Source organism: Stenotrophomonas sp. YJH_SMC_27 (assembly GCF_059369815.1).
Genome location: NZ_JCAFTA010000002.1, coordinates 224,900 through 338,686, shown reverse-complemented (window position 1 = coordinate 338,686; position 113,787 = coordinate 224,900). Strand labels below are relative to the sequence as shown.

Annotated in this window: 98 protein-coding genes and 4 pseudogenes (1 of these 102 running past the window's edge); 62 read left to right on the top strand and 40 right to left on the bottom strand. The window is 67.1% G+C overall.

Features of this window, described 5'->3' with window-relative positions; translation table 11 throughout:
* Positions 1-162 precede the first annotated feature (162 nt).
* The 4 genes from AC5P7R_RS05065 to AC5P7R_RS05050 all read left to right on the top strand — a co-directional run bounded on the left by AC5P7R_RS05065 (position 163) and on the right by AC5P7R_RS05050 (position 7,708).
* On the top strand, positions 163-1,143 hold the full coding sequence (locus AC5P7R_RS05065; RefSeq protein WP_155029721.1) for an AraC family transcriptional regulator: 981 nt from the start codon (positions 163-165) through the stop codon (positions 1,141-1,143).
* Positions 1,144-1,379: 236 nt separating this feature from the next.
* Positions 1,380-6,398, top strand: coding sequence for a YadA-like family protein (locus tag AC5P7R_RS05060; RefSeq protein ID WP_478435875.1), 5,019 nt, complete (start codon positions 1,380-1,382; stop codon positions 6,396-6,398).
* A 63-nt stretch (positions 6,399-6,461) separates the two neighbouring features.
* Positions 6,462-7,298: an OmpA family protein gene (locus tag AC5P7R_RS05055; RefSeq protein ID WP_134731548.1), complete on the top strand. Its 837-nt coding sequence runs from the start codon at positions 6,462-6,464 to the stop codon at positions 7,296-7,298.
* A gap of 119 nt (positions 7,299-7,417) precedes the next feature.
* Positions 7,418-7,708 (top strand): DUF6959 family protein, encoded by a 291-nt coding sequence (locus AC5P7R_RS05050; protein ID WP_019659952.1) that lies wholly within the window; start codon positions 7,418-7,420, stop codon positions 7,706-7,708.
* An 85-nt stretch (positions 7,709-7,793) separates the two neighbouring features.
* Here AC5P7R_RS05050 and AC5P7R_RS05045 read toward each other — a convergent pair whose 3' ends face one another.
* Positions 7,794-8,621, bottom strand: a complete 828-nt coding sequence (locus AC5P7R_RS05045; protein ID WP_021204280.1) for a class I SAM-dependent methyltransferase — start codon at positions 8,619-8,621, stop codon at positions 7,794-7,796.
* Between the two features lie 63 nt (positions 8,622-8,684).
* Between AC5P7R_RS05045 and AC5P7R_RS05040 the strand changes: the two genes are divergently transcribed.
* Positions 8,685-9,092 (top strand): MerR family transcriptional regulator, encoded by a 408-nt coding sequence (locus AC5P7R_RS05040; RefSeq protein WP_019659950.1) that lies wholly within the window; start codon positions 8,685-8,687, stop codon positions 9,090-9,092.
* A 72-nt stretch (positions 9,093-9,164) separates the two neighbouring features.
* Here the strand turns inward: AC5P7R_RS05040 and AC5P7R_RS05035 are convergent, their stop codons facing one another.
* The 3 genes from AC5P7R_RS05035 to AC5P7R_RS05025 form a co-directional block, all read right to left on the bottom strand.
* On the bottom strand, positions 9,165-9,881 hold the full coding sequence (locus AC5P7R_RS05035; protein ID WP_070488711.1) for an MgtC/SapB family protein: 717 nt from the start codon (positions 9,879-9,881) through the stop codon (positions 9,165-9,167).
* 128 nt (positions 9,882-10,009) lie between these two features.
* Positions 10,010-11,782, bottom strand: coding sequence for a chloride channel protein (locus AC5P7R_RS05030; protein WP_346484043.1), 1,773 nt, complete (start codon positions 11,780-11,782; stop codon positions 10,010-10,012).
* 62 nt (positions 11,783-11,844) lie between these two features.
* Positions 11,845-13,926, bottom strand: coding sequence for a TonB-dependent receptor family protein (locus AC5P7R_RS05025; RefSeq protein WP_478435874.1), 2,082 nt, complete (start codon positions 13,924-13,926; stop codon positions 11,845-11,847).
* 131 nt (positions 13,927-14,057) lie between these two features.
* Between AC5P7R_RS05025 and AC5P7R_RS05020 the strand changes: the two genes are divergently transcribed.
* Positions 14,058-14,978, top strand: coding sequence for a M14 family metallopeptidase (locus AC5P7R_RS05020; protein WP_478435873.1), 921 nt, complete (start codon positions 14,058-14,060; stop codon positions 14,976-14,978).
* A gap of 68 nt (positions 14,979-15,046) precedes the next feature.
* Here the strand turns inward: AC5P7R_RS05020 and AC5P7R_RS05015 are convergent, their stop codons facing one another.
* Positions 15,047-15,898, bottom strand: coding sequence for a LysR family transcriptional regulator (locus tag AC5P7R_RS05015; protein ID WP_021204275.1), 852 nt, complete (start codon positions 15,896-15,898; stop codon positions 15,047-15,049).
* A gap of 150 nt (positions 15,899-16,048) precedes the next feature.
* Here AC5P7R_RS05015 and AC5P7R_RS05010 point away from each other — a divergent pair, with 150 nt between their 5' ends.
* The 4 genes from AC5P7R_RS05010 to betT all read left to right on the top strand — a co-directional run bounded on the left by AC5P7R_RS05010 (position 16,049) and on the right by betT (position 19,377).
* A complete protein-coding gene (locus AC5P7R_RS05010) occupies positions 16,049-16,402 on the top strand; it encodes an SMR family transporter (protein WP_227853818.1) in 354 nt (117 codons plus the stop codon).
* Positions 16,402-16,725, top strand: a complete 324-nt coding sequence (locus AC5P7R_RS05005; RefSeq protein WP_021204274.1) for a DMT family transporter — start codon at positions 16,402-16,404, stop codon at positions 16,723-16,725. Before AC5P7R_RS05010 ends, AC5P7R_RS05005 begins: the two co-directional genes overlap by 1 nt.
* Before the next feature lie 96 nt (positions 16,726-16,821).
* Positions 16,822-17,202, top strand: coding sequence for a VOC family protein (locus AC5P7R_RS05000; RefSeq protein WP_021204273.1), 381 nt, complete (start codon positions 16,822-16,824; stop codon positions 17,200-17,202).
* Positions 17,203-17,397: 195 nt separating this feature from the next.
* Positions 17,398-19,377: a choline BCCT transporter BetT gene (gene betT / locus AC5P7R_RS04995; RefSeq protein ID WP_478435872.1), complete on the top strand. Its 1,980-nt coding sequence runs from the start codon at positions 17,398-17,400 to the stop codon at positions 19,375-19,377.
* Positions 19,378-19,453: 76 nt separating this feature from the next.
* On the opposite strand, the gene AC5P7R_RS04990 is transcribed toward betT, so the two are convergent.
* Both AC5P7R_RS04990 and AC5P7R_RS04985 read right to left on the bottom strand, forming a co-directional pair.
* Positions 19,454-22,081 (bottom strand): TonB-dependent receptor, encoded by a 2,628-nt coding sequence (locus AC5P7R_RS04990; RefSeq protein ID WP_478436571.1) that lies wholly within the window; start codon positions 22,079-22,081, stop codon positions 19,454-19,456.
* 278 nt (positions 22,082-22,359) lie between these two features.
* Entirely contained in the window at positions 22,360-23,337 is a 978-nt protein-coding gene (locus AC5P7R_RS04985; RefSeq protein ID WP_111098134.1) for a zinc-binding dehydrogenase, read from the bottom strand.
* A 431-nt stretch (positions 23,338-23,768) separates the two neighbouring features.
* On the opposite strand from AC5P7R_RS04985, the gene AC5P7R_RS04980 reads away from it, so the two are divergent.
* The 4 genes from AC5P7R_RS04980 (at position 23,769) to AC5P7R_RS04965 (ending at position 28,063) form a co-directional block, all read left to right on the top strand.
* Positions 23,769-26,132 (top strand): ribonucleoside-diphosphate reductase subunit alpha, encoded by a 2,364-nt coding sequence (locus tag AC5P7R_RS04980; protein ID WP_478435871.1) that lies wholly within the window; start codon positions 23,769-23,771, stop codon positions 26,130-26,132.
* 99 nt (positions 26,133-26,231) lie between these two features.
* Positions 26,232-27,272: a ribonucleotide-diphosphate reductase subunit beta gene (locus tag AC5P7R_RS04975; protein ID WP_061479853.1), complete on the top strand. Its 1,041-nt coding sequence runs from the start codon at positions 26,232-26,234 to the stop codon at positions 27,270-27,272.
* 25 nt (positions 27,273-27,297) lie between these two features.
* On the top strand, positions 27,298-27,765 hold the full coding sequence (locus AC5P7R_RS04970; protein WP_478434091.1) for a flavodoxin: 468 nt from the start codon (positions 27,298-27,300) through the stop codon (positions 27,763-27,765).
* On the top strand, positions 27,737-28,063 hold the full coding sequence (locus AC5P7R_RS04965; RefSeq protein WP_155029708.1) for a thioredoxin family protein: 327 nt from the start codon (positions 27,737-27,739) through the stop codon (positions 28,061-28,063). Before AC5P7R_RS04970 ends, AC5P7R_RS04965 begins: the two co-directional genes overlap by 29 nt.
* A 118-nt stretch (positions 28,064-28,181) precedes the next feature.
* Here the strand turns inward: AC5P7R_RS04965 and AC5P7R_RS04960 are convergent, their stop codons facing one another.
* Positions 28,182-29,513: an Nramp family divalent metal transporter gene (locus AC5P7R_RS04960; RefSeq protein ID WP_478435870.1), complete on the bottom strand. Its 1,332-nt coding sequence runs from the start codon at positions 29,511-29,513 to the stop codon at positions 28,182-28,184.
* Between the two features lie 117 nt (positions 29,514-29,630).
* Here AC5P7R_RS04960 and mntR point away from each other — a divergent pair, with 117 nt between their 5' ends.
* Positions 29,631-30,107 carry a manganese-binding transcriptional regulator MntR gene (gene mntR / locus AC5P7R_RS04955; protein ID WP_021204264.1) on the top strand — a complete coding sequence of 159 codons (477 nt, stop codon included), beginning with the start codon at positions 29,631-29,633 and terminating at the stop codon, positions 30,105-30,107.
* Between the two features lie 63 nt (positions 30,108-30,170).
* Here mntR and AC5P7R_RS04950 read toward each other — a convergent pair whose 3' ends face one another.
* The 3 genes and pseudogenes from AC5P7R_RS04950 to fabR all read right to left on the bottom strand — a co-directional run bounded on the left by AC5P7R_RS04950 (position 30,171) and on the right by fabR (position 33,762).
* Entirely contained in the window at positions 30,171-30,731 is a 561-nt protein-coding gene (locus AC5P7R_RS04950; protein WP_111102415.1) for a thioredoxin-like domain-containing protein, read from the bottom strand.
* A pseudogene (locus AC5P7R_RS04945) lies at positions 30,721-32,875 on the bottom strand (TonB-dependent receptor plug domain-containing protein). Before AC5P7R_RS04945 ends, AC5P7R_RS04950 begins: the two are co-directional and overlap by 11 nt.
* A 230-nt stretch (positions 32,876-33,105) precedes the next feature.
* Positions 33,106-33,762, bottom strand: coding sequence for an HTH-type transcriptional repressor FabR (fabR, locus tag AC5P7R_RS04940; protein WP_005409961.1), 657 nt, complete (start codon positions 33,760-33,762; stop codon positions 33,106-33,108).
* A 92-nt stretch (positions 33,763-33,854) separates the two neighbouring features.
* On the opposite strand from fabR, the gene AC5P7R_RS04935 reads away from it, so the two are divergent.
* The gene (locus tag AC5P7R_RS04935; RefSeq protein WP_227853824.1) at positions 33,855-34,925 is read left to right on the top strand and encodes a ferredoxin reductase; all 1,071 of its coding nucleotides are present in this window, start codon (positions 33,855-33,857) and stop codon (positions 34,923-34,925) included.
* Positions 34,926-34,936: 11 nt separating this feature from the next.
* Positions 34,937-36,085 carry a fatty acid desaturase family protein gene (locus AC5P7R_RS04930; RefSeq protein WP_021204260.1) on the top strand — a complete coding sequence of 383 codons (1,149 nt, stop codon included), beginning with the start codon at positions 34,937-34,939 and terminating at the stop codon, positions 36,083-36,085.
* Between the two features lie 5 nt (positions 36,086-36,090).
* Here the strand turns inward: AC5P7R_RS04930 and AC5P7R_RS04925 are convergent, their stop codons facing one another.
* From AC5P7R_RS04925 to AC5P7R_RS04905, 5 genes are all read right to left on the bottom strand, one after another.
* A complete protein-coding gene (locus AC5P7R_RS04925; RefSeq protein ID WP_021204259.1) occupies positions 36,091-36,426 on the bottom strand; it encodes a tetratricopeptide repeat protein in 336 nt (111 codons plus the stop codon).
* Positions 36,423-37,001, bottom strand: coding sequence for a flavin reductase family protein (locus tag AC5P7R_RS04920; protein WP_021204258.1), 579 nt, complete (start codon positions 36,999-37,001; stop codon positions 36,423-36,425). The genes AC5P7R_RS04925 and AC5P7R_RS04920 overlap by 4 nt, the downstream gene beginning before the upstream one ends.
* Complete coding sequence (locus AC5P7R_RS04915) at positions 36,998-37,627, bottom strand: superoxide dismutase (protein ID WP_111102411.1); 630 nt, start codon at positions 37,625-37,627, stop codon at positions 36,998-37,000. The genes AC5P7R_RS04920 and AC5P7R_RS04915 overlap by 4 nt, the downstream gene beginning before the upstream one ends.
* A gap of 439 nt (positions 37,628-38,066) precedes the next feature.
* Entirely contained in the window at positions 38,067-39,587 is a 1,521-nt protein-coding gene (locus AC5P7R_RS04910) for a thioredoxin family protein (protein ID WP_227853849.1), read from the bottom strand.
* Between the two features lie 97 nt (positions 39,588-39,684).
* Positions 39,685-40,134 carry a GNAT family N-acetyltransferase gene (locus AC5P7R_RS04905; RefSeq protein WP_021204255.1) on the bottom strand — a complete coding sequence of 150 codons (450 nt, stop codon included), beginning with the start codon at positions 40,132-40,134 and terminating at the stop codon, positions 39,685-39,687.
* Between the two features lie 66 nt (positions 40,135-40,200).
* Here AC5P7R_RS04905 and AC5P7R_RS04900 point away from each other — a divergent pair, with 66 nt between their 5' ends.
* The 10 genes from AC5P7R_RS04900 to AC5P7R_RS04855 all read left to right on the top strand — a co-directional run bounded on the left by AC5P7R_RS04900 (position 40,201) and on the right by AC5P7R_RS04855 (position 51,924).
* Positions 40,201-41,136 carry a TIGR03571 family LLM class oxidoreductase gene (locus AC5P7R_RS04900; RefSeq protein ID WP_021204254.1) on the top strand — a complete coding sequence of 312 codons (936 nt, stop codon included), beginning with the start codon at positions 40,201-40,203 and terminating at the stop codon, positions 41,134-41,136.
* 145 nt (positions 41,137-41,281) lie between these two features.
* Positions 41,282-41,593: a DUF3817 domain-containing protein gene (locus AC5P7R_RS04895; RefSeq protein WP_010485221.1), complete on the top strand. Its 312-nt coding sequence runs from the start codon at positions 41,282-41,284 to the stop codon at positions 41,591-41,593.
* Between the two features lie 154 nt (positions 41,594-41,747).
* The gene (locus AC5P7R_RS04890) at positions 41,748-42,944 is read left to right on the top strand and encodes an MFS transporter (protein ID WP_478435869.1); all 1,197 of its coding nucleotides are present in this window, start codon (positions 41,748-41,750) and stop codon (positions 42,942-42,944) included.
* Positions 42,941-44,134 (top strand): isochorismate synthase, encoded by a 1,194-nt coding sequence (locus AC5P7R_RS04885; protein ID WP_478435868.1) that lies wholly within the window; start codon positions 42,941-42,943, stop codon positions 44,132-44,134. Before AC5P7R_RS04890 ends, AC5P7R_RS04885 begins: the two co-directional genes overlap by 4 nt.
* Complete coding sequence (locus tag AC5P7R_RS04880; RefSeq protein WP_134735869.1) at positions 44,131-45,783, top strand: (2,3-dihydroxybenzoyl)adenylate synthase; 1,653 nt, start codon at positions 44,131-44,133, stop codon at positions 45,781-45,783. The genes AC5P7R_RS04885 and AC5P7R_RS04880 overlap by 4 nt, the downstream gene beginning before the upstream one ends.
* Positions 45,783-46,415, top strand: a complete 633-nt coding sequence (locus AC5P7R_RS04875) for an isochorismatase family protein (protein WP_021204249.1) — start codon at positions 45,783-45,785, stop codon at positions 46,413-46,415. The genes AC5P7R_RS04880 and AC5P7R_RS04875 overlap by 1 nt, the downstream gene beginning before the upstream one ends.
* The gene (locus AC5P7R_RS04870) at positions 46,415-46,672 is read left to right on the top strand and encodes a phosphopantetheine-binding protein (protein WP_111102404.1); all 258 of its coding nucleotides are present in this window, start codon (positions 46,415-46,417) and stop codon (positions 46,670-46,672) included. Before AC5P7R_RS04875 ends, AC5P7R_RS04870 begins: the two co-directional genes overlap by 1 nt.
* Positions 46,669-50,559 carry an enterobactin synthase subunit F gene (locus AC5P7R_RS04865; RefSeq protein ID WP_478435867.1) on the top strand — a complete coding sequence of 1,297 codons (3,891 nt, stop codon included), beginning with the start codon at positions 46,669-46,671 and terminating at the stop codon, positions 50,557-50,559. The genes AC5P7R_RS04870 and AC5P7R_RS04865 overlap by 4 nt, the downstream gene beginning before the upstream one ends.
* Entirely contained in the window at positions 50,550-51,308 is a 759-nt protein-coding gene (locus AC5P7R_RS04860; RefSeq protein WP_111102402.1) for a 2,3-dihydro-2,3-dihydroxybenzoate dehydrogenase, read from the top strand. The genes AC5P7R_RS04865 and AC5P7R_RS04860 overlap by 10 nt, the downstream gene beginning before the upstream one ends.
* Positions 51,309-51,477: 169 nt before the next feature.
* Positions 51,478-51,924, top strand: a complete 447-nt coding sequence (locus tag AC5P7R_RS04855) for an REP-associated tyrosine transposase (RefSeq protein WP_495213781.1) — start codon at positions 51,478-51,480, stop codon at positions 51,922-51,924.
* 590 nt (positions 51,925-52,514) lie between these two features.
* Here AC5P7R_RS04855 and AC5P7R_RS04850 read toward each other — a convergent pair.
* From AC5P7R_RS04850 to AC5P7R_RS04835, 4 genes are read right to left on the bottom strand one after another with little or no spacing between them, the layout of a single operon-like run.
* Entirely contained in the window at positions 52,515-52,883 is a 369-nt protein-coding gene (locus AC5P7R_RS04850; RefSeq protein WP_253135726.1) for a DUF2894 domain-containing protein, read from the bottom strand.
* Positions 52,873-53,511: an OmpA family protein gene (locus AC5P7R_RS04845; RefSeq protein WP_478435866.1), complete on the bottom strand. Its 639-nt coding sequence runs from the start codon at positions 53,509-53,511 to the stop codon at positions 52,873-52,875. The genes AC5P7R_RS04850 and AC5P7R_RS04845 overlap by 11 nt, the downstream gene beginning before the upstream one ends.
* On the bottom strand, positions 53,508-55,772 hold the full coding sequence (locus AC5P7R_RS04840; RefSeq protein ID WP_495213780.1) for a DUF802 domain-containing protein: 2,265 nt from the start codon (positions 55,770-55,772) through the stop codon (positions 53,508-53,510). Before AC5P7R_RS04840 ends, AC5P7R_RS04845 begins: the two co-directional genes overlap by 4 nt.
* A 10-nt stretch (positions 55,773-55,782) precedes the next feature.
* Positions 55,783-56,436: a DUF3348 family protein gene (locus tag AC5P7R_RS04835; protein WP_134732382.1), complete on the bottom strand. Its 654-nt coding sequence runs from the start codon at positions 56,434-56,436 to the stop codon at positions 55,783-55,785.
* 146 nt (positions 56,437-56,582) lie between these two features.
* On the opposite strand from AC5P7R_RS04835, the gene AC5P7R_RS04830 reads away from it, so the two are divergent.
* Positions 56,583-57,503: a M14 family metallopeptidase gene (locus tag AC5P7R_RS04830; protein ID WP_206621428.1), complete on the top strand. Its 921-nt coding sequence runs from the start codon at positions 56,583-56,585 to the stop codon at positions 57,501-57,503.
* 18 nt (positions 57,504-57,521) lie between these two features.
* On the opposite strand, the gene AC5P7R_RS04825 is transcribed toward AC5P7R_RS04830, so the two are convergent.
* From AC5P7R_RS04825 to AC5P7R_RS04775, 11 genes and pseudogenes are all read right to left on the bottom strand, one after another.
* Entirely contained in the window at positions 57,522-57,824 is a 303-nt protein-coding gene (locus AC5P7R_RS04825) for a hypothetical protein (RefSeq protein ID WP_227853028.1), read from the bottom strand.
* A gap of 61 nt (positions 57,825-57,885) precedes the next feature.
* Positions 57,886-59,712, bottom strand: a complete 1,827-nt coding sequence (gene eptA / locus AC5P7R_RS04820) for a phosphoethanolamine transferase EptA (RefSeq protein WP_495213779.1) — start codon at positions 59,710-59,712, stop codon at positions 57,886-57,888.
* 73 nt (positions 59,713-59,785) lie between these two features.
* The gene (locus AC5P7R_RS04815) at positions 59,786-60,172 is read right to left on the bottom strand and encodes a diacylglycerol kinase (RefSeq protein WP_329859129.1); all 387 of its coding nucleotides are present in this window, start codon (positions 60,170-60,172) and stop codon (positions 59,786-59,788) included.
* A 59-nt stretch (positions 60,173-60,231) separates the two neighbouring features.
* Positions 60,232-61,464, bottom strand: coding sequence for a HAMP domain-containing sensor histidine kinase (locus AC5P7R_RS04810; RefSeq protein WP_021204237.1), 1,233 nt, complete (start codon positions 61,462-61,464; stop codon positions 60,232-60,234).
* On the bottom strand, positions 61,461-62,135 hold the full coding sequence (locus tag AC5P7R_RS04805; RefSeq protein ID WP_019659910.1) for a response regulator transcription factor: 675 nt from the start codon (positions 62,133-62,135) through the stop codon (positions 61,461-61,463). The genes AC5P7R_RS04810 and AC5P7R_RS04805 overlap by 4 nt, the downstream gene beginning before the upstream one ends.
* A 117-nt stretch (positions 62,136-62,252) precedes the next feature.
* Positions 62,253-62,474, bottom strand: a pseudogene (locus AC5P7R_RS04800) (nuclear transport factor 2 family protein); the annotation flags it as partial.
* Between the two features lie 72 nt (positions 62,475-62,546).
* On the bottom strand, positions 62,547-62,894 hold the full coding sequence (locus AC5P7R_RS04795) for an RcnB family protein (RefSeq protein ID WP_478435863.1): 348 nt from the start codon (positions 62,892-62,894) through the stop codon (positions 62,547-62,549).
* A 134-nt stretch (positions 62,895-63,028) separates the two neighbouring features.
* Positions 63,029-64,465 carry an efflux transporter outer membrane subunit gene (locus tag AC5P7R_RS04790; protein WP_478435862.1) on the bottom strand — a complete coding sequence of 479 codons (1,437 nt, stop codon included), beginning with the start codon at positions 64,463-64,465 and terminating at the stop codon, positions 63,029-63,031.
* Positions 64,462-65,346 (bottom strand): HlyD family secretion protein, encoded by an 885-nt coding sequence (locus AC5P7R_RS04785; protein WP_495213778.1) that lies wholly within the window; start codon positions 65,344-65,346, stop codon positions 64,462-64,464. The genes AC5P7R_RS04790 and AC5P7R_RS04785 overlap by 4 nt, the downstream gene beginning before the upstream one ends.
* A 1-nt stretch (position 65,347) precedes the next feature.
* Entirely contained in the window at positions 65,348-65,557 is a 210-nt protein-coding gene (locus tag AC5P7R_RS04780; protein ID WP_058981710.1) for a DUF1656 domain-containing protein, read from the bottom strand.
* Between the two features lie 4 nt (positions 65,558-65,561).
* Complete coding sequence (locus tag AC5P7R_RS04775; protein WP_495213777.1) at positions 65,562-67,436, bottom strand: FUSC family protein; 1,875 nt, start codon at positions 67,434-67,436, stop codon at positions 65,562-65,564.
* A 166-nt stretch (positions 67,437-67,602) separates the two neighbouring features.
* Between AC5P7R_RS04775 and AC5P7R_RS04770 the strand changes: the two genes are divergently transcribed.
* The gene (locus AC5P7R_RS04770; RefSeq protein WP_049426760.1) at positions 67,603-68,397 is read left to right on the top strand and encodes an AraC family transcriptional regulator; all 795 of its coding nucleotides are present in this window, start codon (positions 67,603-67,605) and stop codon (positions 68,395-68,397) included.
* A gap of 35 nt (positions 68,398-68,432) precedes the next feature.
* On the opposite strand, the pseudogene AC5P7R_RS04765 reads toward AC5P7R_RS04770, so the two are convergent.
* Positions 68,433-68,570, bottom strand: a pseudogene (locus AC5P7R_RS04765) (alpha/beta fold hydrolase); the annotation flags it as partial.
* Here AC5P7R_RS04765 and AC5P7R_RS04760 point away from each other — a divergent pair.
* Positions 68,558-70,087 (top strand): annotated as a pseudogene (locus AC5P7R_RS04760) (RHS repeat-associated core domain-containing protein); the annotation flags it as partial. The pseudogenes AC5P7R_RS04765 and AC5P7R_RS04760 sit on opposite strands and share 13 nt — an antisense overlap.
* Before the next feature lie 747 nt (positions 70,088-70,834).
* Positions 70,835-71,125, top strand: coding sequence for a DUF6984 family protein (locus tag AC5P7R_RS04755; RefSeq protein WP_111098099.1), 291 nt, complete (start codon positions 70,835-70,837; stop codon positions 71,123-71,125).
* Between the two features lie 90 nt (positions 71,126-71,215).
* Here the strand turns inward: AC5P7R_RS04755 and AC5P7R_RS04750 are convergent, their stop codons facing one another.
* The 3 genes from AC5P7R_RS04750 to AC5P7R_RS04740 all read right to left on the bottom strand — a co-directional run bounded on the left by AC5P7R_RS04750 (position 71,216) and on the right by AC5P7R_RS04740 (position 73,112).
* The gene (locus AC5P7R_RS04750; protein ID WP_111098100.1) at positions 71,216-72,049 is read right to left on the bottom strand and encodes a hypothetical protein; all 834 of its coding nucleotides are present in this window, start codon (positions 72,047-72,049) and stop codon (positions 71,216-71,218) included.
* A complete protein-coding gene (locus AC5P7R_RS04745) occupies positions 72,028-72,528 on the bottom strand; it encodes a hypothetical protein (RefSeq protein WP_111102394.1) in 501 nt (166 codons plus the stop codon). The genes AC5P7R_RS04750 and AC5P7R_RS04745 overlap by 22 nt, the downstream gene beginning before the upstream one ends.
* 206 nt (positions 72,529-72,734) lie before the next feature.
* The gene (locus AC5P7R_RS04740; protein ID WP_111102393.1) at positions 72,735-73,112 is read right to left on the bottom strand and encodes a hypothetical protein; all 378 of its coding nucleotides are present in this window, start codon (positions 73,110-73,112) and stop codon (positions 72,735-72,737) included.
* A 574-nt stretch (positions 73,113-73,686) separates the two neighbouring features.
* Between AC5P7R_RS04740 and AC5P7R_RS04735 the strand changes: the two genes are divergently transcribed.
* Positions 73,687-74,016, top strand: a complete 330-nt coding sequence (locus AC5P7R_RS04735; protein ID WP_005416862.1) for a hypothetical protein — start codon at positions 73,687-73,689, stop codon at positions 74,014-74,016.
* Here the strand turns inward: AC5P7R_RS04735 and AC5P7R_RS04730 are convergent.
* Entirely contained in the window at positions 74,010-74,414 is a 405-nt protein-coding gene (locus AC5P7R_RS04730; RefSeq protein WP_032954242.1) for a hypothetical protein, read from the bottom strand. The genes AC5P7R_RS04735 and AC5P7R_RS04730 overlap by 7 nt on opposite strands.
* 194 nt (positions 74,415-74,608) lie before the next feature.
* Between AC5P7R_RS04730 and moaA the strand changes: the two genes are divergently transcribed.
* The 19 genes from moaA to AC5P7R_RS04635 all read left to right on the top strand — a co-directional run bounded on the left by moaA (position 74,609) and on the right by AC5P7R_RS04635 (position 94,569).
* On the top strand, positions 74,609-75,589 hold the full coding sequence (gene moaA / locus AC5P7R_RS04725; RefSeq protein WP_478435859.1) for a GTP 3',8-cyclase MoaA: 981 nt from the start codon (positions 74,609-74,611) through the stop codon (positions 75,587-75,589).
* A gap of 8 nt (positions 75,590-75,597) precedes the next feature.
* Positions 75,598-76,593 (top strand): bifunctional molybdenum cofactor biosynthesis protein MoaC/MoaB, encoded by a 996-nt coding sequence (moaCB, locus tag AC5P7R_RS04720; protein WP_478435858.1) that lies wholly within the window; start codon positions 75,598-75,600, stop codon positions 76,591-76,593.
* Positions 76,593-77,846 carry a molybdopterin molybdotransferase MoeA gene (locus AC5P7R_RS04715; RefSeq protein ID WP_478435857.1) on the top strand — a complete coding sequence of 418 codons (1,254 nt, stop codon included), beginning with the start codon at positions 76,593-76,595 and terminating at the stop codon, positions 77,844-77,846. The genes moaCB and AC5P7R_RS04715 overlap by 1 nt, the downstream gene beginning before the upstream one ends.
* Complete coding sequence (locus tag AC5P7R_RS04710) at positions 77,846-78,106, top strand: MoaD/ThiS family protein (RefSeq protein ID WP_005416856.1); 261 nt, start codon at positions 77,846-77,848, stop codon at positions 78,104-78,106. Before AC5P7R_RS04715 ends, AC5P7R_RS04710 begins: the two co-directional genes overlap by 1 nt.
* A 3-nt stretch (positions 78,107-78,109) precedes the next feature.
* On the top strand, positions 78,110-78,610 hold the full coding sequence (locus AC5P7R_RS04705) for a molybdenum cofactor biosynthesis protein MoaE (protein WP_227853833.1): 501 nt from the start codon (positions 78,110-78,112) through the stop codon (positions 78,608-78,610).
* Between the two features lie 108 nt (positions 78,611-78,718).
* Positions 78,719-79,261 (top strand): molybdenum cofactor guanylyltransferase, encoded by a 543-nt coding sequence (mobA, locus tag AC5P7R_RS04700; RefSeq protein WP_111096226.1) that lies wholly within the window; start codon positions 78,719-78,721, stop codon positions 79,259-79,261.
* Entirely contained in the window at positions 79,258-79,623 is a 366-nt protein-coding gene (locus AC5P7R_RS04695; RefSeq protein WP_099495776.1) for a DUF7009 family protein, read from the top strand. The genes mobA and AC5P7R_RS04695 overlap by 4 nt, the downstream gene beginning before the upstream one ends.
* Positions 79,624-79,768: 145 nt before the next feature.
* On the top strand, positions 79,769-81,187 hold the full coding sequence (locus tag AC5P7R_RS04690) for a NarK family nitrate/nitrite MFS transporter (RefSeq protein ID WP_111096227.1): 1,419 nt from the start codon (positions 79,769-79,771) through the stop codon (positions 81,185-81,187).
* Between the two features lie 72 nt (positions 81,188-81,259).
* Complete coding sequence (locus tag AC5P7R_RS04685; protein ID WP_134729012.1) at positions 81,260-85,054, top strand: nitrate reductase subunit alpha; 3,795 nt, start codon at positions 81,260-81,262, stop codon at positions 85,052-85,054.
* On the top strand, positions 85,054-86,598 hold the full coding sequence (gene narH / locus AC5P7R_RS04680; protein ID WP_049439033.1) for a nitrate reductase subunit beta: 1,545 nt from the start codon (positions 85,054-85,056) through the stop codon (positions 86,596-86,598). The genes AC5P7R_RS04685 and narH overlap by 1 nt, the downstream gene beginning before the upstream one ends.
* Positions 86,598-87,278, top strand: a complete 681-nt coding sequence (gene narJ / locus AC5P7R_RS04675; RefSeq protein WP_049439032.1) for a nitrate reductase molybdenum cofactor assembly chaperone — start codon at positions 86,598-86,600, stop codon at positions 87,276-87,278. The genes narH and narJ overlap by 1 nt, the downstream gene beginning before the upstream one ends.
* Positions 87,275-87,982 (top strand): respiratory nitrate reductase subunit gamma, encoded by a 708-nt coding sequence (gene narI / locus AC5P7R_RS04670; RefSeq protein ID WP_495213776.1) that lies wholly within the window; start codon positions 87,275-87,277, stop codon positions 87,980-87,982. Before narJ ends, narI begins: the two co-directional genes overlap by 4 nt.
* 3 nt (positions 87,983-87,985) lie before the next feature.
* Positions 87,986-88,885, top strand: coding sequence for a peptidylprolyl isomerase (locus tag AC5P7R_RS04665; protein ID WP_134729014.1), 900 nt, complete (start codon positions 87,986-87,988; stop codon positions 88,883-88,885).
* Positions 88,886-88,908: 23 nt separating this feature from the next.
* Positions 88,909-90,240 carry an MFS transporter gene (locus tag AC5P7R_RS04660; protein ID WP_012480466.1) on the top strand — a complete coding sequence of 444 codons (1,332 nt, stop codon included), beginning with the start codon at positions 88,909-88,911 and terminating at the stop codon, positions 90,238-90,240.
* Between the two features lie 218 nt (positions 90,241-90,458).
* Complete coding sequence (locus tag AC5P7R_RS04655; RefSeq protein ID WP_495213775.1) at positions 90,459-91,673, top strand: oxygen-independent coproporphyrinogen III oxidase; 1,215 nt, start codon at positions 90,459-90,461, stop codon at positions 91,671-91,673.
* Positions 91,674-91,684: 11 nt separating this feature from the next.
* Positions 91,685-92,461, top strand: a complete 777-nt coding sequence (locus AC5P7R_RS04650) for a helix-turn-helix domain-containing protein (RefSeq protein WP_010485317.1) — start codon at positions 91,685-91,687, stop codon at positions 92,459-92,461.
* Positions 92,462-92,480: 19 nt separating this feature from the next.
* Positions 92,481-93,224 (top strand): molybdate ABC transporter substrate-binding protein, encoded by a 744-nt coding sequence (gene modA / locus AC5P7R_RS04645; RefSeq protein ID WP_134735851.1) that lies wholly within the window; start codon positions 92,481-92,483, stop codon positions 93,222-93,224.
* A gap of 3 nt (positions 93,225-93,227) precedes the next feature.
* Positions 93,228-93,911 (top strand): molybdate ABC transporter permease subunit, encoded by a 684-nt coding sequence (modB, locus tag AC5P7R_RS04640; RefSeq protein ID WP_495213774.1) that lies wholly within the window; start codon positions 93,228-93,230, stop codon positions 93,909-93,911.
* Positions 93,901-94,569 carry a sulfate/molybdate ABC transporter ATP-binding protein gene (locus AC5P7R_RS04635; RefSeq protein WP_478435856.1) on the top strand — a complete coding sequence of 223 codons (669 nt, stop codon included), beginning with the start codon at positions 93,901-93,903 and terminating at the stop codon, positions 94,567-94,569. Before modB ends, AC5P7R_RS04635 begins: the two co-directional genes overlap by 11 nt.
* A 138-nt stretch (positions 94,570-94,707) precedes the next feature.
* On the opposite strand, the gene AC5P7R_RS04630 is transcribed toward AC5P7R_RS04635, so the two are convergent.
* On the bottom strand, positions 94,708-96,237 hold the full coding sequence (locus AC5P7R_RS04630) for a diflavin oxidoreductase (RefSeq protein WP_495213773.1): 1,530 nt from the start codon (positions 96,235-96,237) through the stop codon (positions 94,708-94,710).
* Positions 96,234-96,662 (bottom strand): PAS domain-containing protein, encoded by a 429-nt coding sequence (locus AC5P7R_RS04625; RefSeq protein WP_134729023.1) that lies wholly within the window; start codon positions 96,660-96,662, stop codon positions 96,234-96,236. The genes AC5P7R_RS04630 and AC5P7R_RS04625 overlap by 4 nt, the downstream gene beginning before the upstream one ends.
* Positions 96,663-97,101: 439 nt before the next feature.
* Here AC5P7R_RS04625 and glgA point away from each other — a divergent pair, with 439 nt between their 5' ends.
* Genes glgA through glgX form a run of 7 tightly spaced genes read left to right on the top strand, consistent with a single transcriptional unit; the run spans position 97,102 to position 109,231 of the window.
* Positions 97,102-98,628 carry a glycogen synthase GlgA gene (gene glgA / locus AC5P7R_RS04620; protein WP_134735850.1) on the top strand — a complete coding sequence of 509 codons (1,527 nt, stop codon included), beginning with the start codon at positions 97,102-97,104 and terminating at the stop codon, positions 98,626-98,628.
* The gene (locus tag AC5P7R_RS04615) at positions 98,625-100,859 is read left to right on the top strand and encodes a 1,4-alpha-glucan branching enzyme (RefSeq protein WP_134735849.1); all 2,235 of its coding nucleotides are present in this window, start codon (positions 98,625-98,627) and stop codon (positions 100,857-100,859) included. The genes glgA and AC5P7R_RS04615 overlap by 4 nt, the downstream gene beginning before the upstream one ends.
* Positions 100,856-102,574: a malto-oligosyltrehalose trehalohydrolase gene (gene treZ, locus AC5P7R_RS04610; RefSeq protein WP_495213772.1), complete on the top strand. Its 1,719-nt coding sequence runs from the start codon at positions 100,856-100,858 to the stop codon at positions 102,572-102,574. The genes AC5P7R_RS04615 and treZ overlap by 4 nt, the downstream gene beginning before the upstream one ends.
* A complete protein-coding gene (locus AC5P7R_RS04605) occupies positions 102,571-104,415 on the top strand; it encodes a 4-alpha-glucanotransferase (protein WP_134729029.1) in 1,845 nt (614 codons plus the stop codon). The genes treZ and AC5P7R_RS04605 overlap by 4 nt, the downstream gene beginning before the upstream one ends.
* A complete protein-coding gene (gene treY, locus AC5P7R_RS04600; RefSeq protein ID WP_227853837.1) occupies positions 104,412-106,985 on the top strand; it encodes a malto-oligosyltrehalose synthase in 2,574 nt (857 codons plus the stop codon). Before AC5P7R_RS04605 ends, treY begins: the two co-directional genes overlap by 4 nt.
* Positions 106,954-107,124 carry a DUF2934 domain-containing protein gene (locus AC5P7R_RS04595; RefSeq protein ID WP_080352942.1) on the top strand — a complete coding sequence of 57 codons (171 nt, stop codon included), beginning with the start codon at positions 106,954-106,956 and terminating at the stop codon, positions 107,122-107,124. The genes treY and AC5P7R_RS04595 overlap by 32 nt, the downstream gene beginning before the upstream one ends.
* Positions 107,111-109,231, top strand: a complete 2,121-nt coding sequence (gene glgX, locus AC5P7R_RS04590) for a glycogen debranching protein GlgX (RefSeq protein WP_155029670.1) — start codon at positions 107,111-107,113, stop codon at positions 109,229-109,231. The genes AC5P7R_RS04595 and glgX overlap by 14 nt, the downstream gene beginning before the upstream one ends.
* A 52-nt stretch (positions 109,232-109,283) precedes the next feature.
* Here the strand turns inward: glgX and AC5P7R_RS04585 are convergent, their stop codons facing one another.
* Positions 109,284-109,598 (bottom strand): AzlD family protein, encoded by a 315-nt coding sequence (locus AC5P7R_RS04585; protein ID WP_111102601.1) that lies wholly within the window; start codon positions 109,596-109,598, stop codon positions 109,284-109,286.
* Positions 109,595-110,326 carry an AzlC family ABC transporter permease gene (locus tag AC5P7R_RS04580; protein WP_227853838.1) on the bottom strand — a complete coding sequence of 244 codons (732 nt, stop codon included), beginning with the start codon at positions 110,324-110,326 and terminating at the stop codon, positions 109,595-109,597. Before AC5P7R_RS04580 ends, AC5P7R_RS04585 begins: the two co-directional genes overlap by 4 nt.
* A gap of 127 nt (positions 110,327-110,453) precedes the next feature.
* Between AC5P7R_RS04580 and AC5P7R_RS04575 the strand changes: the two genes are divergently transcribed.
* From AC5P7R_RS04575 to AC5P7R_RS04560, 4 genes are all read left to right on the top strand, one after another.
* Complete coding sequence (locus AC5P7R_RS04575; RefSeq protein WP_005413654.1) at positions 110,454-110,918, top strand: Lrp/AsnC family transcriptional regulator; 465 nt, start codon at positions 110,454-110,456, stop codon at positions 110,916-110,918.
* Positions 110,919-111,596: 678 nt separating this feature from the next.
* Positions 111,597-112,277 (top strand): STN domain-containing protein, encoded by a 681-nt coding sequence (locus AC5P7R_RS04570; protein WP_155029668.1) that lies wholly within the window; start codon positions 111,597-111,599, stop codon positions 112,275-112,277.
* A 16-nt stretch (positions 112,278-112,293) separates the two neighbouring features.
* Positions 112,294-112,824: an RNA polymerase sigma factor gene (locus AC5P7R_RS04565; RefSeq protein ID WP_026347004.1), complete on the top strand. Its 531-nt coding sequence runs from the start codon at positions 112,294-112,296 to the stop codon at positions 112,822-112,824.
* Positions 112,825-112,893: 69 nt separating this feature from the next.
* Positions 112,894-113,787, top strand: the 5' portion of a protein-coding gene (locus tag AC5P7R_RS04560) for a FecR family protein (RefSeq protein WP_227853839.1). 87 nt of this gene lie beyond the right edge of the window; the window shows 894 of its 981 coding nt (coding positions 1-894); it begins with the start codon at positions 112,894-112,896; the stop codon falls past the right edge of the window.

Below are 113,787 nucleotides of genomic sequence, written 5' to 3'. Positions count from 1 at the left end.
TGAATTATCGGGCATACTCGTATTCAAGTACTCGCGTTTCTTTTGGGGTGCGTGCGTTGGCGGCGCGCATCCCGGTGATGGAAGAGATTCCATGAGAGGTGCGCGCCCTGTCAGGCAGTGGGGGCCGTATCGCACGACGGATAATCGGGGGGCGACACTGTCATGGTCGATGGTGGGGTAGGAGACAGCGACGACAGCGGCCTGCGGTCGATCGACCTGGCGACGCTGAGCGGCGTGCTTCGTGTATGTGATGTTGAACTGCTTCTGCTCGATGGCAATGGGCCGCGGGCAGCCTTCGCTTCACGCGTGCACGAGGAGGCGTTGTTCTGCAGCATCAGCTGTGGATTCCATTGCCGTGGCCGCTTCATGCTGCCGCCGGACTGGGCGATGCTCGGCTATCTGCACGCCACCGATGAGACGCTGAGCTGGTGCCATGGTGTACCGCTTGCGGCGGGTATGGCGTTGACCGTGATGCCGGAGGGCATCAGCGAGTTCACCCTGAGCCCGGGCACGCACATGACGCTGATGCTGGTGCCGGCGGCGCGCGTGCAGCGCAAGCTGGCCGAACTGAGCCTGCGCAGCACGCCACCGGCTGGGCAGGCACTTTCGTTGTTCAGCCTGGCCAACGAAGCAGCGCCGTTGGCGCGCCATTATCAGCAGCTGCACCTGCAGCTGGGGCAGGGTTCCGGCCTGCAGCCGGAAGAAGCCGAGCGGCTGCTGCATGAGCATGTGCAGGCACTGCTGGGCGCGGGTACCGCCGACCGCCCGGGCTGCAGCCGTGCGCGGCGCACACATTATCTGATTGCTCAGCGTGCCGAGAATTTCATGCGGCTCAACCTGCGCCGCAACATCTACATGAATGAAATCTGCGATGCCGCTGGCGTCAGCGAGCGCGGCCTGCGTTATGCATTCGAGGACCTGTTCGGCACTTCGCCGAACCGGTACCTCTCCATGCTGCGCCTGTGTGCCGCCTGCCGGAGCCTGTCGATGGCCGATTCCAGCCGCCGCTCGGTGAAGGCCATCGCGCTCAGCTGCGGGCTTTGGGACCTCTCGCGCTTCGCTGATAATTATCGCAAGGTATTCGGCGAACTGCCGCGCGATACCCTGATGCGCGCGCCCGCGCAGATCGGCCAGCCGGCCTGAGCCAAGGTCCCGCAAGGGTTTCCACGGCATTCATGCCGGAATTGCGCATCCGTTTGCCGATCATGCTGCCGCTTCTGCATAAACGGCTGCCGATTCCGGCCGTGGATTTGCCGGAATGCGCGATTGCCGTGCCGGATTGAAGTGCGCCACCGCCGTTGCAAACGCTGAAATGTCAGTCACCTGCCTTACGGCAAGTCCACTGACATTCCAGTTGTTCGCCTACGGGGGAAATGCTCATGAACCGCATCTACCGGCGTGTATGGAACCGCCAGCTCAATGCTCTGGTTGTGGCCTCGGAACTGGCCACCGGCGACAGCGGCGGCAGCGCCGCCCGCGATCCGCGCAGTGCACTGCTGATGCCGACCGCACTGGCCCTGGCCCTGCTGTGTGCGCTGGCCAGCGGGCATGCAGGCGCGTCCGAATCCAATCAGTCTCTACGTGACCTGCAGGCACTGGCCGCGAAGTACGCGCAGCCGATGCCGGTCAAGGTCGACGCGGAAGTGGCGCTGGCTGCCGCATCGCGCCAGGCGCAGAGCAGTCCGGCTATCAGCGCTGACGCGCGTGTCGGCCTGCAGCTGAGTACGAACTCGCTGCCGATCGTACGCGACGTGCTGCCGGCCACCGTGCAGGTGAAGCTGGCGGCGAGCGCTGCGCCGAGGCAGGTCGCGGTTCCTGCGCTGGCTGCCGATGTCCGCGCCAATGTCGGGCTGGGTCATGCAGCGTCCCATGTGGCGAAGATTGATGCATCGCTGGCGGCCAACGTTGCGCCGTCCGCGCATGCGCCGCTCGGTGTGGCTGCGGATGCCCAGGCGAAGGCCGGCGTTGGCATCGCCGGTACCCAGGTGGCCTCGATCGATACCGGTGCCAAGGCGGCCGCCGCTGTTGCTGGCGCACCGGCTGGCTCGCTGTCCGGCCTCAAGGCGTCCGTTGACGGCAAGGTGGATTCGCAGCTGAAGCTGCCGGGCCACCAGATCGACGGCCAGGGGCAGGTCAAGGCGACGGCGGCGGTCACGCTGCCGGCCAAGGAGGAGCTGCCGGGCGAGACTCATGATCGTGCGATCAGCGCGGCCTTCGATACCGGTGTTGCCGGCAACGTGCGCGTGCAGGCGCCGGGTGGCCACGAAGTCGTGGCCGACCGCAATCTGAAGCTGGCCGGCCAAGCGACCGTGGCGGCGCAGAACAGCGCGCTGGGCGTCGATGGCCTGGTGGGCGGCGTTGTCGGCGCGGCAGGCGGCGCCGTAGGTGGCGTGCTTGATGGCACCGTAGGCAACACGGTTGGTGCGGTCGGCGGCGCCTTGCACGGCACGGTTGGAACGGTAGGCGAAGCACTGGGCAGCACGCTCGATGGCACCGTTGGAACTGTCGGTAGCGCGGTGGGTGGTGCAGTGAACGGGGCTGTTGGCACGGTTGGCGCAGTTGGCGGCACCGTGGGTGGTGCACTCAACGGCACGGTCGGTTCGGTCGGCAGCACCGTCGGTGGCGCGCTCAACGATGCAGTTGGCACCGTCGGTGCCGTTGGCGGTGCCGTTGGCGGTGCCGTGGGCGGCACGCTCAACAGTACAGCGGGTGCAGTGGGCAGCACCGTCGGCGGTGTACTCAACGGCGCTACAGGTGGCAGCCTCGGCGGCCTGGGTGGCCTGCTGGGCGATACGCTGGGCAATGTCGGCAGCGCCGTAGGCAACCTGCTCAACGGCAACCTCAACGGCACCATCGGCAATCTCGGCAGTGCCGTAGGCGGGCTGGTCGGCGGCACGCTTGGCGGGCTCGGCCTGACCCAACCCTCGGCCATACCGCCCACCAGCCCAAAGGCGCCGGCGCCGGCCGACCCGAACGCGGGCCTGATCATCGGCACCGGTGGCCTGGTCGGCAATGTCGGCCAGCTCATCGGGCCGACCACCAGCAGCCTGTTCGGCGGCGACGGCTACCTGAGCAACGGCAATCTCAAGCTCAGCAACGCCAACGTGATGCAGACCTACTCGACGGTCAATGTGCTGGGCCTGCCGGTGGTCAACCTGTCGCCGGTCGGTAGCACCCTCAATGGCCTCGGCGGCGCCGTCACCGGCGGCAGCTCGCACCTGACGCTCATTGGCGGCGTTACCTCGGACAGTTACATCTACAACATCAACAACGGCAATCCGGGTGGCCTGCTCGGGCTGCTGCTGCCAACGGATTCGCCGGAATGGGCGGCGAAGTGCCTGGACATCGCGCTGGCCGACATCTCCTGCTGGGCCGTCAACGCGGCACAGGACTACCAGGTGCTGATGGGTGACGGCGCCTTCGCCAACGGTTCGAAGGAAGTGGTGATCGGCGCCAATGCACGGCACGAACTGCCCAGGGTCGATGCCAACGTTGCCTTCCCGGGCGATGGCGTGAACGATCCCACCAACCCGACCGGCGTCCCGACCGCAGACTACGCTGCGCGCATGGGCCATTCGGTGATCGTCGGTGACAGTGCCGTCGGTACCGCCAACGGCCAGACCCTGCTGGGTGCTGAAGCCACCTCCAACCAGGCGAACTCGGTCGCACTGGGCTACCGTTCGGCTGCACTGCGCGGCGCGCAGGCCAGCTACAGCGCTTATGGCCTCACTGCACCGCAGGTCTCGGCCGGCGAAGTATCGGTGGGCACCGCCGGTGGCGGCGAGCGCCAGATCACCAACGTGGCTGCCGGCAGCGTCAACACCGATGCGGTCAATGTGGCCCAGTTGAAGGGCGCCATCAGCCTGATCGATGATGTGGCGGCAGCTGCGGTGACCTACGACCTGGACGGTGCCGGCAACCCGAACTACCGTCGGGTGACGCTTGGCGCGGGCACTGGCACCACCACCATCGGCAACCTGGCAGGCGGCGCGGTCACCGCGGGCAGCCTGGAAGCAGTCAACGGTGGCCAACTGGCTGCGACCAACGCCGCCATCGCCAGCTTCTTCGGTGGCCGCGCCGCGTTCGATCCGGCCAGCGGTGCCTTCACTGCGCCGCTGTTCGAGATCAGCACGATCTCCACCACCGGCGCCATCGCCCAGGGCCTGTACACCAACGCCACCGATGCCTTCGCGGCGGTGGATGGTTCGCTGGTCAACCTCAACACGCAGATCACCGATATCCGCAACGGCGGTACCAAGTACCTGCGGGTGAACTCGACCGGTACCGAGGCCGTGGCCAGCGGCGCCGATTCGATCGCGGTCGGCACCAATGCGCGGGCGACGGCAGCCAACAGCATCGCAGTGGGGGCGGGAAGCCTTGCCGATCGTGCCAACACGGTTTCCATCGGTGCCGCTGGCGCAGAGCGTCAGGTCATCAACGTGGCGGCCGGTACCGCGGCCACCGATGCGGTCAACCTGGGCCAGCTGCAGGCCTCGGAGCAGGGCGCCCTGCGCTATGACCTCAACGGCGACGGCAGCGTCAACTACGCAAGTGCCACGCTGGGCCAGAGCGGCACCGCCACCACGCTGCGCAACCTGGGCCCGGGCCAGGTCAGTGCCACCAGCAGCGAGGCCATCAACGGTGCCCAGCTGTTTGCGGCCAACCAGGCCGTTGCCACCCATCTCGGAGGTGGCGCGGCGGTCAACGCCAGCGGCGTACTGACCGCGCCGACCTATTCGATCAATAACGTTGCCGCCAACGGCACGATCACCAAGGGCAACTACAACGACGTCGGTACCGCCTTCGACGCGGTCAGCAATTCACTGGCCAATGTGGCCGACCAGACCGGCGAGATCGACAAGCTGGCAGTGAAGTACGACGTCGACGGCAGCGGCAACGTGCTCAACAGCGTGACGCTGACGGGCACCGGCAGCGGCGCGGTGAAGATCACCAATGTGGCCGCCGGCAGCATCCTGGCCGGCAGCAGCGATGCCATCACCGGCGACCAGCTGTTCAGCACCCACAGCACCATCGCCAACTACTTCGGCGGCACCACTGCCTACAACGGCACCACCAACGCGTGGACCGCGCCGACGTTCAGCATCTCCAGCATCGCCACCGATGGCACCTTCAGCAGCGGCGATTACAACAACGTCACCGCCGCCTTCACTGCCGTCGATGGCTCGCTGAAGGTCCTCAACCAGCGCATCACCAACGGTGGCGGTGGCAGTGCCTACCTGGCGGTGAACTCGACGGCGGCCGCAGCCACCGCGGCCGGTGCGGAAGCGGTGGCGGTCGGCCCGCAGGCCAGTGCAGCCGGTGCCAACAGCGTGGCGGTCGGCAACGGTGCCAGCAGCAGCGCCGGCAACAGCGTGGCACTGGGTGCCGGTTCGGTGGCCAGCGTCGGTGCGCAGAGCGGCTATACCGGTGCCTACGGCCAGACCGGCGCCAGCAACTCGGCCGGTGAGGTCTCGGTCGGCAGTACTGGCAGCGAGCGCAAGATCACCCACGTTGCCGATGGCTCCGACACCTACGACGCAACCAATGTCGGCCAGCTGAAGAATGGTGTGAACTACGCCATCGATGAGTCGAAGAAGTACACCGACCAGAAGATCCAGAACATCACCAACGTGGCCGGCAGCTTCCGCGCCAACAACACCAACAACCTGGCCGATCCGTCCGCCAGCGGTGCCAACTCGGCCGCCGGTGGTGCAGGCTCCACCGCCGCCGGTGCCAACTCGACCGCGCTGGGCAATGGTTCGCAGGCGCAGGCCGACAACTCGGTGGCGCTGGGGGCGGGTTCGGTGGCGAACCGGGCCAACACGGTCTCGGTCGGTGCCAGCGGCGCCGAACGCCAGGTCGTCAACGTGGCTGACGGTTCGCAGGCCACCGATGCGGTCAACGTGCGCCAGCTGCAGGCCTCGCAGCAGGGCACGATCCGCTACGACACCACGGTGAACGGTGCGACCAACTACAACAGTGTCACGCTGGGCAGCACCAACAGCGGCCCGACCACGGTGCGCAACGTCGCCGCCGGCACCGCCGGTACCGACGCGGTCAACGTGGATCAGCTGAAGTCGGGGATGGCGCAGACCCTGGACTGGTCCAAGGCCTACACCGACGAGCGCATGGGTGGCTTCGAGCGCGACCTGCGCAAGACCGACAACCGTGCTTCGGCCGGTATCGCCTCGGCGATGGCCACCGCAGCCCTGCCGCAGCCCAGCGAAGCGGGCCGCAACATGGCCTCGGTCGCTGCCGGCAGCTACAACGGCGAGTCGGGCGTGGCGGTCGGTATCTCCGGTGTCTCCGAGGGAGGGCGCTGGATCTACAAGTTCAGCGGCTCCACCAACAGCCGTGGCGAGGCCGGCGTGGCCGTCGGTGCCGGCATCCAGTGGTGATATCTCCGCCGCCGGGCCGCACGCGCGGCCCGGTACCGCGGAAACGTCTACAGGGGGAATGACATGAAACAGCATCGTATCGCCCGCGCCGGCCAACATGCCGCTACGCTGGGCCTGATCCTGGGGATGGGCCTGCTGGCCGCCTGCCGCAGCCATGCGCCGGCCACGGACGGTCCTGCCGAAGCCACCGCCGTGCAGTTCCCGGAGGCCTCCAGGGCCTCGTTGAAGGAAGGCATCTATCCGGACGTCGCCGACCTGCGCCGCTTCGCGCCGGGCATGAGCAAGCGGCAGTTGTACACGCTGCTGGGCACGCCGCATTTCAATGAAGGCATGTGGGGCGTGCGCGAGTGGAACTACCTGTTCAACTTCCGCACCGCGCAGGGCGCGGAGTACTTCACCTGCCAGTTCCAGGTCCGCTTTGACAGCAAGGGCATTGCCCAGGCGGGGTACTGGAAGCCGGAATCGTGCGCGGCCGTGCTGGAGCCGCCGCGGCCACCGGCGCCGCTTGCACCGGCACCGCTGCCGGAGCAACCCCTGCGGCTGTCTGCCGACGCGCTGTTCGGATTCGACAGCGCGGTACTCAGCGCCGAGGGCCAGCAGGCGGTGCAGGGCATCCTGGCGCAGGTGCGTGAAGCCGCACAGGTGCAGTCGATCCGGGTGACCGGCTACACCGACCGTATCGGCAGTGCCAGCTACAACCAGACCCTGTCGCAGCGCCGCGCCGAGGCCGTGCGCAGCGCGCTGGTGCAGGGCGGCGTGCCTGCAGCCAGCATCAGCGCCGAAGGACGCGGCGCGGCCGAGCCGATCGTGCAGTGCGAGCAGCGCAATCGGCGCGAGCTGATCGCCTGCCTGGCGCCAAACCGTCGCGTGCAGATCGCCGGAGTGGCACAGCCGCGCTGAAATTCCCTCACCGGGGCCAGGCCCCGGTCCCGAGTCCCCCCTGACCGCCGGCAGGCGTGGCAACGTCTCCCCCGTCGTCCACGCCTGCCTGCGGCTCAGGTCTTCTAACGGTGCACGCGATGAACGCTCAATTCCTGCCTCTTTCCATGAAGACGGAAACCACACTCAGCGTGTACGGCCAGCTCGGCAACCATGCCGTGGTACGCATTCCAGGGCGGCGCCTGCCAGGCCTGATCCTGCAGGCAGACACCGTGGCCGGCTTCCTTGCCCAGCTGCAGGAAGCCCAGGCCTGCCTGCGCAGTGGTCGCGCACAGCGCACCGACGCCGAACTGGACATGCTCATCGACGTGTTGCAGCAGTGGTATGCGCTGATCGAATCGCGCCTGGCCGACGCCGGCGAGGCACTGTAGAAGAAAAAGGGGACGGAGGGGATTAAGTCGTTCCCGGCACGGCAGGGACATGGACGACTTAATCCCCTCCGTTCCCTTTTCTGTGTCATGCGCGTGCGCGGATCAACCAGCAGGCAGCACCCACGCGGACCCGATCGCCCTCGATGAATGGTGTGAATGCTGCCAGCGCCTGGTCGCGCAGCCCGGCGGCCTCCGCTTCGGGCAGCGCCCGCAGCGCCTGGCCCACCGGGCCCAGCTGGCCGACGTAGGTCGGCAGCTCATCGCGTGCGATCGAACACGGAAGGTCCACCGCAACCACCTCCACATCCTTCCAGCCGGCAGCCTGCAACAGGCGCTGCACGCGTTGGCCATCTGCGAAGGCGAACTGTCCCGGGGCACCGGGTGCGCGCGGCGGAAGCTCAAGCGCATCGCCGATCGCGCGCTCGGCCGTGGTCATGAATGGATTCTCGTCGGCGCTGCGCCAGGCAATGAAACGCAGGCCGGCACCGGGCCGCGTGGCGCGGTGCAGGTTGGCGAAGGCCGCACCGGTATCCTCGAAGAACATCACGCCCAACCGAGATTGGATCCAGTCGAAGTGCGCGGTGGGCAACGGATGCTGCTGTGCGTCGGCGACGATGAAGTCTGCGTCCAGCCCTGCCGCCTCGGCGCGTTGACGGGCCAGCGCCAGCATCGGCGCGGAGATGTCCAGGCCGGTGCAGTGCGCCGACGGGCGTGCGGCGGCTGATGCCAGCAGGCTGGCCCCGGTACCGCAGCCGATGTCGAGCAGTTGCGTGACGGTTTCCGGAAGTTCGGCCACGAGCAGGTCGGCCATCGGCTGGAACAGGCCATCGAGAAGGGCCTGCTGCGCAACCCAGACCTGGCCGCCAGGGCCGTTCCACAGGGCGTTCTGATCAAGGGGGGGGGTGCTGGCCATGGCCTTGCCTCGGTGGGTAGTTGCCCATAGGTTGGCGCTTGAAGGTCACTTGAGGTCAAGCCCGTGCGCGAACTGGATATTGGCGAGGTGGTCAAGCGCAGCGGCGTGCCGGCCTCGACCCTGCGCTACTACGAACAACTTGGGCTGCTGCAGGCACTGGGCCGTCGCGGCCTGCGCCGGCAGTACGACGAGCAGGTGCTGGAACGGCTCGCGTTGATCGGCCTCGGCCAGGCGGCCGGTCTGTCGCTGCAGCAGATCGGGGCATCGCTGCCACTGCAGCGCGGGTGCATCTCCCTGGACCGGGAGGCCCTGCTGGCGCAGGCCGATGTGCTGCAGCGGCAGATCACCCGGCTGCAACGGGTGCGCCGGCACCTGCAGCGCGCGGCGGCCTGCCCGCAGGCGGAGGACGCCCGGAAGTGCGGTTCGTTCCAGAAACTGCTACGTGCGCAGCAGCGCATGGCGGGTCGGTGAGAGAAGCATCCACGCATGGCGTGGATCTACTTCACCACGACCTCGGTAGATCCACGCCATGCGTGGATGGAATCAATCGCGGGTACTGACTTCCCAGGTGGCATGCAGCACGCCCGGCACCTGCTCCATCCGTGCCAGCACCACGTCCAGTTCATCGGCACTCACCGCCGTACTGACCAGCACCGCGATCACATCGGTAGGCGCGTCGGCATGCTCGACCACCTGCACATCACCGACCGGGTACTGCGCTGCTTCCAGCGCATCGACCAACCGCTCACGCACCCGTGGTACGGCTTCGGCATCCACGCTCAGGCGCACCTCATAGGTGGCTTCCGTGGCGGCTTCGTTGATCGGGATGCGGTTGATCGCATTCACCAGCGGCCGCAGCAGGGTATTGCCGGCGATGATCAGCACGGTCAGCAGCACGCCCTCGGCCAGCATGTCCGCGCCGGTGCAGCTGCCGACCGCCGCCGAGCACCACAGGGTGGCGGCCGTGTTCAGGCCGCGCACGTTCATGCCCTCTTTCATGATCACGCCGGCGCCGAGGAAGCCGACCCCGGAGACTACGTAGGAGATCACCCGCACTGCCTCGGCGCTGCCGGCGATGCGCATCCCCAGGTCGACGAAGGCAGCGGCGCCAACTGCCACCAGCACATTCGTGCGCAGGCCGGCGGTGCGTTGCCGGTACTGGCGCTCGGCGCCGATCAGCGTGCCCAGCACGAAGGCGGCCAGCAGGCTGACCACGGTGTCGGCGAAGGGACCGGCCTGGAAGGTCTCAATGAAGCGCATGGCCGGAGTCTACCCGGTCGAGGTGACAGTAGATCCACGCCATGCATGGATTTCCAGCGGTCCACGCCACGCGTGGTTAGTCAGCGTGCCAGAAACGACTTAATCCCCTCCGTCCCCTTTTTGCGGGGTCAGTCGGTGTCCTCGACGCGCTCGCCCATCAGTTCGCGCTGGCGCTTGTCCAGTTCCTCGGCGTAGCGCTTGCGGACGAAGGCTTCGGAGACGACGCCCAGCACCTGGCCGTCGGCGCCGACCACCGCCAGTTCGTCGGCCTGGGTCTGGTCGAAACGCTGCATCACGCTGACCACGTCCGCGGCCGGTGACAGTGAGACGTCACGGTTCTCGGCCAGCTCGCCGATCATGGTCTCCGGTTTCACGCCATCGCCGTAGACCCGTGGAATCTGCACGATGCCGGCGTAGTGGCCCTCGCTGTCGATCAGGATCACCCGGCTGCCCGAGCCCAGCGGGAAGCGCTGGCGGAACGCGGCGGCATCGAGATCGGCCGGAGTAGTGGCCACGCCCTTGCGCATCAGCCGGCCGGCGTTGAGGTTCTGCACCCAGCCCACGTCGCGGGCGCTCTTGATGGTCTCGCCGCGCAGGTGCATGCGCCAGGTCGAGAACGAGTAGCCGAACCACTGCCGCACCAGCGTGCTGGACACCAGTACCGCGCTCATCACCACGCTGGTCAGCAGGAAATCGTGCGTGCCTTCCAGCACCAGCATGGCCATGGTCATTGGCGCGCCGACCACCGCCGCGGCCAACGCTGCCATGCCGGCCAGCGCGGCGGACGTGGCGTCGATTACCGGCACGCCGGTGGCCATCGCCAGCAGGCCGGCGAACAGGGCGCCGACCAGGGTGCCCATGAACAGCGAGGCGAAGAACAGGCCGCCACGGAAGCCGAAGCCCAGCGAGATGCCCGAGGCCAGGCACTTCAGGGTCAGCAGGCCGCCGATCCAGATCAACGGCAGGTGGGTAGTCAGGTCCAAGTGCAGCGCGCCATGGCCGGACGACAGCACCTGCGGACTGGCCAGGGCCAGCGGGATCAGCAGCAGGCCACCCACCACCGGGCGGCCCCACAGCGGCAACGGGCTGCGCTTGACCCTCCCTTCAATGGACGCGATCAGGCGCATGATGACAATGCCGACCATCGCGCAGCAGCAGCCCAGCAGTCCGTAAATGGCGTAGTCGGCGGCGCGTACGTCTATGGTCGAAGCGGCGGGCAGCAGGTAAGCCTCGATGCCGGCCTGATCGGCCACGAACGCACCGGCCAGTGCGGCCACGGCCACCGGTGCCAGCGCAGCGGGGGTGTAGGCGCCGATGACGATCTCGAAGGCGTAGAACGCACCGGCTAGCGGCGCACCAAACGCAGCGGCGATGGCACCGGCGGCACCGGCACCGACCAGGATGCGCACGTCGTTGCGACGCAGGCGCATCACCCGGCCCAGCTGCGAGCCGCTGCCCGCGCCCATCTGCGTATACGAAGCCTCAAGGCCGACCGACGCGCCGCAGCCGTTGGACAACAGGGTCTGGGTCAGCACGATCAGGTTGTCGCGCATCGACATGCGGCCGCCGTGCAGCGCATTGGCTTCCACCGCATCGAGCAGTGGCCGTTTCAGTCGCGTCGCCGCCAGGCTGACCAGGCCGACCAGCAGCCCGCCCAGTGGCAGCACCAGTAGCGCGGTCCAGGTCAGCGAGGGCAGGGAGCTCAGCCGCATGCCGTCGTCCAGCCCATACAACGTGCTCTGCAGCCAGCGCGCGATGCCCGACTGCAGCAGGGTCAGGTAGCCGGCGATCAGGCCAACCAGCAGCGCCAGCGCGATGAACCACAGGTCGCTGCCGCGCAGCCGCAGGCGCAGGCCCTGGAAGGCCAGATGCAGGCGCGATGGCGGAACGGGCGAAGACATGGTGGCGGCATGATACGCCGCCACCGTGAGCGCCACCGTCACCGCATCGGGCGGCTACCGGCTCAGAAGCGGTAGCGGCCCTGTACGTAGAAGGTGCGCGGCGCGGCCACCATGCGGCCTGCGTTGCCATCGACGTTGCGGGTGTACCAGCGCTTGTCGGCCAGGTTGTTCACGCCCAGCGCGATCTCGCTGTTACCCAGCCCCGGCACCTGCCAAGCCACTTGGGCATTCCACAGGCGTACGCCCGGCACGCGTCCCAAGCGCGCGTCAGCGCTCTCGGCCCAGGTGTTGGCGGCGTCGGAGAACTGGCCGCTCTGGTGGGTGCTGGAGACGTTGAAGGTCCAGCCGGCCAGCGCGTAGCGGGCGCCGATGCTGTCGGTGTCGCGCGAGTAGAACGGCACGTCCAGGCCACGGTTGTCGCCGGACTGCTGGATCGCCTTGGTCCAGGTGTAGTTGGCGTACAGCTCCAGCCCGGCCAGCGCGCCGTCCTCGGCGAAGTGGTACTCCAGTGCGCTCTCCACACCCTTGTGGTCGGTGGCACCAATGTTCTGGAAGGTGGGCGGGGTGATGCCCGGCACCTGCAGGATCTGGTTGTCGAAGCGCATCTTGAACACGGTCACTTCCGCGCGCAGTGCCCCATCCTGCCAGCGTGCGCCCAGCTCGGTGGTCTTGGCCACTTCCGGGTTCAGCGGATTGCTGGCGGTCTGCGAATTGAGCTGGATGTTCTGTACCGGTCCGAACGAGATGGTGTAGTTGCCGAACACGGTCAGCTGCGGCGTCAGCAGGTAGGCGATGTTGAGCGAGGGCAGGGCCTTGTCGTTGCGGCTGCTGAAGGTCGCCGTGCCTCCGGCCTGGCGGCGGTCCATGTCGATCCATTCCATGCGCACGCCCGGCGTGATCCGCCACTGGCCGATCGCAATGCGGTCGTCGATGTAGAAGGCGTGCGCGTCGGTGGCGTTGTCGAAGCGGGTGGTGGCACTGGCCGCGCCGGTGCGGCGGGCGACGGTGTAGCTGCGGTCGTTGCCGCGCTCGCGCAGGAAGCGGTAGCCGGCGGTGATGTCATGCACCGCGCTGCCCCAGTGCAGGCGCTGGGTATAGCGCGGCTCGATGCCAAGCACGCGGTAGTCGCGCGGCTGCACGGTCAACTGGGTGTTGGCGGCGTTGATCAGCGAGCTGGCACGGGTGCTCTCGTTGTAATAGGCCAGCACCTCGAACTCGCTGTTGGCCGACAGCGTGTTGGTGTAGCCCAGGTCGATGCCGGTGCGGTGGCCCTTCCAGAAATCGGTCGGCCGGGTGGTCTGGAACGGATCGGCCTCGTACTGCGCACGGGTCAGGCCGCCCGGGGTCAACGAGCGCACGTCGTAGTAGGACAGCTTGGCACGCAGCTCCTGCTGTTCGTCGATGGCGTAGGCGAACTTCAGTGCGAGATCGTTGAAGCGGTCATCGCTGCCCTGGCGCCAGCCGCGGCCGTCCTGGCCGGAGTACAGCAGGGCTGCGCCCAAGCCGTTGTCGCCGGTGCCGCCGAGGAAGGCGTTGTACTGGGCGCTGTCGCCGCCGCCATGGTCGTAGGCGGTGTAGCGCACGCCGGCTTCGCCGTGCAGGCCGGCCTCGGTGGGAATGGCGCGGGTGCTGAAGTTGATGATGCCACCGACGTTCTGCGGCCCGTAGCGCACCGCGCCGCCGCCGCGCACCACGTCGATCGATTCGATGTTGGACAGGCTGGCCGGTGCGAACGACAGCTGTGGCTGGCCATACGGCGCCACCGCCAGCGGAACGCCGTCCAGCAGTACGGTCGAGCGCGGCGAGTAGCGCCCGGTCAGTCCGCGCACGCCGATGTTGAGCGAGACCGAGCTGCCGGCCGTGCCGGAGTTGTCGGTGACCTGCACACCCGGAATACGGCGCATGGCATCGCCGAGGCTGGCCGCGCCGCTGGCCTCGATGCGCTGGCGGTCGACCACGGTGCGCGCGCCGGCAAAGCGCTTGACGCTGTCATGCAGGCCGGTACCCAGCCAGCTGCCGGCGACCTGGATGCTGTCCAGCGTGGTGGCGCCGTCCTGGGCGAAGGCACGGGTGGTCGGGAGCAGGCACAGGGCGAGGGCGGCGGCCAGGGGCAGGCGGGCCGGTTGCAGGGCGAGGATGGGCATCGGTGCAGGTTGTGGAAGGTCGTAAATGAGAATTATTGCTGATTCCATTCGCTATTGGAATGCGCCTCCGGTTCATGCCGATGCCCCGGTGATAGAGTGGGCGATTGCTTACTGACTCGCTGAGATCTGCCATGTCCCAAGCCGCTTTCTACCCCGTCGGAACCCCTGGCCAGCCGTGGGGAGCGGCGGAACGGGAGGTGTGGCGTGGCCGCCAGCAGCGCCTGCGTCGCTATGACGAGGAGGTGCTGCCCCGCATCGAGGCGCTGGCATCGCGCTTCGACAAGGTGGCCTATGGCCAGCTCGACTACGCTGGCGAGACCTACACTCTGTTCGCCCTGCGCAGCCGCGATTGGAACCCGGTGCTGCCGGCTGCCCTGGTTACCGGTGGCGTGCACGGTTATGAGACCAGCGGCGTGCTGGGCGCGCTGGAATTCCTCAAAAAGCACGCCGCCGACTACGCCGGCAAGGCCAATCTGCTGGTGGCGCCGTGCGTGAATCCGTGGGGCTTCGAGCGCATCAACCGCTGGAACTTCGATGCGATCGACCCGAACCGCAATTTCCGCGCCGATGGCCCGGCCCGCGAGTCGACCGCGCTGATGGAGCTGATCGCACCGATCAAGGACCAGTTCGTGCTGCACATCGACCTCCACGAGACCACCGACAGCGACGAGAGCGAGTTCCGCCCGGCGCTGGCCGCGCGTGACGGCAAACCGTTCGAGCCGGGCCTGATTCCCGATGGCTTCTACTTGGTGGACGACAGCGAGAACCCGCAGGCGGCGTTCCAGCAGGCAGTCATCGCCGCGGTGGAGAAGGTCACCCACATCGCGCCGGCCGACGACAAGGGCGAGATCATCGGTTCGCCGGTGGTGGCCCACGGCGTGATCGAGTACCCGCTGGTGAAGCTGGGCCTGTGTGCCGGCATCACCGGTGCGACCTACACCACCACCACCGAGGTCTACCCGGACAGCCCGCGGGCGACCCCGCAGCAGTGCAACGACGCCCAGGTGGCAGCGGTGTGCGCGTCGCTGGATTACGCGCTCGCCCATCGTTGACCGGTAGTGCCGGCCGCTGGCCGGCAACCACGCGACAACAGGATTGCCGGCCAGCGGCCGGCGCTACCTCACCCCAACGCGTCGGCCCACCACAGCGCCGCTGGCCCCGGCGGCGTGTCGCGGCGCCACAGCAGGTCGCTGTGGATGCGCCGCGGCCACCCGGGCAGGGTCAGTTCCACCAGTTGCCCGCGGTCGTAGCGCTGCACCAATGCGCGGGGCAGCTCGGCCCAGCCGATGCCATCCTCGGCCATCTCCATCACCATCAGGTAGTCGGTGGCGGTCCACGCCAGCCCGGTAACCGCCCGCGCATGGTCGACCTCCGCGCTCAATCGCACCTGCCGGTACCGTGCCAGCTGGGAAGCTGCGCGACGGCCGGCGTCGGCCAGCGCATGGTCGCGCGCCACATACACCGACAGTTCGCTGTGATGGGCCAACGGCCGTGCCACCAGACCGTCCGGGTAGCTTTCCTGGCGCGGCAGCAGGCCCAGCGCTGCGCGACCACTGCCGACCAGTTCCAGCACGTCTTCGCCTTCGGCATCCAGCCATTCCAGTTCGATCTCGGGGAACGCTTCGGCAAAGCGCTGCAACACGCGCTGCTCCGGGTCGAGCTGATACACGTCGGAGAACACCACGGTCAGCCGCGCTTCGACCGGGGCTGCCAGCCGCACGCTCAACTGCTGCAGGCGGGTATCGGCGGCGAGGATTTCCTGGGCATGGGCGAGCACCTGGCGCCCGGCTTCGGTCAGCTGCGGGTAGCGTCCACTGCGGTCGAACAGGCTGACGCCCAGGTCCGCCTCCAGGTGGGCGATGGCGGTGCTGACCGTCGATTGGGTCTTGCGCAGGCGACGCGCCGCCGCCGAGAACGATCCGAGCGCGGCCGCTTCGACGAACGCCTGCAGGGATTCAGGGGAATAGGGCATTGATCCATCGCTCCTATCGATGGTATCCATTTTGAATCGACCGTAAAAGGCGATGATACTGTCCGCCGTCGCCCCTGTCTGCGGGGCATCCACGCATGGCGTGGATCTACTGAGGGCGGGGCGCTGTCCGCGTCCCGCAAGGAGTTTCACATGTCCCGTACTGTTCCCGCCCGTGGCGCGCTGGTCGCCTGGGCCTGCCTGACCGTGGCGATCGTTGCCGAAGTGGTCGGCACCTCGTTCATGGCCCATGCCGCCCGCGATGGTGGCTGGACCGGCTACCTGATCATGGCCGGCGCGTTGGCGCTGTCCTATTACTTCCTGGCCCTGTCGGTCCGCCGCATCGCGGTCGGTGTCGCCTATACGGTGTGGGAAGGCCTGGGCCTGACCCTGCTGACCGTGGTCGGCCTCACCGTGTTTGGCGAGAGTCTGTCGCTGCAGCAGCTGGCCGGCCTCGTGCTGGCGGTGGTCGGCATCGTCTGTGTCACCCTCGGGGAGGCGCACTGATGAATACCCTGGCCCTGTTTTTCGTGATCTGTTCTGCGCTGATCGACGTTGCCGCCAACATGATGGTCGCCAAGTCGGAGGGCTTCCGCCGCTGGCGCTGGGGCGTCGGCGCGGTCGTCATGGTCTGGATCGCCTTCGCCCTGCTGGGCCAGGCGGTGCGCTACATGGACCTGGCCACCGCCTATGCGATGTGGGGTGCAATCGGCGTGATCGGTACCGCCACTTGCGGCCGCCTGCTGTTCGGTAACCGCCTGCGGCTGATCGGCTGGGTTGGCATCGCCCTGGTCACGGCGGCGGTACTGCTGCTCAGCACCGCCAAGTAGCAGCACGCCCGGTCGCGAGCGGGGCGGCGATGATGCAGCGATTTGCGAAGTCGCCCGCGCTCATCGACACTGCGGTTTTCCACATGGAGTGCCCGCATGTTCAGCCACATCACCGTAGGAACGAACGACATGGATGCCGCGCGTCGCTTCTACGACGCCCTGTTCGCTGCGATGGCCGCGCGTGCGGGCGTATTCGACGAGAAGGGACGGCTGCTGTACTTCAAGGATGGACGGATGTTCGGTGTAACCGCGCCGATCGATGGGCAGCCAGCGTGCCATGCCAACGGTGGCACCATCGGTTTCAGTCTGGGCAGTGCAGAGGCCGTGCGTGCCTGGCAGGAAGCTGGAGTGGCTCACGGTGGTACCGCCATCGAAGATCCGCCCGGCGTCCGCAACATGTCCGGTCGGCAGGTGTTCCTGGCCTATCTGCGTGACCCGGATGGCAACAAGCTGTGTGCGGTGCATGTAATGTCGTGATCGGACAGGATGCGCGTGGCCGCGCCGCAGGCGGTGCGCGCGGCCCGCGCAAGCAGGGTGCGTCGCAGCGCGCGCGTGATACCACGGAATGAGCGGACGGGCCTGCGACCACAGGCCGCAACTTCATGCTCTGTCCACTGCGGTTCAGCCAGAATCGGTCGGCTAACCCTTTGATCTACCGGAGAACGCCGCCCCATGGAAGTACTGGAGCCGCAACAATCCCCGGTGCGCACCCTTCGGCCTGTGTTCGCCTTCGCGGCGATCGTTGTCGTGGCGTTCGCGCTGTTCGTCAGCCTGTTTCCGCTCGGCGCGGGCCGCCTTCTGCTCAAGGCACAGGACTGGGCCGCCCTCAACGTCGGCTGGTACTACCTGCTGGCCATGACCCTGTACCTGGTGTTCGTGGTGGGCGTGGCGCTGTCCAAGTACGGTGGCATCAAGCTGGGTGCCGACCATGACGAGCCGGAGTTCAGTTACCTCTCATGGGCCGGCATGCTGTTCGCCGCCGGCATCAGCATCACCCTGTTCTTCTTCTGCGTATCCGAACCGCTGACCCACTACCTGCAGCCGCCGCAGGGCGATCCGGCCGCAGGCGAGGCTGGCGCGCGCCAGGCCATGCAGCTGCTGTTCCTGCACTGGGGCCTGCACGGCTGGGGCGTGTTCGCGCTGGCGGCGATGGCGATGGCCTACTTCGCCTATCGCCACAGCCTGCCACTGGCCCTGCGCTCGGCGCTGTACCCGCTGATCGGCAAGCGCATCAATGGCCCGATCGGCTACACCGTGGATGCGCTGGGCATCGTCGCCACCGTATTCGGCATCGGTGCCGACATGGGCTTCGGCGTGCTGCACCTCAATGCCGGGTTGGCGCACCTGTTCAACATCCCGCATTCCAACCTGGTGCAGATCATGCTGGTGGTGGCGATGATGGGTGCGGCAGTGGCCGTGGCGGTCTCCGGCGTGGAGAAGGGCGTGCGCTGGATGGCCAACATCAACATGCTGCTGGCGATCGCGCTGGTGCTGTTCATGCTGTTTGCCGGGCCGACGCAGTACCTGTTCAGCACCTTGATGCAGAACCTGGGCGACTACCTGGGCAGCGTGGTCGGCAAGAGTTTCGATGTGTACGCCTATGGCGGCCGACCGGAATGGCTGGGCGGCTGGACGGTGTTCTACTGGGCCTGGTGGATCGGCTGGGCACCGTTCGTCGGCCTGTTCATCGCGCGCATCTCACGTGGCCGCACCATCCGCGAATTCGTGTTCGGGGTGCTGCTGATCCCGCTCGGCTTCACCCTGGCCTGGCTGTCGATCTTCGGCAACAGCGCGCTGGACCAGGTGCTCCACCACGGCCAGCAGCAACTGGCGCAGCTGGCGGTGGATGACCCACCGACCGTGTTGTATGCACTGCTGGATGGCTACCCGTGGAGCCGCACGGTGATCGCGGTGACGGTGCTGGTGAGCTTCATCTTCTTCGTGACCTCCGCTGACTCGGGGGCGGTGGTGTTGTCCACGCTGTCCTCGCATGGCGGCGCACCCGAGGATGATGGTCCGCGTTGGCTGCGGGTGTTCTGGGGCACGGTGATCGCGGTGCTGACCGCGGGCCTGTTGCTGGCCGGCAGTATCGACGCACTGAAATCGGCGGTGGTGCTGGCGTCGTTGCCGTTCTCGGCGATCCTGTTGTTGATGATGTGGGGGCTGACCCGCGCCTTCAGTGACGAATCGCACCGCAAGCGCGCGCTGCAGTACCGGCCATCGCCGTTGATCGGAGGCGATCGCCACCACCAGGGCTGGCGCCAGCGCCTGAGCCAGGCCATGCACTTCCCGGTGCGCGACCAGGTCTACCGCTTCATGGATGACACGGTGAAGCCGGCGATGGAGGCGGTGGCCGAGCAGCTGCGCGGGCAGGGCTGGGACGTGGCCACGCGCTTCGAGGCCGGCGACATGGAGTTGACGGTGAACCACGGCGAGCAGCAGGACTTCCTGTACCGGGTGATCCTGAGCGGCTACCTGACCCCGTCGTTTGCCGCGCAGCAGCTGCGCAACCAGCGCTACTACCGCGCCGAGGTGCACCTGTTCGAAGGCAGCCAGGACTACGACCTGGTGGGCTACAGCCGCAAGCAGATCATCAACGACATCATCAGCCAGTACGAACGGCACCTGCAGTTCCTGCACCTGAGCCGGTGATGCACATTGATGGTAGTGCCGGCCGCTGGCCGGCAACGCGTACGGGGCGGCGCATCACCGCCGCCCCGTTGGTGCATCAGAACCGGTAGCGCGCGCCCAGCGAGACGAACTGCCCGCGCAGGTTGTACTGGCTGATGTCGAAGCCGTTGGAGCCACCGGCCGGGTCGAACGGCGGGTCCTTGTCGGTCAGGTTCAGCACCGACAGCGACAGCGTGGTGTTGGCAATCCCTTCGTACGCCACGTACAGGTCCAGCTGGTGGTACGGCTTGACGCGGTCGCGCAGGCCCGGGTTGCTGGTCGCCGTCGCCACGCGCTGGTCGTAGCCGCTCACGTACTGCAGGCTCAGCGTGCTGCTCCAGTCACCGACCGCCCAGTTCAGCGACGTGGTGCCGCGGGTGCGCGGCAGCGCGCCGTGGCGGTTGTTGCCGGCCCCGTCATAGGGCGACTGGCCGGCCACCAGCGGCTGCTTGAAACTGAGCAGGTGGGTCCAGCTGCCGGCCACGGTGAAGTTGCCCCAGCCGTCGGTACGGAAGATGCGGCTGGCGTCCAGATCCAGGCCCGAGGTGGTCAGTTCGCCCTGGTTGGCGTACTGGTTGGTGATGAACTGGATGCGTCCCTGCGCATCACGTTGCACGCGACCGGGGAACAGCGTCGGGTTGTCGACGATGAACTGCGCGCTGTCCGGCTTGACCAGGTTGTCCTGCTCGATGCGGTACCAGTCCACGCCGATGCTGGTATCACCATCCGGCGACCACACTGCACCCACGTTGAAATTGCGCGAGCGCTCCGCCTTCAGATCCGGGTTGCCGGTGCGGATATTGGTCACGCCACGGCTGCCGCCCGGTTGCAGCGGATCCAGCGGATCGATCACCGAGCCGTAGCTGACGGTCTGGCCCGGCGCGATCTCCGGCAGCGAGGGGGCGCGGAAGCCACGCGAGAACGAACCACGCAGCAGCAGGCTGTCCAGCGGCTGCCAGCGCAATGCCACCTTCGGCGAGAACGCCTTGCCGAAGTCATCGTAGTGGTCGCCGCGGCCCGCAACCTGCAGTTCCAGCGTGCGGTGCAGCGGCACGCTCAGTTCGGCATAGGCGGCGCTGACCTGTCGTTCGCCGTTGACCACGTTGATCGCCGGGCGCAGTTCGGTGCCCGACAGCACCTGTGCACTGGTACGCGCATCCAGCGACTCCTTGCGGGACTCGGCGCCCCAGGCGAAGCCGACCGCACCGGCCGGCAGCTCCCACAGCGAGGTCGAGGCCTTCACGTTCAATGAGTGCAGCCTGTACCAGCCCGGGCGCTTGGTCTGCAGGCGCAGTGCATCCAGCGCGCCCGGCGTGCTGGACGGGTTGAGGAAGTTGTAGCTGCCATCGCGCAGGATCTGCTCGAACGCATAGCGATTGACGAAGTTGTCGACGTACTCGCGCTGTGCACTCTGCGAGGTCAGCGCTGCCACTTCCCAGTCCCAGCGTTCGCCGCTGCCGCGCACGCCCGCCAGGGCACGGTAGAACACCTGCGTGTTGTGCTTCAGGCGCGGGCCGAGGTCGAAGAAGGTGTACTCGAACGGCAGTGGCGTGCTGCCAGGGTTGTTGGGATGGCCGACCGGCAGCACCGCCGGCACGTCGATCAGCGTGCCGGTGGCCGGGTTGTAGGCGCGCAGGCCGGGGCCGACGGTCAGCGGCGCGCTGAAGATCTGGTCGGCCTCGTTGTGGCTGTACAGCACATCGGCGAAGGCCTCCACGCTGTCATTGAAGCGGTAGGTCGCGCTCAACGAGGCCTGCAGGCGCTCGGCGCCGGGTTGCAGGGTCTTGAATGGTTGTGCATTGAAGGCGCAGGCCTGGTCGGGCAGGGTGCTGCCGAAATCGCTGTAGGGACGCAGCTGGCTGCCATCCGGGCAGTTGGCGAACGGTTGCGGCGCGCGCGGGTTGGACAGCCAATTGCCACCGGCGGTGGACCAGCCGGCCAGGCGTCCGCCGGGCTTGTCGCGGAAATCGCCGCTGCGGGTATAGGCGCGCTGGTCGGCGTCGAGGCGATCACGCTTGAGCAGGTCCAGCCCGAACAGCACGTTCCAGCCCTGCTGCTCCAGGTCGCCGAAGCCGGCCAGCAGGTTGGCCTTGCGTTCGTCCAGGCCGCCCTGGGTGGCGGTACCGAAGCCGCCGCCCACTTCCACGCCCTGGAAGTTCCTGCGCAGGATGATGTTGATGACGCCGGCGATGGCGTCGGAGCCGTACACCGCCGAGGCACCGTCCTTCAGCACTTCGATGCGTTCGACCGCGCTGATCGGCAGCGCGTTGAGGTCAACGAAGGTGTCCTGGGTATTGAGCGCGAAGCCGAAGTTGGAGACGCGATAGCCGTTGACCAGCACCAGTGTGTTCTTCGGCGACAGGCCACGCAGGCCGATCGAGGCCGAGCCGGCGGCGAAGCTGCCGGTGTACTGCTCGTCGAAGCTGTTGCCGGCATTGGCCGACAGGTTGCGCAGCACGTCGGTGAGGGTGGAGCGGCCGGTCTGCTCGATCTGTTCACGGCTGACGATCTGCACCGGGTTCGGCCCGGCGGTATCGCTGCGCTTGATGTTGGAGCCGGTCACCAGCACGGCGCCGAGGGTGGTGCTGTCCTTGCCGGCATCGGCGGTTTCAGCGGCGCTGGCAGTGCCAGCGGTGAGGCTCAGCGCGATGGCGCCGGCAAGCAGGTTCAGGGTGGTGCGGTACATGGAAGCGACAACGCCGAACGGGGGAGGAGCCGTCAGTACCGCATGCAGGTACATGCGCCTTCCAATGACGAAAGCGCATTCAGTTATACATCACAGGTTCTTAACGAAAGTCGGTGCCTCCGTTGGAGCAGACCCACTCGGTGGGTGCCGGACCGATCTTTGGTGCGTGCGGACCGTTGGTCCGCACGCCCCTGTAGAGCCGAGCCTACGCTCGGCTCCACACACTGGCCGGAAACAGCCGAGCATGGCTCGGCTCTACAGAAGGCAATGCCAGCCCATCAAGGCCGCAGCAGCACCTTGCCGTTGCGGCCCGAACCGGCCCCGGCCTTCGCCGCCTGGGCGATGTCGTCCAGCGCGAAGATCTGCTCCACCGGCAAGGTCAGTTCGCCGCTCGCCGCACGCTTCAGCAGTTCGCCAACCAGCCGGCGCTTGTCCTCCACGGCCATCGCCTGGCTGACCTTGCTGCCCCAGAAGCCCTTCACCGTGGCCTCCTTGTAGATCAGGCCGCCAGCCGGGATGCGCATCGGTTCGCCGCTCATCACCCCGAACGACACCAGCGTGCCGTGGTGGCCGAGCAGGTCGACCAGGTCACCGCTGGCGTCGCCGCCGATGGAATCCACGGCGGCCGCCGCCTGTGCTTCGCCGGTCGCTTCACGAACGCGATCCTTCCAGCCGTCCACCGAGGTGTCGAACACATGATCGATGCCCAGCGCCTGCAACTGCGCGACCGCATCGGCGTTGCGCACCAGGTTGGCCACATGCACGCCACGCGCCTTTGCCAACATGGCCAGCGACTTGCCGACCGCGCCGTTGGCGGTGTTCTGCACGATCCACTGGCCCGGCTCGACGTGCAGGAATTCCAGCAGCATCAGCGCGCTCAGCGGCATCGCGATCAACTGTGCGGCCATCTCGTCCGGAATCGCCTCCGGCATCGGAATGACCATGCGTGCCGGTGCAATGAACGCTTCGGCCCAGGTACCGTGTACCGAGGCTGCGGCGACGCGTTGGCCGATCTGCAGGCCGTCGACGCCGTCGCCCAGTGCGTCGACCACGCCCAATGCTTCGCTGCCGCCAATCGCCGGCAGCGTCGGCTTGTAGCCATACAGCCCGCGCACGGTCAGCAGGTCGTGATTGTGGATCGAGGCCAGCACGGTGCGGATGCGCACCTCGCCGGGACCAGGCTCGGGCAGGGCGGCATCGGCAATGGCGAGGACGTCGGCCGGGTTGCCGAAGGAGGAGTACTGGGCAGCGCGCATGGGCGGTGTTCCGGGGAAAGTGGATGTTGTACCGAACTGGGGACGCAGGGCATGTCGACAAGGCGTCGCTGCTGCAACACGGCATCCTGCGACTGATCGTCGCGACATGTGCTGATTACCGCATCTTGTGTTGACGGTTCGAGATGTCCCCACTATGTTGTGGCCGTCACTCCCGGTCAGCCGCCGCCGCCGGACATGCAGCAAACGTCCCGCGGCCCGCCCCTGAAGGCTTGCCGTGTCGACGCGGCCGCCATCGTGCGGACGCAGGTCGCCCCCACGGCCCGGATACCGGCCGCAGGCGCAGGCAGATGCCGACGACCTACGTTCCCGTGCCCTGGCAATCCACCCGTTCGCCCCGTGCGCCGGTATCGCGTTCAGGGCCGCCATGGCATCGACCGCCAACGCGCGTGCGAGCCTGGAGTTTCACCACCATGACCGACAGTACCTTCCGCGTGGCCGATCTGGCCGGCGCCGGCGACGCCTTGCGCGCCGGTGGCGAGCGCGTGCCGACCTGGATCACCAAGGAGGCCGGCAACCGCCGCCTGCCGTTCGAGGCCGAGCGCCTGCAGCGCAGCATCGACGCCGTGCATGCCGAGTTCCCGCAGCTGGACGTGAGCGACTATCGCCGCGTGGTGCAGGCGATGGTCGAGCGCAAACCGAGCATCAGCGCCGACGACCTGGTCGATCTGCTGATCCGTGAGGCCGAATCGCGGGTGGACCTGGTTGCACCCGAGTGGGAACAGTTTGCCGCGCGCATCTACCTGCGTCGCCTGTACAAGCGCGCCAGCCGCAACCGCTTCTACGATGTCGGCCTGAAGTACGGTTCGTATGTGGGCCTGCAGGAGAGCCTGGCTGACCGCGGCATCTACAGCAACGACATCCTGCGCTGCTATTCCAAGGAAGAGCTGCAGCAGGCCGGCGAGATGATCGACCCGGAACGCGACCGCCTGTTCGCGTACAACGGCCTGTACCTGCTGGCCACGCGCTACCTGGCCAGCGATCGCAGCCGCGAGGTCTACGAACTGCCGCAGGAGCGCTGGCTGACCATTGCGCTGTACCTGATGCAGGAGGAAAAGCCGCGCGAACGGCGCATGCAGCTGGTCGGTGAGGCGTACTGGGCGCTGTCCAACCTGTACATGACGGTGGCCACGCCGACCCTGGCCAACGCCGGCAAGGTCGGCGGCCAGCTGTCCAGCTGCTTCATCGACACGGTGGACGACAGCCTGCAGGGCATCTATGACTCCAACACCGATATCGCCCGCGTGTCCAAGCACGGTGGCGGCGTCGGCGCCTACCTGGGCTATGTGCGCAGCAGCGGCGCGCCGATACGGGGCGTGGCCAATTCCTCCGGCGGCGTGGTGCCGTGGATCAAGCAGCTCAACAACACCGCGGTGTCGGTCGACCAGCTTGGCCAGCGCAAGGGCGCGGTGGCGGTGTACCTGGACATCTGGCACCGCGATATCGAGGCCTTCCTGGATCTGCGCCTGAACAACGGCGACCAGCGCCTGCGCGCGCACGATGTGTTCACCTCGGTGTGCGTGCCCGACCTGTTCATGGAAGCGGTCGAGCGCCGCGCCGACTGGTACCTGTTCGACCCGCACGAGGTGAAGCAGGCCAAGGGCTGGTACCTGCAGGACTTCTACGATGAGACGCGCGGCGCGGGCAGCTTCCGCGACCGCTATGCCGAGTTGGTGGCCGATGAGCGCATCAGCCGCCGCACGGTGAAGGCGATCGATCTGTTCAAGCGGATCATGCTCAGCCAGCTGGAGACCGGAAATCCGTTCCTGTTCTACCGCGACGAGGTCAACCGCCGGAACCCGAACAAGCACGCGGGCATGATCTATTCCAGCAACCTGTGCACCGAGATCCTGCAGAACATGAGCCCGACGCGGATGATCCAGGAGATCGTCAGCGGCGACCAGATCGTCACCACGCGCCGCGCCGGTGACTTCGTGGTCTGCAACCTGTCCTCGATCAACCTCGGCCGGGCAATCAGTGCGCCGGATGACCTGCTGGCCACCGACGTGCTGGAGCGCCTGATCCCGATCCAGGTGCGCATGCTCGACAACGTGATTGACCTCAACGCGCTGCCGGTGCCGCAGGCCACCATCACCAACCGCAAGTACCGCGCCATCGGCCTGGGCACGTTCGGTTGGCACCACCTGCTGGCGCAGCAGGCGATCCAGTGGGAGTCACCGGATGCCGAAGAATTGGCCGACCGTCTCTACGAACGCATCAACTTCCTGACCATCCAGGCCAGCGCGCAGCTGGCGAAGGAGAAGGGCAGCTACCCGATGTTCGCTGGCAGCGACTGGCACAACGGGCGTTACTTCCGTGACCGCGACTACACTGGCGCCGCATGGGACAGCCTGGCCCGCGAGGTCGCCACGCACGGCCTGCGCAACGGCTGGCTGCTGGCGGTGGCGCCGAACATGAGCACCGCGCAGATTGCAGGATCCACGGCCTCGATCGACCCGATCTACAGCGCGTTCTACTACGAGGAAAAGAAGGACTTCCGGCGGCCGGTGGCGGCTCCGGGCCTGTCGCTGGAAACCTGGCCGTACTACGAGAAGGGGGCGTACAAGGTCGACCAGTTCGCCAGCGTGCGCCAGAACGCGCGCCGCCAGCGCCATGTCGACCAGTCGATCAGCTTCAACCTGTATGTGCCGAGCACGATCCGCGCTAGCACCCTGCTGGAGCTGCACCTGAGCGCCTGGCGCGAAGGCCTGAAGACCACCTACTACGTGCGCTCCAACGACATCGACATCAGCGAATGCGAGTGGTGCGCCAGCTGACCATCCACGGTAGCGCCGGGCCACGCCCGGCGAGCGCATCGCGCGGCCGTCGCACATTCCGCCGGGCATGGCCCGGCGCTACCCCCTGCAGGTAACACCATGGCAACTCCCCTCGACCGCATCAAGATCCTCGAACCACGCCACCCCAACCGCAGCACCGGCATCATCAACGGCCAGACCAGCGGCATCCTCAACTGGAACGATATCCCGTACCCGTCGTTCTATCGGGCCTACAAGGAGCTGTCGACCAACTTCTGGATTCCCGACGAAGTGGACATGAAGCTGGATGCGCGCCAGTACGGCGAGCTGTCAGGGCGCGAAAAGAACGCCTACGATTCAATCATCGGCCTGCTGGCCACGCTGGATTCACCGCAGACGCGCTTCATCTACAACGTGGCCGAGTACATCACCGACCCGGCCGCGCATGCCAACGCAGCCATCATCGGCCAGCAGGAAGTGATCCACAACGAGAGCTACAGCTACGTGCTGGCCTCGATCACCGACCTGCCGAACCAGAACCGCATCTTCGAGATCGCTCGCACCCACCCGACCATCATCAAGCGCAATGCCCCGATCATGGGCGCGTATGACGACTTCATGCGCGAGAAGACCGCCGAGACCCTGCTCAAGTCGCTGATCCAGTCCTCGATCCTGGAAGGCATCAACTTCTATTCCGGTTTCGCCTACTTCTACAACATGGTGCGGCAGAACCGCATGAACGGCACCGGCAAGATCATCAGCTTCATCAATCGCGACGAGCTGGCCCATACCAAGTTCATCAGCGAGCTGATCCGCGCCATCATCGGTGAAAACCCCGAGCTGCAGACCAATGAGTTGACCGCCTATGTGCACCAGTCATTCGAACATGCCATCGAGCTTGAGACGCAGTGGTCGTCGGAGGTGCTGGATGGCATCGATGGCATCGACGTGGACGAGATGGTGCGCTACGTGAAGTACCGCGCCAACAAGATGGCCGGCATGCTCGGCATCGAGCGCCTGTACAGCGACACCACCGACAACGTGATGCCGTGGATCAAGGCCTACGCCGACAACTTCACCGAGACCAAGACCGACTTCTTCGAGATGCGCAATGCAAGTTACAAGAAGACCAACGTCGACAACGGCTTCGACGATCTCTGAGCCTGTCGCCGCGCTGCGCATCCTGATGGTGGTCGCCTCCTTGAGCGGCAACACCCGCGAACTCGGCCGGCAGATTGCCGAACGCTGCCGCGCTGCCGGCCATGTGGTGCACTGGCAGGAGGCCGACGACCTGCGTCAGGCCCCCTCATTGGCGGCCAACGAGGCCGACCTGGTGCTGCTGGGCTGCTGGACCGACAACGCCGGCCGCACGCCGGCGGAGATGAAGGCATGGGTGGCCGGCATCGCCGAGCGCGGCGAGCGGCCACGGCAGCTGGCGGTGTTCGGCACCGGTGAAACGCAGTGGGGGCAGGAGTACTACTGCGGCGCCGTGCACCGGCTGATCCGCTATTTCCGCAGCGACTATCCGCCGCTCGAGATCGAGCAGATGCCGCATGGCGAGCGTCACGCCGCAGCCATCGACGCCTGGACCGATACGGTCCTGGCCCATTACTGGAGCAACACCGATGCAGATCATCGACGCCACCACGCCTGAGCAGTTCCGGCAGCTGCTGGCCGAGCACCCGCGGGTGCTGGTGGATTTCCACAAGGACCAGTGCCCGGGGTGCCGGATGCTGGAGATGTCGTTGCACCGGGTGGCCAACAGCGTGGCGGGGCAGGGCACGACCCTGCTGCGCGTGCAGCTGGAGGTGCTGGGTGAGGCGTTCTTCAGGGAGCTGGGACTGCGGCAGACGCCGACGCTGTCCCTGTTCCGTGACGGTAACGAACGCACGCGCCTGGCCGGGTTCCAGTCGCCGCAGCAGATCGAGGCCGCGATCGCGCTGCATTTGTAGAGCCGAGCCCATGCTCGGCTGCCGTTCGCGCGGTGAGCGATGAGTCGAGCATGGCTCGACTCTACAAGGGCATCCACGCGTGGCGTGGATCTACCGGGGCAGGGTCCGTGCTTTGGCGTCAGGCTCCGCTGAAGGTATCCACCAGCAGCTTCACGTTCAGCACCACGATCACCAGCGCGATCACCCAGGCGATCGCGCCCAGCCAGCGCGGTGCCACCAGCGTCCCCATCGTCACTTTGTCGGTCACGATCCGCACCAGCGGGATGATCGCAAACGGCAGCTGCATCGACAGCACCACCTGGCTCAGCACCAGCAGCTTCACCGCGCCCTGGTCGCCGAACAGCAGGATCACCACCACCACCGGAATGATTGCCAGTGCGCGCGTGATCAGCCGCCGCAGCCACGGCGGCAGGCGCAGGTGCAGGAAACCTTCCATCACGATCTGGCCGGCCAGCGTGGCGGTCACCGTCGAATTCAGGCCCGACGCCAGCAGGGCCACCGCGAACAACGTCGCCGCCGCCCCCACGCCCAGCATCGGCGCCAGCAGCTGGTGCGCCTGCTCGATGTCTTCCACATCGAAACGGCCATTGGCATGGAACACCGCCGCCGCCAGGATCAGGATGCTGGCGTTGATGAACAGTGCCAGCGTCAGCGCGAGGGTGCTGTCGGTCACCGCCCAGCGCAGCGCGCTGCGACGGCCCTCGTCGGTGCGCGGATAGGCGCGGGTCTGCACGATGGAAGAATGCAGGTACAGGTTATGCGGCATAACCGTGGCGCCGATGATGCCGATGGCGATGTACAGCGCGTGCGGATCAGTCACTACCTGCGCGCGCGGAATGAATCCGCCCAGCACGTCCATCACCGGCGGTGCGGCCAGCGCGATCTGCACCATGAAGCAGGCGAAGATCACCATCAGCAGCGCGATCACGAAGGCTTCCAGCGCACGGAAGCCGCGGTTCATCAGCAGCAGGACCAGCAGCGTATCCAGCGCGGTGATCACCGCGCCCCACAGCAGCGGCAGGTCGAACAGCAGCTTCAATGCGATCGCGGTGCCGATCACCTCGGCCAGGTCGCAGGCGATGATCGCTGCCTCGCACAGCGCCCACAGCGCCAGGTTCACCGGCTTCGGGTACCGCGCGCGGCAGGCCTGCGCCAGATCCATGCCGGTGGCGATGCCCAGCCGTGCCGACAGCGCCTGCAGGATCACCGCCATCAGGTTGGAGATGAGGATGACCGACAGCAGCAGGTAGCCGAAGCGCGAACCGCCGGCGAGGTCGGTGGCCCAGTTGCCTGGGTCCATGTAGCCGACCGAGATCATGTAGCCCGGGCCGAGGAAGGCCAGCAGGCGGAACCACCAGTGCCCCTTGTCGGGTACCGCCACCGAGGCATTGAGCGCGCCCAGGCTGGCCGGGGTGGAGGCCGAAGGGTCGTGGGGCGCCAGGGTGTTCATGGGTCCGAATATAGCTCCTGCTATAGTCATTAGCAATGTGAAACAATCGTCTTTATCGCGTTGCTGGTCCAGAATTCAGTTTCAAACCCGGAGTAGACCGGAAGGACAGGCGCAGGCGTGGGCAAGACCGACGATTCGACATCGCTGAAAAGCACCCCCTTGATCGAGGCTGAGCGCCAGGTCGAGAGCTTCCGGCAAGTGCGCGAAGCGCACCGGATGGAGCTGGTGGAGGACTATGTCGAGCTGATCTCGGACCTGCTGGCCGACGGCGGCGAGGCCCGCCAGGTCGACATCGCCACCCGCCTGGGCGTGGCCCAGCCCACCGTGGCGAAGATGCTGCGGCGCCTGGCCCGCGATGGCTGGGTGGTGCAGCGACCGTACCGCGGCGTGTTCCTGACCCCGGAAGGCGAGGCGCTGGCCCATGCCAGCCGCCAGCGGCACCAGACCGTGGAGCGTTTCCTGCTGGCGCTGGGCGTGGACCCTGATACGGCACGGCGTGATGCGGAGGGTATCGAGCACCATGTGAGCGAGCAGACGCTGGCGCTGTTCGAGGCGTTCGTGCGCAAGGCCGAGGGCGAGGCGCCGTATCGGTAGCACCGGGCCATGCCCGGCGGGCGCGTCGCCTTGTTCATGCCTTTCGCCGGGCATGGCCCGGCGCTACCGTGGTTGGATGGCGCCGTTGGGGCAGCGGGCCTGTACCTGCGCGCACGCCCGTTTCGTCCATTCCTTCAACACCGGCTGCAGGCCTTGGTAACGCCGGCCTTGCCAGCCATTGGCCAGCACCGTGCCGTCGGCATCGATCAGTACCAGGTTCGGTGGTGCCAATCCGGCCAATGCCTGCAGTGCCGGCATGCGCGCAGCGCGGCGTGGGTCCAGTACCGGCCACGGCATATCCTGCGCGTGCATGTAGCGGCGTAGCGCGCTCTCGCTTTCATCCAGGCTGACGTACACCACTTCGGTATCGGCGCCGGCCTCGCGCAACGCGTCGCGCACGCTGCGCAAGGAGGGTACGAAGGCATGGCACGGTGCACACCAGTCGGCACCGAAGTACAGCGCCACCAGTTTCGGCGGCTGTGTCCATTGCATCGGTCGCAGGGAGCGCTGTTCCGGCCGCATCAGCGAGGCCGATACCTGCGCGTGCAGGTCCGCAGCCATCGCGGGTGCGGCCAGCAGCACGGCACAGGCCAGCAACAACGCTCGCTGCAGTTCAGAACGCATAGCGCAGGTTGACGTACCACGAACGCGCGAAGCGCGGCCCGTAGACATAGTCGCTGTCACGCAGCGCGCCCACTTCCAGATCTTTCTGGCGCTGATCGAACACGTTCTTGACACCCGCGGCCACCGACACTTCCTGCTGCGCCTGCGCGCCCAGATGGCGGTGCCAGCGAGCACCAAGATCGGTGACCAGGAAGGAACGCGTACGGTGCAGCTCGCCCAACCGGTTGTTCAGCACCGACATCGGTCCGGTATGGCGCAGCGCGACGAAGGTTTCCCACGGCTCGGCGGGCATCCAGCTGAGCTGCGCCAGGCCGGTCCAGCGCGGGGTCTTCAGGTAGTCGCGGCTTTCGATGATGGTGTCGCCACCGTCGCCGGTGTCGTCGAAGATGCGCTGCGGTTCGCGGAAGCGCGAGCGGTACCACGAGGCACCGGCGGTCAGGCGCCACTGCGGCGACGGCTGCCAGCCGAGGTTGGTTTCCGCCCCCAGCACGTTGGAGCCGGAGGCGTTGTAGCGCAGCTGGCTCAGTTGTCCGTCATCGCCGCGCTGGATCTCGCCCAGCGCGAAGGTGTCGCGGATGCGTGCATAGGAGGCGGTAGCATCCCAGCTCCACACTGGAATTGGCCGGGTCCGAGCGCCAGTCGAAGCCGAACAGGGTGGTCAACGCGCGCTCTTCCTTCAGGCCATCGGTGTTGCGCACGCGCACCTGCTCGCCACCCAGCGTATCGACGTGCACGTCCTCGACGAAGATCTCCGGTGCACGGAAGCCGGTGGCGATGCCGGCGCGCCATTTCAGGTTGGGCGTGGCCTGCCAGGCCAGGGCGATGCGCGGCGAGAACACCGCGCTGTCCAGTTCCGAGCTCTTGTCCACGCGTGCGCCCAGTACCAGGTCGACGTTGTCACGCAGGCTCCATTCGTCCTGGATGAAGGTGCCCAGGTTGTGGAAGGTCGCATCCTCCAGTACCGCAAGACGCTGCCCGTCACCGGTGCGGTTGTCGTCGCGCAGCGCCTCGTGCTTGTACTGCACGCCGAAGGCCAGCGCGTGCGCACCCAACCGCCAGTTCAACTGGCTGTCGATGTAGTGCAGCGGGTTGTGGGTGCGGCCGTACTGGCGCCACGAACGCGAGGCCGCGCTGCCGGCCACGTTGGGATCCAGCTGCGACGGGTCATGGCCGGGCGCGGACGGATCGGTAACGACGTCGCCCAGACCGCCATAGAAGCTGCCGCGGTCAATGTCGGCGAAGGCGTAGGCCAGGCGGAAATCGACGTCGGCATTGACTTCCTGGTCCCACGACACGCTGCCGCGCCGGTATTTCGTATCCAGCGATTCGGCGATGTTGGCCAGGTATTCGGGCTGGTCCAGGCGATTGCCGCCGCGGCGGGTTTCATCGGTCACCTGCAGGTCCAGGCGCAGCCGCGTTCCCGGCGTGGGCGCGTACCAGGCCTGCAGCCCGCCGACCTTGAGGTTCTTGCGGGTGATCTCGGTGTAGCCGTCACCGTTGTAGTCGATGCCGCTGTTCCAGTTGCGCTGGGCAATCACTGAAAGCCCGGCGTCTTTCGCCACCAGGTCCAGGCGCACGTCGGCATTCTTCTGCGGTGAGCCCTTCAGGACATCCACGCCGGCCTGCACATGGCCGCCGCTGCGCGCCGGCAGCGGCGGAATCAGGTTGATCACACCGGCCACCGCACCCGGGCCGTACAGCGCCGAGCCGCCGCCCTTGACCACTTCGATGCGGTCGACGAACCCGGCCGGGATCTGTTCCAGGCCGTACACGCTGCCCAGCGTGGACAACAGCGGGATGCCATCGAACAACAGCTGGTTGTAGGCACCGGGCAGGCCCAGCAGCTGTACTTCGCTGGTGTTGCAGTTCTGGCAGTTGCTTTCCACGCGCAGGCCGTTGATCAGCTCGGCGGCGCGCGAGAAGTCGGTGGCCGCGCGCAGCGCGATGTCTTCCTTGCGCAGCACTTCGGTGCGGATCGGGACATCGGATAGCAGGCGTTCGCTGCGGGTGGCGGTGCTGACCTTGACCTGCACGCGGTCCAGCTCGGTCGGCTTCGAGGTGGCGGCCAGTGCAGGCAGCGGCAGGGTCAGGGCAATGGCGGCGGCCAGGGGCAGCCGATGGAAGAGGGGCGTGGCAACGGGCATGAGGGCGTCGTCCTTGGGAGAAGAAAGGCGGCGAGGGCGACCTGGCTGACGCATATGAAAGCAGAGGCTTATTAATATAGCAATGGCTATATAACGAGGCCGAGGCCATTGCGCGTGGGGCACCAGTCGAGCCAGATCATGCGATTGTTATAACATTACATAATGCGACCACGCCCCTGCCGGTGGTCATGTCCATAGGATGGAGTTGCCGTGTAGGCGCGGTCGGATCGTCAGCCGCGGCGGAATGCGGCGGGGGTCCGGGCGCCGACGATGATCATGCGGATCATCGTGGAGATCTGTTCGACCAGTTCCGGATCCTTCTCCGGCGGCAGGTCCATGGCGGTGGCGCCCATCGCGAACACCAGCCGGGTGATGGCCTTGGCCACCAGTTCCGGGGCATGCAGCACGGCGCCGTCCAGTGCAGCCAGACGCACCAGGTCGTGCTGCAGCTCTTCTTCGAAATAGTGCAGTTCGCGTTCGACCGCATGCTTGAAGTCGTCCGAGCCGACCGCGCCTTCGCGCAGCAGCACGTGCAGCAGCTTGTCGTCGGCGCGCAGCTGTTCCATGAAGGTCTCCACGGAAACGCGCACCACGCTGGTGGCGGTAGACGTGGCGCGCTGGCGGGCCTCGCCGATGATGGTGCGCAGCGAGCGGCCGGCGGCGTCGATCAGCGCCACGGCCAGTTCGTCCATGTCGCGGAACTGCCGGTAGAAGCTGTTCGGCGCAATGCCGGCCTCACGTGCCACTTCGCGCAGGCTGAGCGTGGACAGGCTGCGGTGTGGCCCGATCAGCTTCAGGGCGGCGGCCAGCAGATCCTCGCGGCTCACCGTACGGCGGGCCGGGCTGTTGGCATCTTCAGGCGTCGACAAGGCGGTGGCGGCGGCCATGGGGGTTCCGGTGGGGCGAGGCTGAATCATACCCAATCCGGTTCAATATACACATGTATACACAGGTGTATGTGCGCCCGTATAGTGCGCCCATGAGCGCTGTCGTCCGTCCGTCCCTGTTCTCTCCGTACCGCTGGGTCTCGCCGTCGCTGTTCGATTTCTGGGCGGGCCAGCTCAATCCCCTGTGGACCCTGCGCGAGCCGGTGGCCCGACTGGTCCGGCGCGAGCCGGCCGGCGAGGGCGCGGCGACCCTGGTCCTGCGCCCCAACCGGCACTGGGCCGGCATGCGCGCCGGCCAGCACGTTACCCTGGGCGTCGAGATTGAGGGGCGCCTGTGGCAGCGCAGCTACAGCCCTACCGCACTGGGTCGGCGCGAGCTGGCGATCACCGTCAAGGCGATCAATGGCGGCCGGGTCAGCCAGCATCTGGTAAACCATGCACAGCCGGGCGAACTGTTCCGCCTCGATGCCGCCTTCGGCGAGTTCCATATGCCGGCCGCGGCGCCGGTGCTGCTGCTGGCTGCCGGCAGTGGCATCACGCCGATGCGCAGCCTGTTGCGCGACGCCTGCCAGCGCCCGCTGGCAGCACCGGTGGACCTGTTCTATTGGGAGCGCACCGCCGCCCATCTGCAGTTCCGTGATGAACTGCAGGCGCTGGCCGCGGCACATCCGAACCTGCGCGTGCATCTGCTGACCACCCGCGAGGGTGAGGCGCCGGCCGCGCGCATCGATACCCATGATCTGCAGGTGGCCGGCGATGACACGCCGCTGGCGCAGCGACATGTGTTGGCCTGCGGTCCGGATGGCTTCGTTGCCGCTGCGCGTGAACGCCTGGCGCACCAGGTGGCTGGCTTCCAGGCCGAAGCCTTCACCTCGCCGGCGCCACTGCGCGATGCCAGCAGCGAAGGCGAGGTGTCGCTGACGCTTGCGCGCAGTGGCCGCCAGCTGAGCGTGCCGCGAGGCCGCTCGCTGCTGGAAAGCCTGGAAGCGCATGGCATCAAGCCCAAGCACGGTTGCCGCATGGGCATCTGCAACACCTGCACCTGTGATCGCGTCAGTGGCGCCACCCGCCACCTTCGCACCGGCGACCTGCAGTCCGAATCGGCACAGCCGGTGCGGATCTGCGTGAGCGCACCGACCACCGACCTGACTCTGGATCTCTGAGGACGCCTGCCATGACCCGCGCTACCGACCGTGCCCTGAGCACCGCCGAGATGCATGCCTTCGGTGAGGAACTCGATGCGATCCGCGACCGTGTGATCGGCAGCCTCGGCGCCTCCGATACCCGCTACATCCGCCGTGTGGCTGCCGCCGTGCGATGGTTCGGCGTGGGTGGCCGTGGCCTGCTGTTCCTGGCAGCATTCTCGCCGCTGTTCTGGATGCCGCTGCTGTGGCCGGCCGCGATCACTGGCACGCTGCTGCTGGCGTTGTCGAAGATCCTGGAGAACATGGAGCTGGGCCACAACGTCATGCACGGCCAGTTCGACTGGACCGGCGACCCCAAGCTCAATGGCAACACCTACGAGTGGGATATCGTTGCCACCGCCGACAACTGGCGCAAGACCCACAATTTCCGCCACCACACCTATACCAACGTGCGTGGCATGGACGATGACATCGGCTACGGCCTGCTGCGCATCTTCCCGGAACAGCGCTGGAAGCCGTTCTACCTGCTGCAGCCGATCATCGCGCCGATCTTCGCGCTGCTGTTCCAGTGGGGCGTGGCCGCGCAGGACCTGCGCCTGGGCCGTTGGCTGAAGGGCCGCATCAGTGGCCGTGCGATGTGGATGCAGACCCGCCCGGTGGCGCGGAAAATGGCCCGCCAGGTGCTGAAGGACTACGTGTTCTTCCCGCTGCTGGCCGGCCCGTTCTTCCTCACCGTGATGCTGGGCAACATGGTGGCCAACGGCCTGCGCAACATCTGGACCTACGTGATCATCTTCTGCGGCCACTTCACCGCCGAGTCGGAAACCTTCCCGAAGGAATGCCTGCGCAATGAATCGCGCGGTCACTGGTACCTGCGCCAGCTGCGCGGTTCGTCCAACATCAGCGGCGGCTTCCTGATCAATGTGCTGTCGGGCAACCTCAGCCACCAGATCGAGCACCACTTCTACCCGGACCTGCCGGCCAACCGCTATGCGGCCATCGCCAAGGAAGTGAAGGAGATCTGCCGGCGCTACGGCCAGCATTACAACAACGGCTCGCTGCCGAAGCAGTTCGGCCAGGTGGTCTGGCGCATCCTGCGCCACGCTTTCCCGAGCAAGCCGCGCCGCCTGCCGATGCCGGACATCATGTCCGCACCGGCATCGGCCAACGCGGGCTGATCGACTCAGCCCGCCTTCGCCAGGGCCGCCTGTTCGCGGTCCAGGCGGCGCAGGAACACCTGCATTTCCTTGTGTGCCTGCTGGTCACCCTTGCTGCCGGCCACGCTCAAGCCGCGTTGCCATGCTTCGCGCGCCGCCTGCGGCTGGCCACTGGCCAGCCAGGCTTTGCCCAGCAGCTTCCACGCCGCGGAATACTGCGGATCAAGCACCACGCACCGGCCCAGATGGGTGGCCGCGCGCACCGGGTTGCCCGCATCCAGCCAACCCTTGCCCAGGCCGAAGCGCAGCAGCGCGCCGTCCTTGCCGTTGGCAAGCATGCATTCCAGGGCTTCGATGTTCATCCGCGCACCTCCACCAGCAGTTCGGTGGGGCCGGGCTGGAAGCGGCCACGATGGAACAGCAGCGGCGCGCCGCCGTTCTCGTGCACTTCGATGATGCGGCCAGCCAGCAGCAGATGATCACCCACCGGCCACTGTGCGTGGCGGGTACAGGTGAGGTGGGCGACCGCACCGGCGATGCGTGGTGGGGCATCCTCGTCATCATCCAGCAATGCCAGGCCGTCGAAGCGGTTGCGGACCTGCGGATCGGCAAAGCGCCGGGCCAGCGCTTCCTGGTCGGCCGCCAGCACGCTGATCGCAAAGCGGGTGGCGCGCTGGAAGGTGGACAGGCTCTGCGCATGCAACGCCAGGTTCCACAGCACCAGTGGCGGCTGCAATGACACCGGCACGAACGAATTGATGGTCAGGCCGATGGGTTTGCCCTGCGCATCGCGGGTGCAGACGATGGCCACGCCGGTAGGAAAGTGGCCGAGCAGCCGCCGCAGGGCCCGCGGCGGCATCTCGACCGACGGCACCGGGGCCGGGGCGGGGAAAACCCCCGCCCACGGCCCGGCGTACGGCAGCGTTTCGCCGCTCATGAGGCCCTGGCCTGGCGGTAGCGCCGGCCGACCTCGGCCCAGTTGATGATGTTGAAGAACGCACCGATGTAGTCCGGGCGACGGTTCTGGTAGTGCAGGTAGTAGGCGTGTTCCCAGACATCCAGTGCGAGGATCGGGGTGTTGCCCGACAGGCCCACGGCTGCACCCATCAGCGGGCTGTCCTGGTTGGCGCTGCTTTCCACCTGCAGGCGGCCATCGCGATCGCTGGTCAGCCAGGCCCAGCCGCTGCCGAAGCGGGTCTGCGCCGCCTTGGTGAAGGCCTCCTTGAAAGCATCGAAACCGCCGAGGTCACGGTCGATGGCGGCGGCCAGTTCGTCATCGGGTGCACCACCGTTGGTGCTGAGCACGGTCCAGAACAGGCTGTGGTTGGCGTGGCCGCCGCCGTTGTTGCGGATGGCGCCGCGCTGCGCCTCGGGCACGGCATCGAGGTTGGCGATCAGCGCCTCGACCGGCTGCTCGGCGATGCCGGCCTGCTCGATGGCGGCGTTGAGGTTGTTGACGTAGGCCTGGTGGTGCTTGCTGTGGTGGATGTCCATCGTGCGCGCATCGAAATGCGGCTCAAGGGCGTCGTAGGCGTAGGGGAGCGGGGGAAGCGAGTACGACATCGAAGCAATCTCCGTGGGGAAGGCCAGAGGGCTGGCCGTGGGGAGACTGTTATCGCACCTCAACATTGGTTGAGGTCAAGGGGCGGGATTGAGGTGCGTGCGCGTTCATCGCTTTGATTCTTCCTGCAGGACAGCACGAGCGAAATGGTAGTGCCGGCCGCTGGCCGGCATGCCGGCAAGGTCGGGTTGCCGGCCAGCGGCCGGCACTACCAGAACCCGCTTTTCGAACCTCACCGGCGCGCTGAAGTGCTGCCCGCGCTCGCAGGAAACGGTCCGGTGGCGGGGGGGAGGGGCTGGCCGGGACCGTTGGCGCCATGGATGGCGCCATCGAGCCCCCAAGGATGGGATTACGGCGTGTCCCGGCCAGCCCCTTCCCCCGCCACAACCGGTATCAACAAAGGCGCCGGCAGGCGAACCAGCCGCCGGCGTTTTCATCAACTCAACTCAACCAATCCTTGCAGGCGCCATCCACCTGCTCCCCGCACGCCTGCTGCATCCGCTGCTGCAACCGCGCCAGCGTCTCCGCGCCCTGGTGCTTGCCGCTCCACGCCTTCAACTGCCCGGCCAAGCGCTCGAAGCGTTGGCGGGTGCGCTGGTGGTAGCCCGACGGCTGTGCCTCCAGCTCGGCGATCAGCGAGGCGGTCGCCTGCTCGATGCGTGGTGCATCGTCCGGTGCCAGCTTCAGCAGGCCTTCCACATACAGCACGCCCCACTGCACGCGGGTGGCCGGGCCCTGCGCACCGTCGTAGGCACGCTTCAACCACTCCAGCGCACCGGCGGTGTCGCCGCGCTGCTCGGCCAGTTCGGCCAGCTCGGGCATGTAGTAGTACGGCTGTTCGCTGCGCTTCAGTTCCGCCAGCAACAGCGACTCGGCGCCTGCGTCGTCGCCGACCTGGCGTAGTGCGTAGACCGCGCTGCTGATCGTGGCCTGGCGCGCATGCGCATCGGTGGCGGCAGCGTCGGCAGCAGCCACGCGCTGCTTGACCCGATCAACCAGGGCCGCGGGCAATGCGCCCTTCGGCTGCTGCTGGCGGGCCAGCGACACTTCGGTCAACGCACGCGACAATGCGTCGTCGGCGCGGTCGCCGCGCTCGGCGTCTGCCCGCTCCAATGCCACCAGCAGCTGCTGTCCCAGCGTGTTGCTGGTGGCCGGCCCGGCACTGGCCTGCTTGACCAGCTGCACGCCTGCATAGCCCAGCAACTCACGGTTGCGGCGGACTTCGGCGGGCTGCGCCAGCACGGCCTGCAGCAGCTCGCGTACTTCGGTGGGCGAGGCATCGGGCTTTTCGGCCGTTGCCAAGGCCAGCAGGGCGAAGCGGCGCTGCAGGGCAGCGTCGGGTGCGGCCTTGGACAACTGGCGCAGCACATCCTCGCTGCTGCGCTCGCCGGCCAGGCGGTTGGCGTCCACTTCCCAGCCGTAGTCGCCCAGCACCTGCCAGTCTTCTGCGGCCAGTCGGTCCGGCGTTGCCAACGCGGTGGCCAAGGTGGCGGCAACAGCACTGCGGCGGCCTGCGGCGACGGTCAGTGCCCGGGTCAGTTCGGTGGCATCATTGCCGCCGGCCACGCGGGTGATTTCGTTGCGCTTTGGGTCCAGCACGATCAGGGTCGGATAGCCGCGTACGCCGAAGCGCTCACCCCAGGCTTGCGCACCTTCCTCGTCGCCATCCAGGTAGACGGGAACGAATTTGCTGGTCAGCGCGATGAAGGCCGGGTCCTTGAACAGGCCGGCCTTGAGCTGGTTGCACGGCGGGCACCAGACCGCGCCCCAGTACAGCAGCACCGGCTTGCCGCTGTCGGTGGCCTCGGCGAAGGCATCGTCCACATCGTCTTGGCGCCAAGCGATTGCCTTGGCCGGCGCGGGCACCTCGGCGGAGTTGGCGATGGAAACCGGGGCCGGGGTGCAGGCGCTCAGCGCCGAAGCCAGCAGCAACACGGAAAGCGCGACGCGCATCGGCGGCATCTCGAAGGGGGGACAGTCCATTGTAGGAATGGCCGGGGAGTGTGCTGATTCAGTTTGTTTATATCGGCCGTGCAGCGGGGCATGACACCCGCTGCCCTCAGGCGGCTGCCCGCACCATCTGCTGGTACACCAGCCCGTTGAACTCGCCGACATCACCATCCAGCACGAAGCCATAGCGCAGGTAGGTAGGCACTGCGTTGAGCGAGGCGCGCACGGTCAGCACCGGTGTGCGCAGGTGCGGCAGCACGGCTTCGAACAGGGCATGGCCGATGCCCTGGCCCTGGCAGGCGGGATCGACGAACAGCATCGCCAGGTGGCGGCCTTCCTTCAGCTCTACCACGCCGACGATGCGGCCATCCTGCTCCGCCACCAGGATGTGGTTGTCACCCTGCAGGCGTGCAGCGAACGCATCGGCGGCGGCGACACCGCCGAACGTAGCAATGCCGGCCGCGCTGAGCGAGGGCGCGACGGCCGCAGTGAATGCGGCCAGGCATACCGCGCTCATCGCGGGCAGGTCATCGATGTGGGCGGGGCGGATCCTCGGCATGCAGCGTTTTTCCTGTGGCGTGTGGCGTGTCATCGTCGCCGGTTGCCTGCACGCTAAGCTGGTCCCATGAGTGAATTCAATCTCGCCTACGATTCGTTGTTTCCGCAACAGGGACTGAGCCTGGGCCTGATGACGCCCGTTGCGGCGCATGGGCTGGCCGATCCGCGTGAGGCGCGACGTATCGCGCGACTGGCCGATGACCTGGGCTTTGCCGCGTTGTGGACGCGCGACGTGCCGCTGATGGTGCCGCAGGGTCCGGACGCGACAACGAGCGCGTTGGACGACCCGTTCCTGTGGCTGGGCATGCTGGCTGCGGCGACCGAGCGCATCGTGGTCGGCAGCGCGGCCATCGTGCTGCCATTGCGCCATCCGCTGCAGGTGGCGAAGTCGGCCTTGAGCCTGGACCGGATCAGCGACGGCCGCTTCGTGCTGGGCCTCGGGTCTGGCGATCGGCCGGAAGAGTTCGCGGCATTCGGCGAATACCTGGAGGGCAGGGCGGCGACGTTCCGTGAGCGCTGGACCTTGTTGCGCGCGGCGTTGTCACCGGAGGCTGAAGAAAGGGTCGCGGTAGTGCAAGCCACCGGTGGCTTCGACGTACTGCCGGCCCCGGCCACGCGCATTCCGATGCTGGTGGTGGGCACTGCGCGGCAGAGCCTGCAGTGGATCGCACGCGAAGCCGAAGGCTGGGCCACCTATCACCGCGAAGAGGCCGCGCAGGAAGGGCGCATCGGCCTGTGGCAACAGGCGCAGGCGCAAGGCGCTGGGCCAGGCAAGCCGTTCGTGCAGTCGATGCTGCTGGATCTGCAGGCCGATCCGCACGCACCGCCCGAGCCGCTGCCACTGGGCCTGAAGGTCGGCCGCGACGGCTTGCGTGACTACCTGCTGCGCGTGCATGCGCAGGGCGTGGGGCACGTGATGTTCAACCTGGTCGACAACGGGAGGCCGATGGACGCGGTGCTGCGCGAAATTGGAGAGCAGGTGCTGCCGGATGTGCTTCGGTAGGTGTCCACCTTGGTGGACACGCCGTGTTGCTGATGACGGTGCGCCCGCCGGGCATGGCCCGGCGCTACCTGCCGCGGCGTGCATCTGCGTATCATTTGCATTTGATATCCCGATGCCGGAGTCCCTTGTGACCCAACGTTCCCCCATGCACCCGACCGGACGCCTGTTCGCAGCGGTCGCTTTCATCGAGGCCGTAACCTGGGCCGGCCTGCTCATCGGCATGTGGATGAAGTATGGCCCCATGACCAACGTGGCGCTGGTGAAGCTGTTCGGGCCCCTGCACGGCGTGGCCTTCCTGGTGTACGTGGCGGTCACGCTGTTTGCGGCGGTGCGCCTGCGCTGGCCGTGGTGGGCCAGTGCCTTGGCCCTGCTGGCGGCCATCCCGCCGTTGGTGACGCTGCCGCTGGAGTGGTGGTTCAAGCGCCGTGGCCTGCTGGGCCTGCGTGCAATGCGCTGAACCCACTGTTGCATGCTCATTCAAGAGAATGGGTATCAAATGCAAATACGAGCCGTTATCATTTGAGGGTGGCATCCGGTCCTGAGTGGGGCGGGTGCCGGGCGGGGCGTGCAGACGCGCCCGGCCAATCCTTTCCTGTTACGGCTGGTGTTTCATGCACGCACGTCCCGTCGTTCCCGGCTTGCCGGCGCTGGTGTTGGCTGCCCTGATCGGCACCATGGCGATGATGTCCTTCGTCGCTGTGATCGGTCCGGTGGTCCGCATGCTCGGGCTGTCCGAGTGGCATGCCGGACTGTCGGTCACCGCCGCGGGCGTGTTGTGGATGCTGGCCGCGCGCCCCTGGGGCCAGCTCAGCGACCGCATCGGCCGCAAACGCGTGCTGATGCTGGCGATGAGCGCCTACACCGTGGTCTATATCGCGCTGGCGGTGTTCATCGATGTCGCCCTGCAGGCAGTGCCGCCGGTGCTGGTGTCAGTGCTGGTGCTGGTCGGTGCGCGTGGCCTGATCGGCCTGTTCTACGCGGCTGTGCCTCCTACCGCAGCGGCGCTGATCGCCGACAGGGCACCCACCGGACAGCGTGCAAAATTCCTCGCCCGCCTGGGCAGTGCCAACGCGCTGGGCATGGTGCTCGGCCCGGCCGCCGCGGGCTGGCTGGCCTATACGAACCTGTCGCTGGCGCTGTACGTGGCCGCGCTGCTTCCGTTGCTGGCACTGGCATTGCTGGCCTGGCGCCTGCCGGCTACACCGCCCGTGGTGGGCGCGTCCGCACAGCGCCGCACGCCGATGAGCCGCCTCGACGCGCGCCTGTGCCTGCCGCAGCTGGCAGCGTTCATCGCCATGGTCTCGGTGACCATCGCGCAGGTCACGGTCGGCTTCTTCGCAATTGATCGCCTGGGTCTGGATGCGGCGACCGGCGCGCGCATGGCCGGCATTGCACTCACCGCCGTTGGCGTCGGCCTGATCCTGGCGCAGGCGCTGGTGATGAAGCTGGAGGTGCATCCACGTCGCTGGATCGTCCTCGGCGCTCTCATTTCCGGCATCGGCTTCACTTCGGTGGTGGGCGTGCAGCAGGCCTGGCAATTGCCTGCGGCGTATGCGCTGGCTGCGTTCGGCATGGGCTTCGTATTCCCCTCGTTCCAGGCGCTGGCCGCCGATGCGGTAGAGGCGCACGAGCAGGGCGCCGCCGCAGGCACCGTGGCGGCCGCGCAAGGGCTGGGCATGGTGGCCGGGCCGATGCTCGGCACGCTGTTGTATCGCGGCGGGCCAAGCCTGCCTTACCTGCTGGTGGGCGCGCTGCTGCTGTTGCTGTGCGCGCTGGCCGCAGCGCATCGGATGAAGGAGACCCCATGAACGATTCCCTGATGCAGGGCACGTGGCCGGAGGCTGCGCCAGCACCACAGCAGAGCACCGACGACGCGCCGCTGTTCCTGCTGCAGCATGCCGGCCAGCACGTGCACGCCCGCGGTTGCCGCGCCACGTTGCCAGCCGGTGCACTGGCGACGTTGGCAGAACGCGTTTCGGAGTTCTTTGCCCAGCAGCGTGGCGGCCCGGGCCTGCTGGTTGGCGCGGTGCCGTTCGAGCCGCGTGCGGACGATGCGCTTTACCAGCCCGAGCGCCTGCTGCCGGTGCTGGCACTGCAGCCGCAGGCCGCACCGCCGCTGGACGGCGCCCTGCGTGCCGAACCTGTGCCGCAGGACTATGCCGCTGCAGTCGCTGCGGCAGTGCAGGCCTTGCGTGCGCCCGAGCAGAACCTGCATAAGGTGGTGCTGGCGCGCAGCCTGCTGGCACGCACCCGCCAGGTGCTTTCTCCGGACGTGCTGCTGGCACGTTTGGGCGCGGATCCGTCGGTGGCGACCTACGCGGTGCCGCTTCCGGTGGAGCTGGGCCAGGCGCCGGCCTGGCTGGTGGGCGCGACGCCGGAACTGCTGCTGCGCAAGCGAGGCGCCGAACTGTTGTCGCATCCGCTGGCCGGTTCCGCGCGGCGCAGTGCAGATGCCGCCGAGGACGAGCATGCGGCGCAGGCGCTGCTGGCCTCGACCAAGGACCACGACGAGCACCGCCACGTGGTCGAAGCCATCGTCGAAGGCCTGGCACCGTACTGCAGCCACATCGATGCACAGCCGCGCCCGGTGCTGCATGCCACCGCCAGCATGTGGCACCTCGGCACCCGCATCCACGCCACGCTGAAGGATCCGCAGACGTCAGCCGCCGAACTGCTGGCGCAGCTGCACCCTACGCCGGCGGTCTGCGGTACGCCGCGGTTGGCGGCGCTGCAGCGCATCCGCGAGCTGGAACCGGTGCCGCGTGGCTTCTATGCCGGCGCCGTGGGTTGGTTGGACGCGCAGGGTGACGGCGACTGGTACGTGGCGATCCGCTGCGCGCGCCTGCAGGGCACGCAGCTGCGCCTGTATGCCGGTGCCGGCATCGTCGCCGAGTCACACCCCGAGGCCGAGGTGGCCGAAACCGCAGCGAAGTTCGCTGCCCTGTTGAACGCGCTGGGTGTCCATGAATCCGCGCCCGCCATCGAGCCTGCCGCATGAGTACCTCCACTGACGCTTCCCGCCTGCCGCTGCAGCAGGTGTGGCCCGACACGCTGGTGGCGCGCTATCGCGAAGCCGGTCACTGGCGTGGCGAGACCTTCCCGGGTTTCCTGCGCGAGCGTGCAGAACGCTATGCCGATGACATCGCGGTGGTCGCCGGCGACGTACGCCTGAGCTATGCGCAGCTGTGGCATGAGGCAGGCCGCATCGGTGCGGGCCTGCTGGCGCTCGGCCTGCAACCTGGCGAACGGGTGCTGGTGCAGCTGGGCAATACCGCCGGGTTCATCGCCACGGTCTGCGGCCTGTTCCGCGCCGGCCTGGTGCCGGTGTATGCGTTGCCGGCGCACCGCATCACCGAGCTGGTCCACTTCGCCAACAAGGCGGAAGCCAGTGCCTACATCACCACCACACTGCACGATGGCTTCGATCATCGCGGGTTGGCAAGGGCGCTGCAGGCCGAAGTGCCGGCGGTTCGCCATGTGGTGATCGACGGCGATGCGGCGGAGTTCATCGCGCTGGAGGCACTGCAGGGCGATCGCAGCCAGCTGCCGTCCGATCCGGACCCGCAGTCGGTGGCGTTCCTGCAGATTTCCGGAGGCAGCACTGGGCTGTCCAAGCTGATTCCACGCACGCACGACGACTACATCTATTCGTTCCGTGCCAGCAATCAAATCTGCGGCATCGACCGCGACAGCGTCTATCTGGTCGCGCTGCCGGCCGCGCACAATTTCCCGATGAGCTCGCCCGGTTTCTTCGGCGCGTTGTACGCCGGCGCCCGCGTGGTGCTCAGCCCGGGCCCCGGCCCGGATGCGGCCTTCCCGCTGATCGCACGGGAGCGGGTGACCTGCTGTGGGCTGGTGCCGCCGCTGGCGTTGCTGTGGGCGCAGGCCGCCGCCACCAGCAGGCATGACCTGTCCAGCCTGCGGGTACTGCAGGTGGGCGGCGCCAAACTGGTGCCGGAAGCCGCACGACGGGTGATCGACGGCCTTGGCTGCACGCTGCAGCAGGTGTTCGGCATGGCCGAAGGCCTGGTCAACTACACACGGCTGGATGACCCGGAGGAACTGATCGTCGCCTGCCAGGGCCGGCCGATCAGTCCGGATGATGAAGTGCGCGTGGTCGATGACCATGACCAGCCGGTGGCCGAAGGCGAGGTAGGGCATCTGCTCACCCGTGGCCCGTACACCATCCGCGGCTACCACAACGATGCGGTGGCCAATGCGCGCTCGTTCACCGACGACGGCTTCTATCGTACCGGCGACCGTGTGCAGCAGCTGCCCGGTGGCTACCTGGTGGTACAGGGGCGTGCGGGTGACCACATCAACCGGGCGGGCGAGAAGATCTCTGCCGAAGAGATCGAGGATCACTTGCTGGCACATCCGGGCGTGTTCGATGCGGCCGTGGTCTCCATTCCCGACGAGTACTTGGGCGAGCGCAGCTGCGCCTTCGTGATTCCGCAGGGCGAGCCGTTCAAGGCACCGGCTCTGAAGTCCTGGATGCGCGGGCGCGGCCTGGCCGCATTCAAGGTGCCCGACCAGATCGTGTTCGTCGACAGCTTCGATACCACCGCGGTCGGCAAGATCAGCCGCCGCGAACTGCGCGCGCAGCTGCGTGCGCGTCATCTGCAACAGACAGGAGGAACGCGCTGATGGCGCTGCCCCGTATCACCGATTACCCCTTGCCGACTGCCGCTGAACTGCCGCAGGCGCGTGGCCCCTGGCGCCCCCGGCGCGATCGTGTCGCGCTGCTGGTGCACGACATGCAGCGTTACTTCCTGGCCGCATTCGACGCCGGCAAGGCGCCGCTGCGGCCGGCCGTGGACAACATCGCACGCCTGCTGGCGCATTGCCGCGCGCACGGCATTCCGGTGTTCTACACCGCTCAGCATGGCGACCAGGACCGCCGTGACCGTGGCCTTCAGGCTGACCTGTGGGGGCCGGGCATGCGCCGCAGCGCCGATCACGAACCCATCATCGAAGCACTGGCACCGCAGCCAGGGGAGCACGTGCTGGTGAAGCACCGCTACAGCGCGTTCCAGCGCAGCAACCTTGAAACGCTGATGCGGGTGCGCGGCCGTGACCAGCTGCTGGTGACGGGCGTGTACGCCCATATCGGCTGCACCGCGACCGTCGTCGAGGCCTTCCAGCGTGACATCGAGGCCTTCATCGCCGCCGATGCGGTGGCGGACTTCTCGCGTGCCGATCACGATCAAGCGCTGCACTGGATCGCGCGCACCTGTGGTGTGCCGATGACCACCGATCAGCTGCTGGAGGTGCTGTGATGGCTGCCACGGGTGAGGTGCTGGATCTGGAGCGGATGCGTGCCGATGTGGCGCGCGTGCTGGAGTGCACACCGGCCGAGATCGGTGACGACGACAACCTGATCGACCTGGACCTGGATTCGATGCGCATGCTCGGCCTGGTCCTGGCCTGGGGCAACACCGGCCTGCCGCTGGAGTTCTCGCAGTTGGCCGAACACACCACGCTGCGCCAGTGGTGGAACGTGGTGCAGGCGCTGCAGGCCGCGCAGAACGCATGAACGCCGCCGCGCTGGCCACGCCGGTGGCATTGACCGAGGCCCAAGCGGGACTGTGGTTCGCACAGCGGCTGGCACCGGACAACCCGTCATTCAATACCGCGCACGCGGTGTGGATCGATGGCCCGCTGGACGTGGCCGCGTTCGTCGCAGCGGCAGACCAGGCTGCAGGCGAGGCCCAGGCCTTAGCACTGCGCTTTGCTGAAGGGGCCGATGGCCAGCCGCTGCAGTGGCATGACCCCGCACACGTGCCGTTGCTTTCGGTGCGTGATGTGTCCACCGAGACGGATCCCGCCGCTGCGGCACGCAACCTGATGCACGCCGACCGGCTGAGCCCGGTCGATCCCACCCGCGACCGGATCAGCCAGCAGGTGCTGCTTGAACTGGGCGGGCAGCGTTGGGTCTGGTACCTGCGCGTGCATCACCTGGCGGCCGATGGTTACGGCATGGCGCTGTTCACTGATCGCGTGTGCGCGTTGTATGCCGGTCGTACGGGTGAGCCTCTGCCGGGGCTGGCGGGGGTGCTGGCCGACGATGCTGCTTATCGTGCCGACCCGCGCCGCACGCAGGCCGGGCAATGGTGGCGCGAGCACATGCAGGGTGCACCGGCGGGCATGGGCCTGGCCGGTACGCTCGCGGCCAGTGACGACGCGCTGCGCTGGGTGCAGCCGCTCGATGCGGCATTCCGTGAGCAGTTGCTGCAGGCATCGGTACGTTGGTTGCAGCCCTGGCCAGACGTGCTGGCCGCGTTGTCGGCCGAGTACCTGCGGCGGATGAGCGCGGCCGATGAAGTGGTGCTGGGCGTGCCCTACATGGGCCGGCTCGGCAACGCGTCGGCACGGGTACCGGCGATGGTGATGAATGTGTTGCCGCTGCGCGTGGCCGCCGGCGAGGGCAGCGTCGAATCCTTTACCCGCAGCCTGGGCCGGCAGCTCAGCCAAGGGCGCAAGCACGGCCGTTACCGAGGCGAGCAACTGCGCCGGGATCTGGGCCTGGTGGGCGCGCAGCAGCGCCTGCACGGTCCCATGGTGAATGTGCAGCCGTTCTACAAGCCGCTGGCGCTGACGGGCGTGCAGGCGACGCTGGAGGTGCTCTGCACCGGGCCGGTGGATGACCTGACGCTGGGCTTCCGTGGCGATGGCCAGCGTCTGCTGGATCTGGAGATCGAGGCCAATCCCGCGCTGTACAGTCGCGAGGATGTCGAGGCACACGCGGCACGGTTGCTGCATTTCGTGTCGGCGGCACTGCAGGCTGACGATATCGCAGCCGTGCCTCTGGCAACGCCCGAGGAGGCGCAGCAGGTGCTGCAGGAATTCAATGCCACCGCGCACGCGCTTCCTGAGACCACACTGGTTGAACTGCTGCAGCAGGGCATGGATCGGGACCCGCACGCGCCTGCGCTGGTGTTCGGCGACACTACGCTGGACTACGTAGCGCTGGAAGCGCGCAGTTTCGCGCTGGCGGCACAGCTGCGGGCGATGGATGTCGGCCCGGGCAGCGTGGTGGCGGTGGCATTGCCGCGCTCGCTGGAGCTGGTGACCGCGCTGGTCGCGGTGCTGCGCGCAGGCGCGGCCTACCTGCCGTTGGACCTTGCTCATCCGGACGAGCGCCTGGCGCGTATTCTCGCCTCGGCACAGCCGGTGTGCGTACTGGCTGCGGCGGACGTATCGGCGCGCGTGGCCGGCGTACCGGTGCTCGCGCCGGAGCAGTGGACTGCGCTGAGTTTTGCCGCACCGTGGGCCGATCCGGCACCTGACGATGCGGCCTACGTGATCTATACCTCCGGCTCGACCGGCGAGCCCAAGGGCGTGGTCATCGAACACCGTGCCATCGTCAACCGCCTGCTGTGGATGCGCGAGCACTACGACATCCGCGCCGATGACCGCGTGCTGCAGAAGACCCCGGCAACCTTCGATGTGTCGGTCTGGGAGTTCTTCCTGCCGCTGCTGTGCGGGGCCACGCTGGTGGTCGCCGGGCCGGACGCGCATCGCGATCCCACTGAACTGGCGCGGCTGATCCGCGAGCATGGCATCACCACGGCGCATTTCGTGCCATCGATGTTGGATGCCTTCCTCGCTGCACCGGCCTCCGAAGGGCTGCAGCTGCGACGGGTGTTCACCAGTGGCGAGGCGCTGGATGCTTCGTCCCGCGACCGCTTCCACGCGCGTGTGCACGCCGAGCTGCACAACCTGTATGGCCCGACCGAAGCTGCGGTGGACGTCAGCTACTGGCCGGCGTCGGCGCAGGATCGTTCGCGGCCGGTGCCGATCGGCTTCCCGGTCTGGAATACCCGACTTTACGTGCTGGACGCGCGGATGCAGCCGGTGCCGGTCGGGGTGGCCGGTGACCTTTATCTGGGCGGTGTGCAGCTGGCGCGCGGCTATCTCGGTCGCGAGGACCTGACCGCCGAGCGCTTCCTCGCCGATCCGTTCCTGCCTGGCGAACGCATCTATCGCACCGGCGACGTGGCGCGCTGGCGCGCCGATGGCGCGGTCGAGTACCTGGGCCGCAGCGACCATCAGGTGAAACTGCGCGGCCTGCGCATCGAGCTGGGCGAGATCGAGGCGGCACTGCGCGAGCTGCCTGGCATGGAGCGCGTGGAAGTACTGCTGCGCCAGGACGCGCCCGGCGATGCCCGGCTGGTGGCCTATGTGCCAAGCGCGCTTGCCGACCCCGTCATGCTGCGCAGCCACCTGGCCACGCGCGTGCCGGATTACATGGTGCCTTCGGCGTTTGTCGGCGTGGACTACTGGCCGGTGACCGCCAACGGCAAGCTCGACCGCAACGCATTGCCGAAGCCACCGCAACTTGAAGTTGCCGGCTTGGCGCCGCGCACGCCGTTGGAAGAGGAGCTGGCGTTGCTGTTCGCACAGGCGCTTGGGCGTGAGGCGCCGGTGGTGGTGGATGCGGACTTCTTCAGTCTCGGCGGTGACTCGCTGTCGGCGGTGCACCTGCTGCTGGCCATCGAGCAGCGCTGGCGCTGTGATCTGGGTCTGGGTGCCTTGTTTGCCCAGCCCACCGTGGCCGCGCTGGCAGTTCGCATTGCCGAGCCGCCCGCGCTGGCCGATCACGCACTGGGGCCGGTAATCGCGCTGGCCGCGACCGAAGCGGCCGGGTCCACGCCGCTGTTCGTGCTGCACCCGGCCGGTGGCATCGCCTGGAACTACCGCACCCTGGCCCGGGCACTGCAACCAGCCCGCCCGGTGTATGGCCTGCAGTCGCCGGCACTGGACGCGCGGCTGCCACTGCCGAGCAGCATCGAGGCGATGGCCAACGATTACGTACAGCGCGTGGTCGCACTACAGCCGAAGGGGCCGGTGCATCTGCTGGGCTGGTCGGTGGGCGGCATCCTGGCCCAGGCGATGGCGGTGCGGCTGCATGAGATCGGCCGCGACGTCGGAGAGCTGGTGCTGCTGGACGCCTATCCCAGCGAGTGCTGGCGGGCCGAGCCGGAACCCGATGCCATCGCTGCATTGCGGGCACTGCTGGCGATTGCCGGTCATGACCCGGATGCGCATCCGGAACTGGACAGCCGGGAACGCATTCTCGCGTTCCTGCGACGTGGTGGCAGTGCACTCGGCAGCTTGCCGGATGTGGTGCTCGATGGCGTGGTGCGCGCCGTGACCGGCACCAATCGACTGATCCGTGAACATATCCACCGGCCGTTCGATGGCACGCTGGTGCATGTGCGTGCGGGCCGGGATCACCAGGCGCGGCCACAGTTGCAGTCGGCGTTGTGGCGGGCACACGCGCGCAGGGTGCAGTCGTTGGAACTGCCGTTTCTGCATGCAGAACTGACCGGCCGCGATGCGGTGGCGCAGCTGGCGCCGTGGTTGTCGGCGCGGTTGCGCCAATGGGACGAGCAGCAGGAGATCGCAGCATGCAGTTGACCGGCTTTGAAGGCCGCGTGGCACTGGTGACCGGCGCTGCCGGCGGCATCGGCGAGGCACTGGTACGGTTTCTGGCCGTGGCCGGTTGCACCGTGGTGGCGACCGATCGCGAGGCGCCGCGCGTGTCAGATACCCGGGTGACGTCGTTTGCACTCGATGTAACCGACAGCGCCGCGGTGGACGCCCTGGTGGACCAGGTCGAGTCCAGCATCGGACCGATCATGTTGGCCGCCAGCGTGGCCGGCGTACTGCATGTGGGCGGTGTCACCGAGACCGGCGACGACGACTGGCGCCGTGTATTCGCGGTCAATGCCGATGGCGTGTTCCATGTCGGTCGTGCGCTGGCGCGGGTGATGTCACCGCGCCGGCAGGGCGCAATCGTTACCGTCAGCTCGAATGCGGCTGCCGTGCCGCGGCACGGCATGGCGGCGTATGCTGCGTCCAAGGCCGCCGCCACGATGTTCACCCGCTGCCTTGGGCTGGAGCTGGCGCCGTTGGGCATCCGCTGCAACATCGTCGCCCCGGGGTCCACGCTGACCCCGATGCAGACCGGCATGTGGCAGGACGAGCACGGCGCCGAACGGGTGATCGTCGGCAGCCTTGAGACCTACAAGGCCGGCATTCCACTGCGCAAACTCGCTACGCCGGAAGACATCGCGCAGTCGGTGATGTTCCTGCTCTCCGAGCAGGCCGGGCACGTAGCGATGAGCGACCTGTACGTGGACGGTGGCGCCACCCTGCGCGGCTGAGCCCCGACGGCCGCGGGCCGGCAGTGGTAGTGCCGGCCGCTGGCCGGCAACCCACAGCCCCGGTAGTGCCGGCCGCTGGCCGGCAACCTCATTCACCTTCAGACATCTCCCAACCACTGTCGAGCCATGGCCCGACAGCCAACGCGCAGTGATCGACCCACCATGGGGCATGAGCAGCCATCGCCTTCGCCTGGGCCGTCACTCGATCATCGGCCAGGTCTACGTTCTGACAACCACGACACACCAGCGCAGCCGGCTCCTTGAAAGCGAAGCTGCAGCAGCATGTGTAATCGACCAGTTCCACTACATCGAACAGCGCGGGCTCGTACGGTCACACGCATGGGTCGTCATGCCGGATCACGTCCACTGGATGTTCGAGCTACGTGCAGCTGACCTTCCCGACATCGCGCGCCGGATGAAATCGTCAAGCGCCCTTTCCCTGAATCGCCTGGCGGGCCGTCGATGTACGGTGTGGCAGCCCGGCTACTTCGATCATGCAGTGAGGACCGAAGAGTCGCTGGCGCGGCAGGCGCTGTACGTCCTGGGGAATCCGGTACGCGCCGGTCTTGCTAAGCAGATTGGCGAGTATCCGTATGCGTGGTCGGCCTGGGGGTGATGCCGGCCAGCGGCCGGCACTACCACAGCAGAACCGAAGCGCCGCGCAGATTCCGTTCCGGCGCACAGAGCACCCTCGATGGTAGTGCCGGCCGCTGGCCGGCAACCGCATGACCCGCGCAGAGATGCGTGGCTGCCGGCCAGCGGCCGGCACTACCAATCAATGGTCAGCGCGGCCATTCGCTGTTCGGCGCCGCTTGCAGGCTTCGGCCGTGGTCGGCCTGGATGTGATGCCGGCCAGCGGCCGGCACTACCACAGCGAAACCTAAGCGCAGCGCAGAGTCCGGTCCGGCGCACAGAGCACCCGCGATGGTAGTGCCGGCCGCTGGCCGGCAACCACATGACCCGCGCAGAGATGCGTGGCTGCCGGCCAGCGGCCGGCACTACCAATCAATGTTCGGCACGGCCATTCGTTGTTCAGCGCCGCGTGCGCGCTTCGGCCGTGGCCAGCCTGGATGTGATGCCGGCCAGCGGCCGGCACCATCATTCAATGTTCAGCGCGGCCATTCGCTGTTCAGCGCCGCGTGCGCGCTTCGGCCGTGGCCGGCCTGGATGTGATGCCGGCCAGCGGCCGGCACTACCATTCAATGGTCAGCGCGGCTTGCGTGTCCGTTTCGGCTTTGCGGTATCACCGCCGCTGGCGGCGCCATCCTGCAGCGCCTGCAGCCAGGACAAGGTGTCCACATAGTCGATGAAGTGGCGCAGGTAGCCGGGGCTGGTGGCCTGCATCGTGTCCAGCATGCGCTGCACCAGCACCGCCGAGTTCAGCGGGCCGCCGTCAGCCGGGGCCTCGGCGCGTAGCGAGCGGCGCACCTGCAGTTCGCTGCGCAGCTCCGACCATTCGCGCTGCACCTGTTGCAGCATCGGCACCTGCGGGTAATGCGGCAGCGAGCGCGACCCCGCATCGAGGTCACGCACCAATGCGCGCAGGCCTTCCAGGGCGGGCGGCTTACTTGCCATCCGCCGCCTTGGGCTTGGGAATCGGCGCGATCTCCACGCGACGGTTGCGTGCGCGGCCTTCCTCATTGGCATTGGAACTGACCGGCTGCTCGCTGCCGAACGCGGCGGCGAACACGGCATCAGCGGGTACGCCGTCGGCAATCAGGGTGCGGGTCACGGTCAGCGAACGCTGCGCGGACAGCTCCCAGTTGTCGGCAAAGCGGCGGTTGCCTTCGCGCACGGGCGCATCGTCGGTGAAGCCGCTGACCATCAGGATCTCCTCGCGGCTGCCCAGGTAGGCGGCCAGCGGTGCCGCCAGGCTGCGCAGCAGCTCTTTGCCTTCCGGCTGCAGCTGGTCGGAGTTGAGCGCGAACAACACGCTGCCGCTGATGCCGATGCGGCCGTCGACCAGCGTCACGCGACCGGCAGCCAGCGGGCCAGCCAGTGCCTGTTCGAGCGTCTGCAGGCGCTTGGCTTCGGCCTGGCGCTGCTTCACTTCCTGGTCCAACCGCTGCGACAGCTCCAGCTGCACCGCGACCACACCCACCAGGATCAGCACGAACGCGCCCAGCAGCACCGACATCAGGTCGCCGAAGGCGGCCCAGATCGGGGCATGCGAGCCGCCATCGACCTCCAGCTCGTCGCTCATGCGCTGCCGGCCTTGCCGCGGCGCGTGGCCAGCTGCTGCAGTTCTTCCATCACTTGCTTCTGCGACAGCAGGCTGAGGTCGACCACCTCGCGCGCCTGTGCCACGCAGTACGCCAGCTGCTCATCGCTGCGGGCCAGCGAGGCGTCCAGTGCGCCGCCAATCTGTTCCAGGCGGCCGGAAAGCGCGGTGGCGGCACTGCCGAACTGCGCGACTGCTTCACCAAAGGTGCTGGCCAACTGGCCCACTTCACCGGCGCTGCCGTGGAGCGCTGCGGCGATGCCGTCCAGCTTCCCGGTCTCGGCGGCGATATGGTCGGTAAAGCGATTGCCAACGCGCTCCAGCAGCTCGGCCGAACCGCCAACCAGCGCGTCCACGGCGGTGCGCTGTTCGTGCGACGCATGGTTGACCGCATCGAGCAGCGTCTGCACGGTGGCCAGCAGGCGGCCGCGTTCTTCCAGCATTGCGTTGTCGCGTACCAGGCTCTCGGACAGCGTGCTGCGCAGCTCGTTGATGACATCGGCGGCAGCCTTTGGCGCGGCCGCGGCGGTCTGCAGCAGGGTAGACACCTCGGCCAGCGTGGCACTGGCCTGCGCGCGACCGTTCTCGCCGATCTGCTGTGCGGTGGCCGCCAGCGCGTCGCAGACCTGTTGCTGCTGTGCAGCCAGGCGTTCGCCATTGGCCTGCAGGCGCTCGGCCAGCTCGGTGGAAACATGCTGCAAGGCATCGCTCCAGCGCCGCAGGCGCTGTTCGTCGCCAGCCTGCAGTTGCGTCTGCAGGGCGGCGTGGGCCTGCTGCAACTCGGCGCTGACCGCGTCCCAGCGCGCCTGGCGCTGCTGCTCGCGGCTGTCCAGGTTGGCCTGCAGTTCGGCGTGCGCAGTCGCGGCGGCGGCCTGCGCGGCCTGCCACTGCTGCGAGCGCTGCGCTTCATGATCCTGCAGCAGTGACTGGTTGGCGCTGTGCTGCTGTTCCAGTGCCTGCAGCAGCGCCTGCGCACGCGCATCCAGATGTTCGCTGGCGGCGATCAACGCCTGCTGCTGGCGCTCGACCAGCGCGCTGTTGAGGGCCTGCTGCTGCTCGGCGGCGGCACGCAAGGCGTCTGCATTGCTCTGTGCATCGGCCTGCAGGCGCTCGCCGATACGCGCGACGAGTGCTTCGGCGTGCGTGCCCTGGCCATCGCTGAAGGCCTGCAGGTGCTGGCGCAGATCACTCACCAGCGCCTGCTGCGCCTGGGTCTGTTCACTCACCACCTTGGCCCAGCTGGCTTCGGTGGCGACCCGGCTGCGTTCGAAACCGTCGCTCAGGCCCGCCAGCTGCTGTTGCACGGCCCGTTCGACACGGGCATGCAACGCTTCGCCATGGTGAGCCAGACCGGCCAGGGTGGTTTCAGCCATCGGCTGCAGCGCGCTACCGATGGCCGCGGCACTGGCTTCGGCACCTTCGCGCAGCGACTGCTGCAGCGACAGGGCCAGGCGTTCCTGCAGCGCTTGGCTCTGGGTCAGGAACTCGGCCTGGCCGGCCAGCAGGCGCTCATTGGCGGCCGCACTGTGCTGTTCAAAGGTGCTGGTCATCGCCTGCAGGCGGTCGACCAGCGCCGGCAGCGCGGCGGACTGTGCCTGCAGCAGGCGCAGCGATTCGGCGCGCTGCCAGGCCTGCGAGTACGGGTGCAGGTCGCCGGCAATGGCGCGGTCCAGCTGCTGCACGGCCTGCAGGCGGTCGCGGCGCAGCAGCGCGGCCAACAGGCCGAGCATGGCCGAGCTGGCCACGCCCGCGATCGAGGTACCGAAGGCCACCGCCAGGCCCTGCACCGGCGAGGCCAGCGAGCCGCGGATCGCGGCCATGTCGGTCGCGCTCTGCAGGGCCAGTCCGGTGCCACGCAGCGTGTCCATCATGCCCAGCAGGGTACCGAGCATGCCCAGCAGCACCAGCAGGCCGACCAGGTACGGGGTCAGCACCGGTGCGGGCAGGGCGGTGCGCTCGCCTTCCACGCGCAGGCGCACGGCGTTGCGCAGGCCTACCGGCACGCGCTCCAGCCATGGGGCGAGGCTTTCCTTCGCGCTGGACAGGTCATTCAGTGCGGCGCGCAGGCCGTTGCTGGCCTGGCGGTAGCGGTACAGCTCCACGCCGCCGGCGATGTAGCAGGCCGCGATGATCGCCGCCACCGCTGCACCCAACGGATGCACCGAAACGTAGCCAATGCCGATCCAGCACACGGCCAGCAGGCCGACAAGGAAAACAACGACATGGAAAGCAGTTCTGGACATGGTGTTCCGGTCAGTGGGAGCGCAGGGCGTCTTGCAGCCCTTCGATCGGGTGAAAGCGCAGCTGCAGCTCGGCGAGCAGCAGGGTGCGCATGTCATGGCGGAAGGCCGCGCGCCAGCCGGGCTGGCCGTGCACGCGGTCGAAACGGGCGCCGAGCACTGCCGGCGCCGTGGCCAGCAGGCTGTGCTCGCGCGGGGTGAGGGTCTGTTCCATCACTGCATCGACCTCGGCCAGCCGCGCCAGCTCCGGCGAGACCTGTACCAGCTGGTCGCGCAGGCGGCCGCGCAGGCGCCCGGTGGCGGTCTGGATGGCCTGCTGCAACACCCGGTAGCGCTGGCGCAGCGAGGCGAAGTTGGGTGCGGCAGCGGCCTCGGCCAGGTCCAGCAGGCGCTCGGCCTCGGCGTCCTCACTGATCGAGGCGCGCAGGCTGGCGTGCGCCTGGGCGCAGTCGGCCAGCACATCCTCGACCGCTTCGACGGCTTCACCGGGCTCGGGCAGGCGTCCTCCGAGCGCCCCGGACAGGGCCACGGCACGGCTCCAGTCCACCCACTGGCCGAGGCGATCGGTCAGGGCGGGACTGCTGGCCGGCATCGCGCCGTCGCTGAGACGGGCGAGCAGGCGGAGGAACTCCGGTCCACCCAGGACCGGCTGCGCTGCGTTCGCCATCAAGGGGTGAGGGGCCAAAAACCGTTGATTTTACAACCAGATGACCCCGGCTGGATGAAGGCGGGGCCTGGGGGGCGGTACCCGCAGGCGCGACAAGGCTTAGAATGTCCGGCTGCATCCACCCGTTCGATCCTTGGAGTACCCCCATGACTGTTGCGCAGTTCTACCCGATCGGCACCCCCGGACAGCCCTGGGGCGACGCGGAACGCGCACAGTGGCGGGCCCGCCAGCAGCGCCAGCGCAGCTACCATGATGACGTGGTGGCCGCCCTTGAGCGCCTGGACGACAGCGTTTTCGACGTGATCCAGTACGGCCAGCTGGACTATGCACCGGACCATTACCCGCTGTTCGCGGTGGTCAACCACGACTGGAACCCGGCGCTGCCGACCGCGCTGATCACCGGCGGCGTGCATGGCTACGAGACCAGCGGCGTGCACGGCGCCCTGCAGTTCCTGGAACAGGAGGCCGAGCGTTACCTGGCCCGGATGAACCTGATCGTGGCGCCGTGCGTCAGCCCGTGGGGCTATGAGCGCATCCAGCGCTGGAACCCGGATGCGATCGACCCGAACCGCAGCTTCCGTGACGGCGGCCAGATCGAGGAAGCCGCCGCGCTGATGCGCTGGGTGGCCGAGCGCAAGCCGAACCTGCTGGTGCATCTGGACCTGCACGAGACCACCGACAGCGACCTGAACGAGTTCGATCCGGCGCGCTGCGCCCGCGACGGCAAGCCGTTCGAGCGCGACACCATTCCCGATGGCTTCTACGTGATCGGCAACAGTGAAGATCCGCAGGCCGAGTTCCAGAAGGCACTGATCGCCGCAGTGGCGCCCATCACCCACATCGCCCCGGCCGACGCCGAAGGCAATCTGGTCGGCCTGCCGTTGCAGTCGCCGGGCGTGGTTTGGGGCGAATCCCGTTCGATCGGCGCCTGCGCTGGCTTCACCGATGCGCGCTTTGCCACCACCACCGAGGTCTACCCGGACAGCCCGCGCACCAATCCGCAGGAATGCAACGACGCCCAGGTGGCGGCGGTGTGTGCGGGCCTGGATTTCGCCCTGGCCAACTAAGATCCGGCAGCGCCGCCCTCACCACATCGGGCCGGGGGGCGCGCCCTTGCGCCAGCAGACCAGCACAAGCGCGACTACGATTGTCCAAGTGTAGATCTGGAAGGCAACAGGGTTGCGAAAGGGTGAGAACAGGAACGGACCGCCGAGCAGAAGCGCAAAGGCGATCGCATAGACCACCCAGCCCTGCCACGCGCAGGGCAGTCCCCAGCCCCATCCGTGACTGCGCGCTGTAAACCAGTACTTTCTGTCGGCCATATCCTTTGCCCTGTTGCCAGTAGACCGGTGCCGGAAATGCGCCAAGCGGCCGATCAGGAGCAGCACTCTGCCGGGACCTTAGCAGCGCCCGCCAGGTGCATCAAGATGATCAACGTCATCAAGGTGATCACCCCCCGCGCCCAGCGGTGCCGCGAACCCATCCGAAGGCGACGCCTCGCCAGCAGCCCAGAGCATCGCGTCGCCGCAGCTGCGGACTTCTGACGAGGCTCAGCCTGGCCCAGCAACGCCGGGTCCTCGCTGGCAGCGCGGCAACAGGCGCGCTGACAACCGCGGGCCCGGTAGTCCTCTGGGCCGTTCCCGTGCGGCAACCGGCGAACACATCCAGATCGCGCTGGTATACCGTGCTGCTGACCCCGAACAGGCCCAGCAACGAGTGGAAGACGTTGTCATGGCTGTACGCGCGGTGCAGCGCATTCCCACGCATGCAGGCCAGGTCCAGGCCCGCGTTGTGGCTGAACTCCGTTGAGAACCACATCACCATCGGCACCTGGGTCTGCTCGCGCGGGGCGATGAAGTAGGGCGTGCCGTGCAGGTACATCCCGCGTTCGCCCAGCGACTCGCCATGGTCGGACACATAGATCAGTGCGACATCACGCAGGTCCGCATAGCCCTGCAGCAGGTCGATGGCCTTGCCCAGCAGGTGGTCGGTGTGGACCAGAGTGTTGTCGTAGGTGTTGACCAGCGCCTCGTTGCTGCAATGCTGGATCTGATTGCTGTCGCAGGTCGGGCTGAAAGCCCGCGACGCTGCGGGATACCGTTCAAAGTAGGTCGGCCCATGACTGCCGAGCTGATGCAGCACGATCAGGGCGTCGCCGTTGATGGCATCGATGCGTGCGCCCAACTGGTGCAGCAGCACGTCGTCGTAGCAGGTGCCGTCGGCGTTGACGCACTGGCCGGCCACCTTCAGCGCAGGCATGTCCTCGGTCGGTACGCGTTCGCACACGCCCTTGCAGCCGCCGTTGTTGTTGTTGCGCCAGAGCACGCTGATGCCGGTGCGCTGCAGGATGTCGAGCACGTTCTCCTCGGTTGCGGCGCGCACGTCGTCGTACTGGCCTCGGGTCATCTGCGAGAACATGCACGGCACCGAGATGGCCGTGGCGGTCCCGCATGAGGAGACATCATTGAAGCTGATGACGCCTTCCTTGCGCGAGAGCCGGGGATTGGTCGCGCGTGGGTAGCCGTTGAGCTGGAAGTTCTGTGATCGCGCGGTCTCGCCGACGACCAGGATCACCAGCTTCGGGCGCGGGCCCGGCGCGCGCTGTGCGTCCATGCCAATCGCGCGCAGCGGTTGCTGGCGGGTGCTGTAGAGACCTTTCAGATAACCGTGGGTATGCCGCACCACGTTCAACGGCAGCACCTGGTCGCGGATGTGGCGGTTGTTGCGCAGCAGTGAGGAATAGTCCTTGTAGAACGCGAAGCCGATTGCCAGCAGTACCAGCAATGACGCCAGAACGCTGACTGGCCACACCAGCAGCGAACGTATCGAACCGGCCCCGCTGGTGGTGCGCACCAGGGCCAGCCCGGCAGCGGGCAGCACGCCCAGCGCCAGCAGGGTCAACAGCAGTGGCAGCGACAGATAGGCGTTCAGTTCGGCCTGGTTGGTCTCGAACACGTTCTGCACCATGCTGCGATCGATCAGCACGTTGTAGTGCAGCATGAAGTAGCTGCAGGCGGCGCTGACGACAACGAGCAGCACCAGCAGCGGCCTGCGCAGGAACGGCAGTGCCAGCAGTGGCGTCAGCATCAGGTTGAACAGGCAGAAAAGCACCAGCGGCAGGCTGGCCAGGAACAGCACGCTGCGCAGGCTGTTGAGGTCGATCAGCCCCCACAGCGTCTTCCAGAGGGCGATGTTTCCAATCGTGGTGAAGAAAAACGCTGCGGCCCAGACCAGGATGATCGGATGGGGCCGTGGAAAACGGAGGCATTGGCGCACGAGCAGGTTCCGCGGAACAGGAGTGCGCGCAGTATCGAAACGGCTTTATCAGGAAGTTGTCAGCCTTGCCGGGCTAGCCCAGCAGGATCACGCCCCACACTGCGCCGACCATCAACAGTGCGGTGGTCTGCGCGGCACTGCCCATGTCCTTGGCGTTCTTGGACAGTGGATGCTGTTCCAGTGAGATGCGATCGACCACTGCTTCGATCGCCGAGTTGAGCAGTTCCACCACCAGGCTGATGAAGCAGACCGCCAGCACCAGCGCCCGTTCGAGCTTGCTGATGTCCAGCACGAACGCTGCAATGATCAACAGCGCGTGCAGGAGCAGCAGCTGGCGAAAAGCAGCCTCGCCACGAAAGGTAGCGATGAATCCGTCTCGCGAATGGATCAGGGTGTGGAAGATGCGGCCCAGGCCGGTCTTGCCATGCGGGTACTTGCCGCTGTCCTTGGGGTGCTGCATGCCGTTTCCGCCGTGAAGTGAGCAATCCCCAGCATGTGCACGCGCGTGTCAGGAAACCGTCAGGCGGGCCATTCCAGGCTGAACCGGCATCCCTGCTGCGAGGAGTGCACCGTCATCCTCCAGCCCAGGTGCTCGACGATGCGCTGCACGATGGACAGCCCCAGTCCCTCGCCATTGTGCGGGCTGCCGGGCACGAAGCGCTGGAACTGCTGTGGGTCGATACTGGAGGGCAGGCCGGGTCCGGTGTCGGCGACGGTGAGTGCGGTGTCGTGGAGGGTGATCCTCACTTCGCCCCTTTCGGTGTACTGGCAGGCGTTGCGCAGCAGGTTCCAGATCACGCTGTGCGCCAGATCTGCGTTGGTGTCCAGCACGGCGTCATGCCGGGCATCAAACGCAACGATCACCGGCTTGCCGGAAATCCACGGTTGGCAGCGCTCCATGCAGGATTCGATCAATGGGCGCAGGGCCACCTTGTTGCGCGGCACGGAGCCGGGGGTACGTGAGAGCAGCAGCAGGCAGGACAGCTGGCGCTGCATCTCCTGGGTAGTGCGCAGGATACGCTCCGCGCTGGGGACCAGGTGGCTGTCGGACGGAAGCTGGCAGGCAAGGGTTTCCGCAGCGCCGCCGATGATGGCCAAGGGCGTGCGCAGCTCATGGCTGGCATCGCCGCTGAAGCATTGCTCGCGATGCAGGAACCGTTCGAGCTCATCGCTGTGCCGGGCGAAGGCACGGGCGAGTACACCGATCTCGTCGCGGGCGTCCTGACAGGGAAAGGGCTTCCGCCCGCTCTGCACGGCATCGGCCAACTGCGTGATGGGCGCGATGACGTGCGATGCCACCCTGCGACCGATCAGGAAGGCGCCGAGCACGCAGATCGAAATGACCACCGCGGCAAAGGCATTGATCAGGTGTTCCAGGTAGCCATAGGGTGCAGCGTCCTGCAGCAGGTAGTAGCGCTGGCCGCCACTGTCGAACACACGCAGGTGCCACTCGTCGGGTCCTGCTTCGCCGTGGTAGCCCAGGCCGTACTGGCGCAGCACCATCGGCACGCTATGGCTGTCGTACAGCTGGCTGCCCGGGGGCAGGGCGGGGCGCTCGCCACGGGCCAGCGCTGCCTGCAGCTTGTGCACGGCACTGTCCTGGGTCCGGGCGATGACCGCGGCCCTGACCTGGTCGTAGTCCACCTGTTCGGCCAGGACGATGAAGCCCATCGCGCCGGCCATCAGCAGCACGAACGAAATCGTGATGCGGGTACGCAGGGCCAGGCGGCGGTAGAGAGCGGCAGGGGTCACGCCGGCATGCGCCAGCCGACGCTGTGCACCGTGGCGATCAACGTGGTGTCGAAGCTGCGGTCCACCTGCAGGCGCAGCTCATGGATGTGGGTACGCAGCGCGCCGCTGTCCGGTGGCTCGTCGCCCCAGACCAGGTATTCCATCTCCTGCTTGCGCACCACGGCCGGGGCCGCGCGTACCAGGCACATCAGCAGTTTGTGCGACGTAGGCGTCAGCGCGATGCAGCGCCCCTGTCGCCAGGCCTGCGGCGAGCGCGTATCTACCTGCAAGTCCTTCCACGCCAGTACGCTGTCGACCTGACGGCCCTGGGCGCGTCGCACCAGGGCCTTGATCCGCGCATCCAGTTCCTTCAGCGAGAACGGTTTGACCAGGTAGTCATCGGCGCCGAGAGCGAGGCCCTGCACGCGGTCCTCGACCGGATCGCGCGCGGTCAGCATCAGGATCGGCACCGGGTTCTGGAATTCCCGGCGCAGCTTTCGGCACAGCGTCATGCCATCCAGGCGCGGGAGCATCAGGTCCAGCAGGATGGCGTCGTAGTCGTGCTGCGTGGCCCGGCGCAGGCCGCTGGCACCGTCGCGGGCGTCGTCCAGCACGTAGCCGATAGGCTCAAAGAAAGCGTACAGGTTGGCTACGAGCTCGGGGTTGTCTTCGATGATCAGCAGGCGGGTCATGGCGTGCGTCCTTGCGCGTGGCCGAACTGTGCCCGATCCCTGACTGATTGCCAATGCGCATGCTGAATGGTTCGCGGCCTGGGTTCGGCCGCGTCAAGCGACGTTCAATCGGCCGGCATCTTCGGAAACGAACTGCCAGCCGATATCTTCCGGTCTGTCCGAAAAGAACAGGCTCATGTAGGTCGGCTTGTCCTTGTTGATCAACGAGGTGCGGAACGATTCGACCACCTGTTCGATGGCATTCACATCAGCCGATGATGGGCGCTGGCTTGCATGGGCCGGCAGGCCTGCGGCGAGGCACGCAGCGAGAAGCGCGTTCTGGATTCCGGTGGTTCGCATCGTTCATGACGGCCTTCGTAGGGTGGAAGCGCCGCCGGGGCCACGGCTACAGGGCCCCAGCGCGCTCCGCATTCAACGATGCAGCGCGTCGATGATCAAGCCGGTCGCGATCTCCACCAACAGGTACTCGGTGTCGGACTGGCGCACCCAGCGCTGGCCGCGACCCGGATTGCGCAGGTCATAACGCGCGTAATCGTCCACCCAGTAGCGGCGGTCCACTTCGGCCCAGGGCAGGCGGTCGCCACGACGCCAGGCCTTCTTCTGCCAGCCGGGCGGCGGCGCATCACGGTTGTGCGGGCCGCCGGCATGCGGCGGCGGGCCGTTGCCGCGGGCGTGATGCGGCGGGTCAGCGAAGGCGGGGGCCGCAACCAACGCGGTGGCGGTGGTCAAAGCGATGGCAAGCAAACGTGTGGTCTTCATGGAAGTGCCTCCGTCATGGCCGCAGCATGCGGCGCTGTGGCGGGAATATAGGGCAGTCAGTGTGAATGAATACGGGTTTGGGCGGCACTTTTCTGAACAGACGGCGCGGCCTGCAGCCGCTGCCAGGCAACGGATCACTGGACCCCGGCCGGGGCTGAATCTGTTGCAGCCCAGCCTCCACCCAACGACAGGAAAAGATCCATCTGCCGGTCAATGCGCTCCGCGCGCGAGACGGCCAATGCCGACTCCGCATCTGCCAGCGCGGCCTGGGCCGAAAGCAGGTCGAGAAAATCGATCCTGCCGAAACGGTAGAGCTGCTGCGCCTGCCCGGCGGCCCGCGCTGCATCCCCACGCGCCTGCGCCAGGCTGCGCTCGCGTTCAAGCTCCTGCGTGCAGGCAGAAAGCGCGGTCTCGGTCTGGCGCAGTGCCTGCAGCACGACGCCGTCAAAGGACGCGAGCGCGGTATCTGCATTGGCGCCGGCCGCCGCGATGCGGGCCTTGGCCACGCGGCGGTTGGGCCAGTGCCATGACAGCACGGGACCGATGCTCGCACCGAAGCCGTCGGCCGACAGCAGATGCGCCGGTGTGCCGGCCACGCCCGAAGAGGCGCCCAAGGTGATCTGCGGATAGAGACCCGCCGTCTCGACACCGATCATTGCAGTCGCGGCGGCCAGGCTGCGTTCGGCTGCGCGTACGTCGGGGCGCCGCTGGAGCAGTTGCCAACCATCACCGACCGGCAGCGCCTGCTCCAGGTCCGGGGGGCCTGGGCAGGCTTCGGCCTCCCTGGGATAGTCCGCCGGGAGCCTGCCCATCAATGCGGCCAGTTCGAACAGTGCGGCCTGGCGTTCCGCCAGCAGGTGCGGTATCCCCGCCGCGCTGCGGTTGACGGCGGCACCGGCACGGCTGACATCGAAGTCCGTTCCGCGCCCTCCGGCAGCCAGGCGTCGGGTTGCCTCCAGGGTGGCGCGCTGCACCGCCAGCACCTGCCGGGTTGCAGCGAGCGTGTGATTTCGGGTGCACACCTGGAGATAGGCCCGGGTGACGGCCGCAGCGACGACCACGCGGACCTGGTCCCGCGCCGCAGCGACGGCCTCGGCGTCCGCGTTCGCGGCTTCGATGCCGCGGCGGATACCGCCTGCAAGATCCAGTGGATAGGAGAGGTGAAGGCCCAGCGCGTACGACTGCGGCGCGGCCGACGCCTGGGTGTAGCCACCGGCATGGATGAGCGTGCCCGACGCATCCACGTCGGTCTGTACGGCACCGCGCGCGCGGTACTCCAGCACGGTAGCGCTGGCGCGCCGGAGGTTGGCATCGGCAGCGCGTAGGTCGGTGTTGGCCGCCAGTGCTTCGCGCACGTAGCCGTCAAGCTGGGGGTCGCCATACAGTTCCCACCACCGATCCGGTGGCGCGTCGTGGCTGAACGATGCCTCCCCGCCCGAGACGAATGCCCGCGCTGCCCGTGGCGTGGCAGCGACGGCATTCGCAGGCAGGTGATAGTCGGGGCCGGAGACGCAGGCCGTCATCGGCAGCAGCAGGGCAAGCAGCCCACCGCGTAGTGTTCGCAGGCTCACTTGCAGGCTCCCGCTGCCGAGGGCGCGATGGTCACGCTCGCAGTGCGACCCACGATCAGGCGGGTGTCCGACGGCGCATCATCGATGCGGATGCGTACCGGGATGCGCTGCGCCAGCCTCACCCAGGTGTAAGTTGGCGCCACGGCGGGCAGCAGGTTGTGTGTGCTTGAGCGCTGATCGTCGGCAATGCCGGCGGCGATGGTTTCCACGTGCCCGCGCACGTCGTGGTTGTCGCCCATCAGCCGGGCCACGGCGGCATCGCCCTCGGTGATGCAGCCCAGCTTGGTTTCCTCGAAATAGCCCTCGATGCGCAGGCTGCGGGTGTCGATCAGCGCCAGCGCCTGTGCCCCCGGCTGCAGGTAGTCGCCCGCGTGCAGGTCGAGGTTGGCGATGATGCCATCGGTGGTTGCGCGCACCTCGGTGCGTTGCACGTTGAGCTGGGCAACGCGCTGTTCGGCCCGTGCCTGCGCCAGCGCGGCCAGCTCGGTATCGACCTTGGCGGCGTTGCGTTCGCGGGTTTCCGAAGCGACCAGGTTGCCAAGTGCGTTGTCCCGCGCCGATTCGCGGCGAGCCAGCGCCAGCGTGGCATGCGCGCTCCTGACCGCCGCGTCTGCCTTCTCCAGCGTGGCGGCGAAGCGTGGCTGATCGAGCACCAGCAGCAGCTGGCCGGCACTGACCCGCTGGTTGTCGTGCACGAGCACTTGGGTGACCAGCCCCCCCATGTCCGACGCAACGCGCACCACATCGGCGCGCACCCGTCCATCACGCGTCCACGGGCGTGTTTCGTAACGATTCCAGAGGGAGAACGCGGCAATGGCGGCAAGCGCACACACGACCAGCGTTGCGCTCCAGCGCCCGATAACAGCAAGCAGGTCTTTCATTTCATTTCTCGAGCAGGGGCGAGAGCCGGATCATCAGCTCCGCCAGGATCACGAACAGGGACAGGCCCACCAGCGGCCGCGCGGCGAACAACCGGTACAGGCCGAGGCTGGCGAGCAGACGTGAGGTCAGCATCGACAGCACCAGCGCGGCGGCGGCCACAGCGAGCAGGCCGGGGATCAGCACGCCATCAATGGAAAGATCAGGAAGCATGAGGTCAGCGCCGGTGGGTGAGCGGAGGTACGAGCAGGTCGCAGCGCAACCCGCAGAGCAGGTGCAGCAGATGCTCTCGATCGACCCCGCTGCTGGCCGCAGCTACCTCGCGCATGCGGTCCAGCAGTACCAGAAGATGGATGTCGACACTGCGTGCCGAGTGGACGCGAACCCCGAAATGTGCAGCGATGCGTTCGACCAGCGCCGCATGAAGCGTCCGAACCTGCGGGTTGTGCAGCCGCTTTTCCAGCGCGCGGAGTTGGCTGGATGCTCGTGCCGCACGCACGTCCGCAAACAATGCCCGCAGGTCGTGAGCGGCGCTGGAACGGCCCTGCAGCCTGGGAGCGAGCAGCCCTATTCGATCCAGCATGCGGCTGAGCCACGCGCGGCTCGCACCGCCTTGTCCGGCGGCGTAGCGTGCGATGTCCCGACGGATCGACCGCTCCAGCCGAGCGCGGTTGCGGACCGCATCGGCGGTCTGGAACAGCTGCATGCTGCACAGTGCCACCGTCGTACCGATGAACAACGCAACGCTGTTGTTGAGCGCGCCGACGATGTTGGTCGTATTGGTCGCGCCCAGGCTGGCAATGAGCGGAAACGTCAGCACCACGCCCAAGGCAGCCATGGTGAATGGCGGCCGGGCCAGGAACGATCCGCACAGCAGCAGCACCGGCGCGAGCGCGGCAATCAGGCCGGTGATATCGGACAACGCGGGGAAGATCAGCAGACCGTAGAGCAGACCGACGGCCACGCCGATGCACGATCCCACCAGGTAGCGCATGACATGCGGTGCCGGCGCTTCGATCGTGCCGAACAGCACGCACGCCGTGCCGATGATGGACACCGCCGTGGCGCCCTCCGACCAGCCGGTAGCGATCCATAGAACGCAGCTCAGCAGGATGCCGACGAACGCGCCCAGCGCGCTGCGCAGGGCAAGCCGATGATCCCGGTGAAGTACCGCACCCTGCACATGTCGTGCAAGGCGGGCAGGTACATGCCGACGCCAGTCGGGACGGGTAGTGTGCAGTTGCGCCTGCAGCACGCGGCAGTCGGCGTGGGCGAGGTCGAGCTCGGCCTGTTGCGCGGCGAGGCCGGCCTGCAGCAGATCGCGCCAGCCCGTTGCATCCATCGCGCCGGCCTGTGGTGAACGCAGCCGGTCGATGGAATCTTCCACCGCGCTGGACAGCATCAGCACGTCCAGCATCCGGTCATGCAGGGCACGCAGGATCTGCACCTGGGCCACGCCGTGGGCGCTGTCGAAGGGCAGGTGGATCGACAGCACATGCAGCTCGAGCAGGTCGGCGGCCACTTTCGAGCGGTCCGTCGCCAGCACCGTGTCCGATGCGCCGGCGCGCATGTCCCGTGTCCATCGTTCCGCGTCATCCAGCACGGCAGCGACCCGTGCGTGCACGCGCATCGAGACCCGGCGCGGCAGCACCAGCGCGTGTACCAGCGTTGCGGCCAGGATGCCGATGGCAATTTCCTGCACCCGCGTGATGGCAATGGTGAACACGTCTCCCGGCACCATCACCGCAGGAAAGCCGATCAGGCTGGTGGTATAGCCGGCCAGCAGGAACGCATAGGCACGCGGCGTGCGGTCGAGCATCGCCAGATACAGGCACAGCGCCATCCAGGTGGCGAGCGCGGCGCTCAGCACCAGGGGTGCATTGGCGAAACGCGGCACCAGCACGACGGTGGCGACGGCCCCGCCCACGGTACCGAGCAGGCGGAACAGGCCGCGGCTGAGTGTCGCCCCGGACAGAGGCTGCGATACCAGATAGACCGTGCCGATCACCCAGAACGGGCGATTCAGGCCGATCCATAGAGAGACATACAGCCCCAGCGACGCGGCGAGCAGGCATTTGAGCGAGAAGAGCACCGCCTCCTGATCGGTCCTGAGGGCAGGGCTTTTCAACCGGGCGAATGCCTGGAACACGTGGGGACGGGCAGGAGAGGGGGAGTGCATGCGGCTCATGCTAGTGATCGGCCGCACTGGCGAATTTCGCTACAATGACAGTCAATCGCTAAAACCGGTCAATGTGAGAATGGCTCGCATTTCGCTCCCCGGCTTTGACCTGGACCCGGACGAGACCGATCGCCCGGCGGTTGCCAGCCGCCTGCAGGTGGCCGAGCACGACGCGGAAATTCCGGTGCATGAGCATCGAAAGGGTCAGCTCATTCTTGCGCTGCATGGGGCGGTGACCTGCGAAGTGGCCAATGCGCTGTGGATCGTGCCGCCGCAGTGTGGCGTCTGGATTCCGGGCGGCATGCCGCACAGCAACCGCGCCACTGCCAACGCGCGCCTGTGCTATCTGTTCGTCGAACCCGGCATCGTCGATCTGCCCATGCAGTGCGTGACGCTGGCGATCTCCCCAATGCTGCGCGAGATGATCCTGCACCTGGCCGACGCGCCGCTGGACTACCCGCATGGCAGCCACACCGACCGGTTGGCGCGGGTGTTGCTGGACGAGCTGGTACAGATGCCGGCCGAGCACCTCTCGCTGCCGGTCAGCCATCACCCGAAGGTGCGTGCGCTGGCGGCGGCGCTGTCGGCGGATCCGGCAGACCGCAGCACCATCAGCCAGTGGGCTGTGCGCCTGGCCCTGGGCGAGCGCACGTTGACCCGGCTCATCGAACGGGAAACGGGACTGTCCTTCGGGCGCTGGCGGCAGCAACTGCACCTGCTCATCGCCATTCGGGAACTCGCCGCCGGTGCACCCGTACAACGCGTTTCCGAGACGCTGGGCTATGAGTCGGTGACGGCCTTCATCACGATGTTCAAGAAAGCGCTTGGCCTTTCCCCGGCGCGGTACTTTGCGGTGCGCCTGCGTGGGCAGTAGCAGGGAACAACCCGGAAAGCCATTGCCTGGAACGGCTACTTCAAAGTGCCGGAGACGGATTGAATCGCGGCCACCACTGCAGCAGGATCCTCGCGCTGGAGGGTGTGCCCGGTCGCCAGGTAGCGATGCGAGCCGCGCGTGAATCCCGAGAAGAGCAGGCTATGCCTACAACGGTTTCGGTGATCTGACCGGGCAAGTCAGCCCGGACAGTGGCGCCAGCAGCTTCACCGTGGATGCCGCCGGCAACCGCAAGACGGCTACCGATGCGCGTGGCGTCACCGCCACCTATCACTACGATGCACTCAACCGCCTGATCGGCATCGCCTACCCGGATCCCAATCTGGACGCGGGCTACAGCTATGACGTGGCGCCTGCCGCCTGTGCCGCCGACGAGCGCTTCGCCAAGGGACGGCTGGGGCAGGTGCTGCACGCCAATGGCAGTACCCAGTACTGCCATGATCGCTTCGGCCAGGTCACCCGCAAGGTACAGACCGTCAACGGCGTTGCCAGCACGCTGCGCTACGCCTATAGCAAGTCGGGCCGCCTGACTGCGTTGACCTACCCCGACGGCAGCGTGGCCGACTACGTCCGCGATACCCAGGGCCGCATCAGCCAGATCGGCCTGACCCGCCCCGGCCAGGCCCGCCAGATCGTGGTGAACAACCTGACCTACGCGGCTTTCGGCCCGGCGACCGGTTGGGCCTACGGCAACGGCCGCCAGCTGCAGCGTCCGTTGGATCTGGATTATCGCCCGCAGGCGGTGCATGACCCGGCTGCAGGCGGCCTGTCGCTGGGCTATGGCTATGATCCGGTCGGCTCGATCACTGAGCTGAAGAATGGCGCAGGCTCGACGGTGCTGGCCAAGTACGCCTACGACACGCTGGGTCGCCTGACGCAGACCCAGGACGGGACGACAGGCACCCCGATCGAAACCTATGCGTATGACGCCACCGGCAATCGCACCGCGCTGACCACCTCGGCAGGCACCGCCAGCTACACCTATCCCGCAACCAGCCATCGGCTGATTGCGGTGGATGCCGAGGCGCGCAACCATGACGCGGTGGGCAACACCACCAGCATCGGCGGCAAGACGTTCACCTACAACGATGCCAACCGCATGAACGCAGTGAAGCAGGGCGATGCTGTACTGGAAAGCTACGCCTACAACCATCGCGGTGAGCGCGTACTGCGTACCCCGGCCGGTGGCGCAGCGCAGATCACCTTGTACGACGAAGCAGGGCAGTGGCTGGGCAACTACTCGGCCACGGGCCAGGCGCAGCAGCAGGCCATCTGGCTGGACAACTACCCGGTGGCGTTGATCAACATGCCGGCCACCGGCGTGCCGGAACTGGCCTACGTGCAGCCGGATCACCTGGGCACACCGCGCGTGGTGATCGATCCGGTACGGAATGTCGCGATCTGGGAGTGGAGCAACAAGAGCGAGGTGTTCGGCAACCAGATTCCGAGTGCAGACCAGGACGGGGATGGTGTGGCGTTCGAACTGGCGCTGCGCTTCCCGGGCCAGCAGGCGACGGATGCGAGTGGGCTGTTCTACAACTACCAGCGGGAGTATGACCCTGCGGTGGGTCGTTATTCGCAGAGTGATCCGATTGGGCTCGCAGCGGGGCCAAATACCTTTGGCTACGTGATGGGAAATCCGATGAGTTGGATTGACCCTGAGGGCTTGGAAGTACTTGTATGTAGTCAGCCGGCCTTTGGAGTATCCAACAATCCAATTGATCACCAATGGATTCGTACGGATACAGTTGAGGCAGGCATGGGTGGCACTCGTGGAAACGTACCTGGTAACGACAGTGGAGACATGCCGGGCGATCCCGTGCAGGTGACCAACCATGTCGGTCGTAGCAATGAGCCTGGAGCATCATGCAAAGTGGTTAAAAATGTCGACGAAGCGAGAGTCAATTCCCAGCTTCAGATAGGGAGATCACTTGGTAGGTGGGGGCCTGCCAACCATTGCCAATCATTTGTAGCCAAGACACTTTGGAATGCTAGTACAGTCGAACTGCAGCAAGAGCAGAACAAACGATTGCTCAACTCGAAGGTTCCTGGGCTGAGGTAGGTATGAAGAGATACATGACATGCGTCCTGCTGGCGTCACTTTCTTCGGCATGTGCGGATCAGAAGCAGGGCGCAACGACGAATTCGTTCGACGATGAGCGGATAGAATGTGTTGAGCCCGCTCGACTGAAGACCGAGCCGTGGGGAAAAGCGGGCTCTTTGAAGGGGTGCGAGATTGCTGATGGTCCATTTGTCGCCGCAGATGATGGGTATATTCGTATGCGTGGACCGTTTAAGAATGGGCATAAGGCCGGTGTGTGGCGATGGTACGACCGAAGTGGAAATGTCACTAAAGAAGTCAATTACTCACAGTAGTCTTTGCGGGGGAGGCTGGATGCAGTGCCCTGAAGGACATCCCGTGCCCAGATTCCTCACCCCCGACGAGGTCTCCCTCATCCACAGGCTGCTGCCCGAGACGAACGAGCTGTCCGAACGGTTGTTGAAGGATCTGGCGCTCGCCCAGGTGGAGGACGTGGAGGTCGTCGGATTCGGGGGCGTGGTGTTCCTGTCCAGCACGACCCAGGTCTTCGGAAGCGACATTGCCACGGCGATGCTTGCCGATGCCGACGGCGTGCCGGTGAGAGTCACCCTGTGCCTGGACAATCACGATCAGCTCTTCGAGCTGGAGCTGTGGAAGGTCGACTTCTAACCGATCATCGGCGTCGATCTGAGGAGCGCTTTCAGCGAACACTGACGCCTGCTGAAAGCGATCCAAGCTGAAGGGCGTTGCGCATCGCCTTCACCCTTCGGAATCGGACAAGGCCTGGCGCCGCGCTTCGGCAGCCATCCGGATTGCCTGCAGTTTCGCGTGATTCGGCCAGCTGTAAGCTTCGAACGAATTGCTGCCATCTGGATAGTAGTAGATCGTCCTGTTGCCTTTGGCTTTGACTTTAGGCCCCACGGATCGCGTGAGGAACTGCGAATGCAGGATGGGTTCGAAATGGACATTGCGGGCATCAGGTGCCTTGTAAATTAGGTAGAAATATCCGTTCGTGATCAGGCTCATTGACCTTGTATGGCCTCCAAGGAACCTCTCACTGAGCCATGGGTAGTAGTCCCGCACAACTGTCAGATCTCCGTCGGCTTTGATATCCCAGCGGCCGTTGGGCGAATTGTTGTCATCAAAAATGACAATCATGCCGGCAGGAAGGCCGGATCCAATGCCCTCGCCAAACGCGGAGGTGTCTTTGTATTTTGCGCCGAACGTGACATTGCTCAACGTCCAGTTGCAGCTGCCACCACCATTCACTGGCACTTTGGCCTCGAAAATTCTGCTCTGCTCCTGCTGGATGGGCTTCAAGTCCATCTGCTGATAGCCATCTCGATCATAGGGGATTCCGGAGGCAGTGTAGTCGGTGAAGGTGCAAGTCTTTGATCGGTAAATGACTCGCATGTCCATCGCTTCGAGCTCTGTGGGGACTTTGATGGCCACATTGACCACGCCTGCGTCGGTGGTGGGCGATAGGCTTCGGTCCGGCAACGCCCGGTCCGGGGTGTGGCCGCAGCTGCTCAGAAGCAGGAGGGCCAGGATTGTCGCTGAGACAGGAAGTTTCATCTGCTGAAGTCGGGGCATGCTGATTTCTTCTGAATGCTCAGAGTGCCATCGGCATCCGATTTGAGACAGAATGTAGATTCATATATTGCGGTACGAAAGTACCAGAGAGTTGGAATGTGTCGGATTGCTTGAAAGTAGTAGGTTGTGTTCAATTTCAATTGAAAATTCTCCCTATTGTCTTTTGGCCCATCCCGCTCGTATCCGTCTGGTACTGAGTCGTATGCAATGCAATGGCCACGCTTTAGCCTCGTTGGCTTGGCGTCGTCTTTCAGGCTGATGGCCCATCTTTCGGATTCGAGCGTGTAGTACTCCATCAGTAGCAAGTTGGCCACCGGGAACGAACCCTTCGCTTTTTGCGGGATGCAGAGCGCGGGTGTGCCATCCACAAGCCTGATATCTGCCTCTTCTCTGACCAGCTGGAACGCGTGCGCCATGTCTGGGGCCACGCAGCAGCCGGCGGCCACGAGCAGTGCCAAGGTGCTTTTGAAGTTCTGCATTGGTTTCTGATGCCTCCGTCTGCACAGCTCTGAAAGTGCGAGTGATTCAATTGCTCTGATCACCCTTGCCAGCATGGTCGTGTCGTCAGGAGGATGGGCGCGCGCCAGTCTGGAGCGCCCATCGCAGGCCGAGTAAAGAGAAGGGCGTCACATCTGTGCGGGCGAACGCCGGGGCGAAAAGGGGGCAAAGGCGACATCGATAGGGGCTACTGCTCACCCATCTGCAACCGCCCTACCGCCTGGGCGCACAACGACTGGCAGGCCATGACCAATCCCTCCATCACCCGGTCGCCCACGTACTCTTCCGGTTCGCCATTCTGCCGGGTGCGTTCGGCCGCCAGCAGCATTTCCAGCACTACCCGCAACCCGTTCAACGCACAATCGGCGTCGGCCAGGGCCAGGCAGCGCCCGGGCAGCTGATACCGCTCCGGCCAGGGTTGTCCGTCGGCCGCCGCACCGGAGCCGATGCGGTGGAGATTGGCAATGAAGGTGTTCCTGTCCACTGTTGGCTTAGCCTGTGGCGAACCGTCGTCGCCGGCGGTGCCGCGGTAGGCGTGCAGATGCGGGAAGTCCGATTCATTCATGGCAAGGCTCCGTGCAGGGCAATCGGTAGCCGCCACCCATAAAAGTGGCGGACGGTACGTGGTTCGAACACCGGGTTGATGTCAGTCCGGCGGGCCCGAAGGCCCCCACGCACCGCCCGCCATAGCCGGCAGACGGATTGCCAGCCGGCGCCACGCTGAGGTGGCGCCGGCTGGCAAGCGCATACATCAACATCAACTCGGGTGTTCGAAGCCCGGCCACCCTTTTCCGGTGGCACGCCATCTGAGCCCCTGGCGCTGTGCAATGCCAATCAGAAGAGTTGTAAACATCACTCGATTGGAGACGCTTTCGGCATTCTCCCATGCTGTTAAGCACTGCCAGCGCTGGCTGGCGCGGCGGTCCGCCCGCACCGTGCAATCTGCGACAGATGTCGAGGTTGGGGGGCGTTAGGGAACAAGGGGGGGAGGGGCGATGACGACAGGCTCTGCGGGGAGCGACCTGTGTCGAGCTCGGCCCGCGTCTACAGGTGCCAAAGCGTGACGTGCGACTCGGGTTGACGTTCCCAGCCACCAAGCGCAGGCTTGCTCAGCACGTTTCCTAAACAGAAGGAGACTTATGACCGCCACCGCTTCGCTGCACCCCACCCCCGACACCCAAGGCCGTTCCCGCCTGTGGAGTGTGTTCTGGCTGCAGGGCGTCATTCCCAGCAACATTCTGTGGGCGGTGGCCCTCTGGGCGCTGGCCAACCAGCGCACCACGCTGCTGCTGGGGGTATTTGCCGTGCTGCTGCTCTATACCGGCTGGATCATCCCGGCGGTCTGGCGGGCGGCGCCCACCGCGCACAACCCCAACCTGGGCGTGGCGGCGCGCGGGCTGACCGTGGCCTGGGGGCTGAACACCGTGCTGGTGATCTTCTTCCTGACCCTGCAGCTGGTGGCTCAATAGAACTGAACGGGCTCGCCGCCACGGTCGAAGGCGGCGAAGCGGCCGATCTGACCGTCATGGATGGCGTTGACCATCAGCCGCAACGGGCGCGCGGCTTCGTCGCTGTTCGGCGCGAAACCGCCACGGCCATCCAGCGCCGCTACGAACACCAGGTCCCAGTCGATGCCGGTGGTGGTCGATTCGGCCGCCAGCGCCTGGAAGCTGGGCACCTCGGCCGGCAGCTTGTCCACGCACAGCACCGGCGACAGGGTGCCGCCCTCGCGGCGGTCATGACGGTCGCGCTGGTCGCTGGTGGGCGATTCGGGCAGCTCGGCGCGCACGAATACGAACAGCAGGCGTTGCGGTTCAGCCTGCTCGCCGGCGGCGTGCAGCAGTTGCTGGAAATCGTTCATCATCATGAGGGTTGTCACACGCCCGCTGCACGGAAAGCCGCATGCTGCCACAACGCCTGCCGCGCGGGGCCGAACGCGATTGATTTAAGTCATGCCGATGGAACTGAAGGCCGCGTACTCTGGCAATCGTTCCAGCAGGCGAGGGTATCCGGGCCGTTCCGGGCACAGGCAAGACGGTGGAGCAACAAGGTGGACCAGCCATGAGCCAACTCACCGACAGCTTCGGACGCAGCTTTCCGTACCTGCGCTTGTCGCTTACCGAGGCCTGCAACTTCCGTTGCAGCTACTGCCTGCCCGACGGCTACCAGGCCGATGGCCGCCCGCGCTTCCTGCAGGTGGACGAGATTGCCCGTCTGGTGCGTGCGTTCGCCGCGCTGGGCATGAGCAAGATCCGCCTGACCGGCGGCGAGCCCAGCCTGCGCAAGGATCTTGACGAGATCATCGCCACCGTGGCGGCGGTGCCGGGCATCCGCAAGGTGGCTATCACCACCAATGGCACGCTGCTGCCGAGGCGCCTGCCGGGCTGGCACCGCGCCGGCCTGACCGCGCTGAACGTGAGCATGGACAGCCTGCAGCGCGAACGCTTCAAGACCATCACCGGCCATGACCGCCTGCCGGAGATCCAGCAGGGCCTGGCCCTGGCGCAGGCGCTGGGCCTGCCGGCGATCAAGCTCAACGCGGTGCTGCTGCGTGGCCTGAACGACGACGAGCTGCCGCAGTGGATGGACTACCTGCGCGACCGCCCCTTCAGCGTGCGCTTCATCGAGCTGATGCGCACCGGCGACAACGAAGCTTATTTCCAGCGCCACCACCTGCGCGCCGATCGGGTGATCGAGCAGCTGCTGGTCGCGGGCTGGCACGAGCGCCCGCGCGCGGCCGATGCCGGCCCGGCGCGCGAGTTCGGCCACCCCGACCATCGCGGCAGCATCGGCATCATCGCGCCGTATTCGCGTGACTTCTGCAAGGGCTGCAACCGCCTGCGGGTGACCGCCAGGGGCGACCTGCGGCTGTGCCTGTTTGGCGAGTTCGGCGTGCCGCTACGCCCGCTGCTGCAGCGCGACGATGACCATGACGCGCTGCTGGCACGCATCACCACCCAGCTTGGCCTGAAAGCGGCCGGGCATGGACTGCACCAGGGCCAGACCGGGCTGACCCCGCACCTGGCCTCCATCGGAGGATGAGCAACACGATGAGTGGGGAATTGAATGCGGCCTTCCATATGGCCGATGTCCGTGACAAGCGCATCACCCGCCGCCGTGCGGTGGCGGTGGGCGAGTTGCATGCCGGTCCGGTGGCGTATCCGCTGATCGTCGAGCGCCGCCTGCCCAAGGGTGATGCGCTGGTGATGGCCGAGATTGCCGGCCTGCAGGGCGCCAAGATGGCGTCGATGCTGATGCCGCTATGCCATCCGCTGCCGCTGGAACTGGTGCAGGTGTTCTGCGCGGCGGTGCCGGAGCGGCAGGCGATCCGCGTGTGGTGCGAGTGCGCCAGCGAGGCGCGCACCGGTGTGGAGATGGAGGCGCTGGCCGGCGTCAACGCCGCGCTGCTGACCCTGTACGACCTGAGCAAGCCGGTGGAACCGGCGCTGCGCATCGAAGGTATCCGCCTGCTGTTCAAGGAAGGCGGCAAGCGCGGTGTCTGGTTGCACCCGGATGGCATGGACGAGGCCGAGCGTGAGAGGTTCAAGCCGCGTGCGCCGAAGGGGCTGCAGGGGGCGGCCTGCGCGGTGATCACGCTGAGCGATCGCGCCAGCGAAGGCACCTATGAGGATATCTCTGGCCCAACCCTGGTGACCGGGCTGAAGAAGCTGGGGGGCGAGGTGGTAGCCGCCGAGGTACTGCCCGATGGCATCGAGCCGTTGGCGGGCCGCCTGCAGGCCTTGGCCGCCGAGGGCGTGCGCCTGTGCCTGTGTACCGGCGGGACCGGGCTGGGCCCGCGAGACCTGACCCCGGAGGCGTTGCGTTCCTTGAACGCGCGGCCGGTGCATGGCCTGGCGCAGATGGTGCGTGCACTGAGTGCACAGCACACGCCGATGGCCTGGCTGAGCCGCGCCGAGGTGGTGCAGCTGGGCAACATGCTGGTGTTTGCATTGCCGGGCAGCCCGAAAGCGGCGGCGCAGTGCCTGGACATCCTGGCGCCGGTACTGGGCCACGCCCTGGCGATGGTCGATGGCGGTGGCCACTGATGATTGCCTACAGCGAGGCCTTGCAGCACCTGCTGGACGCGGCCACGCCGCTGCCGGCCGAGCATCTGCCGCTGCATGAGGCCAGCGGCCGTACCCTGGCCAGTGACATCCACAGCGGGCAGTCGTTGCCGCCGTTCGACAACTCGGCGATGGACGGCTTCGCGCTGCGCGCCAACGGCGCGACGTTCGAGGCCGGCACCGAATTTACCGTGCAGGGTTGGCAGGCGGCCGGCGATGCCGGTGCCGACGGCGGCGAGGGTGCCTGGGAAATCATGACCGGTGCGCGCATGCCGGTCGGGCTGGATACGGTGGTGCCGGTCGAGAATGTGGAGATCCTCGCCAGCGAGGATGGCCGCCCGACCCGCATTGCCCTGAAGGCATTGGTGAAGCCGGGCCAGAACGTGCGCCTGCGCGGCGAGGATGTAAGCGACGGCGAGCGCGTGCTGCAGGCCGGGCAGCTGCTGGACATCAACGCGCGCACCCTGCTGCATGCCATCGGCGTGGGCGAGGTGGCGGTGGTGGCGCGGCCAAAGGCGGCGGTGATTGCTACCGGCAAGGAGCTGGTGACCGAGGCGGCGCAGACGCTGGCATCCGGGCAGATTCGTGACAGCAACCGGCCGTATCTGGTCGGCCGCCTGCAGGCCGCCGGTGCCGAGGTGGTCTTGCAGGGCACGGTGGGCGATGAGGTGGCGACGTTCAACGCGGTCCTGGATGAAGCGCTGGACGCGGGCGCGCAACTGTTGATCAGCACCGGCGCGGTATCAGCCGGCCGCTACGATTTCGTTCCCGACGCGCTGCGCGGCCGTGGCGCGCGCATCGTGTTCCACAAGGTGGCGATCCGCCCGGGCAAGCCGCTGCTGTTTGCGGTGCTGCCTGATGGCGCGCTGTACTTCGGCCTGCCAGGCAACCCGGTCTCCGCTGCCGTGGGCCAGCGCTTCTTCGTCGAGCCGGTGCTGCGCCGCCTGCTGGGGCTGGCACCAGAGCCGGTGCTGACGTTGCCGCTGCAGGCCGACGTGCGCACGCCGCCGGGCCTGCGCTTCCACGCGCGGGCGCGGGTGGAAGTGGACGCGCAGGGTCGCCTGAGTGCGCGCGTGCTGTCCGGGCAGGAATCATTCCGTTTGATGTCCATGCTGCAGGCCAACGCCTGGGTGGTGTTGGAGTCCGAGGGAGACCTGGCCAGCGCGGGCACCTATGTGCGGGTGCAGGGCTGGGGTCACCACGAACCGGTGCAGCTGGTGAGCCAGGAGTCATGATGAAACAGGTAAATCTGCAGTTGTTCGGTGCGTTCTCCGATCTGGATGCCAGCCGCGAGATTGCCGTGGAGGTGGCCGGTGGCACCGTGGCCGATCTGCGCCAGGCGCTGCGCGAGCTGCTGCCACTGCGTTGGCCGGGTTTCCGTGCCGGCCTGCTGGATTACTCGGCATTCGCCGATCAGCAACGCGTGCTGCGCGACCACGAGGCGCTGCCCGACGATGGCCGGGTGGCGATCCTGCCGCCGGTGAGCGGGGGCTGAGCGATGAGCGAGACGATCATTGCCAAGGTGGTGGACCGCGCGCAGGCGGCGATCGATCCGGCCGAGGGCATCGCGGCGGTCTCCGATCCGGGCTTCGGTGGCATCGATGTGTTCATCGGCAAGGTGCGCGATGTAAACATCGGCCGGCCGGTGACCGGGATCACCTACGACCTGTTCGAGCCGCTGGTATTGAACGAGTTCAAGCGCCTGGCGGCCGAGGTCGAAGGCACGTTCGGGCCGAAGCTGAAGCTGTATGTGGCCCATGCCAAGGGCCGGCTCGGCATCGGCGATGTGGCGGTGGTGGTGGCTGCCGGCAGTCCGCACCGGGACGAGGCGTTCCGCGCGTGCCGGCAGCTGATCGAGGTGGTGAAGCACCAGTGCCCGATCTGGAAGCAGGAGCATTACGAAGACGGCGACAGCGAGTGGAGCGAGGGTTGCAGCCTGTGTCACGCGGACAGCGAACCCGCACATGCCCATGATCATGCGCACGACCACGGGCATTGACCCCACCCTTCAGGGCAGCGCGGGGTTCAGTAGATCCACGCCATGCGTGGATGAGGGCTTTCCCGCGCATCCGGCCGGCGCAGCCACGCATGGCGTGGCTCTACTGCAATGAGCATCAACGGCATCGTGCTGGCCGGTGGCCTGTCCACCCGGATGGGCCGCGACAAGGCACTGCTGCCGTGGCAGGGCCGCACGCTGCTGGAGCACATGCGGGGCCTGTTGATGCAGGCTGGTGCCGAACGGGTATGGGTAAGCGGTGACTATCCGGCCTTCGGTGGCATCCCCGATCAGATTGCGCGCTGCGGCCCACTGGGTGGGTTGCACAGCGTGATGCAGCAAATGCCCGATGGCCAGGCCTGGGTGGTGGCGGTGGACACGCCGTTGCTGGCACCACGGCTGCTGCAACGGCTGGCTGGGGTGGGTATGGGCGCATGCACGATCTTTGACGGGCATCCCTTTCCCATGCTGTTGAATGTGGACAATGCCACTCGTAGCGTGCTGGCCGCGATGCTGGATGATCCAGAAGGGCCCCGCTCGGTACAGGCTTTCCAGCGTCGCCTGCAGATGCACGTGCTGGCGTTGGAAAGCGTTGACGAAGCCTGCCTGGTCAACTGCAATACCCCCGAACAATGGGAGGATGTTGCGTCATGAAAGTGCAGTTGCAGGACCAATCGGTACGGCTTCGCCTGGACGAGGCCGAACTGGCGCGCCTGCTGGCCGGTGAATCGGTCGAGAACATGACCCGCTTCGGCGGTATCGAGGGCTGGGGCATGGCGGTGTCGCTGCATGGCGGCGAGCAGCCGGTGCTGCTCGATGGTGGCAACTTCTGTCGCCTGGTACTGCCGCGCCCGGCCGTCGAGGCCTTGGCGGGACGGCTGCCGTGCCGCGATGGCCTGCCATTCGAGATTGCCCTGGAAGATGGCAGCCAGCTTCAGCTGCAGTTCGATGTGGACGTGCGCGACAGCGTGCGCCAGCGCGGGGTGACCCGCCGCAGCACCGCTTCATCGGTTTGACATTTGTCAGGGGCAGGGTGGAAACCGGCCCTTGATTGATCCAGATCAACCCCGTCGTCCGTGCTGCACGGCCTAATGGCTGCATGACGACGGGTCACAACTTGAAACGCAGTACCCACGTCATTCCACAGCCTTGGAGCCATGTATGACCGTCGGTAGCGATCCTGTTGTCCGCAGCACTGCCAGTCCCGGTCGCGTCATCAGCGACTGGACGCCGGAGGACCCCGGCTATTGGGAGCGCACCGGCAAGCGGGTCGCCACCCGCAACCTGGTCATCTCGATCCCCTCGCTTCTGCTGGCCTTCTCGGTCTGGGTGCTGTTCTCGGCGGTGTCGATCAGCCTGCCGAAGATCGGTTTCAACTTCAGCACCGACCAGCTGTTCTGGCTGGTGGCGCTGCCCAGCCTGTCCGGCGCGACCCTGCGCATCTTCTATTCGTTCGTGATCCCGATCTTCGGCGGCCGCCGCTGGACCGCGCTGTCCACCGCCTCGCTGCTGGCGCCGACGCTCTGGCTCGGCTTTGCGGTGCAGGACCCGGCCACCCCGTACTGGGTGTTCGTGGCCATCGCGATCCTGTGTGGCTTCGGTGGCGCGAACTTCTCGTCGTCGATGTCCAACATCTCCTTCTTCTACCCCAAGCAGAAGCAGGGCCTGGCGCTGGGCCTGAACGCCGGCCTGGGCAATGTGGGCGTGTCGGTGGCGCAGGCGGTGATTCCGCTGGTCATCACCGTGGGCGTGTTCGGTGCGCTGGGTGGTGCACCGCAGCCTGCAGTGGAGGGGGGCGCGCCGCTGTTCCTGCAGAACGCCGGCTTCATCTGGGTGCCGGCCATCGCGCTGTGCGCCATCGCGGCCTGGTTCGGCATGAACGACCTGACCAGTGCCCGCTCGTCGTTCTCCGAGCAGGCGGTGATCTTCCGCCGCAAGCACAACTGGTTGATGTGCTGGTTGTACATCGGCACCTTCGGTTCCTACATCGGTTTCTCGGCCGGCTTCCCGATGCTGGTGAAGAGCCAGTTCCCGGACGTGAACCCGCTGGCCTACGCCTTCATCGGCCCGCTGCTGGGCGCACTGATGCGCTCGGTGGGTGGCAGCATGGCCGACCGCTGGGGCGGCGCACGCCTGACCTTCTGGGTGTTCGCGCTGATGATCGCGGCAGTGTTCGGCGTGCTGCATTTCCTGCCCAGCGATGGCCAGGCCGGCAACTTCCATGGCTTCCTGCTCAGCTTCATGGCGCTGTTCGTGCTCAGTGGCATCGGCAACGGCACCACCTTCCGCATGATCCCGGTGATCTTCCGCACCCTGCATGAGCGCTGGTCGGCCAACGACAACGCCGAGGGCAAGGCCACGGCCGCGCACCAGGCCAGCATCGAATCGGCCGCGGTGGTCGGCTTCTCCGGTGCGATCGGCGCCTACGGCGGCTTCTTCATTCCCAAGAGCTACGGCTCGTCCATTACGTTGACCGGCAGCCCCGACATGGCGCTGTACGGATTCGTTGTTTTCTATGTCACCTGCCTGGCCGTGACCTGGTGGTGGTACTACCGGCGCGGTGCCGAGACACCCTGCTGACGACATGAAAACGCACCGCAGCCAGATGACACACACAGCCACGATGCCGATGTCCGCAAAGGGAGATCCCCGATGAGTTATTTCCTCGATCGCTTGCAGTTCTTCAAGCGTGACCCCCAGACCTTTGCCGATGGCCATGGATTTGCCAAGAGCGAGGGCCGTGACTGGGAAAACAGTTACCGCGCCCGTTGGCAGTACGACAAGATCGTACGTTCCACCCACGGCGTGAACTGCACCGGCTCCTGCAGCTGGAAGATCTACGTCAAGAACGGCCTGGTCACCTGGGAAACCCAGCAGACCGATTACCCGCGCACGCGCCCGGACCTGCCCAACCATGAACCGCGTGGCTGCCCGCGTGGCGCCAGCTATTCCTGGTACCTGTACAGCGCCAACCGTCTGAAGTACCCGCTGATCCGCGGCACGCTGCTGCGCCTGTGGCGCGAAGCGCGCAAGAGCAAGGCTCCGGTCGATGCCTGGGCCAGCATCGTGGAGGACAAGGAGAAGGCGCGTTCGTACAAGACCCGCCGCGGCATGGGCGGCTTCGTGCGCCTGCAGTGGGAGGAGGCCAACGAGATCATCGCCGCCTCCAACCTGTATACGGTGAAGCAGTACGGTCCGGACCGCGTGGTCGGGTTCTCGCCGATTCCGGCGATGTCGATGGTGTCCTACGCCGCCGGTGCGCGATATTTGTCGCTGCTGGGTGGCGCCTGCCTGTCCTTCTACGACTGGTACTGCGACCTGCCGCCGGCCTCGCCGCAGATCTGGGGCGAGCAGACCGACGTGCCCGAATCGGCCGACTGGTACAACAGTCGCTACATCATCGCCTGGGGCTCGAACGTGCCGCAGACGCGTACGCCCGATGCACATTTCTTCACCGAGGCGCGCTACAACGGCACCAAGACGGTGGCGATCTGCCCGGACTATTCCGAGCTGGCCAAGCTGACCGACCACTGGCTGCACCCCAAGCAGGGCACCGACGCGGCGCTGGCCTTTGCCTTCGGCCATGTGATCCTGCGCGAGTTCCATGTTGATTCGCCCTCGCAGTATTTCCAGGACTACTGCCGCCAGTACTCGGACATGCCGATGCTGGTGCGTCTGGAGCGTCGCGACGATGGCCGCCTGGTGGCGGGCCGCTTCCTGCGTGCCAGTGAGCTGGGCGGGCTGGGTGAAGCCAACAACCCGGACTGGAAGACCCTGGCCTACGACGAGAACAGCGGCCAGATCGTGGTGCCCAACGGCTCGATCGGTTTCCGCTGGGGCGAGAAGGGTCGTTGGAACATCGAGGAGAAGGCCAGCAATGGCGCCGATACGCGCCTGCGCCTGAGCTTGTCCGAGGCCAACGACGGCATCGAGGCAGTGAGCTTCCCGTACTTCGGTGGCATTGAAAGCGATGGCTGGACCGCTGCACCGGCCGAAGAAGTACTGGACCGCAACATTCCGGTGCGCCGGCTGGCCACGGCCGATGGCGGCGAGACGCTGGTGGCCACGGTCTACGACCTGCTGCTGGCCCAGTATGGCGTCGACCGTGGCTTTGGCGGCGGCAACGTGGCATCGAGCTTCGATGACATGGTGCCGGGCACGCCGGCGTGGCAGGAGCGCATCACCGGCGTGTCGCGCGCCGAGGTGATCGAGATCGCCCGCGAGTTCGCGCGTACCGCCGACAAGACCCACGGCCGATCGATGATCATCGTCGGCGCGGGCATGAACCACTGGTTCCACAACGACATGAACTACCGCGGCCTGATCAACATGCTGATCATGTGCGGTTGCGTGGGCCAGACCGGTGGCGGCTGGGCGCATTACGTGGGCCAGGAAAAGCTGCGCCCGCAGACCGGCTGGCAGCCGCTCGCGTTCGGGCTGGACTGGAGCAAGCCGCCGCGCCACATGAACGGCACCTCGTTCTTCTACTTCAACACCGGGCAGTGGCGTTACGAGAAGCTGCAGGTGGATGAACTGCTGTCACCGCTGGCCGATGCCAGCAAGTACGGCGGCAGCCTGGCTGACCTGAACCTGCGCGCGGTGCGCATGGGCTGGCTGCCGAGCACCCCGCAGCTGGACCGTAACCCGCTGCAGCTGGTACGCGAGGCCGAAGCGGCCGGCGTGGCCCCGGCGGACTACGCGCTGGGCAAGTTCAAGGATGGCTCGCTGGACTTCGCCTTCGCCGACCCGGACGCCAGCCAGAACCACCCGCGCATGATGTTCATCTGGCGCTCGAACCTGCTCGGTTCCTCGGGCAAGGGCCATGAGTACATGCTGCGGCACCTGCTGGGTACGCGCCACGGGCTGCAGGGCAAGGACCTGGGCGAAATGGGCGCAGTGAAGCCGCAGGAGGTGAAGTGGCGCGACGAGGCGCCGGAAGGCAAGCTGGACCTGCTGGTCACGCTCGACTTCCGCATGTGCACCACCGCGCTGTACTCGGACATCGTGCTGCCGACCGCGACCTGGTACGAGAAGGACGACCTCAACACCTCGGACATGCACCCCTTCATCCACCCGCTGTCGAAGGCGGTGGATCCTGCCTGGGAATCGCGCAGCGACTGGGACATCTTCAAGGAGGTGGCCCGCACCGTGAGCGAGATGGCGCCGGGCGTGCTGGGTGTGGAGAAGGACCTGGTGCTGGTGCCGACCCTGCACGACACCCCCAACGAGCTGGGCATGCCGTTCGGCGTGGCCGACTGGAAGAAGGGTGAGTGCGAGGCCATCCCGGGCCAGACCATGCCGTCGATGACGGTGGTGGAGCGTGACTACCCGAACCTGTACCGCAAGTTCACCTCGCTCGGCCCACTGCTGGACAAGCAGGGCAACGGTGGCAAGGGCATGAGCTGGGACACGAAGCACGAGGTCGAGTTCCTCGGCAAGTTGAACCACACCGTGCACGAAGAAGGCGTAAGCCAGGGCCGCCCGGCCATCTCGACCGCAATCGACGCGGCCGAAGTGATCCTGCACCTGGCGCCGGAAACCAACGGCCACGTGGCGGTGAAGGCCTGGGAATCGCTGGGCACCTTCACCGGTCGCGAGCATACGCATCTGGCGGTGGGCAAGGAACACGAAGCAATCCGTTTCCGTGACATCCAGGCGCAGCCGCGCAAGATCATCTCTTCGCCGATCTGGTCGGGCCTGGAAGACGACAACGTCAGCTACAACGCCGGCTATACCAACGTGCACGAGCTAATTCCGTGGCGCACGGTGACCGGTCGCCAGCAGTTCTACCAGGACCACGAGTGGATGATCGACTTCGGCGAGGCCTTCATGAGCTACCGGCCGCCAGTCAACACGCGCACGGTGGAGCCGCTGCTGAACCAGCGCCCGAACGGCAACAAGGAGATCGTGCTGAACTGGATCACCCCGCACCAGAAGTGGGGCATCCACAGCACCTACAGCGACAACCTGATCATGCAGACGCTGTCGCGCGGTGGTCCCATCGTGTGGATCAGCGAGGATGACGCGCGCAGTGCCGGCATCGTCGATAACGACTGGATCGAGCTGTTCAACGTCAACGGCGCGATTGCCGCCCGTGCGGTGGTCAGCCAGCGCGTGATGCCGGGCATGGCGATGATGTACCACGCCCAGGAACGCATCATCAACGTGCCGGGCTCGGAGATTTCCGGCACCCGTGGCGGCATCCACAACTCGGTGACCCGCATCGTGCTCAAGCCGACCCACATGATCGGTGGCTACGCGCAGCTGGCCTATGGCTTCAACTACTACGGCACCTGCGGAACCAACCGCGATGAGTTCGTGATCGTGCGCAAGATGGACAAGATCGACTGGCTTGACGATGAACAAGGAAGTTCGAGTGTCGCGGGCGCAGGACGCGCAGGAGCGACGGGTGAGGCTGTTCCTGCGGCTGCGAAGGAGGTGGTGTGATGAAGGTCCGTGCACAGATCGCGATGGTGCTGAACCTGGACAAGTGCATCGGCTGCCATACCTGCTCGATCACCTGCAAGAACGTCTGGACCTCGCGCGAGGGCGTCGAGTACGCCTGGTTCAACAACGTGGAAACCAAGCCCGGCATCGGTTACCCGAAGGAATGGGAGAACCAGGACAAGTGGAACGGCGGCTGGGTGCGCACCCGCGCCGGCAAGCTGGTGCCACGCGCGGGTGGCCGCTGGCGCATGCTGGCCAAGATCTTCGCCAACCCGGACCTGCCGCAGATCGACGACTACTACGAGCCGTTCGATTTCGATTACCAGAACCTGCATACCGCCAAGGACAGCCAGCACCAGCCAACCGCGCGCCCGCGTTCGCTGATCAGTGGCGAGCGCATGCAGAAGATCGAGTGGGGCCCGAACTGGGAGGAGATCCTCGGTTCGGAGTTCAGCAAGCGCTCGCGCGACTACAACTTTGACCAGGTGCAGAAGGAGATCTACGGCGCCTTCGAGAAGACCTTCATGATGTACCTGCCGCGCCTGTGCGAGCACTGCCTGAACCCGGCGTGCGTGTCGGCGTGCCCCTCGGGCGCGATCTACAAGCGCGAGGAAGACGGCATCGTGCTGATCGACCAGGACAAGTGCCGCGGCTGGCGCATGTGCGTGTCGGCCTGCCCGTACAAGAAGATCTACTACAACTGGAAGAGCGGCAAGTCGGAGAAGTGCATCTTCTGCTACCCGCGCATCGAGATGGGTGAGCCGACCGTGTGCTCGGAAACCTGCGTGGGCCGCATCCGCTACCTGGGCGTGATGCTGTACGACGCCGACCGCATCGCCGAGGCCGCTTCGGTGGCCGCCGAGAAGGATCTGTACCAGGCCCACCTGGACATCTTCCTGGACCCGAACGATCCGGCGGTGATCGCCGCCGCGCGCAAGGAGGGCATCCCGGACAGCTGGCTGGAGTCGGCCAAGCAGTCGCCGGTGTACAAGCTGGCGATCGACTGGAAGCTGGCGCTGCCGTTGCACCCGGAATACCGCACGCTTCCGATGGTCTGGTACGTACCGCCGCTGTCGCCGATCCAGTCCGCCGCCGAGCGTGGCCGCGTGGGCATGAGCGGCGAGCTGCCGGACGTGGCGTCGCTGCGCATTCCGATGCGCTACCTCGCCAACCTGCTGACGGCCGGTGACGAGGCACCGGTGGTACGCGCGCTGGAGCGGCTGATGGCGATGCGTGCCTGGCGCCGGGCCAAGAACGTGGACGGCGTGGAAGACACCGCGGTGCTGGAGCAGACCGGGCTGAGCATCGCCCAGGTGGAAGAGATGTACCGCTACCTGGCCATCGCCAACTACGAGGACCGTTTCGTGATTCCGACCGGCCACCGCGAGTACGCCAACGACGCCTTCGGCGAGCGCGGCGGCTGCGGCTTCACCTTCGGCAACGGCTGCAATGGTGACAGCCCGGCCGACCTGTTCGGCCAGCGCAAGAGCACCACCTTCGTGGTGGACAAGGGGCCGAACCACCGCCGCAAGGAGGTGGTGTGATGAGCGTGCTCAAGCTGGTCGGGGTGCTGCTGGACTACCCCCGCGAAGAACTGTGGGAGCACGGCGAGGAACTGCTCGCCGCCTGTGACGACCCGGCGCTGAACGCCGCCCGCCGCCAGCAGTTGCGCAGCTTCGTGCAGCAGCTGCTGGCCACCGATGCGCTGGATGCGCAGGCGGCGTGGCTGGCCAGTTTCGACCGCGGCCGCTCGATGAGCCTGCTGCTGTTCGAGCACATCCATGGCGAGTCGCGCGACCGTGGCCAGGCCATGGTCGATCTGGTCGAAACCTACCGCCGCAACGGGTTCGAACTGGATGCACGCGAGCTGCCGGATTACCTGCCGCTGCTGCTGGAGTTCCTGGCCCATCGCCCCGGCAGCGAGGCCCGCGAGTGGCTGCACCACATCGGCCATATCGCCGGGATGCTGGCGGCACGTGCTGCCGAGCGTGAGCTGCCGCACCGGGTGCTTTTCGAGATCCTGGTCGAAGCCGGTGACGGCAAGGCCGATCTGCAGGCGCTGCGCCAGCGTGCCAGCGAGGAAGTCCGCGACGATACCGCCGAGGCCATGGACCGCTTGTGGGAGGAGGAGGCGGTGCGCTTTGGTGCCGAAGCCCCCGCCGAAGACTGCAAGCCGCCCGTGCGTTCGCCGGCCCGTCCTTCGCATCGAGAGGTCCAGCCATGAGTTATTCCCTGCATCAATTCGCCTTCCAGTACTACCCGTACATCGCCGTGGCGATGCTGCTGATCGGCAGCTGGGCCCGCTATGACAAGGCCATGTACACCTGGCGCACCGGCTCCAGCCAGATGTTGTCGGACAAGGGCATGCGGATCGGCAGCAACTGCTTCCACATCGGCATCCTGGCCATCCTTGGTGGCCACCTGGTCGGCCTGCTGACCCCGCACGCGGTGTACGAGCACTTCATCACCTCGTCGCAGAAGCAGATGCTGGCGATGGTGGTCGGTGGTGTGTTCGGCGCACTGTGCTTCATCGGCATCAGCATCCTGCTGGTACGCCGCCTGTTCAATGCGCGTGTTCGGGCTACCGGCAGCTTCGGTGACACCCTGGTGCTGGTGTTGCTGTTCGCCCAGCTGTGCCTGGGCCTGTACAGCATCCGCATCTCGTCCGGCCACCTGGACGGAGGGGTGATGGTGCAGCTGGCCGAGTGGGCGCAGCACATCGTGACCTTCCGTGCCGGTGCCGCTGATTACATCGAGGGCGTCAGCTGGGTCTACAAGATGCATATCTTCCTGGGCCTGACCCTGTTCCTGATCGCGCCGTTCACCCGCCTGGTGCACGTGTGGAGCATTCCGATCAGTTACCTGTGGCGGCCCTACCAGGTGGTGCGCCGCCGCCAGGCCACGCTGCGCTACGGTCCGCGGGAGTAAGCCATGGGCAGCCTGCCGAAATTCCTGCCGATCACCGTGATCGACTCCGCCGCACCGGTTCCCGCCGAGGCGCATTCGCACCACCATGACGCGGCGGCACAGGGGCCGCGCGCGCTCGGGCAGCCGGCACCGTGCCGGCTGTTCGTGGACGAGACCGCGATCAGCGAGGCTGACATCGCCCGCGAGATGCAGCACCACCGGGCGATGCGCCCGGAGCAGTCTCGTGCTGAAGCGGCACGTGCACTGGTGGTGCGTGAGCTGCTGCGCCTGGAAGCGCAGCGGCTTGGGCTGCAGGCGCCGGAGGGCAACCGGGTAAGCGACGAGGAAGTGCTGATCCAGCAACTGCTGGAAGATGCGATCGAAGACCGCGTGCCGACCGATGAGGACTGCCGGCGCTACTTCGAGCAGAACCCGGAGCGCTTCCGCTCGCCCGACCGCGTGCGCCTGCGCCATATCCTGCTGGCAGCGCCGGCCGACGACGTGGCCGGGCGCTTCGCCGCACGTACCGAGGGCGAGCGGCTGGTCGGGCTGCTGAAGGAGTCGCCGCACCTGTTCGCCGATCTCGCCTTGCGCCATTCGCGTTGCCCATCCAGCAGCGAAGGCGGCGACCTGGGCTGGCTGCAGCGCGGGCAGACCACGCCGGAGTTCGACCGCCAGGTGTTCCGCCTGCGCGAGGGCCTGGCCGGTTTCCCGGTGGAATCACGCTGGGGCTACCACGTGGTCTGCGTCGATGCCCGCGAGGAAGGCCAGCCGCAGCCGTTCGAGGCGGTGCTGCCGCAGCTGCGTGACTACCTGGAGCTGCAGGTGCGCCAGCGTGAAGTGCAGGCCTACCTGCTGCAGCTGCAGGAACGCTACCCGGTGCGCGGGCTGGATGAGATCGAAGCCGAAGCGGATAACGGCTGAACCCCCTTGAACGAGGAGAATTCATGAACCAGGCTCTTGCCCCCGCCAGTGCCGGGCAGCAGCAACGTGCGCTGTGGCTGAGCACGTTCGCCTTCACCGTGTGCTTTGCGGTGTGGATGATCTTTTCGATCATCGGCATCCAGATCAGTCAACAGCTCGGCTTGAATGACACCCAGTTCGGCCTGTTGATCGCCACCCCGGTGCTGACCGGCTCGGTCAGCCGGGTCTTCCTCGGCATCTGGTCCGATCAATTCGGTGGCCGCAAGGTGATGGTGCTGGTGATGCTGTGTGGCGCAGTGGCCACCTGGATGCTGACCTATGCGCAGACCTACACCCAGTTCCTGATTGCCGCGTTGTGCGTGGGCATCGCCGGCGGCAACTTCTCGGTGGGCGTGGCCTACGTCTCCAAGTGGTTCCCGGCCAGCAAGCAGGGCACCGCGCTGGGCATCTTCGGTGCCGGCAACATCGGCTCGGCGGTGACCAAGCTGCTGGCGCCGCTGGTGATGGTGGCGGCCGGCTGGACCATGGTCGCCAAGGTCTGGGCCGTTGCGCTGGCCGTCACGGCGGTGCTGTTCTTCCTCTTCAGCAAGGAAGACCCGTCGCTGGAGCAGCGCCGTCGCGAAGGCGTGAAGCCGGTGCCGTTCGCCGAGCAGATGGCGCCACTGAAGAACCTGCAGGTGTGGCGGTTCTCGCTGTATTACTTCTTCGTGTTTGGTGGCTTCGTGGCGCTGGCGCTGTGGCTGCCGCACTACCTGGTGGGCGCCTATGGCATGGACGTGGGCCACGCCGGCATGCTGGCGGCGTGCTATTCGATCCCGGCCAGCCTGTTCCGCGTGGTCGGTGGCTGGATGTCGGACCGGATGGGCGCGCGCCGGGTGATGTACTGGACCTTTGGCGTGTCGGCCATCTGCACCTTCCTGCTGGCCTACCCGGATACCGAGTATGTGGTGAAGGGCATCCATGGCCCGATCCACTTCCATCTGGCCATCGGGGTGGTGATGTTCACCGTGCTGGTGTTCGTGCTGGGCTTCTTCATGTCGTTGGGCAAGGCCGCGGTCTACAAGCATATTCCGGTGTACTACCCCAAGCACGTGGGTGCGGTGGGCGGCGTCGTCGGCATGATCGGTGGCCTGGGTGGCTTCATCCTGCCGATCGTGTTTGGCGCGCTGAATGACGCGGTGGGCATCTGGAGCAGCTGCTTCATGCTGCTGTTCGTGCTGGTGGCGGCTGCACTGGCGTGGATGCACTTTGCGATCCGTCGCATGGAACGCCGCCACTTCCCGCAGATCGATCGCGAAACCGATCTGCCCGAAGCCATCGATGCGGCCGCCGCCGAGCGGGTGCGCGGCGGGTGAAGGTGTTTGCCGGCCAGCGGCCGGCACTACCAGGACGGTGCGCCGTGCGTCCGTTGATCGGGTGCGCGGCGGGTGAGGGGTGCTGCCGGCCAGCGGCCGGCACTACCGAGTGGTGGGTGCAGGGGTAGTGCCGGCCGCTGGCCGGCAGGAACCATCAGATGCTCCGCGCTTGATTTCAATCAGGGCCACGCGAAGAGGAACGCCCGAAGATGTCTGCCATGAGCTTCCACGTTGACGAGAGCGAGGACACTGCGCTGCAGGCGGCATTGCTGCGGCAGCCCCGGCACGTGCTGTTTCCGCCGACTGACCAGTTCAGCACCGGCTTTGGCGAAAGCGGGTGGCGCGCCGCCGTGCGCGCCAGCAACGAGCACCTGATTCCGCGTGGCTTGACGCTCGGCTTCCAGGCCGGCCGTGGCGGACGCGATGCGCCACCGCAGGCGTATCTGGATACCTTGCTGCTGGCGCTGCGGCTGCAGGCCGACGCGCTGGCCGAGGACCGTGAAGTGGTGGCGATGGTGCTGCAGCTGGGGCTGGCCGAGACGTTGCCGCCGCCGCAGCTGGGCCAGCTGCTGGATGCGGTGCCGCAGCACCTGCGCACCGTGGCGCGGCCCCAGGTGGAGGTGCGGCTGGACGCAGGCAGCGCGCTGGCGCCGGCGCAGCTGCGTGCGGTGGGCTGCACCCGCTTGAACGTGATCGATCGTGCCGATGCACCGGGGCCGACCCTGCTGGCACAGGCGCGACAGGTGGGCTTCACCGCGCGCTACTACCAGTTGCGGGTACCCGGCAGCGAGGACGCCGGCTTCATTGAACGGCTGCACGAGGTGCTGGCCGAGGCGCCGGAGCGCATCCTGCTGCCGGCGCCGTGTGCGCTGCCGGAACACCCCTCGGCCGTCCATTGGCTGCAGGCCTGGCGCCTGCTGCGCGCTGCGGGTTACGAACCGATTGGTGGCGATCACTATCAGCGCGGCGATCTGCCGAACCCGCACGGTCCGGGCGATGGCCAGCGCCATTGCGATCTTGCCGGTGTGCCACGCCGCGACCGCAGCGATTTCATCGGCCTTGGGCTGTCCGCCTGCAGCCAGATCGGCGAGGTGTTCTACCGGCTGGAGGACGAACTGGGCGAATGGCGTGCGCGGCTGCAGGCGGGTCACATGGGAGTCTCCGCCGGGCTGATCCTGTCCGAGGACGAGCGGTTGGTGGCCGAAGTGGCGCAGAGCATCGCCTGTGACCACGCCCTCGATGCGGCTGCCTTCGAGTGGCGCAACGATGAACCGTTCGAGGAATGTTTCGCCGAACAGCTGCCCGCGTTGTCGCCGTTGCTGGCACGCGGCTGGGCGCAGTGGGATGCGCGCGTGCTGCGCCTGGCCGAAGAAGGGCGCCTGCTGTGGCGTATGATGGCCGCATGCTTCCGGCCGGCGGCCGCCATCGCTTGAGTCTTGCCCCGATGTCTTCAATCCCGCCTTCGCAGGGCCGTCTCGGCCGGGCCACACCCAACCCCGCCGCCGCCGATGATGGCGACGCACTGCACTTCTGCAGCACCTGTGCGTTCTCCGACGCATGCATGTCGCAGGGTTACGACAAGACCGCACTGGGCGATCTGCACGTGCTGGTCGACCATGTCGGTCCGTTCCATGCGGGTGACTACATTTTCCGCGCCGGCGAATCGTTCGATTCGATTGCTGCGGTGCGCGCGGGCATGGTCAAGACCTTCGTCGATGACAGCCAGGGCAACGAGCAGGTGCTGGGCTTCAGCCTGCCGGGTGAAGTGATCGGCCTCAACGCGATCCACGGTTCACGCTTTCCCTGCAATGCGGTGGCGCTGGACACCGTGCACCTGTGCCGCATCTCGTTCCCCAAGCTCAGCCTGTTGGCCACCCGCATGCCGGGGCTGCAGGCCAAGCTGTTCAGCCTGCTCAGCGCGGAGATCGGCAAGGTCGCGACCCTGGCCGCCAACCACCGTACCGAAGAACGCATGGCCGCGTTCCTGCTGGACATGTCCGAGCGCTACGCGCGGCGCGGCTTTTCCGCCACGCGCTTCAACCTGACGATGGCGCGTACCGAGATCGCCAATTACCTGCGGATGGCGCCGGAAACCGCCAGCCGCGTGCTGCGCCGCCTGAGCGATGATGGGATCATCGCGGTGAAGCAGCGCGAGATCCTGTTGCTGCAGCCCGAGCGCCTGGCAGCGCTGGCGGTGGCCGACGAATCCGATCCGAACTGAACCTGGCCGGGAGCCGACGATGAAGCGAGCTGGACTGTTGGTGCTGGGACTGCTGGCCATGGTGCCGGCCTGGGCGGCCGACCTGACGGTGTCGGCGGCTTCGAGCCTGACCGAGAGCTTCCGCGAACTGGGTGCGGCCTATGAGAAGGCACACCCGGGAACCAAGGTCGATTTCAACTTCGCCGCGTCCGGCGTGTTGCTGCAACAGATCAGCCGCGGTGCGCCGGTGGACGTGTTCGCCTCGGCCGACGAAACCACGATGGACCAGGCCCAGCAGCAGAACCTGCTGGCGGCCGGCACCCGCGAGGTGTTCGCGGTGAACGCGCTGTGGGTGGTGGTGCCGCCGCAGGCCAAGGCGGCGCCGCGTACCTTGAAGGACCTGGCCGGTGCCGGTGTGCAGCGCATCGCACTGGGCAACCCGGACAGCGTGCCGGTCGGCCGCTATGGCAAAGGCGCGCTGGAAGCGGCGGGCCTGTGGCCGTCGGTGCAGGGCAGGATCATCACGACGCAGAACGTGCGCCAGTCGCTGGATTACGTGGCGCGGGGTGAAGTGGATGCCGGCTTCGTCTATGCCACCGATGCGCAGGCAATGCCCGACCGGGTGCGCCGTGCGTTCGTGGTGCCGGTGTCCGGGCGCATCGCCTATCCGCTGGCGGTGACCAAGGCCAGTACGCAGCCGGTGGAGGCCAGGCGCTTCGCTGCCTTCGTGCGTTCGCCGCAAGGCCAGGCGATCCTGGCCAGGCACGGGTTCGGCAAGCCCTGAGGCATGGATCTGGACTGGAGCGCATTGGGGTTGTCGCTGAAGGTGGCCGGCTGGGCCACCGCGATTAATCTGGTGCTGGGCGTGGCACTGGGCGCATTGCTGGCGCGGCGGCGATTTCCCGGCCGTGAGCCGCTGGATTCGCTGCTGACCTTGCCGATGGTGCTGCCGCCGACGGTGCTGGGCTACTACCTGCTGGTACTGATCGGTCGCAACGGCCCAGTCGGCGCATGGCTGCAATCGTGGTTCGGCATCAACCTGGTGTTCACCTGGCAGGCCGCGGTGATCGCGGCGGCGGTGGCCTCGTTGCCGCTGGTGTTCAAGCCGGCGCGCGCGGCGTTCGAGGAAGTGGACGGGCAGCTGGAGCAGGCCGCGCGTACGCTTGGAGTGTCCGAAGCAGCGGTGTTCTTCCGCATCACGTTGCCGCTGGCCTGGCGCGGCATTCTTGCCGGGCTGCTGCTGGCATTCGCACGCGCCATGGGCGAGTTCGGCGCCACGCTGATGGTGGCGGGCAGCATTCCGGGCCGCACGCAGACGCTGTCGATCGCCATCTACGAGGCGGTGCAGGCCGGCCAGGACGGCAAGGCCAATGCGCTGGTGATCCTGACCTCGGTGGTCTGCATCGTGATCCTGTTGCTGGCCGCGCGGCTGGTGGGCGGGCGTCGCCGGGAGCTGCGCGATGTGGCTTGACCTGCAGGTGCAGCGTCGCCTGCAGGCGGCCGGCCAGGATTTCGTGCTGGATGTATCGCTGCAGTGCACGCAGCGCCAAGTGGTGTTGTTCGGGCCCTCGGGCGCGGGCAAGAGCCTGACCTTGAAGGCGGTGGCCGGGCTGCTGCGGCCGGGCCAGGGTCATGTGCGCGTGCAGGGGCAGACCCTGTTCGATGCGGCCACCGGCGTGGATCTGCCGCCGCAGCGCCGCCGGTTGGGCTATGTGTTCCAGGATTACGCGTTGTTCCCGCACCTGAGCGTGCGCCAGAACGTGGCGTTCGGGCTGCAGAAGGGCTGGTTGAATCCGGGGCTCGGCCAGCGTTTCGATGCCGTGGAGCAGTGGTTGCACGCCTTCCGCATCGACACGGTGGGCGATCTGCTGCCCTCGCAGGTCTCCGGTGGCCAGCGCCAGCGCACTGCATTGGCGCGGGCGCTGGTGACGCAGCCGCAGTCGCTGCTGCTGGATGAGCCGTTCTCCGCACTGGACCATGACCTGCGCCAGCACCTGCGTCAGGAGCTGGAAACGGTGCTGGACCGGACCGGCATCCCGTTGCTGTTGATCAGCCATGACCCGCAGGATGTGGCCATGTTCGGCCAGCAGGTGGCGCGCGTGGTGGACGGCCGCATTGTAGGCAATTGACCCGTGATGGACGCACCGGCGATGGTTGGTCACATCTGATGGTAGTGCCGGCCGCTGGCCGGCAACCGTGGCATCCGGAGCAGCCGGCCAGCGGCCGGCTCTACCGGTTCAAGGTCCGTGCGGTCCGGTGGCCATGGATCAGTACAGCTCACAGTGCGTGCGGCCTTCACCGCGCAGCGCGTCCCAGCGCCCTTCGCCAGCGATGTCATCGATGGCCTCGCGCACCGCGCTTTCCAGGTGGCGCTTGTTGCCGCACAGGTACAGATGCCCACCGCGGGCCAGCACATCGCGCACTTCATCGCCACGCTGCCGCAGTACATGCTGCACATAGACCTTTTCGGCGCCATCGCGCGAGAACGCGGTATGCAGGCCGGCCAGCACGCCCCGGGTATGCCAGTCCTGCAGCTGGTCGCGGTACAGGTAGTCGCGCTTGCTGTGCTTCTCGCCAAACACCAGGTGCACCTCGCGTTCGCAGCCGTTGGCCTGCAGTTCCTGCATCAGGCCCATCAGCGGTGCGATGCCGGTGCCGGTGCCGACCAGCAGCAGCGGCGTCTGGCCGGTATCGGGCAGGTGGAAGCCAGGGTTGGAACGGCAGTACACACGGGCGTGGTCGCCACCGTGCAGCAGGCTGCCGGTAGCGGTGCCGAAGCGCTCGCGGCCGCGCAGGGTGTAATGCACTTCGCGCACGCACAGGCTCAGCTGGTCGTCGCGCGGGTGCGAGGCGATTGAATAGGCACGCGGCAGCCGCGCTGACAGCAGTTCACGCAGCCGCGGCAGCGGCATGCTGTCCGGGGTGGCGTGGTCCTGCAGCACGTCCAGCAGGTCCAGGCCGTGCAGGTAGGCGTCCAGCTCGCGCTTCTGGCTGACCTTCAGCAGGCCCTTCAGCGTTTCGCTGCCACCGAGCCGGGCCAGCTCGCGCAGCACGCTCTTGCTCAGCAGGCGCAGCTCGCGGTCGCGCAGGGCGGCCACGGCGGTGCTGTCGCCGTACCAAGTGGCCAATGCCTGCAGCAGGGCAGGATCGTTCTCCGGCACCACGTGCAGGGTGTCACCCGCGCGGTAGGCCATGCCACTGCCGGCAATGTCCAGCTGCAGGTGCCAGGCAGCGGGGGCGCTGCTGTTCAAGCGGCGGCGTTCGAGAATGCGGGCGGCAAAGGCATTGTCTTCACCATAGGCGGTGACCTGCAGGTGCAGGTCTTGGCCAGCGCTGAGGTCGCCACCCAGCACCTGGCTTAGCACCGGCTGCCATTGCTGGAAGAACTGCTCGTAACCCAGGTCGGCGTCCACGCGGTGCAGCAGCGGCTGCGCCTGGCGCTCGCTCAGCGCAGCATCCAGCGCCTTGGTGAAGCCACAGAAGCTGGGGTAGCCGGTGTCACCCAGGCCGAACACCGCATAGCGCAGGCCGCTCAGCGTCGGGGTCTGGCGCAGGGTTTCGAAGAACCGCTCGCCATTGGCCGGCGGTTCGCCATCGCCGAACGAGCTGGAAATCGCCAGCAGCACATCGCCGTGGCCGAGACTGGCCACGTCGATGTCGTTGAACGGGAGCACCTGCGGCGCGTGCGGCTGCAGGTCCGCGCCCAAGCGCTGGGCCAAGGCGCGGGCATTGCCCGACTCGGACGCGAAACCCACCAGCAGGCGGCTGAAGGGCGTACTGGTCGGGAGGGCGTTCACGCGGCCTCGTAGAAGTCGTCGAACTTTTCCTTGCTGAACTCGACCAGGTCGTAGTTCTGCATCAGGTCGTTCACCACGCGGCGGATGCTGATGTAGGAGGTGATGTTGCCTTCGCCGTCGAACAGCGGTTGCACGGTGGTGTCGACCACGTAGAGCACGCCGCCCTTGCCGAGGTTGGGCACGATGCCGGTCCAGGTCTTGCCGGCCTTGATGGTGTCCCACATGTCCTTGTAGACCGCCTTGGGCACATCCGGGTGGCGCACGATGCTGTGCGGCTGGCCGATCAGTTCCTCGCGGGCGAAGCCGGTGAGCGTGCAGAACAGGTCATTGGCGTAGGTGATGTTGCCCTGCAGGTCGGTGGTGGAGATCACCATGACGTTCTGCAGCGCATTCACGAGCTGGGCGTTGTCGGGGGAGTAGCTCATCGCAGGGTCCTTGTAGAGGCCGGCAGCGCCGGCGTGTTCGGGTTCTGCATAGGAATACGCCCGCGTGGCAGCGGGCGGTTTGACATTGGTCAAGCGCGTAGCGCGAAGGCCTGCGACCGGGTGTCGCAGGGAGAATCTCTGTAAAGCCGAGCCCACTTCGGCTCGAGCGGCAACGGGACTGCCCGCAGCCGAGCGTGGGCTCGGCTCTACAGGAGAGGCACGGGCGGCTGGCGGGCGTACCTCATGCGTACTGAGCTCATGACGCCTTGTCACAAAGAAATCGCCATGGCTTCACGGTTGATTGATCGCATGGAGGGCTATTGTCGTCCTGAGCCTCTCGCTGGCGTCCCCCACGTCCTGCGTCGACTTCCTTCCCAGCACCAGCGCCCGTCCGGGCGCCGCTGGCGTCTGTCTGCCTGAAGCATCCGAGATCATCCCCATGGCCCGCGCCGCCCAGTCCGCTTCACCCGTTGCGATCTCTCCCGTCACGCCCGTGCCGATCGGCACGCGCCGCGGCCATTCGCAACCGTTGGATCTGCCGGAACTGGTGCAGCGCGTGTTGTTCGTTGCCACCGAGATGGCGGACTTCGTCAAGGCCGGTGGCCTGGGCGACGTCGCTGCGGCCCTGCCGCGTGCGGTGCGCGGTGCGTGTGATTCGCGCGTGCTGCTGCCCGGCTACCCGGAGGTACTGCAGCGCCTGCCACAGCTGCAGCGGGTGGGGCACGTCAGCGCGCGGGCCGGCTTGCCAGCGTGCACGATCGGCATGGCGGTGCAGGCCGACGGCCTTCCGATCTACGTCTTGCTGTCGCCGGAGCTGTACGAGCGTGAGGGCTCGCCCTACGTGGACGGGCAGGGGCAGGAGTGGAAGGACAACGCGGTTCGCTTCGCGACGCTTTCGCATGCGGCTGCGGAGATCGCGGCAGGGCGTGCCGGGCTGGACTGGTCGCCGCAGCTGCTGCACCTGAATGACTGGCCGGTGGCCATGGCGGCCGCCTACGTACGTTGGGACCGGACCGCCGTGCCGACCCTGCTGACGATCCACAACCTGGCTTACCAGGGGCTGTTTCCGTACGCGCTGGCACCTGTGCTGGGCGTGCCGGCCGAACACCTGGATGAACTGCACTTCCACGGTCAGATGTCGTTCCTGCAGGGCGGCATCACCAATGCCACGCGGCTGAACACGGTCAGCCTGCGCTACGCGCAGCAGATCACCGCCCCGGATGACGGCTGCGGGTTGCATGACCTGTTGGCACGGAGGGCGGCCGGCGGGCACCTGAGTGGCATCGTCAACGGTATCGATGCCAGCTGGGACCCGCGCCGCGATATCCATCTCAAGGCCCACTTCGGCATTGGTGAGTGGACCGGGCGCGCCACCAACGCGCATGCGGTGCGCAAGGCGTTCGGCCTGGCGCCGTCGACCGGCCCGCTGTTTGCGGTGGTCTCGCGGCTGGTGCACCAGAAGGGCCTGGACATTACCTGCGACGTGGCGCCCCAGATCGTGGCGGCCGGCGGCCAGCTGGTCATCATCGGCGGTGGCGAGCCGCAGGTGGAAGCCCAGGTGCAGGCGCTGGCCCGCCGCTACCCGGGGCGGGTGGGCGCCTTCATCGGGTTCGAGGAAGCGCTGGCCCGCCAGATGTTTGCCGGCGCCGATTTCCTGCTGATGCCTTCACGCTTCGAACCCTGCGGGCTGAGCCAGATGTACGCACAGCGCTTCGGCTGCCTGCCCATCGCGCACGCGACCGGCGGGCTGGTGGATACCGTCGAGGATGGCGTGACCGGATTCCTGTTCCATGGCGCCAACGCTGATGGACTGCGCCGCTGCGTGGAACGGGCGATGCGCACCTTCCGCCTGCCGGGCCTGCTGCAGGCCATGCGCCGCGCGGCCATGCTGCGGCCGGGTGGCTGGGATGCGGCCGGACGCGCCTATCTGGCCCTGTACCAGCAGACCTGCCAGGTGGCTGCATGAGCCACGACAGCCTGCATCTGGTCGCCCTGGAGGATGAAGCGATCACGGAGACGGGATTGGATCAGCGTATCGCCCCGGCGCTGCAGGACCTCGTCCACGCGCGCCCGGCCGATGCATTTGCCTGGCTGGGCCCGCATCGCCAGCCAGAAGGCGGACGCCAGCTGCGCGTGCTGGTGCCGCACGCGCAGCGCGTCGAGGTGATTGCAGACGATGGGCAACGCTGGGACCTGTCTCCTGGCCCGTTGCCCGGCCTGTTCGAGGGCGCGGCCGGTGACGCGGCGATACCGTTGCTTGCCCTGCATTTCGAACAGGGCGTGGAGCAGGTGCACGATGCCTATGCGTTCGGTCCACTGTTGGACGAAGCACTGCTGCAGCGGTTCCATGCCGGTGATGCCGATGCGGCGCGGCAGCTGGGGGCGGTGCCGATGCAGGTGCAGGGCATCGCGGGCGTGCGCTTCGCGGTGTGGGCACCCAATGCCCAGCGGGTCGCGGTGGTTGGCGATTTCAATGGATGGGATGGCCGACGCCATCCGATGCGGCTGCGTCACACCGCCGGCGTGTGGGAGCTGTTCCTGCCGGGCGTGCAGGCCGGTGCCCGCTACAAATTCCGCATCGTCGGCGCCGACGGCCGGGTGATGCCCGACAAGTTCGACCCGATGGCGCGCTGGGCCGAGCTGCCACCGGCCACCGCTTCGCGGGTGCCTTCGGCGGCGCCGATGCAGTGGCACGATGACGCCTGGTTGGAGGCCCGGCGCCAGGCCGGAACCTGCGCACCGCTGTCCATCTACGAAGTACATGCGGGCTCCTGGCAGCGCAGCGACGAGGGTGCGCCGCTGGACTGGGACGCCCTGGCCGACCGGTTGATTCCGTACGTGGCCGGACTCGGCTTTACCCACATCGAGCTGCTGCCGGTCAGCGAGCATCCCTTTGGCGGTTCCTGGGGCTATCAGCCGCTGGGCATCTACGCGCCGACGGCGCGCCATGGCACGCCGCAGGCCTTCGCACGCTTCGTGGACCGCTGCCACCAGGCCGGCGTGGGGGTGATCTTGGACTGGGTGAGCGCGCACTTCCCGAACGATGCGCATGGCCTGGCCGGGTTCGATGGCACCGCGCTGTACGAGCATGCCGACCCGCGCGAAGGGGTGCACGCCGACTGGGACACGCTGATCTACAACTACGGCCGCAACGAAGTGGCTGCCTACCTGATCGGCAGTGCCTTGGAGTGGGTGGAGCGGTTCCATATCGACGGTCTGCGCGTGGATGCTGTGGCGTCGATGCTGTACCGGGATTACAGCCGTGCCGAGGGGGAGTGGATACCCAACGAGCAGGGCGGGCGCGAGAACCTGCAGGCGGTCGCGTTCCTGCGGCGGATGAACCAGGCGCTGCGTGAGCGTTTCCCGGATGTGCTGGTGATCGCCGAGGAATCCACCGCGTGGCCGGGGGTGACCGCGCCGGTGGAGGAGGGCGGGCTTGGCTTCACCCACAAATGGAACATGGGCTGGATGCACGACACCCTGCAGTACCTGGGACGCGATCCAGTCCATCGCCAGCATCACCACAGCGAGATCAGCTTCGGCCTGGTCTACGCCTTCTCCGAACGGTTCGTGTTGCCGCTGTCGCATGACGAGGTGGTGCATGGCAAGGGAGCGCTGCTGGCCAAGATGACGGGCGAGCCGGCGCAGCGGCTGGCCCAGCTCCGCGCGTACTACGGTTTCATGTGGGCGCACCCGGGCAGCAAACTGCTGTTCATGGGCGGCGAGTTCGGCCAGGGCCACGAGTGGTCGCACGATGCGGTACTGGACTGGGCACAGGCGGCCAGCAGTGAGGGCCAGGGCCTGTCGCGCCTGGTGCGAGACCTCAACAGCGTGCTCCGCGCCGAACCCGCGTTGCATCGCGACGAGCGCGACGAACGCGGTTTCGATTGGAGCGTGGCCGACGACAGCCGCAACAGCGTTTACGCGTTCATCCGCCGGGATCCGGCCGGCAGCGGCCGCACCCTGCTGGTGGTGAGCAACTTCACTCCGGTACGTCGCGACGGCTACCGGGTCGGCGTGCCGCACCCGGGGCGTTGGAGCGAACGGCTCAACACCGACAGCGCGTATTACGGTGGCGGCAATGCGGGAAACCTCGGTGCAGTGCATACCGAGCCGAGGCCGATGCATGGTCACGCCCAGTCGCTGCGGCTGACCCTGCCGCCGCTGTCCACGCTGTATCTGCAGGTTGATGCATGACGGCAGTAACGCCGCGCCTGGGCGCATGGCCTGTGGCTGGTGACAGGGTGGAGTTCCGTGTGTGGGCACCGGACGCAAGGACGATGGCGCTGTGCCTGCGCGGCACGCAACAGCCGATGCAACGTGACGCGGACGGCTGCCACTGGCTGCGGACACCGGCATCGCATGGCGACCGCTACCGTTTTCGCCTTCCTTCCGGTCAGGACGTGCCCGACCCGGCCTCGCGCTGGCAGCCGGACGGCATCGACGGAGACAGCGCGGTGGTGCTGGACACGGCCATGGCGCAACCCGCTTGGCGCGGGCATGCCTGGCAGGATCTGGTGATCTATGAAGCACACATCGAGGCCGGCGGCGGCTTCGCGGCGTTGACCGCGCAGCTGCCGATGCTGGCCGCGCTGGGCATCACCGCCATTGAACTGATGCCGGTCGCGCAGTTTCCCGGCCAGCGCAACTGGGGCTACGACGGCGTGTTCCCGTATGCGCCGGCCCATGCCTATGGCGGGCCGGCAGCGCTGAGGGCCTTCATCGAAGCGGCGCACGATGCAGGGCTGTCGGTGCTGCTGGATGTGGTCTACAACCACTTCGGACCACAGGGCAACCACCTGCGCGACTACGCGCGCGGGTTCTTCCGTGACGACCGCAGCACGCCGTGGGGCGAGGCCATCGACTTCCGCCAGCCCTGGGTGCGGCGCTTTTTCATCGACAACGCGCTGATGTGGTTGCGCGACTACGGCTTCGATGGCCTGCGCCTGGACGCGGTGCACGCCATTGACGATGACCGTTTCCTCCAGCAGCTGGCCGATGAGGTACGTGCGGTGGCCCCGCACGCGCACCTGGTGCTGGAGAACGAGCGCAACCAGGCGCGGTGGCTGCGCGGCGCCTACCAGGGGCAGTGGAACGATGACTTCCACAATGCGCTGCACGTGATGCTGACCGGCGAGCAGGAGGGCTATTACGCGGCCTATGCCGGTCGCGCCGAAGCACTGCTGGCGCGCTGCCTGGCCGAAGGATTCGCCTGGCAGGGTGAACCGGACCTGCGCGGCGATCCCCGCGGCGAACCCAGCGCCGACCTGTCGCCCGCGCGTTTTGTGGTATTCGCGCAGAACCACGATCAGGTAGGCAACCGCGCTCTCGGCGAGCGCCTGTCGATGCTGACCGATCCTGCGCGGCTGCGTGCGGCGCTGGCGTTGACCCTGCTGACGCCGATGATCCCGCTGCTGTTCATGGGCGAACCGTGGCAGGCGCAATCGCCGTTCCTGTTCTTCACCGACTACGCGCCGCCGCTGGACGAGGCGTTGCGCGAAGGGCGTCGCCGCGAGTTCGCTGGTTTCAGCGCCTTTGCCGACGCCGCCTCGCGCGCGCGTATTCCCGACCCGAACGACCCGGCCACCCTGCAGGCGTCCTACACGTCGCCGCCCGGCGATGATCCCTGGTCGCAGGACTGGCTGCGCTGCACGAGCGGGTTTCTGGCACTGCGCAGGCGCTATCTGCAACCCGGGTTGCTGCAGGCGCGGTCGTTGGGTGCGCGCGTGCTGGGCGAAGGCGCGGTGCAGGCGGGCTGGCAGCTGCCGTCGGGCCAGTGGTGGATCGCGGTCAATGTCGGCCCGTCGCCGGTGGTGCATGCGATGCCGGCCGGGGAGCACGTTGTAGGGCCGGACGCTGCCACGTTGCTGCCCGCAGGCGGCGGCGTGCTTGCCTGTTGGGTCGCCGCATGAGGACCGATGCGGCGGTTCTGGAGGCGGCACGGCGCGCGGGCCTGCTGGTTCGCTGGACCGACGTGGCCGGTGTCGAGCGCGAAGTCGCACCGGACGTGCTGCGCGCGGTGCTGGAGGGGCTGCAGGGCGATGCAGCGCCCGAGCACGGTGGCCTGCGCACGGCCTGCTGTGGACAGCTGCTGGCGATGCCGGACGCAGCCGGCGCAGCGTGCTGGGTGGATGAGCATGGCGCAGTGCTGCCGGCACGCGCCGATGCGCAAGGGCGCTGGCGCGTGCCGGACCAGCCGGGTTACTGGCAGTGGCGCCGGGGCGACCGGCAACAGGCGGTTGCGGTGGCGCCACAACGTGCCTGGTGGCCGCAGGGCACGCTGCGCGGCTGGGGCCTGTCGGCGCAGGTCTACAGCCTTCGCGCCTCTTGCGACGCTGGCATCGGTGACAGCGCCGGCTGTGCACGATGGAGCGAACTGCTGCACCGTCACGGCGGCGATGCAGTGGCGTTGAGCCCGCTGCATGCCGGCTTGCCACCTGGGCCAGGCTACAGCCCCTATTCGCCCAGCGACCGGCACTGGCTCGATCCACTGCAGGTGTCCCTGCCGCAGGTACTGCCGGAGGCAGCCGACGCCGTGCTGGCTGAAGACCAAGCACTGGCAACGGCAGTTGCAGCCGCCACCGCAGCGCGCCGCATCCACTGGCCGCACTCGGCGGCGTTGAAGTGGCGCTGGCTGCGCCAGGTGCACCAGTGGCTGCGGCAGCAGGCGCCGGCACAGTGCGAACAGATGCAGACGTGGCGCGATGCGCAAGGCGAACCCCTGCTGCGCTATTGCCAGCACGCCGCCGACCGGTTCACTGGAAGCGCCGACGACCATGCGTTTGCGCAATGGTTGGCGCGGCAGGGCTGGGCGCAGGTGCAGGCGGGATTGCGCAACGACGGCGCGTCGATCGGGCTGATCGCGGATCTGGCGGTGGGTTGCGCACCGCAGGGCGTCGAGGCGCGGACCGGCGGCGACCAACTGCTGCAGGGTCTTGAACTGGGCGCGCCGCCGGATGCGTTCAATCCGCTGGGCCAGGCCTGGGGTATCACCAGCTGGTCACCCTTCGCCCTGCAGCGCGAGGGCTTTGAGCCGTTCATCCGCGTGCTGCGCGCTGTGATGGCCGGCCGTGGCGGGCTGCGCATCGACCATATCCTTGGCCTGCAGCGCCTGTGGGTGCTTCCCCGCGGGGCGGGCGCCGGGCAGGGCGTTTACCTGCGCTATCCGTTCGATGATCTGATCAACCTGCTGGTGCTGGAATCGTGGCGGCATCGCTGCGTGCTGATTGGTGAAGACCTGGGCGTGGTGCCGCCGGGCGTTCGCCAGCGGCTGGCAGCCCGCGGCATCCTGGGCATCGAGGTGCTGCCGTTCGCCCGCAACGGTGAGCGCTTCCTGCCGGCGCCACGGTGGCGCCGCGATGCGGTGGCCATGCCCTCCACCCATGATCTGCCACCGCTGTCCGGCTGGCTGCACGGGCGCGACCTGCGCTGGCGCGCCCGCCTGGGTGAGCTGAGCGGGCTTCCGTCGGCGCTGCACGCGCGCTCCAGAGAGGTCCAGGCGCTGTCCGCAGTCGCCCGGGGCGAGGGGGCCACGCTTGAAGCGCGTGCGCTGTCGCTGGTCGCGCACGCATCGTCACGGCTGGCGCTGCTCCCGCTGGAAGACGCCCTGGGCAGTCGCGCGCAGGTGAACCTGCCGGGCACCGTCAACGGCCATCCGAACTGGCGCCGGCGGCTACCGCTAGCGTGGGACCAGGACGCGGTTGACGCACGTATTGCCCGCTTCAGCGCCACGCGGCGGAGGGAGCGGCGATGACTCCATTGCGTGCCACCGTACGCCTGCAATTGCATGCAGGCTTCGACCTCGAGGCCGCCGCGACGCAGCTGCCGTACTACGCCGCGCTGGGCGTCAGCCACCTTTACCTGTCGCCGATCACCGCTGCGCTGCCCGGGTCTACGCATGGCTACGATGGCATCGACCCGGCCCGCATCAATCCGGAACTGGGCGGCGAAGAAGCCTTCCGGCAACTGGCCACAGCGACGCGCGCGCACGGCATGGGCCTGATCCTCGACATCGTACCCAACCATCTGGCGGCGTCCGCGCACAGCCATTGGTGGAACGATGTGCTGATGCACGGGCGTCGAAGCCCGCACGCAGAATGGTTTGACATCGACTGGGAGGCGCCGGGCTGCGAGGGCCGGCTCTGGCTGCCTGCACTGGACCGGCCGTTGCACGACGCGGTGCGCGATGGCGTAGTGCGCGTGGTGGTGGACAACGCGCGTCCCGTGCTGCGCCACCATGGTCTGGCGTTGCCCTTGTCGCCGCGCAGCCATCCACTGGACCCCGCGCAGTGGCCGGCGTGGGCCGAGCGCTGCAACCGCAGCGTTGAACGGCTGCATACGCTGCTGCAGCGGCAGCACTACCGGCTGGCCTGGTGGCGCACGGCGGGCGATCAGGTGAACTACCGGCGCTTTTTCGATATCAATGAACTGGCCGCGCTGCGGGTGGAGCGCGACGACGTGTTCGAGGCGGTGCATGCGCTGCCGCTGCGGTTGGTACGCGCGGGACGGGTGGACGGCCTGCGTATCGATCATGTGGATGGCCTGTCCTCCCCGGGCGCCTACCTGCGGCGCCTTCGTGAATCGCTCGACGCAGCCTGTGCGGCCGGCGGTCGTGATCCGCAGGCGGTGAGCCTGCATGTGGAGAAGATACTGGCCGAGGGCGAGCAGCTGCCCGACAGCTGGGCCTGCGACGGTACCACCGGCTATGACTTCATGGACCAGACCGGTGCCTGGTTGCACGATCCGGCGGCTGCCCCCGCGCTCTCGCGCACGTGGCAGGCGCTGGGCGGTGACTCGCGCAGCTTTGACCGGATTCAGCAGGACGCTCGCGGCATGATGTTGCGCCAGGGCCTTCACGCAGACTTCCAGCGGCTGCTGCGCAGTGCGCAGCAGGTCCTGCAGCCCCGGCTGGCCGAGGCCGATATCGGAGTGGCTGCGCTGGCACGCGCATTGGCTTCATTGCTGCGGCATTACCGCACCTACCGGCCCTATTCGCTGGAGGGGGCGGGTGAACGAAAGGCGCTGGTGGACGCTGCCGGTGCTGCGCGCGAGGCGCTGGACGGTGCCGCACGCGCCGCGCTGGATCTGCTGCTGCAGGCACTTCCCGGCCAGGCGCCGGCTGAAACCGAGCTGCGCGTACGGTTCGGGCAGCTGGCCGCGCCGCTGAATGCCAAGTCGGTGGAAGATACCGGGTTCTATCGCTATTTCAGGCTGCTGTCGCGCAACGAAGTCGGCAGTGATCCGCAGCGGCTGGGCATGGAAGGGCGCGAGCTGCTGGAACATGCAGCCGGGCGCCTGCGGCGCCATCCCAGGGCGCTGCTTGCGCTGGCCACCCACGATCACAAGCGCGGGGCCGACAGCCGGGCACGGCTGGCGGTTCTCAGTACCTGCACGGTCGAGTGGCGGGACGCGGTGCGGCGCTGGAGCCGGATGGCGACCCACGCCGGCGCGCCGATGCCGTTGCCGGGTGCCGAGACCTATGCGCTATGGCAGGCGCTCGTCGCCGCGTGGCCGATGCACGGTACCCCCGGCGCCGACTTCGCATCGAGGATGGTGCAATGGCTGACCAAGGCATTGCGCGAGGGTAAACGGGTCAGCAGCTGGTCCGATCCCAACGTGGCCGTGGAGGAGGGCGCCGCGCAGTGGCTGCACGCGCTGCTGGATGGAGCGCCGTTGCAGCCGGTGCGGGAGGCGCTGGCGACGTTCGTGGCGCGCATCGCGCCGGCGGGCGCCTGCAACGGCCTGGCACAGCTGTGCCTGCAGCACTGCCTGCCCGGCGTGCCCGACCTCTACCAGGGCGGCGAAGGCTGGGACCTGAGCCTGGTGGACCCGGACAACCGGCACGCGGTGGACTATCCGGCGCGGCACGCGTGGCTGCGTGATGCGCGCGGGTGGCCCGCGCTGCTGGATGACTGGCGGGACGGTGGGATCAAGGCATTCCTGCTCCGGCAGTTGCTCGATTGCCGCCGCAGGCACCCGCATCTTTTCCTGCACGGCGCGCTGCAGCCGCTGTCCGCGCCTGCGCGCTCGCCGTGGCTGGCGTTCACGCGCAGGCATCAGGCGCAGGTGCTGCTGGTGGTCGTACGGCGAAGTTCGCCCACCACCATGCCGGGGCCCAGCCTGCACATTCCGCGCGACGTCGGCAGCGGCGTGACGCTGCGTGGGCTGCCGGCAGGCCCCATGCGCAATGTCCTGGACGGGCGCATCGAACATTTCAACGCAACCGCGGACGTGGCCGGGCTTCTGGCTGGCAGCCCGTTGGCGATATGGATCAACGAGGAGACAGGTAGGGATGGACAGCAGGGAACGACGGCAGCGGATTGAGGCACTTGCCCACCAGATCTGGGAGGCAGAAGGGCGCCCGGACGACCAGCAGCAACGGCACTGGCACATGGCCGAGCGGCTGGTGGAAGCCGAGATTGCCGCCGCGCGCGGGGAGGAGGGCACTGATGGCGAGCCGTAAGTGGACGCAGACCTCGCGCGTGCGCGAAGGCCGGCCCTTCCCGCTGGGGGCGACCTGGGACGGGTTGGGTGTGAACTTCGCACTGTACTCGCGGCATGCCACACGGGTGGAACTCTGCCTGTTCGATGGACGCAACCGCGAAGTGGAACGCATCGCGCTGCCCGAGTACACCAACGAGATCTGGCATGGTTACCTGCCGGACGTGCGGCCCGGGCAGCGTTACGGCTACCGGGTGCACGGCCCGTATGCGCCGGAAGAGGGCCATCGCTTCAATCCCAACAAGCTGCTGCTGGACCCCTACGCCAAGCAGATCGTCGGCGAACTGAAGTGGGCCCCCCACCTGTTCGGCTACACCCTGGGTCACCGCGATGGCGATCTCAGTTTCGACCGCCGCGACAGCGCCAGCTACATGCCGCGCTGCGCCGTGATCGACCCGGCCTTCAGCTGGGGTGTCGAGCGTGCACCTGCCACGCCCTGGGACCGGACCGTGATCTACGAAGCGCATGTGCGCGGGCTGACCATGCAGCATCCCGATGTCCCGCAGGCCGAGCGTGGCACCTTCTCTGCCCTGCGCCATGACGCAGTGGTCGACCACCTCAGCCATCTGGGCGTGACCGCCATCGAACTGCTACCCGTGCACGCATACGTCGATGACCAGCAGCTGCTCGAGCGCGGGCTGCGCAATTACTGGGGGTACAACACCATCGGCTTCTTCGCGCCGCAGCCTCGCTACCTGTCGCTGGGCATCGTGGCCGAGTTCAAGCAGATGGTCGCGCGGTTGCACAATGCCGGCATCGAAGTGATCCTGGACGTGGTCTACAACCACACCGCCGAAGGCAATGAGCTGGGCCCTACGCTGTCCTTCAAGGGCATCGACAACGCCAGCTACTACCGCCTGGCCGATGATCGCCGCTACTACATCAACGATACCGGCACCGGAAATACGTTCGACCTGACCAATGCCGGTGCGCTGCGCATGGTCATGGACTCTCTGCGCTACTGGGTGACCGAGATGCGGGTGGATGGGTTCCGCTTCGACCTGGCAACCATCCTCGGCCGCGAACGGCATGGCTTCGACGCCTCGGGCAGCTTCCTCGATGCGGTACGCCAGGACCCGATCCTGAGCCAGGTGAAGCTGATTGCCGAGCCATGGGACATCGGCCCGGGCGGCTACCAGCTGGGCCAGTTTCCGCCGGGCTGGGCCGAATGGAACGACCGCTTCCGCGACACGGTGCGCGCGCTGTGGCGTGGCGATGGCGGGCAGCTGGCGGAGTTTGCCACGCGCTTCACCGGCTCGGCCGACCTGTTCGAACACCACGGCAGGCGGCCGTCGGCCAGCATCAATCTGGTGACCGCGCATGATGGATTCACCCTGCACGATCTGGTCAGCTACAACGATCGCCACAACGAGGCCAACGGCGAGGACAACCGTGACGGCCACTCGCACAACCTTTCCAGCAACCACGGCGTGGAGGGAGACACCGATGATGCGGCGATCCTTTCGTTGCGTGCGCGGCAGATGCGCAACCTGCTGGCCACGCTGCTGCTCGCGCAGGGCACGCCGATGCTGCTCGCCGGGGATGAGTTCGGCCATTCGCAGCAGGGCAACAACAACGCCTACTGCCAGGACAATCCACTGAGCTGGATCGACTGGGAGCGCGCAGCATTGCCGGCTGCACAGGCGCAGGTGGCGTTCGTGCGGCGGGCGCTGTCACTGCGCCGGCGCTACGGCCTGCTGCGCCGGAACCGGTTCCTGCGCGGCGAGTACGATGAGTCGCTGGGCCTGCGCGATATCGACTGGCGGCATCCCGATGGTCGCGGCATGGAGGAAGCGGACTGGCATGACGCAGGGCTGCGTGCGCTGCTGATCGTGCTGGACGGTCGCAGTCCGGACAGTGGCCTGCGCGAGCCCGGGCGGCATGTCAGCCTGGCCCTGCTGTTGAACGCCGGCGAGCAGCCGCAGCGGTTCTGTGTGTCAGACGACGCCCTGTCGTTCCGGCGCGTACTCCTGCAGACCGACGAAACGCCGTTGGAGCCGGATGAGGAAGGCGCCTGGACGCTGCCGCCGCGCAGCCTGTGCCTGCTGGCGGCAAGCAGCAGCGCGTGATTGCACTGCTGCGCCACTACGGTGCGCCGGGCGTTGCCCGGCGTACCGGTAGCTACCCCACCAGATAGCGCAACACACCCGCCGAGACCACGCCGATCAGCACGGTCGGGAGCATCGACAGCCGCGTGGCGGCCAGCAGGGTAATGGCCAGCGCGGCCAGGTCGGCGGGTTTGTCGGCAACGAAGTCCGGGGCGATCACCGAGATCAGCACGCAGCCCGGCGCGGCTTCCATCACCGTCACCGCACGTTTGCTCAGGGTGCGATTGCGCAACGCCAGGAAGCCGACGATGCGGGTCAGGTAGGTGGCGGCGGCCATCAGCACGATGGTCAGTACCGAGGTCCAGTGGATCAGGCCATTGAAGATCATGCTGCGTCCTCCGCCAGCAGCCAGGCGGCGGCCAGGCCGGCCAGTGCGCCGCTGGCCACGTACCACGCGCCCGGGACCAGCAGATAAGTGGCGGCGGCCACGACCAGGCTGACCAGCCACGGCCGCGCCGCCTTCATGCCCTGCCACATGCCGCGCAGCAGCACCAGGAACACGGCGGGGAAGGCCATGTCGAAACCATAGGCGTGGATGTCGCCCAACAGCGGCCCGATGATCGCGCCGAGTGCGGTGCAGGCCACCCAGACCGTGTACAGGCCTGCCGACACGCCCAGGTAGTAGGCCAGGCTGAAGCCAAGCGCGCGCCGGCGCGCATCGGCCACGCCCATCGCCCAGCTTTCGTCGCACATGAAGAACAGGGCCGGCAGCACGCGTCGGCGCGGCAGGTGCTGGAGCAGCGGGGCCAGGCTGGCGCCCATCAGCAGGTGGCGGCTGTTGACCAGGGCGGTGATGGCCACGATCAGCGCGATGTGCGGTGGCGAGGTCCACAGTTCGACGGCGGCGAACTCCGAGCCACCAGCGAAGTTGAGACCGGTCATCAGCGGTACTTCCAGTGCGCTCAGGCCCTTCTGGGCCGCCTGCGCACCGAGCACCAGGGCAAACGGAATGAAGCCGATCATCACCGGCACGGCGGCGCGCAGGCCGCGCAGGAATTCGGCACGCGAGGCGGTATCGCAGGTGGCGGGCGGGGGGAGGGTGGTACGGGCGTCCATGGAACGGCACAACAAGGTGGGGGTGGCCCATGCTAGCGGTCCAATCACGAAATCGGGTTGCGTTGATGCCACTTGATTCTGGATGATTGATATTTCATGCGGCCAGAAGCGAAACGGGTGAAATTCCATGCAGTACCAGCTCGACAACCTCGATCGGCGCATCCTCGACGCCCTGCAGCGCGACGGTCGCCTGCAGAACCTGGAGCTGGCTCGCCTGGTCGGGCTGTCGCCGTCGGCCTGTCTGCGCCGGGTGCGGTTGCTGGAGGAGGGCGGCTACATCGACCGCTATGTGGCCTTGTTGAACGAGGCCAAGGTGGGCCGTGGCTTCACGGTGTTCGTGCGGGTGTGGCTGCGGGGGCAGGACGAGGACACCACCAATCACTTCATCAACAGCATCAAGTCGTTCCCGGAAGTGCTGGAATGCCATCTGATGGCCGGTGACTGCGATTTCCTGCTGCGGGTGGCGGTGGCGGACCTTGATGCCTACCGGCAGTTCCAGATGCAGCACCTGAACCGGATTGCCGGGGTGCAGAACACCAAGACGGAGATTCCGATGCAGCGGATCAAGCAGACGACCCAGCTGCCGCTTTGAGGGATGAGGTTTGCGGCCGGGTTGCACCCGGCACCCGCGGGTAGTGCCGGCCGCTGGCCGGCAACCTCAACAGCAACAGCAACAGCGGGCCTGCTGAGGGATGGCGGGGTGGGTCCGGTTGCGGGGGACGCTGCAAGTCCCCCTCCGGGGCCCGGCCCAGCCGCTGGCGGCTGTGCGTTCGGGCGCTTGCGAAGCAGTGCTTCGCAAGCAAAGCGCCCTCACCCATGTAAGCTCGGTCGCCGCTTGCTCGTGTGCGCTGTCTTGCGCACACGGCAAGACCGGGGTTGGGCGTCCTGCCCAACCCGCCCGAGGCATGCCTCGGGCCCATGCGGCTCACGCCCCCGCAACCGGACCCACCCCGCCTTCGACAGATTTCCACGATCTGCCGGAACGGCATGAGCTGCTATTGGTGGGTGTCGACCTTGGTCGACACGTCTGGGTCGGCACGGGGTCGGATCCCGTTGCTGCGCAACGGGCTCTGACCCCAGGCGTGGATGAGGTGGTCTGTTCGATCTATTGATTCCTGATGGGTGACTGGCTTCAGGTCGGCTGTAGGCGGCGGTCATCGCAATGACATGTGACCCCGGTACGGTTTGAGCCCGCTTGCGGGTCGCGCGCGGGCCGAGGTTCCGGTCTTGGCGCGCGTCCACTGCAGCTGCTGTCGCTGCCGAGGGTCATGTGTTCTACGTCAGGGGGCTGAATGGACACCATGCGGTCAGAACTTGGAAGGTGGCCATCGCGGCATGGCTGCTGCTGTCCTTTGCCGCTGCCGGGCAGGACGGCGTTCATGCCTACGACATCCCTGCGCAGCCACTGGAACAGGCGGTCGAGCGCTTCAGCGTCATCAGTGGGTGGTCCGTGATGTACCCGGGCGATCTTGCCGCGGGCCGCAGCAGCCGTGCGCTGCGCGCCAGCCTGCCGCCGCTGCCCGCCCTGCAGGCGCTGCTGCAGGACTCCGGCGTCGAGGCCGAGGTGATCGGCAAACAGCGTGTGGTGCTGCGCCGGAACACGCCCTTGGCTGCCGAACCCGGTGTCGGCGCGGAACTCGCCGATGCGGAACGTCGACGTCGCTATGGTGGGCTGCAGCAGCGGCTGCGTGGGGTGTTCTGTGACGACCCGGAGATCGCTCCCGGCCGCTATGCCGCGATGCTGCGTTTCCGTGTCGACAGCGAGGGCCAGGTGCATGCGCCCGAGCTGCTGTCAGGCAGTGGCAGCGAGCGCCGCGATGCGCGCCTGCTGCAGGCGCTGCAGCACTTGGTGCTGGCGCCCGATGCCGCTGCGCTGCCGCAGCCGGTAACGCTGCAGATCCGACCTTCCGGCACCGACCACGACTGTGGCGGGCGCACGCCCCTTCCATGACTTCAAGGATTCGAACATGAGCAACGGTACGGCTGGGGCAGTTGACCTGATGGACCACCTTCTGGGTGCCTACGATGAACTGAAGCGCCGGCTGGTGCGCAAGCTGGGCTCGGAGGAGCTGGCCGGCGACGCGCTGCAGGACACGTGGATGCGCCTGAGCGCGCGGCGTGACCGCCTGGATGCCGTGCAGAACCCCGCGGCCTACCTGCTGCGCATGGCAATGAATACCGTGATCGACCGCCAACGTGCTGACCACCGCCTGCTGAGCCTGGAGGAGGTGGATACGCTGATGGACATGGCCGACCCTGCACCCGGCCCGGCGCAGGCGGCTGAACTGGACTTCGCGCTGGAAGACATGGTCGGCCTGCTGCAGCGCATGCCCGAGCGCCGTCGCCGCATCCTGCTGGCGATCCGTGTCGACGGCCTGCAGCAGCGCGATGTCGCCGATCACCTCGGTGTGTCGCTGCGGCTGGTGCAGCGTGAGCTGAAGGCCGCCCAGGACTATCTGGCCGAGCGCAGCGGAACGGGGCGCCAGGTGCGGTTCTGAACGGCGGCATCCGTCTACACTTTGACGCCGAGCAGAACCCCGCAGCGTGCGGGTCCGGCATGAGCCCCCATGGATCCTGACGATCGCCCGCAACGCCCGCTGGATGCCGTCGAGCGTCAGGCGCACGCGTGGGTGGTGCGGCTGACCTCGGGCGAGGCGACCGCCGCCGACGGGCGCCGGTTCCGCGCGTGGTGTGAGGCTGACCCGCGCCATCGCGAAGCGTTTGGCCGTGCGCGCCGGCAGTGGGAGCAGGTGCGGCTGGCCGGCGAGCAGCTGCCAGCGGCCGCGCGTCAACCGGTCGCGCCGACGCCGGCCCAGCGCTGGAGCCGACGCGCCTTCATGGGCGCCGCGATTGCCGCCCCGGCCAGCCTGGTAGTGGTGGCGGCCATCCGCCCGCCGATGGGCCTGTGGCCCTCGGTGACAGCCATGGCAGCCGATTTCCATACCGGCACCGGTGAGCGACTGCAGATCGCGCCCTCGCCGCAACTGAAGATCGAACTGGATACGCAGAGCAGCCTGCGCCGCCGCGCGCACACGCAGGGCGAAGGCTTCGAGCTGGTGCAGGGCCAGGCCGCGATCGAGACCCAGGCCGGTCTGCGCCTGGCGTTGTTCGCGGGCCCGGGCTGCGTGATTGCCGATGAGGGCGCGGTGCGCCTGGACGTACGCAACACCCAGGGCCAGGTGCGGGTGACCTGCCTGCAGGGCAGTGCCCGCATTGAGCATCCGCAGGGCCGGCTGCGGCTGCAGGCGGGCCAGCAGACCCGGTACGACGAGCGCCTCAGTGGTGTGGTGGCCGAGGCCGTGGCGTCGGAAGTGAGTGCCTGGACGGAGGGCATGCTGGTGTTCCGCCGCGCACCGCTGCGTGAGGTGGTGGAGGAGATCAACCGTTACCGCCGCGGCAAGGTACTGCTGGGCGAATCGGCATTGGCGCGCGCCCCGGTCAGCGGCCGCTTCCGCATCGAT

Bases quoted from the DNA above. Each gene is read 5' to 3' on its own strand.
- AC5P7R_RS05065 (WP_155029721.1), top strand. From the start codon at position 163: ATGGTCGATGGTGGGGTAGGAGACAGCGACGACAGCGGCCTGCGGTCG.
- AC5P7R_RS05060 (WP_478435875.1), top strand. From the start codon at position 1,380: ATGAACCGCATCTACCGGCGTGTATGGAACCGCCAGCTCAATGCTCTG.
- AC5P7R_RS05055 (WP_134731548.1), top strand. From the start codon at position 6,462: ATGAAACAGCATCGTATCGCCCGCGCCGGCCAACATGCCGCTACGCTG.
- AC5P7R_RS05050 (WP_019659952.1), top strand. From the start codon at position 7,418: ATGAACGCTCAATTCCTGCCTCTTTCCATGAAGACGGAAACCACACTC.
- AC5P7R_RS05045 (WP_021204280.1), bottom strand. From the start codon at position 8,621: ATGGCCAGCACCCCCCCCCTTGATCAGAACGCCCTGTGGAACGGCCCT.
- AC5P7R_RS05035 (WP_070488711.1), bottom strand. From the start codon at position 9,881: ATGCGCTTCATTGAGACCTTCCAGGCCGGTCCCTTCGCCGACACCGTG.
- AC5P7R_RS05030 (WP_346484043.1), bottom strand. From the start codon at position 11,782: ATGTCTTCGCCCGTTCCGCCATCGCGCCTGCATCTGGCCTTCCAGGGC.
- AC5P7R_RS05025 (WP_478435874.1), bottom strand. From the start codon at position 13,926: ATGCCCATCCTCGCCCTGCAACCGGCCCGCCTGCCCCTGGCCGCCGCC.
- AC5P7R_RS05020 (WP_478435873.1), top strand. From the start codon at position 14,058: ATGTCCCAAGCCGCTTTCTACCCCGTCGGAACCCCTGGCCAGCCGTGG.
- AC5P7R_RS05015 (WP_021204275.1), bottom strand. From the start codon at position 15,898: ATGCCCTATTCCCCTGAATCCCTGCAGGCGTTCGTCGAAGCGGCCGCG.
- AC5P7R_RS05010 (WP_227853818.1), top strand. From the start codon at position 16,049: ATGTCCCGTACTGTTCCCGCCCGTGGCGCGCTGGTCGCCTGGGCCTGC.
- AC5P7R_RS05005 (WP_021204274.1), top strand. From the start codon at position 16,402: ATGAATACCCTGGCCCTGTTTTTCGTGATCTGTTCTGCGCTGATCGAC.
- AC5P7R_RS05000 (WP_021204273.1), top strand. From the start codon at position 16,822: ATGTTCAGCCACATCACCGTAGGAACGAACGACATGGATGCCGCGCGT.
- betT (WP_478435872.1), top strand. From the start codon at position 17,398: ATGGAAGTACTGGAGCCGCAACAATCCCCGGTGCGCACCCTTCGGCCT.
- AC5P7R_RS04990 (WP_478436571.1), bottom strand. From the start codon at position 22,081: ATGTACCGCACCACCCTGAACCTGCTTGCCGGCGCCATCGCGCTGAGC.
- AC5P7R_RS04985 (WP_111098134.1), bottom strand. From the start codon at position 23,337: ATGCGCGCTGCCCAGTACTCCTCCTTCGGCAACCCGGCCGACGTCCTC.
- AC5P7R_RS04980 (WP_478435871.1), top strand. From the start codon at position 23,769: ATGACCGACAGTACCTTCCGCGTGGCCGATCTGGCCGGCGCCGGCGAC.
- AC5P7R_RS04975 (WP_061479853.1), top strand. From the start codon at position 26,232: ATGGCAACTCCCCTCGACCGCATCAAGATCCTCGAACCACGCCACCCC.
- AC5P7R_RS04970 (WP_478434091.1), top strand. From the start codon at position 27,298: ATGGTGGTCGCCTCCTTGAGCGGCAACACCCGCGAACTCGGCCGGCAG.
- AC5P7R_RS04965 (WP_155029708.1), top strand. From the start codon at position 27,737: ATGCAGATCATCGACGCCACCACGCCTGAGCAGTTCCGGCAGCTGCTG.
- AC5P7R_RS04960 (WP_478435870.1), bottom strand. From the start codon at position 29,513: ATGAACACCCTGGCGCCCCACGACCCTTCGGCCTCCACCCCGGCCAGC.
- AC5P7R_RS04950 (WP_111102415.1), bottom strand. From the start codon at position 30,731: ATGCGTTCTGAACTGCAGCGAGCGTTGTTGCTGGCCTGTGCCGTGCTG.
- fabR (WP_005409961.1), bottom strand. From the start codon at position 33,762: ATGGCCGCCGCCACCGCCTTGTCGACGCCTGAAGATGCCAACAGCCCG.
- AC5P7R_RS04935 (WP_227853824.1), top strand. From the start codon at position 33,855: ATGAGCGCTGTCGTCCGTCCGTCCCTGTTCTCTCCGTACCGCTGGGTC.
- AC5P7R_RS04930 (WP_021204260.1), top strand. From the start codon at position 34,937: ATGACCCGCGCTACCGACCGTGCCCTGAGCACCGCCGAGATGCATGCC.
- AC5P7R_RS04925 (WP_021204259.1), bottom strand. From the start codon at position 36,426: ATGAACATCGAAGCCCTGGAATGCATGCTTGCCAACGGCAAGGACGGC.
- AC5P7R_RS04920 (WP_021204258.1), bottom strand. From the start codon at position 37,001: ATGAGCGGCGAAACGCTGCCGTACGCCGGGCCGTGGGCGGGGGTTTTC.
- AC5P7R_RS04915 (WP_111102411.1), bottom strand. From the start codon at position 37,627: ATGTCGTACTCGCTTCCCCCGCTCCCCTACGCCTACGACGCCCTTGAG.
- AC5P7R_RS04910 (WP_227853849.1), bottom strand. From the start codon at position 39,587: ATGCCGCCGATGCGCGTCGCGCTTTCCGTGTTGCTGCTGGCTTCGGCG.
- AC5P7R_RS04905 (WP_021204255.1), bottom strand. From the start codon at position 40,134: ATGCCGAGGATCCGCCCCGCCCACATCGATGACCTGCCCGCGATGAGC.
- AC5P7R_RS04900 (WP_021204254.1), top strand. From the start codon at position 40,201: ATGAGTGAATTCAATCTCGCCTACGATTCGTTGTTTCCGCAACAGGGA.
- AC5P7R_RS04895 (WP_010485221.1), top strand. From the start codon at position 41,282: ATGCACCCGACCGGACGCCTGTTCGCAGCGGTCGCTTTCATCGAGGCC.
- AC5P7R_RS04890 (WP_478435869.1), top strand. From the start codon at position 41,748: ATGCACGCACGTCCCGTCGTTCCCGGCTTGCCGGCGCTGGTGTTGGCT.
- AC5P7R_RS04885 (WP_478435868.1), top strand. From the start codon at position 42,941: ATGAACGATTCCCTGATGCAGGGCACGTGGCCGGAGGCTGCGCCAGCA.
- AC5P7R_RS04880 (WP_134735869.1), top strand. From the start codon at position 44,131: ATGAGTACCTCCACTGACGCTTCCCGCCTGCCGCTGCAGCAGGTGTGG.
- AC5P7R_RS04875 (WP_021204249.1), top strand. From the start codon at position 45,783: ATGGCGCTGCCCCGTATCACCGATTACCCCTTGCCGACTGCCGCTGAA.
- AC5P7R_RS04870 (WP_111102404.1), top strand. From the start codon at position 46,415: ATGGCTGCCACGGGTGAGGTGCTGGATCTGGAGCGGATGCGTGCCGAT.
- AC5P7R_RS04865 (WP_478435867.1), top strand. From the start codon at position 46,669: ATGAACGCCGCCGCGCTGGCCACGCCGGTGGCATTGACCGAGGCCCAA.
- AC5P7R_RS04860 (WP_111102402.1), top strand. From the start codon at position 50,550: ATGCAGTTGACCGGCTTTGAAGGCCGCGTGGCACTGGTGACCGGCGCT.
- AC5P7R_RS04855 (WP_495213781.1), top strand. From the start codon at position 51,478: ATGAGCAGCCATCGCCTTCGCCTGGGCCGTCACTCGATCATCGGCCAG.
- AC5P7R_RS04850 (WP_253135726.1), bottom strand. From the start codon at position 52,883: ATGGCAAGTAAGCCGCCCGCCCTGGAAGGCCTGCGCGCATTGGTGCGT.
- AC5P7R_RS04845 (WP_478435866.1), bottom strand. From the start codon at position 53,511: ATGAGCGACGAGCTGGAGGTCGATGGCGGCTCGCATGCCCCGATCTGG.
- AC5P7R_RS04840 (WP_495213780.1), bottom strand. From the start codon at position 55,772: ATGTCCAGAACTGCTTTCCATGTCGTTGTTTTCCTTGTCGGCCTGCTG.
- AC5P7R_RS04835 (WP_134732382.1), bottom strand. From the start codon at position 56,436: ATGGCGAACGCAGCGCAGCCGGTCCTGGGTGGACCGGAGTTCCTCCGC.
- AC5P7R_RS04830 (WP_206621428.1), top strand. From the start codon at position 56,583: ATGACTGTTGCGCAGTTCTACCCGATCGGCACCCCCGGACAGCCCTGG.
- AC5P7R_RS04815 (WP_329859129.1), bottom strand. From the start codon at position 60,172: ATGCAGCACCCCAAGGACAGCGGCAAGTACCCGCATGGCAAGACCGGC.
- AC5P7R_RS04805 (WP_019659910.1), bottom strand. From the start codon at position 62,135: ATGACCCGCCTGCTGATCATCGAAGACAACCCCGAGCTCGTAGCCAAC.
- AC5P7R_RS04795 (WP_478435863.1), bottom strand. From the start codon at position 62,894: ATGAAGACCACACGTTTGCTTGCCATCGCTTTGACCACCGCCACCGCG.
- AC5P7R_RS04785 (WP_495213778.1), bottom strand. From the start codon at position 65,346: ATGAAAGACCTGCTTGCTGTTATCGGGCGCTGGAGCGCAACGCTGGTC.
- AC5P7R_RS04780 (WP_058981710.1), bottom strand. From the start codon at position 65,557: ATGCTTCCTGATCTTTCCATTGATGGCGTGCTGATCCCCGGCCTGCTC.
- AC5P7R_RS04770 (WP_049426760.1), top strand. From the start codon at position 67,603: ATGGCTCGCATTTCGCTCCCCGGCTTTGACCTGGACCCGGACGAGACC.
- AC5P7R_RS04750 (WP_111098100.1), bottom strand. From the start codon at position 72,049: ATGCCCCGACTTCAGCAGATGAAACTTCCTGTCTCAGCGACAATCCTG.
- AC5P7R_RS04745 (WP_111102394.1), bottom strand. From the start codon at position 72,528: ATGCAGAACTTCAAAAGCACCTTGGCACTGCTCGTGGCCGCCGGCTGC.
- AC5P7R_RS04740 (WP_111102393.1), bottom strand. From the start codon at position 73,112: ATGAATGAATCGGACTTCCCGCATCTGCACGCCTACCGCGGCACCGCC.
- AC5P7R_RS04735 (WP_005416862.1), top strand. From the start codon at position 73,687: ATGACCGCCACCGCTTCGCTGCACCCCACCCCCGACACCCAAGGCCGT.
- AC5P7R_RS04730 (WP_032954242.1), bottom strand. From the start codon at position 74,414: ATGATGATGAACGATTTCCAGCAACTGCTGCACGCCGCCGGCGAGCAG.
- moaA (WP_478435859.1), top strand. From the start codon at position 74,609: ATGAGCCAACTCACCGACAGCTTCGGACGCAGCTTTCCGTACCTGCGC.
- moaCB (WP_478435858.1), top strand. From the start codon at position 75,598: ATGAGTGGGGAATTGAATGCGGCCTTCCATATGGCCGATGTCCGTGAC.
- AC5P7R_RS04715 (WP_478435857.1), top strand. From the start codon at position 76,593: ATGATTGCCTACAGCGAGGCCTTGCAGCACCTGCTGGACGCGGCCACG.
- AC5P7R_RS04710 (WP_005416856.1), top strand. From the start codon at position 77,846: ATGAAACAGGTAAATCTGCAGTTGTTCGGTGCGTTCTCCGATCTGGAT.
- AC5P7R_RS04705 (WP_227853833.1), top strand. From the start codon at position 78,110: ATGAGCGAGACGATCATTGCCAAGGTGGTGGACCGCGCGCAGGCGGCG.
- mobA (WP_111096226.1), top strand. From the start codon at position 78,719: ATGAGCATCAACGGCATCGTGCTGGCCGGTGGCCTGTCCACCCGGATG.
- AC5P7R_RS04695 (WP_099495776.1), top strand. From the start codon at position 79,258: ATGAAAGTGCAGTTGCAGGACCAATCGGTACGGCTTCGCCTGGACGAG.
- AC5P7R_RS04690 (WP_111096227.1), top strand. From the start codon at position 79,769: ATGACCGTCGGTAGCGATCCTGTTGTCCGCAGCACTGCCAGTCCCGGT.
- AC5P7R_RS04685 (WP_134729012.1), top strand. From the start codon at position 81,260: ATGAGTTATTTCCTCGATCGCTTGCAGTTCTTCAAGCGTGACCCCCAG.
- narH (WP_049439033.1), top strand. From the start codon at position 85,054: ATGAAGGTCCGTGCACAGATCGCGATGGTGCTGAACCTGGACAAGTGC.
- narJ (WP_049439032.1), top strand. From the start codon at position 86,598: ATGAGCGTGCTCAAGCTGGTCGGGGTGCTGCTGGACTACCCCCGCGAA.
- narI (WP_495213776.1), top strand. From the start codon at position 87,275: ATGAGTTATTCCCTGCATCAATTCGCCTTCCAGTACTACCCGTACATC.
- AC5P7R_RS04665 (WP_134729014.1), top strand. From the start codon at position 87,986: ATGGGCAGCCTGCCGAAATTCCTGCCGATCACCGTGATCGACTCCGCC.
- AC5P7R_RS04660 (WP_012480466.1), top strand. From the start codon at position 88,909: ATGAACCAGGCTCTTGCCCCCGCCAGTGCCGGGCAGCAGCAACGTGCG.
- AC5P7R_RS04655 (WP_495213775.1), top strand. From the start codon at position 90,459: ATGAGCTTCCACGTTGACGAGAGCGAGGACACTGCGCTGCAGGCGGCA.
- AC5P7R_RS04650 (WP_010485317.1), top strand. From the start codon at position 91,685: ATGTCTTCAATCCCGCCTTCGCAGGGCCGTCTCGGCCGGGCCACACCC.
- modA (WP_134735851.1), top strand. From the start codon at position 92,481: ATGAAGCGAGCTGGACTGTTGGTGCTGGGACTGCTGGCCATGGTGCCG.
- modB (WP_495213774.1), top strand. From the start codon at position 93,228: ATGGATCTGGACTGGAGCGCATTGGGGTTGTCGCTGAAGGTGGCCGGC.
- AC5P7R_RS04635 (WP_478435856.1), top strand. From the start codon at position 93,901: ATGTGGCTTGACCTGCAGGTGCAGCGTCGCCTGCAGGCGGCCGGCCAG.
- AC5P7R_RS04625 (WP_134729023.1), bottom strand. From the start codon at position 96,662: ATGAGCTACTCCCCCGACAACGCCCAGCTCGTGAATGCGCTGCAGAAC.
- glgA (WP_134735850.1), top strand. From the start codon at position 97,102: ATGGCCCGCGCCGCCCAGTCCGCTTCACCCGTTGCGATCTCTCCCGTC.
- AC5P7R_RS04615 (WP_134735849.1), top strand. From the start codon at position 98,625: ATGAGCCACGACAGCCTGCATCTGGTCGCCCTGGAGGATGAAGCGATC.
- treZ (WP_495213772.1), top strand. From the start codon at position 100,856: ATGACGGCAGTAACGCCGCGCCTGGGCGCATGGCCTGTGGCTGGTGAC.
- AC5P7R_RS04605 (WP_134729029.1), top strand. From the start codon at position 102,571: ATGAGGACCGATGCGGCGGTTCTGGAGGCGGCACGGCGCGCGGGCCTG.
- treY (WP_227853837.1), top strand. From the start codon at position 104,412: ATGACTCCATTGCGTGCCACCGTACGCCTGCAATTGCATGCAGGCTTC.
- AC5P7R_RS04595 (WP_080352942.1), top strand. From the start codon at position 106,954: ATGGACAGCAGGGAACGACGGCAGCGGATTGAGGCACTTGCCCACCAG.
- glgX (WP_155029670.1), top strand. From the start codon at position 107,111: ATGGCGAGCCGTAAGTGGACGCAGACCTCGCGCGTGCGCGAAGGCCGG.
- AC5P7R_RS04585 (WP_111102601.1), bottom strand. From the start codon at position 109,598: ATGATCTTCAATGGCCTGATCCACTGGACCTCGGTACTGACCATCGTG.
- AC5P7R_RS04580 (WP_227853838.1), bottom strand. From the start codon at position 110,326: ATGGACGCCCGTACCACCCTCCCCCCGCCCGCCACCTGCGATACCGCC.
- AC5P7R_RS04575 (WP_005413654.1), top strand. From the start codon at position 110,454: ATGCAGTACCAGCTCGACAACCTCGATCGGCGCATCCTCGACGCCCTG.
- AC5P7R_RS04565 (WP_026347004.1), top strand. From the start codon at position 112,294: ATGAGCAACGGTACGGCTGGGGCAGTTGACCTGATGGACCACCTTCTG.